The 115,343-nt window shown below is 73.2% G+C and carries 101 protein-coding genes and 4 pseudogenes; 31 read left to right on the top strand and 74 right to left on the bottom strand.

Annotated elements, in window-relative coordinates; all coding sequences use genetic code 11:
• The first annotated feature begins 143 nt into the window (after positions 1–143).
• The gene (locus tag AB0B57_RS16020) at positions 144–602 is read left to right on the top strand and encodes a nitroreductase family deazaflavin-dependent oxidoreductase (protein WP_357069662.1); all 459 of its coding nucleotides are present in this window, start codon (positions 144–146) and stop codon (positions 600–602) included.
• A gap of 72 nt (positions 603–674) precedes the next feature.
• Here the strand turns inward: AB0B57_RS16020 and AB0B57_RS16015 are convergent, their stop codons facing one another.
• From AB0B57_RS16015 to AB0B57_RS15995, 5 genes are all read right to left on the bottom strand, one after another.
• Positions 675–938, bottom strand: coding sequence for a DUF6244 family protein (locus AB0B57_RS16015; protein ID WP_357069660.1), 264 nt, complete (start codon positions 936–938; stop codon positions 675–677).
• A gap of 282 nt (positions 939–1,220) precedes the next feature.
• The gene (locus AB0B57_RS16010; protein WP_357069657.1) at positions 1,221–1,427 is read right to left on the bottom strand and encodes a GntR family transcriptional regulator; all 207 of its coding nucleotides are present in this window, start codon (positions 1,425–1,427) and stop codon (positions 1,221–1,223) included.
• 141 nt (positions 1,428–1,568) lie between these two features.
• Complete coding sequence (locus tag AB0B57_RS16005) at positions 1,569–2,519, bottom strand: hypothetical protein (protein WP_357069655.1); 951 nt, start codon at positions 2,517–2,519, stop codon at positions 1,569–1,571.
• On the bottom strand, positions 2,516–5,071 hold the full coding sequence (locus AB0B57_RS16000) for an FtsK/SpoIIIE domain-containing protein (RefSeq protein WP_357069653.1): 2,556 nt from the start codon (positions 5,069–5,071) through the stop codon (positions 2,516–2,518). Before AB0B57_RS16000 ends, AB0B57_RS16005 begins: the two co-directional genes overlap by 4 nt.
• A gap of 82 nt (positions 5,072–5,153) precedes the next feature.
• Complete coding sequence (locus tag AB0B57_RS15995) at positions 5,154–7,904, bottom strand: hypothetical protein (protein WP_357069651.1); 2,751 nt, start codon at positions 7,902–7,904, stop codon at positions 5,154–5,156.
• A 145-nt stretch (positions 7,905–8,049) separates the two neighbouring features.
• Between AB0B57_RS15995 and AB0B57_RS15990 the strand changes: the two genes are divergently transcribed.
• On the top strand, positions 8,050–9,585 hold the full coding sequence (locus AB0B57_RS15990; protein ID WP_357069649.1) for a M1 family metallopeptidase: 1,536 nt from the start codon (positions 8,050–8,052) through the stop codon (positions 9,583–9,585).
• Between the two features lie 111 nt (positions 9,586–9,696).
• Here the strand turns inward: AB0B57_RS15990 and AB0B57_RS15985 are convergent, their stop codons facing one another.
• The 4 genes from AB0B57_RS15985 to gltB all read right to left on the bottom strand — a co-directional run bounded on the left by AB0B57_RS15985 (position 9,697) and on the right by gltB (position 18,037).
• Complete coding sequence (locus tag AB0B57_RS15985; protein WP_357069647.1) at positions 9,697–10,194, bottom strand: hypothetical protein; 498 nt, start codon at positions 10,192–10,194, stop codon at positions 9,697–9,699.
• Positions 10,195–10,263: 69 nt separating this feature from the next.
• A complete protein-coding gene (locus AB0B57_RS15980) occupies positions 10,264–11,649 on the bottom strand; it encodes an MFS transporter (protein WP_357069645.1) in 1,386 nt (461 codons plus the stop codon).
• Positions 11,650–11,817: 168 nt separating this feature from the next.
• The gene (locus tag AB0B57_RS15975; protein WP_357069643.1) at positions 11,818–13,353 is read right to left on the bottom strand and encodes a glutamate synthase subunit beta; all 1,536 of its coding nucleotides are present in this window, start codon (positions 13,351–13,353) and stop codon (positions 11,818–11,820) included.
• Positions 13,346–18,037, bottom strand: coding sequence for a glutamate synthase large subunit (gene gltB, locus AB0B57_RS15970; protein WP_357069926.1), 4,692 nt, complete (start codon positions 18,035–18,037; stop codon positions 13,346–13,348). The genes AB0B57_RS15975 and gltB overlap by 8 nt, the downstream gene beginning before the upstream one ends.
• Before the next feature lie 164 nt (positions 18,038–18,201).
• On the opposite strand from gltB, the gene AB0B57_RS15965 reads away from it, so the two are divergent.
• Positions 18,202–19,047, top strand: coding sequence for a GNAT family N-acetyltransferase (locus AB0B57_RS15965; RefSeq protein WP_357069641.1), 846 nt, complete (start codon positions 18,202–18,204; stop codon positions 19,045–19,047).
• 153 nt (positions 19,048–19,200) lie between these two features.
• Here the strand turns inward: AB0B57_RS15965 and AB0B57_RS15960 are convergent, their stop codons facing one another.
• Positions 19,201–20,388 (bottom strand): NAD(P)/FAD-dependent oxidoreductase, encoded by a 1,188-nt coding sequence (locus AB0B57_RS15960; RefSeq protein WP_357069638.1) that lies wholly within the window; start codon positions 20,386–20,388, stop codon positions 19,201–19,203.
• A gap of 15 nt (positions 20,389–20,403) precedes the next feature.
• Entirely contained in the window at positions 20,404–21,588 is a 1,185-nt protein-coding gene (lgt, locus tag AB0B57_RS15955; RefSeq protein ID WP_357069636.1) for a prolipoprotein diacylglyceryl transferase, read from the bottom strand.
• Between the two features lie 102 nt (positions 21,589–21,690).
• Between lgt and AB0B57_RS15950 the strand changes: the two genes are divergently transcribed.
• Positions 21,691–22,356, top strand: coding sequence for an NUDIX hydrolase (locus tag AB0B57_RS15950; RefSeq protein ID WP_357069634.1), 666 nt, complete (start codon positions 21,691–21,693; stop codon positions 22,354–22,356).
• A 73-nt stretch (positions 22,357–22,429) separates the two neighbouring features.
• Here AB0B57_RS15950 and trpA read toward each other — a convergent pair whose 3' ends face one another.
• Genes trpA through trpC form a run of 3 tightly spaced genes read right to left on the bottom strand, consistent with a single transcriptional unit; the run spans position 22,430 to position 25,315 of the window.
• Positions 22,430–23,233 (bottom strand): tryptophan synthase subunit alpha, encoded by an 804-nt coding sequence (gene trpA, locus AB0B57_RS15945; protein WP_357069632.1) that lies wholly within the window; start codon positions 23,231–23,233, stop codon positions 22,430–22,432.
• A gap of 1 nt (position 23,234) precedes the next feature.
• Positions 23,235–24,473 (bottom strand): tryptophan synthase subunit beta, encoded by a 1,239-nt coding sequence (trpB, locus tag AB0B57_RS15940; RefSeq protein ID WP_357069630.1) that lies wholly within the window; start codon positions 24,471–24,473, stop codon positions 23,235–23,237.
• 38 nt (positions 24,474–24,511) lie between these two features.
• A complete protein-coding gene (gene trpC / locus AB0B57_RS15935; RefSeq protein ID WP_355032734.1) occupies positions 24,512–25,315 on the bottom strand; it encodes an indole-3-glycerol phosphate synthase TrpC in 804 nt (267 codons plus the stop codon).
• 487 nt (positions 25,316–25,802) lie between these two features.
• On the opposite strand from trpC, the gene AB0B57_RS15930 reads away from it, so the two are divergent.
• Positions 25,803–26,072, top strand: a complete 270-nt coding sequence (locus tag AB0B57_RS15930; RefSeq protein WP_357069629.1) for a hypothetical protein — start codon at positions 25,803–25,805, stop codon at positions 26,070–26,072.
• Between the two features lie 29 nt (positions 26,073–26,101).
• Here the strand turns inward: AB0B57_RS15930 and AB0B57_RS15925 are convergent, their stop codons facing one another.
• From AB0B57_RS15925 to AB0B57_RS15910, 4 genes and pseudogenes are all read right to left on the bottom strand, one after another.
• The gene (locus AB0B57_RS15925) at positions 26,102–26,695 is read right to left on the bottom strand and encodes a Trp biosynthesis-associated membrane protein (RefSeq protein ID WP_357069923.1); all 594 of its coding nucleotides are present in this window, start codon (positions 26,693–26,695) and stop codon (positions 26,102–26,104) included.
• A gap of 172 nt (positions 26,696–26,867) precedes the next feature.
• Positions 26,868–28,421, bottom strand: a complete 1,554-nt coding sequence (locus AB0B57_RS15920; RefSeq protein WP_357069627.1) for an anthranilate synthase component I — start codon at positions 28,419–28,421, stop codon at positions 26,868–26,870.
• Between the two features lie 58 nt (positions 28,422–28,479).
• Positions 28,480–28,911, bottom strand: a complete 432-nt coding sequence (gene hisI / locus AB0B57_RS15915) for a phosphoribosyl-AMP cyclohydrolase (protein WP_357069921.1) — start codon at positions 28,909–28,911, stop codon at positions 28,480–28,482.
• 180 nt (positions 28,912–29,091) lie between these two features.
• A pseudogene (locus AB0B57_RS15910) lies at positions 29,092–29,415 on the bottom strand (phosphoribosyl-AMP cyclohydrolase); the annotation flags it as partial.
• A gap of 556 nt (positions 29,416–29,971) precedes the next feature.
• Between AB0B57_RS15910 and AB0B57_RS15905 the strand changes: the two are divergent.
• The 3 genes from AB0B57_RS15905 to AB0B57_RS15895 all read left to right on the top strand — a co-directional run bounded on the left by AB0B57_RS15905 (position 29,972) and on the right by AB0B57_RS15895 (position 32,216).
• On the top strand, positions 29,972–30,709 hold the full coding sequence (locus AB0B57_RS15905) for an ABC transporter ATP-binding protein (protein ID WP_357069624.1): 738 nt from the start codon (positions 29,972–29,974) through the stop codon (positions 30,707–30,709).
• Positions 30,706–31,461, top strand: coding sequence for an ABC transporter permease (locus AB0B57_RS15900; RefSeq protein ID WP_357069622.1), 756 nt, complete (start codon positions 30,706–30,708; stop codon positions 31,459–31,461). The genes AB0B57_RS15905 and AB0B57_RS15900 overlap by 4 nt, the downstream gene beginning before the upstream one ends.
• Before the next feature lie 158 nt (positions 31,462–31,619).
• The gene (locus AB0B57_RS15895) at positions 31,620–32,216 is read left to right on the top strand and encodes a TetR family transcriptional regulator (protein WP_357069619.1); all 597 of its coding nucleotides are present in this window, start codon (positions 31,620–31,622) and stop codon (positions 32,214–32,216) included.
• A 32-nt stretch (positions 32,217–32,248) separates the two neighbouring features.
• Here the strand turns inward: AB0B57_RS15895 and AB0B57_RS15890 are convergent, their stop codons facing one another.
• The 3 genes from AB0B57_RS15890 to AB0B57_RS15880 form a co-directional block, all read right to left on the bottom strand.
• Entirely contained in the window at positions 32,249–32,998 is a 750-nt protein-coding gene (locus AB0B57_RS15890) for a DUF2470 domain-containing protein (RefSeq protein WP_357069617.1), read from the bottom strand.
• A gap of 87 nt (positions 32,999–33,085) precedes the next feature.
• Positions 33,086–34,864 carry an ABC transporter ATP-binding protein gene (locus AB0B57_RS15885; protein ID WP_357069614.1) on the bottom strand — a complete coding sequence of 593 codons (1,779 nt, stop codon included), beginning with the start codon at positions 34,862–34,864 and terminating at the stop codon, positions 33,086–33,088.
• A 74-nt stretch (positions 34,865–34,938) separates the two neighbouring features.
• Entirely contained in the window at positions 34,939–36,822 is a 1,884-nt protein-coding gene (locus AB0B57_RS15880; RefSeq protein WP_357069612.1) for an ABC transporter ATP-binding protein, read from the bottom strand.
• Positions 36,823–36,995: 173 nt separating this feature from the next.
• Here AB0B57_RS15880 and AB0B57_RS15875 point away from each other — a divergent pair, with 173 nt between their 5' ends.
• The 3 genes from AB0B57_RS15875 to AB0B57_RS15865 all read left to right on the top strand — a co-directional run bounded on the left by AB0B57_RS15875 (position 36,996) and on the right by AB0B57_RS15865 (position 40,665).
• On the top strand, positions 36,996–37,625 hold the full coding sequence (locus tag AB0B57_RS15875) for a TIGR03085 family metal-binding protein (RefSeq protein WP_357069610.1): 630 nt from the start codon (positions 36,996–36,998) through the stop codon (positions 37,623–37,625).
• A 127-nt stretch (positions 37,626–37,752) separates the two neighbouring features.
• Positions 37,753–38,700 (top strand): terpene synthase, encoded by a 948-nt coding sequence (locus AB0B57_RS15870; protein ID WP_357069608.1) that lies wholly within the window; start codon positions 37,753–37,755, stop codon positions 38,698–38,700.
• Positions 38,701–38,838: 138 nt separating this feature from the next.
• Complete coding sequence (locus AB0B57_RS15865; RefSeq protein ID WP_357069605.1) at positions 38,839–40,665, top strand: long-chain fatty acid--CoA ligase; 1,827 nt, start codon at positions 38,839–38,841, stop codon at positions 40,663–40,665.
• A 61-nt stretch (positions 40,666–40,726) separates the two neighbouring features.
• Here the strand turns inward: AB0B57_RS15865 and AB0B57_RS15860 are convergent, their stop codons facing one another.
• Positions 40,727–42,184: a PLP-dependent aminotransferase family protein gene (locus AB0B57_RS15860; protein ID WP_357069603.1), complete on the bottom strand. Its 1,458-nt coding sequence runs from the start codon at positions 42,182–42,184 to the stop codon at positions 40,727–40,729.
• 59 nt (positions 42,185–42,243) lie between these two features.
• On the opposite strand from AB0B57_RS15860, the gene AB0B57_RS15855 reads away from it, so the two are divergent.
• A complete protein-coding gene (locus AB0B57_RS15855; protein WP_357069601.1) occupies positions 42,244–42,909 on the top strand; it encodes a hypothetical protein in 666 nt (221 codons plus the stop codon).
• 101 nt (positions 42,910–43,010) lie between these two features.
• A complete protein-coding gene (locus tag AB0B57_RS15850) occupies positions 43,011–43,472 on the top strand; it encodes a hypothetical protein (RefSeq protein ID WP_357069599.1) in 462 nt (153 codons plus the stop codon).
• A gap of 5 nt (positions 43,473–43,477) precedes the next feature.
• On the opposite strand, the gene hisF is transcribed toward AB0B57_RS15850, so the two are convergent.
• The 12 genes from hisF to hisD form a co-directional block, all read right to left on the bottom strand.
• Positions 43,478–44,245: an imidazole glycerol phosphate synthase subunit HisF gene (gene hisF / locus AB0B57_RS15845; RefSeq protein WP_357069597.1), complete on the bottom strand. Its 768-nt coding sequence runs from the start codon at positions 44,243–44,245 to the stop codon at positions 43,478–43,480.
• 73 nt (positions 44,246–44,318) lie between these two features.
• Positions 44,319–45,314, bottom strand: coding sequence for an NADP-dependent oxidoreductase (locus tag AB0B57_RS15840; RefSeq protein WP_357069595.1), 996 nt, complete (start codon positions 45,312–45,314; stop codon positions 44,319–44,321).
• 47 nt (positions 45,315–45,361) lie between these two features.
• Entirely contained in the window at positions 45,362–45,793 is a 432-nt protein-coding gene (locus AB0B57_RS15835; protein WP_357069593.1) for an organic hydroperoxide resistance protein, read from the bottom strand.
• 5 nt (positions 45,794–45,798) lie between these two features.
• Positions 45,799–46,245, bottom strand: a complete 447-nt coding sequence (locus AB0B57_RS15830; protein ID WP_357069591.1) for a MarR family transcriptional regulator — start codon at positions 46,243–46,245, stop codon at positions 45,799–45,801.
• Between the two features lie 77 nt (positions 46,246–46,322).
• Positions 46,323–46,712, bottom strand: coding sequence for a Rid family hydrolase (locus AB0B57_RS15825; RefSeq protein WP_357069589.1), 390 nt, complete (start codon positions 46,710–46,712; stop codon positions 46,323–46,325).
• The gene (priA, locus tag AB0B57_RS15820) at positions 46,709–47,434 is read right to left on the bottom strand and encodes a bifunctional 1-(5-phosphoribosyl)-5-((5-phosphoribosylamino)methylideneamino)imidazole-4-carboxamide isomerase/phosphoribosylanthranilate isomerase PriA (protein ID WP_357069587.1); all 726 of its coding nucleotides are present in this window, start codon (positions 47,432–47,434) and stop codon (positions 46,709–46,711) included. The genes AB0B57_RS15825 and priA overlap by 4 nt, the downstream gene beginning before the upstream one ends.
• Positions 47,435–47,448: 14 nt before the next feature.
• Positions 47,449–47,772: a hypothetical protein gene (locus AB0B57_RS15815; RefSeq protein ID WP_357069585.1), complete on the bottom strand. Its 324-nt coding sequence runs from the start codon at positions 47,770–47,772 to the stop codon at positions 47,449–47,451.
• A gap of 36 nt (positions 47,773–47,808) precedes the next feature.
• Complete coding sequence (hisH, locus tag AB0B57_RS15810; protein WP_357069583.1) at positions 47,809–48,441, bottom strand: imidazole glycerol phosphate synthase subunit HisH; 633 nt, start codon at positions 48,439–48,441, stop codon at positions 47,809–47,811.
• Positions 48,438–48,611, bottom strand: coding sequence for a hypothetical protein (locus AB0B57_RS15805; protein ID WP_357069581.1), 174 nt, complete (start codon positions 48,609–48,611; stop codon positions 48,438–48,440). Before AB0B57_RS15805 ends, hisH begins: the two co-directional genes overlap by 4 nt.
• Before the next feature lie 117 nt (positions 48,612–48,728).
• Positions 48,729–49,340, bottom strand: coding sequence for an imidazoleglycerol-phosphate dehydratase HisB (gene hisB, locus AB0B57_RS15800; protein ID WP_357069579.1), 612 nt, complete (start codon positions 49,338–49,340; stop codon positions 48,729–48,731).
• Positions 49,337–50,419, bottom strand: a complete 1,083-nt coding sequence (locus AB0B57_RS15795; RefSeq protein ID WP_357069577.1) for a histidinol-phosphate transaminase — start codon at positions 50,417–50,419, stop codon at positions 49,337–49,339. The genes hisB and AB0B57_RS15795 overlap by 4 nt, the downstream gene beginning before the upstream one ends.
• Complete coding sequence (hisD, locus tag AB0B57_RS15790) at positions 50,416–51,738, bottom strand: histidinol dehydrogenase (RefSeq protein ID WP_357069575.1); 1,323 nt, start codon at positions 51,736–51,738, stop codon at positions 50,416–50,418. Before hisD ends, AB0B57_RS15795 begins: the two co-directional genes overlap by 4 nt.
• 106 nt (positions 51,739–51,844) lie before the next feature.
• On the opposite strand from hisD, the gene AB0B57_RS15785 reads away from it, so the two are divergent.
• Complete coding sequence (locus tag AB0B57_RS15785; protein ID WP_357069573.1) at positions 51,845–52,549, top strand: LON peptidase substrate-binding domain-containing protein; 705 nt, start codon at positions 51,845–51,847, stop codon at positions 52,547–52,549.
• Here AB0B57_RS15785 and AB0B57_RS15780 read toward each other — a convergent pair.
• The 26 genes and pseudogenes from AB0B57_RS15780 to mraZ all read right to left on the bottom strand — a co-directional run bounded on the left by AB0B57_RS15780 (position 52,464) and on the right by mraZ (position 79,440).
• On the bottom strand, positions 52,464–53,348 hold the full coding sequence (locus tag AB0B57_RS15780) for a DUF2567 domain-containing protein (protein ID WP_357069571.1): 885 nt from the start codon (positions 53,346–53,348) through the stop codon (positions 52,464–52,466). The genes AB0B57_RS15785 and AB0B57_RS15780 overlap by 86 nt on opposite strands.
• A gap of 56 nt (positions 53,349–53,404) precedes the next feature.
• On the bottom strand, positions 53,405–55,192 hold the full coding sequence (locus tag AB0B57_RS15775) for an ATPase (RefSeq protein WP_357069569.1): 1,788 nt from the start codon (positions 55,190–55,192) through the stop codon (positions 53,405–53,407).
• A 74-nt stretch (positions 55,193–55,266) separates the two neighbouring features.
• The gene (locus AB0B57_RS15770; protein ID WP_357069567.1) at positions 55,267–56,295 is read right to left on the bottom strand and encodes a hypothetical protein; all 1,029 of its coding nucleotides are present in this window, start codon (positions 56,293–56,295) and stop codon (positions 55,267–55,269) included.
• 42 nt (positions 56,296–56,337) lie between these two features.
• A complete protein-coding gene (locus AB0B57_RS15765) occupies positions 56,338–57,282 on the bottom strand; it encodes an RluA family pseudouridine synthase (RefSeq protein WP_357069565.1) in 945 nt (314 codons plus the stop codon).
• The gene (gene lspA / locus AB0B57_RS15760) at positions 57,279–57,893 is read right to left on the bottom strand and encodes a signal peptidase II (RefSeq protein ID WP_357069563.1); all 615 of its coding nucleotides are present in this window, start codon (positions 57,891–57,893) and stop codon (positions 57,279–57,281) included. Before lspA ends, AB0B57_RS15765 begins: the two co-directional genes overlap by 4 nt.
• Before the next feature lie 65 nt (positions 57,894–57,958).
• Positions 57,959–58,378, bottom strand: a complete 420-nt coding sequence (locus tag AB0B57_RS15755) for a TraR/DksA C4-type zinc finger protein (RefSeq protein ID WP_357069561.1) — start codon at positions 58,376–58,378, stop codon at positions 57,959–57,961.
• 227 nt (positions 58,379–58,605) lie between these two features.
• Positions 58,606–60,105 (bottom strand): potassium/proton antiporter, encoded by a 1,500-nt coding sequence (locus AB0B57_RS15750; RefSeq protein ID WP_357069559.1) that lies wholly within the window; start codon positions 60,103–60,105, stop codon positions 58,606–58,608.
• Between the two features lie 22 nt (positions 60,106–60,127).
• The gene (locus tag AB0B57_RS15745) at positions 60,128–60,433 is read right to left on the bottom strand and encodes a DUF167 domain-containing protein (RefSeq protein ID WP_357069557.1); all 306 of its coding nucleotides are present in this window, start codon (positions 60,431–60,433) and stop codon (positions 60,128–60,130) included.
• A 10-nt stretch (positions 60,434–60,443) separates the two neighbouring features.
• Positions 60,444–60,689, bottom strand: a pseudogene (locus AB0B57_RS15740) (hypothetical protein); the annotation flags it as partial.
• Between the two features lie 150 nt (positions 60,690–60,839).
• Positions 60,840–61,238: pseudogene (locus AB0B57_RS15735) on the bottom strand (hypothetical protein); the annotation flags it as partial.
• 80 nt (positions 61,239–61,318) lie between these two features.
• The gene (locus AB0B57_RS15730) at positions 61,319–62,128 is read right to left on the bottom strand and encodes a DivIVA domain-containing protein (protein ID WP_124820047.1); all 810 of its coding nucleotides are present in this window, start codon (positions 62,126–62,128) and stop codon (positions 61,319–61,321) included.
• A 44-nt stretch (positions 62,129–62,172) separates the two neighbouring features.
• Positions 62,173–62,478 carry a YggT family protein gene (locus tag AB0B57_RS15725; RefSeq protein WP_357069555.1) on the bottom strand — a complete coding sequence of 102 codons (306 nt, stop codon included), beginning with the start codon at positions 62,476–62,478 and terminating at the stop codon, positions 62,173–62,175.
• Positions 62,479–62,509: 31 nt separating this feature from the next.
• Positions 62,510–63,202 (bottom strand): cell division protein SepF, encoded by a 693-nt coding sequence (locus tag AB0B57_RS15720; RefSeq protein WP_357069553.1) that lies wholly within the window; start codon positions 63,200–63,202, stop codon positions 62,510–62,512.
• A 190-nt stretch (positions 63,203–63,392) separates the two neighbouring features.
• On the bottom strand, positions 63,393–64,136 hold the full coding sequence (locus AB0B57_RS15715) for a YggS family pyridoxal phosphate-dependent enzyme (protein ID WP_357069551.1): 744 nt from the start codon (positions 64,134–64,136) through the stop codon (positions 63,393–63,395).
• 9 nt (positions 64,137–64,145) lie between these two features.
• A complete protein-coding gene (gene ftsZ / locus AB0B57_RS15710; protein WP_357069549.1) occupies positions 64,146–65,261 on the bottom strand; it encodes a cell division protein FtsZ in 1,116 nt (371 codons plus the stop codon).
• Between the two features lie 245 nt (positions 65,262–65,506).
• Complete coding sequence (locus tag AB0B57_RS15705) at positions 65,507–66,325, bottom strand: FtsQ-type POTRA domain-containing protein (protein ID WP_357069547.1); 819 nt, start codon at positions 66,323–66,325, stop codon at positions 65,507–65,509.
• A complete protein-coding gene (murC, locus tag AB0B57_RS15700) occupies positions 66,322–67,887 on the bottom strand; it encodes a UDP-N-acetylmuramate--L-alanine ligase (RefSeq protein WP_357069545.1) in 1,566 nt (521 codons plus the stop codon). Before murC ends, AB0B57_RS15705 begins: the two co-directional genes overlap by 4 nt.
• Positions 67,884–68,990 carry an undecaprenyldiphospho-muramoylpentapeptide beta-N-acetylglucosaminyltransferase gene (gene murG / locus AB0B57_RS15695; RefSeq protein ID WP_357069543.1) on the bottom strand — a complete coding sequence of 369 codons (1,107 nt, stop codon included), beginning with the start codon at positions 68,988–68,990 and terminating at the stop codon, positions 67,884–67,886. The genes murC and murG overlap by 4 nt, the downstream gene beginning before the upstream one ends.
• Entirely contained in the window at positions 68,990–70,438 is a 1,449-nt protein-coding gene (locus AB0B57_RS15690) for a putative peptidoglycan glycosyltransferase FtsW (protein ID WP_357069541.1), read from the bottom strand. Before AB0B57_RS15690 ends, murG begins: the two co-directional genes overlap by 1 nt.
• A 327-nt stretch (positions 70,439–70,765) precedes the next feature.
• Positions 70,766–71,890, bottom strand: coding sequence for a phospho-N-acetylmuramoyl-pentapeptide-transferase (mraY, locus tag AB0B57_RS15685; protein ID WP_357069539.1), 1,125 nt, complete (start codon positions 71,888–71,890; stop codon positions 70,766–70,768).
• Entirely contained in the window at positions 71,887–73,284 is a 1,398-nt protein-coding gene (gene murF, locus AB0B57_RS15680; RefSeq protein ID WP_357069537.1) for a UDP-N-acetylmuramoyl-tripeptide--D-alanyl-D-alanine ligase, read from the bottom strand. The genes mraY and murF overlap by 4 nt, the downstream gene beginning before the upstream one ends.
• A complete protein-coding gene (locus tag AB0B57_RS15675) occupies positions 73,281–74,804 on the bottom strand; it encodes a UDP-N-acetylmuramoyl-L-alanyl-D-glutamate--2,6-diaminopimelate ligase (protein ID WP_357069535.1) in 1,524 nt (507 codons plus the stop codon). Before AB0B57_RS15675 ends, murF begins: the two co-directional genes overlap by 4 nt.
• A gap of 91 nt (positions 74,805–74,895) precedes the next feature.
• The gene (locus tag AB0B57_RS15670) at positions 74,896–77,094 is read right to left on the bottom strand and encodes a penicillin-binding protein 2 (RefSeq protein WP_357069533.1); all 2,199 of its coding nucleotides are present in this window, start codon (positions 77,092–77,094) and stop codon (positions 74,896–74,898) included.
• A 3-nt stretch (positions 77,095–77,097) separates the two neighbouring features.
• The gene (locus tag AB0B57_RS15665) at positions 77,098–77,703 is read right to left on the bottom strand and encodes a hypothetical protein (RefSeq protein WP_357069531.1); all 606 of its coding nucleotides are present in this window, start codon (positions 77,701–77,703) and stop codon (positions 77,098–77,100) included.
• A pseudogene (rsmH, locus tag AB0B57_RS15660) lies at positions 77,693–78,802 on the bottom strand (16S rRNA (cytosine(1402)-N(4))-methyltransferase RsmH). The gene AB0B57_RS15665 and the pseudogene rsmH overlap by 11 nt, the downstream one beginning before the upstream one ends.
• A gap of 206 nt (positions 78,803–79,008) precedes the next feature.
• Complete coding sequence (gene mraZ / locus AB0B57_RS15655) at positions 79,009–79,440, bottom strand: division/cell wall cluster transcriptional repressor MraZ (RefSeq protein WP_357069529.1); 432 nt, start codon at positions 79,438–79,440, stop codon at positions 79,009–79,011.
• Positions 79,441–79,795: 355 nt separating this feature from the next.
• Here mraZ and AB0B57_RS15650 point away from each other — a divergent pair, with 355 nt between their 5' ends.
• Genes AB0B57_RS15650 through AB0B57_RS15635 form a run of 4 tightly spaced genes read left to right on the top strand, consistent with a single transcriptional unit; the run spans position 79,796 to position 83,205 of the window.
• Entirely contained in the window at positions 79,796–81,043 is a 1,248-nt protein-coding gene (locus AB0B57_RS15650; RefSeq protein ID WP_355007801.1) for a MurT ligase domain-containing protein, read from the top strand.
• The gene (locus tag AB0B57_RS15645; RefSeq protein ID WP_357069527.1) at positions 81,033–81,752 is read left to right on the top strand and encodes a glutamine amidotransferase; all 720 of its coding nucleotides are present in this window, start codon (positions 81,033–81,035) and stop codon (positions 81,750–81,752) included. Before AB0B57_RS15650 ends, AB0B57_RS15645 begins: the two co-directional genes overlap by 11 nt.
• Positions 81,749–82,432, top strand: a complete 684-nt coding sequence (locus AB0B57_RS15640; RefSeq protein WP_357069525.1) for a VTT domain-containing protein — start codon at positions 81,749–81,751, stop codon at positions 82,430–82,432. The genes AB0B57_RS15645 and AB0B57_RS15640 overlap by 4 nt, the downstream gene beginning before the upstream one ends.
• 2 nt (positions 82,433–82,434) lie before the next feature.
• Entirely contained in the window at positions 82,435–83,205 is a 771-nt protein-coding gene (locus AB0B57_RS15635; protein WP_357069523.1) for a phosphotransferase, read from the top strand.
• Between the two features lie 66 nt (positions 83,206–83,271).
• On the opposite strand, the gene leuS is transcribed toward AB0B57_RS15635, so the two are convergent.
• A complete protein-coding gene (gene leuS / locus AB0B57_RS15630) occupies positions 83,272–86,112 on the bottom strand; it encodes a leucine--tRNA ligase (RefSeq protein ID WP_357069521.1) in 2,841 nt (946 codons plus the stop codon).
• Positions 86,113–86,515: 403 nt separating this feature from the next.
• On the opposite strand from leuS, the gene AB0B57_RS15625 reads away from it, so the two are divergent.
• Genes AB0B57_RS15625 through AB0B57_RS15615 form a run of 3 tightly spaced genes read left to right on the top strand, consistent with a single transcriptional unit; the run spans position 86,516 to position 91,362 of the window.
• Positions 86,516–87,568, top strand: coding sequence for a MoxR family ATPase (locus AB0B57_RS15625; RefSeq protein ID WP_357069519.1), 1,053 nt, complete (start codon positions 86,516–86,518; stop codon positions 87,566–87,568).
• A 1-nt stretch (position 87,569) separates the two neighbouring features.
• Positions 87,570–88,868, top strand: a complete 1,299-nt coding sequence (locus AB0B57_RS15620) for a DUF58 domain-containing protein (RefSeq protein WP_357069517.1) — start codon at positions 87,570–87,572, stop codon at positions 88,866–88,868.
• Positions 88,869–88,884: 16 nt separating this feature from the next.
• The gene (locus tag AB0B57_RS15615; protein ID WP_357069515.1) at positions 88,885–91,362 is read left to right on the top strand and encodes a DUF3488 and transglutaminase-like domain-containing protein; all 2,478 of its coding nucleotides are present in this window, start codon (positions 88,885–88,887) and stop codon (positions 91,360–91,362) included.
• A 403-nt stretch (positions 91,363–91,765) separates the two neighbouring features.
• Here the strand turns inward: AB0B57_RS15615 and AB0B57_RS15610 are convergent, their stop codons facing one another.
• The 10 genes from AB0B57_RS15610 to AB0B57_RS15565 form a co-directional block, all read right to left on the bottom strand.
• Entirely contained in the window at positions 91,766–92,164 is a 399-nt protein-coding gene (locus tag AB0B57_RS15610) for a DUF3040 domain-containing protein (RefSeq protein ID WP_357069513.1), read from the bottom strand.
• A 116-nt stretch (positions 92,165–92,280) separates the two neighbouring features.
• Positions 92,281–93,540 (bottom strand): DNA polymerase IV, encoded by a 1,260-nt coding sequence (locus AB0B57_RS15605; protein ID WP_357069511.1) that lies wholly within the window; start codon positions 93,538–93,540, stop codon positions 92,281–92,283.
• 62 nt (positions 93,541–93,602) lie between these two features.
• Complete coding sequence (locus AB0B57_RS15600; protein WP_357069509.1) at positions 93,603–94,769, bottom strand: nucleotide pyrophosphatase/phosphodiesterase family protein; 1,167 nt, start codon at positions 94,767–94,769, stop codon at positions 93,603–93,605.
• On the bottom strand, positions 94,766–95,515 hold the full coding sequence (locus tag AB0B57_RS15595; protein ID WP_357069507.1) for a methyltransferase domain-containing protein: 750 nt from the start codon (positions 95,513–95,515) through the stop codon (positions 94,766–94,768). Before AB0B57_RS15595 ends, AB0B57_RS15600 begins: the two co-directional genes overlap by 4 nt.
• A gap of 18 nt (positions 95,516–95,533) precedes the next feature.
• Entirely contained in the window at positions 95,534–95,710 is a 177-nt protein-coding gene (locus AB0B57_RS15590) for a hypothetical protein (protein ID WP_357069505.1), read from the bottom strand.
• Positions 95,711–95,803: 93 nt separating this feature from the next.
• The gene (locus AB0B57_RS15585) at positions 95,804–99,178 is read right to left on the bottom strand and encodes an error-prone DNA polymerase (RefSeq protein WP_357069503.1); all 3,375 of its coding nucleotides are present in this window, start codon (positions 99,176–99,178) and stop codon (positions 95,804–95,806) included.
• Positions 99,175–99,309: a hypothetical protein gene (locus AB0B57_RS15580; RefSeq protein WP_357069501.1), complete on the bottom strand. Its 135-nt coding sequence runs from the start codon at positions 99,307–99,309 to the stop codon at positions 99,175–99,177. Before AB0B57_RS15580 ends, AB0B57_RS15585 begins: the two co-directional genes overlap by 4 nt.
• On the bottom strand, positions 99,302–101,107 hold the full coding sequence (locus tag AB0B57_RS15575; RefSeq protein ID WP_357069499.1) for a DNA polymerase Y family protein: 1,806 nt from the start codon (positions 101,105–101,107) through the stop codon (positions 99,302–99,304). Before AB0B57_RS15575 ends, AB0B57_RS15580 begins: the two co-directional genes overlap by 8 nt.
• On the bottom strand, positions 101,104–101,829 hold the full coding sequence (locus tag AB0B57_RS15570) for a hypothetical protein (protein WP_357069496.1): 726 nt from the start codon (positions 101,827–101,829) through the stop codon (positions 101,104–101,106). The genes AB0B57_RS15575 and AB0B57_RS15570 overlap by 4 nt, the downstream gene beginning before the upstream one ends.
• 108 nt (positions 101,830–101,937) lie before the next feature.
• Complete coding sequence (locus tag AB0B57_RS15565; RefSeq protein ID WP_357069494.1) at positions 101,938–102,387, bottom strand: SAV_6107 family HEPN domain-containing protein; 450 nt, start codon at positions 102,385–102,387, stop codon at positions 101,938–101,940.
• Positions 102,388–102,839: 452 nt separating this feature from the next.
• On the opposite strand from AB0B57_RS15565, the gene AB0B57_RS15560 reads away from it, so the two are divergent.
• From AB0B57_RS15560 to crtI, 6 genes are read left to right on the top strand one after another with little or no spacing between them, the layout of a single operon-like run.
• Positions 102,840–103,328 carry a YbaK/EbsC family protein gene (locus AB0B57_RS15560; RefSeq protein ID WP_357069492.1) on the top strand — a complete coding sequence of 163 codons (489 nt, stop codon included), beginning with the start codon at positions 102,840–102,842 and terminating at the stop codon, positions 103,326–103,328.
• Positions 103,325–104,083, top strand: a complete 759-nt coding sequence (locus AB0B57_RS15555; RefSeq protein ID WP_357069490.1) for a monooxygenase — start codon at positions 103,325–103,327, stop codon at positions 104,081–104,083. The genes AB0B57_RS15560 and AB0B57_RS15555 overlap by 4 nt, the downstream gene beginning before the upstream one ends.
• On the top strand, positions 104,080–104,631 hold the full coding sequence (locus tag AB0B57_RS15550) for a GNAT family N-acetyltransferase (protein WP_357069488.1): 552 nt from the start codon (positions 104,080–104,082) through the stop codon (positions 104,629–104,631). Before AB0B57_RS15555 ends, AB0B57_RS15550 begins: the two co-directional genes overlap by 4 nt.
• Entirely contained in the window at positions 104,628–105,548 is a 921-nt protein-coding gene (locus tag AB0B57_RS15545) for a carotenoid biosynthesis protein (RefSeq protein WP_357069486.1), read from the top strand. The genes AB0B57_RS15550 and AB0B57_RS15545 overlap by 4 nt, the downstream gene beginning before the upstream one ends.
• Positions 105,545–106,672: a glycosyltransferase family 2 protein gene (locus tag AB0B57_RS15540; protein WP_357069484.1), complete on the top strand. Its 1,128-nt coding sequence runs from the start codon at positions 105,545–105,547 to the stop codon at positions 106,670–106,672. Before AB0B57_RS15545 ends, AB0B57_RS15540 begins: the two co-directional genes overlap by 4 nt.
• An 11-nt stretch (positions 106,673–106,683) precedes the next feature.
• Positions 106,684–108,171 (top strand): phytoene desaturase family protein, encoded by a 1,488-nt coding sequence (gene crtI / locus AB0B57_RS15535; RefSeq protein WP_357069482.1) that lies wholly within the window; start codon positions 106,684–106,686, stop codon positions 108,169–108,171.
• 44 nt (positions 108,172–108,215) lie between these two features.
• Here crtI and AB0B57_RS15530 read toward each other — a convergent pair whose 3' ends face one another.
• Together AB0B57_RS15530 and metF are read right to left on the bottom strand one after the other, a co-directional pair.
• Positions 108,216–108,905 carry a CDP-alcohol phosphatidyltransferase family protein gene (locus AB0B57_RS15530; RefSeq protein ID WP_357069480.1) on the bottom strand — a complete coding sequence of 230 codons (690 nt, stop codon included), beginning with the start codon at positions 108,903–108,905 and terminating at the stop codon, positions 108,216–108,218.
• 44 nt (positions 108,906–108,949) lie between these two features.
• A complete protein-coding gene (metF, locus tag AB0B57_RS15525) occupies positions 108,950–109,867 on the bottom strand; it encodes a methylenetetrahydrofolate reductase [NAD(P)H] (RefSeq protein ID WP_357069478.1) in 918 nt (305 codons plus the stop codon).
• Positions 109,868–110,115: 248 nt separating this feature from the next.
• Here metF and AB0B57_RS15520 point away from each other — a divergent pair, with 248 nt between their 5' ends.
• Entirely contained in the window at positions 110,116–110,505 is a 390-nt protein-coding gene (locus AB0B57_RS15520; protein WP_357069477.1) for a helix-turn-helix transcriptional regulator, read from the top strand.
• 9 nt (positions 110,506–110,514) lie between these two features.
• Positions 110,515–111,597 (top strand): polyprenyl synthetase family protein, encoded by a 1,083-nt coding sequence (locus AB0B57_RS15515; RefSeq protein WP_357069475.1) that lies wholly within the window; start codon positions 110,515–110,517, stop codon positions 111,595–111,597.
• A 156-nt stretch (positions 111,598–111,753) separates the two neighbouring features.
• Here the strand turns inward: AB0B57_RS15515 and AB0B57_RS15510 are convergent, their stop codons facing one another.
• On the bottom strand, positions 111,754–112,143 hold the full coding sequence (locus AB0B57_RS15510) for an Rv2175c family DNA-binding protein (protein ID WP_357069473.1): 390 nt from the start codon (positions 112,141–112,143) through the stop codon (positions 111,754–111,756).
• A gap of 177 nt (positions 112,144–112,320) precedes the next feature.
• Between AB0B57_RS15510 and pknB the strand changes: the two genes are divergently transcribed.
• Positions 112,321–114,306 carry a Stk1 family PASTA domain-containing Ser/Thr kinase gene (pknB, locus tag AB0B57_RS15505; protein ID WP_357069471.1) on the top strand — a complete coding sequence of 662 codons (1,986 nt, stop codon included), beginning with the start codon at positions 112,321–112,323 and terminating at the stop codon, positions 114,304–114,306.
• The gene (locus tag AB0B57_RS15500) at positions 114,306–115,181 is read left to right on the top strand and encodes a deoxyribonuclease IV (RefSeq protein WP_357069469.1); all 876 of its coding nucleotides are present in this window, start codon (positions 114,306–114,308) and stop codon (positions 115,179–115,181) included. Before pknB ends, AB0B57_RS15500 begins: the two co-directional genes overlap by 1 nt.
• Positions 115,182–115,343 lie beyond the last annotated feature (162 nt).

The raw sequence follows: 115,343 nt of genomic DNA, 5'->3' as shown, positions 1-115,343 counted from the left end.
CACAATGCTTCGAACAGGGCCCGGCAGTCCGGAGTCCGGAACGGGCCGGACCCTGTTCCCGGCCCGCCGGCGGTCGCCACGGCCGCCGACCCGGCCCGCTACCGGTCCCCCGCCTCTGGGCAGGCCCGAGAGGAGACGATGCCGTGACGGCACAGGAGCAGCACGAGACGATCGAGGACAGCCCGGTCGGGTGGGTCGCCGAGCACGTCCGGCGCTACGTGCAGACCGACGGCGCCGACGGCGACACCTTCTACGGCGTACCGTCGCTGCTGCTCACCACGCGCGGACGCCGGTCGGGCAAGCTGCGCCGCACCGCCCTGATGTACGGCCGCGACGGCGACAACCACCTGCTGGTGGCCTCCAACGGGGGCGCCAGCAAGCACCCCGCCTGGTATCTGAACCTCAGCGCCGACCCGACGGTCGAGGTGCAGGTCGGCGCGGAGCGGTTCACCGGGCAGGCCCGGACGGCGACGGCCGAGGAGCGGGTCCGGCTGTGGCCGGTGATGACGAAGGTCTTCCCGACGTACGCCCGCTACCAGAAGGGCACCGACCGCGAGATCCCCGTCGTCGTCATCGAACGCGCACCCGGTCGGGCGCTCTAGCCAGAAAAGCGGATGACCGGAAGGTCACTCCATCCCACGGTGGTTGGTGGGTTCTGCTGCCACCACCCGTGGTCAGTTTCCCAGCGCTCGGACCTTGGCGATCGTCTCCTGCACGTGCTGCTTGGCCGGGTCACCGCCCTGGGACGCCTGCGCGAGCGCCTGGCGGTAAGAATCGATCATGCCGACCAGCGGACCGGCGGCCACACCCTCCAGCGCACCGGCGACGAGTGCTCGCGCCTCGGACGCGTCCTGGGCTGCCGCTGCGGTCTTGGCCTTCGCCTCGTCCAGCTTCTGCGACGCCGCCGCCAACCTCGCGATGATCTGTGCTGCGCTCACGCGCACCTCCCCGTATCAACCATCGCCTCCACCACCGCACCGGCGGAGACCACCTGGGAGCGTACGAGATCCGCGCACCCAGCGCGACCGGCCGCTACCTCCCGCGTCACCTCGTGCACAGTGGATGCGCGCAAACGAGCGGCTCTGACGGAGTTTTACCACGGACCTCGATCGGGTCCGGTTGACGACCCAGATCTTGGACAGTTTCCGTTACGAGCTAACGGAAACTGTCCAAGATTGGAGCAACGCGGCGACCGAGAAAGCGTCGGGGCGGTCGGACGTTCAGCGGTCGGCGACGAACACGCCAACACCACCAACACCTTCCACCAGGCCCTCGATCTTGAGCCGCTTGATGGCCTGACGAACGACGATGGCCGAGACGTCATGCTGACGGCACAGCTCGGAGGTCGAGGGCAGCTTGTCTCCCGGCGCAAGTTCGCCAGACTTGATCTGACCGCGAACTCGACGAAATCCTGGTTGCCGCCGCACACGCCGCCGACGACTCGCCGCAGGGCACGGATCGCAAACAGGTAGGCGCCCCAGCCCAGTCCGACCGGCAGTGAGCGCAACAGGGCGAGAGGCCGGGCGCAGGCCGGGCGCGGGCCAGCCGGGCGCGGACCGCGGCGGGGCTCAGCGCAGGCCGCGGACCAGCAGCAGGTAGGCGCAGTAGGCCATCGGCACCAGCAGGAAACAGATCAGGAACCCGAGCGGCAGGTAACGCGGCGGGGTGCCGGCGACCATGGCGGGCCGACCCCACCGACCCAGCACCAGGTACCCCCCGAAGAACGCCACCGCCGGCAACCCCGCGCAGATCCACGCGCCGAGGGTGAACCCGTCCACCAGGCCCACCCCGGAGGCGAGCACCAGGGCCAGCACGACCACCCCGGCCGCGGCCCCGCAGCCGGCGTAGACGGCGACCGCCCGCGCCAGCGGCGACCACGTCGGCAGCAGTGCCGGCCGCTGGGCCAACAACTCCGCCTGCTGCCCGTGCCGGTCGGCCTCGTCGGCCATCCGCCGGGCCAACTCCAACTCCACCACCGGGTCGACCGCCGCCGCCCGCTGCGCCGGCACCCCGGCGCCCGCCGGGCTCACCGCCGTCGGCAGCGCCAGCCGCGCCTCCCCCGCCGGCACCTCGGGGTACGCCCCGACCCCCGCCCGCCCCGACACGCCGGCTGCGCCGTCGGGCCCCCCGTCCCCGGTTCCGGGTGCCGTCGAAGCCCCGGTAGCGGAGGCCGAGCCAGAGCCAGCCGCGCTGGAACGGGCGGGCCCGCCAGCGGAGGCCGGACCGGAGCCGGACGCCGACGCCGAGCCCGAGCCGGACGGTGGGCCGGGCCAGGCGGCGGTCTCGCTCGGACTCGCGGAACCTGGGACGGGGCCGGCGGGCGGCTGGTCGATGCCGATGGCTCGGCCGAGCTGGTCGAGCCGGTGCCCCTGGGCGGTCAGCCGCTGGTGTAGGTAATCGACGGCGGCGTGCAGGTCACGGCGGCGCTCGGACTCGGCGGCGGCGTGCTGCTCGCCGGTGCGGCGTTGCTCGGCGAGCTGTCGGGCCAGCGCCGCGTACTCCTCGAAGGACACTGTCACCGCTCCCCGTCCGGCTCGTGCTCTTCGCCGACGAACGGGACGATCAGCCGGGTGCGCTGGTCGTGCCGGTCGATCAGCAGCGCCCGGTCGGCGCGGGGCGTGTAGGCCAGGTCGTGTGTCCCGAGATGCAGGGCCAGCTCGCTGCCGGGCACGTTGAGCGCCACCAGGCAGGCGACGTCGTCGCGGTTCTGGGTGCCGCCGAGGTCGTCGGCGAGCCGGCGCAGCCCACGCCACCAGCCGAGCAGGTGCACCCCCTGCCCGGGGCCCTGGCGCAGCAGGGTGCGCAGGTCGTCCAGGCCGGAGCGGAAGGTGCCCGGGTCGGTGGCCCCGAGGACCGGCGCGGCGGCGTCCATGCCGAACACGACAAGGTATTCCCGACCGGTGGGCTCGGCGGCCAGCGTGGCGACGCGCTCGCGCAGCCCGGCGGCGTCGAGGCGCCGCACCTCGTGGCCGTCGGCCCGCAGGGCGGTTTCGGTGTCGTCGGCGACCCCGGCGGCGGCAGGGACCAGGGCGGCCAGCTGGAACCGGACGTCGCCGGGGGTGTGCTGACGGGCCAGGCTCAGCGTCGCGGCGCGCAGCACGTCCGCGCCGGCCGGTGCGGTACCCACCACGGCGAGGTGCCGGCCGGGGGTGGCGTCCATCAGGAACAGCGCGGTGGTGCCGTGCACGTCGACAGTCCGGCCGACCAGGGCCATCGGACGCCGGCCACCGGGGCGCAGCCCGGCGAAGGTGGGGTCGTCCTCGACCCGCGCGGCTTCGTACCCCTTGAAGACCGCCGGTGCCCGCGAGCCCGGCGGGCGGGCCTGCCACAGCTCGTGGCGCAGCGCGGCGAGGTCCGCCGCCGCGGCGTGCGCGTCGGGGAAGCGCAGCACCGTGTCGGCGCCGACCGCACCGGCGGCGGTGTTGACCACGGCGGAGCCGATCGGCAGGGCCGCGGCGGCGGTGTTGAGCTGGTCGAGCACGCCGCCACCGCCGGGCAGTGCCACCCGCAACGCGAACTGACCGAAGATCGCCTCGGCCCGCCCGTAGAGGGCCTCGATGCCGGTCATGCTCTGGCTGGCCAGCACCAGGTGGATGCCGTACGAGCGGCCCTTGCGGGCCAGCTCCTCCAGCAGGTCGACGGATTCGCGGGCCAACGCGTCGTTGCCGGCGAGCAGCACGTGGAACTCGTCGATGACCGCCACGACGCGCGGCAGCGGATTGTCCCGGGGCAGGTCGGCGAGTTTGGTGACGCCGTGACGCTTCAGCGCGGTGGCCCGGCGTTGCGCCTCCCGGCGTAGCTCGCGCAGGACGGCGAGACCGTACTCGCGATCGGACTCGATGCCGACGGCACGGGCGTGGGGCAGCCAGGACGGGTCGCGACTGGTGGGCACGAACTCGGTGAAGCTCACGCCCTCCTTGAAGTCGAGCAGGTAGAGCTGCAACTCGGCCGGAGAGTAGCGGGCGGCCAACCCGTAGAGGACGTCGAGCAGGAAGACGGTCTTGCCGGCGCCGGTGCGCCCACCGACCAGCCAGTGCGGGGTGGCGTCGTCGAAGGCGAGCGTCAGCGGGGTGTCGAGGGCGACTGTCGGCGCGGTGCCGCCGGCCCGGCCGATCACCGTCCGCAGGCCGTTGGCGGCGGACTCGACCCAGCGCCGCTCGGGCAGCAGGTCGGTGAAGGGCAGCGCGTCGGAGCGGCGGGCGGCGGCGGCCAGGTGGTCGGCGAGCGCGCGTACCGACGCCGACGGCGGATCACCGTCGAGCAGGACGGGAGCGGCGAGACCGGTGCCGTCCACACTGAACGGGGTGCCGGGCGGGTCGCCGACGTGCGCGTACCCCTGGTTGAGCCGGACCGCGGTGGTGCCGCCCAGCGGCGTCGGGGTCGCGCCGGGCAGCCGCGACGGGTGGCCGGCAAGCAGCACGCAGACGGCGGCGGCCGGGCCGGCATGGGTGAGCGCGGCGAGCCGGGCCAGCTCGCGCGGCGGCGGTGCGGCGGTGGCGACCACCACCAGCAGGTGCCGGGCGGCGGGCTGGGCGTGCTGCGCCGCGCGGGCGTGCCGCTCGGCGGTGTCCAGCAGCGCGGCCACCTCCGCCTCGCCGGTCGCCGGTGGGTGCAGCACCCCGGCGTCGAGCAACGGGCGCAGTGGGCCGAAGGTGGCGCCCACCGCGGCGGTGTCGATGCCGGCGACCCGGACCTGACCGGGCGGCGCGGTGGCGACCAGCCGCAGCACCAGCGCCCGCAACAACCCGGCGACCTGCGGGTCCCGGACATCGGCGTCCAGCGCCAGGTGGTGGCCGCCACCGAGCGGGACCAGCACCGGGAAGCCGCCGTCCGGGGTGGACGCCGCGCCGATGCGGACCGCGGTCGGCTCGTCGGTCAGCGGCGTAGCACCGGGCGCGGGAGTGGCCAGGGTGCCGCCGACGTGGGCGAGGCGGGCCACCAGCTCGGCGGTGCCGGCCGGCGCGACGGTCGTCGACGCCGCGCCGAGCACGCCGCGGGCGGTGTCCAGGTGCGACCGGGCCGCTCGGTGGGAGCGGACCGCCTGCTCGTACGCCGACGCGAGCCTGCCCAACCTCTGCCCCCAACGCCAACGGCCGTCTGGTCCCAGGAACCCTAACGGACACCTGGGACAACCGGACAGTCCCAGGGCCGTGTCACGCCGGGCCGCAGGTTGCCGGGGTGGACGCGTCGGCCACCCCACAGCGGAACACCTCCACCGGCGCCGTCGCCACGTCGGGCACCTGCTCCACCCGCATCAGGGCGAGCCGTTTGTCGACCGGCTCACCCGAGTCGGGGGTGAACCGGATCAGCCCGGCGACCCCCGGGTAGCCCTGCCCGGCGTTCTGCCGGAGCACCTCCGCGTGCACCGCGACCGGGTTGACCGACGTCGGCTCCCAGCGTTGCCGCGGGTCGGCGTGGTGCAGCCGGGCGGCGAGGCTCTCCACCGCGCGGATGAGCATCATCGACGCGTCGTAGGCGAGGCTGACCCGCTCGCCGACCTGCTGCTCGGAGCCCGGTCGGCAGCGCGGCGGGTCGAGCAGGTCGTCGGCCTGGATCCAGGACAGGAAGCTGGCCCGGGCGTCGTCGCGCCGGTCCTGCGCCGCCCGCAGCGCCGCGCAGGTGGCAAGCGCGGCCTTGGAGACGTACGTGACCGGCAGGTTGCCGGGCGCGGCGGCGCGCAGCCCGGGGTTGGCCATGTAGCGGTTCGCCGAATCGTCGGCGACCAGGTGTCGGGGCGGGTTGGCGCCGCACTCACGCAGCGCCCGCAGGAAACCGTCGAACTCGGACCAGCGACCCGCGTAGAAGAGCAGACCCGGGTAGCCGCACTCGTCGGTCAACCGTTGACCGGTGCTCCACTTGTCCAGGCGGGTGATCCGCGTGCCGAACCGTTGCCGCAGCCCGTCGACGAGGGTGTTCACGTACAGGTCCTCGCTGAGCGTGCTGCCCTCCAGCGTCGTGTAGTAGACGTGCGCCTGGTCGACCTTCAGCACCTGCTGGGCGTACGCGTCGACGAGCTTCACCTGGTCGGCGTTGGGCGCGGAGATCTGCAGGTAGAGGCGGGAGTTGGCATCGATCTTGTCGGCGGAGAGCGTGGGCGCCAGCACCGGCAGCCCGACCTTGTTCAGCTCGCGCAACGCGCGGGCGGTGCTGGTCCGGCTCTCCACCAGCCCGACCACCCCGAGCACCGTGGGGTCGTCCCGGGCCAGCTCGGCCAGCATCGCCACGGCCCGGTCGGCGTAGCGCATCTGCCGGCCACCGTTGGCCACCACGATCCGCAGCAGCGCGGCGCCGTCGGCACCGGCCGACTCCTTCAGCAACGCGTACTGGGCGGTGGCCATCCCCTCCAACTCTTCCCGCTCGGAGACGTACGACTCCTCGTCGGCGCGGGTCCGGTTGCCGGTCAGGGTGCCCAGGTAGACCAGGGTGAGGAAGGGTCGGCGTCGGTCGCTGCGCTGCCAGACCTCCTCGGCGGCCCGGTTCTGCGCGAAGATCCGCCGCTGGATCGTCCGCAGCCCCTCCTGGCCGGGGTCGTTGTTGAACACCTGAGCCGCGCTGTCGCTGTAGCCGACGCACTCGCCGCTGCCGGCAACCTCGACCGAGATCCGGCCACCGGTGAGCGAGGGATGGCAGCCCGGGCCCCACCGGCTGCCCACCCACACGCCACCCGCGGCCAGCAGCACCAGGCTGAGCGCGGCCGGCAGGAAGCGCCGCGACCACCAGGGCGGTTCGGGTGCGGAGAACGGTCGCATCCCGCCCCGCGACGGCGGGCCGGTGTCGGTGTCGTCGGGCCGCAACGCCACCAGCCAGGCGGCGGGGCGGCGCAGCCGCCGCATCTCCGGCAGCGCCTCGGCCCACTCGTCGTACGCCTCGTCGGCCTCGGTCAGCGGGTGCGGTTCGGGCAGCTCCGGTGGGGGTTGCCCGCCGGACACGACGATGAGCAGCGGGTCGTTGCGGCCGGTCTCGGTGCGGACGTCGCCGATCAGGCGGACCAGCTCCCCGCCGACGTTGCCGGGGGCGACGTGGTCGAGCAGCAGCGCCGGGTACGCGGTACGCCGCCAGTCCGAGGGCCGCCACGGCCGACGCCGGTACGCCTGCCGCAGGTCCTCCAGGAACGCGTGCAGCAGCAGCTTGTTGACCTGGTCGGGTTGCTCGCCGTCGCGCCACCCGGCGGTGAGGCGCTCGGCGAAACCGAGGAACGTGACCGACTGCCGGGGCGCGAGGCACTGCTGGCGCATGAACCAGGTGTAGTGCCGCCCGAGCACCGGCACCCGGCCGGAGACGGCGGCCCGGAACACCACGCTCGGCACGGCACGGCGGACCAGCCAGAGCAGCACCTGCGAGACGATGCTGACCGCGTCACCACCGGAGGGCAACGCCTCCGGGGTACGCGGGCCGCGACGGTCGCGCAGCCGGCGTACCAGGGCCGCCCGGCTGTCGTCGGCGTCGACGCCGAAGGTGAGGCTCTGGTGCATCAGCCAGTCGGCGAGCGGGTAGTGCCGGAAGCGCAGCCGCGCGGCACCGAACGCCTCCAGGGAGAGCTGCCGGTGCAGCTCGCGTAGCAGCGCCGGTACGTCCCCGGCACCCGGCGGCACGTCGGCGTCCAGCACGGCGTGCGGCACCCGCCGCCGGGGCCCCTGGCCGAGAAACCGGCGCAGCGGCACCATCAGATCCGACGTGTCGGCGCGGACCTGGGTCTCGGAGCGGGCCAGGGTGTCGGAGCGGATCTGGGTCTCGGGGCGGACCAGCCAGAGCAGCGGCAGTCGCCGGTCGCCACGGCGGGGTCGCCGCAGCAGCCGGGCGAGCAGCGCGAAGAACTCCAGCCCGCCGGGCGGCAGCCGGTCCCGACCCCCGGGCGACTGTCGCTGGCCGATCAACTCCCGTTTGGGCACCTCGGATCGCGGCACGCGTCACCTCCGATCCACACAGTGTGACCTTGCGGCGCAAGGCACACCAGAGGGCGACGACCGACCATGGGTGTGGCGGGCCGGCGACGCTCATCGTTGTCGATTAGGTTGACGTGGCGAACACCCGATGGAGGGAGTCCACCCCGTGCGACGAATGTTCACGGCGGCCACCGCCGCCCTGACCCTCACCACCGCCGGCACCCTGCTCGCCGGCACCCCCGGCCAGGCCGCTCCGACCGGCTGGGGCCGGCCCGTCGTCACCGTCGCGCCGCAACCCGGCGCGGCCGGCCTGGGCGACACCTACTTCCCGGACTACGGCAACGGTGGCTACGACGTCGAGCACTACGACGTCCGGCTGCGCTACGACCCGGCGACCGACCAGCTCAGCGGCACTGCCACCATTCTCGCCACCGCCACCCAGGACCTCTCGGCGTTCAATCTGGACTTCCTGCTCGACGTGGAGTCGGTGCGGGTCAACGGGTGGGCGGCGAGCACCAGCACCACGGGTGTGCACGAGCTGGTGGTCACCCCGGCCCGCACGATCACCCGGGGCCAGCAGCTCACCATCGTGGTGCGCTACGCCGGCATCCCGTCGGAGACCCTTGTCAACGACTACACCGGCTGGACCCGCACGGATGACGGGGCGCTCGCGGTCAACGAACCCGAGTCGGCGTGGTGGTGGTTCCCGAGCAACGACCACCCACTGGACAAGGCCACCTTCGACATCTCGGTGTCGGTGCCCACCGGTGTCGAGGTGATCAGCAACGGTGTGCAGCCGAGGCCACCGGCGGCCGAGGCCGGCAACCGCACCCGGTGGATCTGGCGCACCACCTCCCCCACCGCCCCCTATCTGGCCTTCATGGCCATCGGCCAGTACGACATCGTCACCGACACCACGCCGAGCGGCCAGCCGGTGGTCAACGCGTACAGCACCTCGCTGGGTGCGCTCGGGCCGGCGGCGCGGGCCAGCATCGAGCGGACCGCCGAGATCGTCGACTGGGAGAGCGGGATCTTCGGCCCGTACCCGTTCGAGGCACAGGGCGGCGTGGCCGGCCCGGTCGACGGCATCGGCTTCGCGCTGGAGACGCAGACCCGACCGGTGTACGGGCCGGGCTTCTGGCGGCGCGGCGCCAACACCTACGTGGTGGCACACGAGAACGCCCACCAGTGGTTCGGCGACTCGGTCTCGGTGGCCGAGTGGCGCAACATCTGGCTCAACGAGGGTTTCGCGTCGTACGCCGAGTGGCTCTGGTCGGAGGAACAGGGCGAGGGCACCGCGCAGGAGGTGTTCGACTTCGCCTACGCCAGCTATCCGGCCGACAGCGAGTTCTGGCAGGTGCTGCCCGGTGACCCGGGCGCGGCACGGATCTTCGACGATGCCGTCTACGACCGGGGCGCGATGACCCTGCACCAGCTGCGGCTGGCCGTCGGCGACGACGCGTTCTTCGAGATCCTGCCGGCCTGGACCGCCGAGCACCGGCACGGCAACGGCACCATCGAGCAGTTCCAGGCCCTGGCCGAACGGATCTCCGGGCTGGACCTGGACGACCTGTTCACCACCTGGCTGTTCACCGCCGGCCGCCCCGACGTGGCCACCACCGCACGCAAGGCCACCGCCGCGCCGACCCAGCCGAAGTCCTGGGCCAAGATCCGCGAGTCCCACGAGCTGCTGTCGCACTAGGACCCACCCGCCCCACCGTCGATCATGGAGTTGTGGTGCCTGGCATATCGGGCACTGGTGGACCTTCTGCCCACCACAACTTCATGATCGACGCGGCAGGACGGGTAGGGCTCAGGGGGTGGGGGCCGCGCTCGCCTCGATGGCGCGGATGTGCCGGTAGGCGAACCAGAGCGGCGGGAACGCACCGACCGCGAAGGACAGGTCGATGAGCGTCCAGAACCAGGGGATGTCCCGGATCGGGCCACAGATCACCGCCAGTGGCACGATGCCCACGCAGGCGATCATGCCGACCTGCACGACCCAGACGTTGCGCACCGGGTCGCGCAGCGGCCCCCAGAACGCCACCGCCAGCACCAGGTGCGCGAAGGCCAACCAGTCGGTGCCGTAGAGCAGGAACGGGTAGTCCTCGCCGGCCGTCACCAGCCCGGTGTGCACCCGCTCGATCCAGTCGACCAGGGCGGGGAGTTGGCCGGAGAGCGGGTCCAGTACGCGCAGGAGCCAACGCACCTCGATCTCCAGCGGAAACGCGGTGGCACCGCTCAGGAAGAGCCCGATCAGCACGATCCACAGCCACCGGCGGGTCCACCGCAGCCGCTCCTCGATGTTCATGGCCGCAGCGTAACGATGATCTTCGCGGCGGTCGGTCCCGCAGGCCGGCTGGCCGGGGTGACAGCTGTCTCAGCGGCCTGCCGCCGGCCCGACCGCGGCCAACTCCCCGAGCCGGGACGGGCCCAACCCCACCCCGGCGGGCGCGATGACGCAGACCGCCCCGGCGGGCCGGACGAGCCGGGCCGCCCTCCACGCCACCCGTCGTACCGGATGACGGGGCCGTGGCGCGACGAGCGCGAGGGCCGCGCGGGCGCGCTGGCGGTCCAGAGCGACGGCCGCCGCCACCGTGGCGATCGCGGCGGTGGAGCCGGCGAGCACGAGCGTCTGGCGCGGCCCGGCGTGTTCGGCGAGCCAGCCGAGCAGCGGCGCACCGACCGCGGCCGAGACCGATCCGGTGACCGCCAGCGCGGCGAGCACCCGGCCCCGCATCGCGCCGTCGGTGTCGAGTTGGGCGCGGGTGCCGACGGTGGTGTCGATGACCACCGCGGCGGCGGCGATCGGCAGGATCATCGCCGCGAAGCTCCAGGTGCCCGGTGCGAGGCCGGCGACGATCTGTAGCCCGCTGGCGAGCAGACCGGCGGTGACCAGGGTCCGGTAGTCCAGGGAACGCCGGCGGGCCGCGACGAGCGCGCCCACGACGGTTCCGACCGCGAACACGGTCGACAGGACGCCGTAGCCGGACGCGCCGGCGTGCAACGGCCCGTCGCTCATGGCGGCCATCGTCACCTGGTAGTTGCGGCCCAGGCTGCCGAGCACGAACGACAGGGCGAGCGCGAGCAGCAGCACCGGCTGCCCCCGCAGGTAGGCGAAGCCGGCCCGGACGCCGTCGTGGGTCCGACCGCCGTCCGGGACCGCGAGGCCGGGCACGGCTCCCGGGCGTACGGCGAACAGCGCCACCACCACGGCGGCGAAGCTGGCCGCGTTGATCCCGAACAGCAGGGCGGGCCCGACGGCGGCCACCGCCACGGCACCGAGGCTCATGCCGAGGATGCGCCCGGCGGAGTTGGTGAGCGACCCGAGCGCCAGGGCGTTGCCCAGCGTCTCCCGGTCGACGAGGGTGGCGGCCCAGCGCCCCATCACCGGGCCCTCGATCGCCGAGACGGCACCGGTGGCCAGGGAGATCGCGAAGATCAGCGGCAGACCGCCGACCCCGGTCAGGGCGACCGCCGCCAGTCCGGCGGCGAGCGTCGCGTGGGCCACCTGGGCGGCGATCAGCAGCGGGCGGGCGGGCAGGCGGTCGGCCAGCACACCGCCCCAGACGCTGAGCAGCAGCGTGGGCGCCGCCTGGAGCAGCACCGCGAAGCCCATGGACGTCGCGGAGCCGGTCTCCCGCAGGACGTACCAGTTGACCCCGAGGACCTGCATCCAGGTGCCGATGACGGAGACGAAGCCGGCGAGCGCCCAGATCCGGTAGTTACGGTGGCGCAGCGCGGCGAAGGTGGCACCCGTGGCCACGACGAACCTCCAGCGATCGGCAGATGATCAGGCCGATCGCGGCGCGGTTCGGCAGCCGACAAGTCTTGCCGGCTTAAACCTTTTTGCCCATATTTGTGAGTGGACTCACCGGCGGGAATGTCCGGCCGGTCCGGCAGCAAACTGCCGTACCGGCCGGACGCCCCGACGTCAGCGAACGGCGAGGGCCTGCGCGGCCGAGCCGACCGGGGCCGGCAACGCACCGACACCACCCAGGTAACCGTGGATGGCGGCGGCCGCCGCACGACCCTCGGCGATGGCCCAGACGATCAGCGAGGCGCCCCGGTGCATGTCACCGGCCACGAACACCCCGTCGGCGTCGGTCTGCCAGTCGTCGCGGGCGTCGATGGCACCCCGCGGGTTACGGGTCACGCCGAACTGGGCCAGCAGCGGCTGCTGCTCGGTGCCCTCGAAGCCGATCGCCAGCAGCACCAGATCGGCCGGCAGCTCCCGCTCGGAACCGGGCACGACGGTGACGACCCGCCGGCCGTCGCGCTTCTCCACCGTCACCTCGGCGATCCGCACCGCCCGCACCTGGCCGGTGCCGTCGTCCACGAACTCCTGCACCGCGACGGCGAACACCCGCTCGCCGCCCTCCTCGTGCGCCGGGTAGCTGCGCAGGATCCACGGCCAGGTCGGCCACGGGTCCCGTGCCTCGTCGCGCTCCCGGGGCGGCTGCGGGTACAGGTCGAGTTGGTGCACGCCGGCCGCGCCCTGCCGGTGCGCCACGCCGAGGCAGTCGGCCGCCGTGTCACCGCCACCGATGATCACCACGTGCTTGCCGGCCGCGTCGATCGGCGTGCCGTCCGGCAACACCGCGCGCCCCGCCCGGCCCTCGCCGGTCACCGCGACCCCGGGCTCGTCGCTGGCCCCGGTGGCGACCGCGCGATTGGCCGCGACCAGGTGCGCCATTGCCTGGTGTACGCCCCGAAGCGGCCGCCCCGGAGTCTCCGGAGTGTCCCGGCCCTGCAACGCGCCGCAGGCCAGCAACACCGCGTCGTGCTCGGCACGCAACTGCTCGGCGGTGACGTCCACCCCGACGTTCACACCGGTGCGGAAGCGCACCCCCTCGGCGGTGAGCTGGGCCAACCGGGCGTCGATGTGCCGCTTCTCCAACTTGAAGTCGGGGATGCCGTACCGGAGCAGGCCACCGATCGCGTCGTCGCGCTCGTACACCGTCACCGCGTGACCGGCGCGGGCCAGTTGCTGGGCGGCGGCCAGACCGGCGGGCCCGGAGCCGACCACGGCGACCGACCGGCCGGACGGCGCCGGCACCGGCGCAGGGGTGAACCCACGCGCCGCGGCGGCGTCGGCGATCTCCACCTCGACCTGCTTGATGGTCACCGGCTGGCCACCGGAGATGCCCAACACGCAGGCCGCCTCGCAGGGCGCCGGGCAGAGCCGGCCGGTGAACTCCGGGAAGTTGTTGGTGGCGTGCAGCGACTCCACCGCCGCGTCCCAGTTGCCGGTGCGCACCAGGTCGTTCCAGTCCGGGATGCGGTTGCCCAGCGGACAACCGTCGTGGCAGAACGGGATGCCGCAGTCCATGCAGCGGGTGGCCTGCTCACGGACCAGTTCCTCGCCGGCCGGTGGGTACACCTCCCGCCAGTCGCTGATCCGCACCGGCACCGGGCGGCGGGCCGGCAGTCGCCGGTCGTAGCGCAGGAAACCGTTCGGGTCAGGCACGTGCCACCTCCTGGGCCGCCACCCGCGGGGCGGGCGGCACCGGCATCGCCGGCACAGCGGGTGCGGTCAGTTCTTTCATGACCGCGTCGTCGACGTCGCGGCCGGCGGCTTCGGCGGCCCGCATGATCTCCATAACCCGGCGGTAGTCGCGGGGGACCACCGTGGTGAACTCGGTGACCGCCTCCGGCCACCGCTTGAGCAGCTCCTCGGCGACCGCCGAGCCGGTCTCGGCCACGTGCCGCTGGACCAGCTCGTGTAGCAGCGTCTGCTCCTGCTCGCTCAGCGGCGCCAGGTCGACCAGCTCCGCGTTGACGCGGGAGTGGTCCAGGTGGTGCACGAACGCCGTACCGCCGGACATGCCGGCGGCGAAGTTGCGGCCGGTCGCGCCGAGCACCACCACCGTGCCACCGGTCATGTACTCGCAGCCGTGGTCGCCGACACCCTCGACCACCGCGACCGCGCCGGAGTTGCGCACCGCGAACCGCTCCCCCACCCGCCCGCGCAGGAAGACCTCGCCGGCGGTGGCCCCGTACAGGATGGTGTTGCCGGCGATGATCTGGTCCTCCGCGCGCCTGCCGGGCTCGGCGTCCGGGTCGAGGAACGGCGCGGCGGCGTCCGGACGGACGACGAGCCGCCCGCCGGAGAGGCCCTTGCCCACGTAGTCGTTGGCGTCGCCGTGCAGCCGCAGGGTCACCCCGCGCGGCAGGAACGCGCCGAAGGACTGCCCCGCCGTGCCGTGCAGCACGAACTCGATGGTGTCGTCCGGAAGGCCGGCACCGCCGAAACGACGGGTCACCTCGCCGCCGAGCATCGCGCCGACGCTGCGGTGCTCGTTGCGCACCGCCACCTCGACCCGTACCGGCGCACCCCCGTCGAGCGCGGGACGGGCCAGCGCGATCAGCTCGTTGTCCAGTGCCTGGTCCAGGCCGTGATCCTGCGCGCGGACGCCGCGCCGGGCCGTACCGGCGGGCAGCTCCGGCAGGTGCAGCACGGGCGCCAGGTCCAGGCCGTGTGCCTTCCAGTGCGTCAGCGCCGGGGCCACGTCGAGCAGCTCGGACTGCCCGATCGCCTCCTCGATGGACCGGAAGCCCAACTCGGCCAGGTAACCCCGGACCTCCTCGGCGAGGAACAGGAAGAAGTTCTCCACGAACTCCGGCTTGCCGGTGAAGCGCTCCCGCAGCACCGGGTTCTGGGTGGCGATGCCGACCGGGCAGGTGTCCAGGTGGCACACCCGCATCATCACGCAGCCCTCGACGATCAGCGGCGCGGTCGCGAAGCCGAACTCCTCCGCGCCGAGCAGCGCCGCGACCAGCACGTCGCGGCCGGTCTTGAGCTGACCGTCGACCTGCACGGTGACCCGGTCGCGCAGCTTGTTGAGCAGCAACGTCTGCTGGGCCTCGGCCAGCCCCAGCTCCCACGGGGTGCCGGCGTGCTTGAGCGAGTTCATCGGGGACGCGCCCGTGCCGCCGTCGTGGCCGGAGATGAGGATGACGTCGGCCTTCAGCTTCGCGACACCGGCCGCGACAGTGCCGACGCCGACCTCACTGACCAGCTTGACGTGCACCCGGGCGGCCGGGTTGACGCACTTCAGGTCGTGGACGAGCTGGGCCAGGTCCTCGATGGAGTAGATGTCGTGGTGCGGTGGCGGGGAGATCAGGCCCACGCCGGGCGTGGCGTGCCGGGTACGGGCGATCCACGGCCAGACCTTGTTGCCGGGCAGCTGACCGCCCTCACCGGGCTTGGCGCCCTGCGCCATCTTGATCTGGAGGTCGTCGGCGTTGACCAGGTATTCGCTTGTCACGCCGAACCGGCCGCTGGCGATCTGCTTGACCGCCGAACGGCGGGTCGGGTCGTGCAGCCGCTCGACGTCCTCGCCACCCTCACCGGTGTTGGACTTGCCGCCGAGCCGGTTCATGGCGATGGCGAGGGTCTCGTGCGCCTCGGCGGAGATCGACCCGTACGACATGGCGCCGGTGGCGAACCGCTTCACGATCTCGGAGGCCGGCTCGACCTCGTCGAGAGCAACCGCCGGACGAACACCGGTGCGCAGCGTGAACAGCCCCCGCAGCGAGCCGGCCTGCGCGGCGAGCGCGTCGACCTTGGCGGTGTACTGCCGGAACACGTCGTACTGCCGGCTGCGGGTGGCGTGCTGGAGCAGGAAGACCGTCTCCGGGTTGAACAGGTGCAGCTCACCCTCGCGGCGCCACTGGTACTCGCCGCCGACCTCGAGGCGGTCGGAGTCGGCGGTGCCCGCCGGCGGCCAGGCCAGCGCGTGCCGTGCCGCCACCTCGGTGTGCACGCCCGCGAGACCCACACCGCCGATGCGGCTGGGCGTACCCCGGAAGTAGCGGTCGATCAGCCGGCCGTCCAGGCCGACCGCCTCGAAGACCTGGGCCCCGCAGTACGAGGAGACCGTCGAGATGCCCATCTTCGACATGATCTTCAGGACGCCCTTGCCGAGCGCCTTCGCGTAGTTGCGTACCGCCGCGGCGGGCTCCACACCGGCCAGCGCGCCAGTGTGGATCATGTCTTCGACCGACTCGAACGCCAGGTACGGGTTGACCGCCGCCGCGCCGTAGCCGATCAGCACCGCCGCGTGGTGCACCTCCCGGCAGTCGCCGGACTCGACGATCAGCGCCGCCTGGGTGCGGGTCTGCTCGCGTACCAGGTGCTGGTGCACGGCGGCGGTGAGCAGCAGCGACGGGATCGGCGCCAGGTCGGCGTTGGAGTCCCGGTCGGAGAGCACCAGGATGCGGACGCCGTCCTCGATCGCCTCGGAGACGTGCCGGCAGATCTCGGTCAGCCGCGCCCTGATCCCGGCGGCGCCCTCTCGGATGCGGTACAGGCCGGACACCCGGACCGCCTTGAAGCCGGGCAGGTCGCCGTCCTCGTCGATGGAGAGGATCTTCGCCAGCTCGTCGTTGTCGATGATCGGGTGCGGCAGCACGATCTGCCGACAGCTCGCCGCGCCCGGGTCGAGCAGGTTGCCCTCCGGCCCGATCGTGGACGCCAGGCTGGTCACCAACTCCTCGCGGATGGCGTCCAGCGGCGGGTTGGTGACCTGGGCGAAGAGCTGATGGAAGTAGTCGTAGAGCAGCCGCGGCCGGGTGGACAGCGGCGAGATCGGAGTGTCCGTGCCCATCGAGCCGAGCGGCTCGGCGCCGGTACGGGCCATCGGCGCGAGCAGGATCTTGAGCTCCTCCTGGGTGTACCCGAAGGTCTGCTGCCGGCGGCGCACCGAGTCGTGGGTGTAGACGGTGTGCTCGCGGGCCGGCAGGTCGTCCAGCTCGATCAGCCCGGCGTGCAGCCACTCGCCGTACGGCTGCGCGGCGGCCAACTCGGACTTGATCTCCTCGTCGTGCACGATGCGGCCGGCAACGGTGTCGACCAGGAACATCTTGCCCGGCTGGAGCCGCCCCTTCGCCACCACGTGCGCCGGGTCGAGGTCGAGCACGCCCGCCTCGGAACCGAGCACCACGAGGCCGTCGTCGGTCTGCCACCAGCGACCCGGGCGCAGCCCGTTGCGGTCCAGTACGGCGCCGACGATGTCGCCGTCGGTGAAGGCCACCGACGCCGGCCCGTCCCACGGCTCCATGAGGCTGGCGTGGAAGCGGTAGAAGGCCCGCTTGGCCGGCTCCATGCCCGGGTCGTTCTCCCAGGCCTCGGGGATCATCATGAGCACCGCGTGCGGCAGGCTCCGCCCGGCCAGGTGCAGCAGCTCCAGGACCTCGTCGAAGTTCGCCGAGTCGGAGGCGGCGGGGGTGCAGACCGGGAAGACCCGCCGGATGTTGCCCGGCACCTTCGGCGAACGCAGCAGCGCCTCGCGGGCCTGCATCCAGTTGCGGTTGCCGCGGATCGTGTTGATCTCGCCGTTGTGGGCGATGAACCGGTACGGGTGCGCCAGTGGCCAGGACGGGAACGTGTTGGTGGAGAAGCGGGAGTGCACGAGCGCGATCGCGCTGTCCACCCGCTCGTCACGCAGGTCCGGGTAGAACGCCGGCAACTGGTCGGGGGTGAGCATGCCCTTGTAGACGATCGTCCGGCTGGACAGGGACGGGAAGTAGGCCGGCACGCCCCGCTCGGCGGTCTCGCGTTCGGCCTGCTTGCGCAGGCAGAACGCCACCCGGTCCAGCTCGATGCCGCTCAGCGCGGAGCCGGCCGGGCCGGCGGGTGAGTCGGTGAGCCGGCGCGCGGCCACGAAGACCTGCCGGACCCGGGGCATCGCCGCCAGGGCGGTCTCGCCGAGCCCCTCCGGGGCGATCGGCACATCCCGCCAGCCGAGCACGTCGGCGCCCTCGACCAGGGCGTACTTCTCGAAGACCTGCCGGGCACGCGCCTCGGCGGCGTCGTCGTCGGGCAGGAAGACCAGCCCGGTGGCGTACTCGCCCGCCGGGGGTAACGCGACGCCGGCCGCCGCGCGCAAGAACGCGTCGGGCACCTGGATCATGATGCCGGCGCCATCGCCGGTGTTCGGCTCCGCGCCCCGGGCACCTCGGTGGTCCAGGCGGCAGAGCGCGCCGAGCCCGTTGGCGACGACCGCGTGTGAACGGCGACCGTGCAGGTCCGCCACGAAGGCCACGCCGCAGGCGTCGTGCTCCTGCCCGGGGTCGTAGAGGCCCTGGGCGGACGGGCGGGTGCCGGGCGTCGGGGACGCCTGCGGGCTGTGCGGGTGCGGCTGTGTCATTTCCGCGTACGGCTGAGCCACCGGGCCTCCTGTCGTCACTCAGGTTGATCATGCAGGGGACGACGTCGGCCCGTGGGTCTATTGAGTCTACGTTAGGGCCAGGCACGCACTGCCACCCGAGATTGATCACACCGTCCAGAGTCTGAGACGTGTAGTCTCGCGCGGTGGATCCGCTACACAGGGACATCTTCGACCGGTTGGAACACTTCTACGACGCGGTGCCCCGCGACGTCGCCGCCGCGCAGGAGCATGGCGGTCTGGTGCTGTTCGTCCGCGAGGGTGCCGGCTGGCCGTTCTACGCCCGTCCCCGGATCGGCGCCGGCGAGCCGCCGTCCCTGGCCGACGTGACCTCGGTACGCGAGCGGCAGCGCGAGCTGGGCCTGCCGGAAGCCTTCGAGTGGGTGCACGAGACGACTCCCGAGCTGCTGGCGGTGGCCCGCTCGGCGGGGCTGAGCGTGCTGGAGGCACCGCTGATGGTGCTGGATCCGACCGCGCTGCCCGACCCGGCGACGCTGTCCGACGTCCCGGTGCGGGTGCTGGCCGCGGACTCCCCCGGCTTCGCCGCCGACGTCGCCGCCCGGCGCGCGGTGGCAGCCGTGTCGTTCGCCGCCGCCGGCACCGCACCCGGTGCGGCCGGCCCGGCCGAGCGGGACGCCGCCGTCACCGAACTCGAGTTGGCCGCGCTCGACGAGGAGCGGACCCGGATCGCCGACGGCCGACGGATCTCCGCACTCGCCGGCACCCCGACCGACGGTGCGCTGGCCAGTGGCATGGCCATGCGCGTGGGCGACGTCGCGGAGATCGCCGGCGTGGCCACCCTGCCGGCCGCCCGCCGACGCGGGCTGGGCGCCGCGCTCACCGCCACCCTCGCCCGCGAGCTGCACGCCGCCGGCACCGACCTGATCTTCCTGTCCGCGGGCAGCGACGACATCGCCCGGGTCTATCTGCGGGTCGGCTTCCGCCGCATCGGCACCGCCTGCATAGCCGAACCCACCCCCCTGATCCCCTAACCAAAATCCCCGCGCGCCCCACCCACTTCCTTGGTCGATCAAGGACTTGTGGTGCCGGATTGGGGCGGGTTTACCACCTTTGTCCACCACCACAACTCCATGATCGACGGGAGAGTGGGGTGGGGGCTCGGGCGCGGTGGGGGTGGGGGTGGGTCAGGCTGGGGGGCGCCATTGGGCGGCGGAGGCGGCGGCGCTGGAGAGTAGGCGGGTGTTGATCGTGCCTAGTGCGGCGTCCCGGGCGCGCAACGCCAGCCGGCCGCGAGTCTGGAGCACCGCCGACATCCGCCGGGTCTGCCGGACCACCGTCGCGGCCCGGGGGCGGCGCACCCGGTCATACGCCTGCACCGCGTCGGGCAGCCGCGCCTCGCGCAGCAGGGAGGCCAGCGTGGCGGCGTCCTCGAACGCCAGGCAGGCGCCCTGCCCCAGGTGCGGCGGCATGGCGTGCGCCGCGTCACCGAGCAGCACCACTCCGCCCGGCCCGACCGGGAACCCGTACGCACGGGGCAGCGGACGTAACTCGCGGACCTCCTGCTGAACCAGGTCGGCCGGGTCGGTGGCGTCGAGCAGCGCGCCGATCGGGGCGGGCCAGCCCGCGTACCAGCGGCGCAGGAGAGCGAGCTGGGTCTCCGGCGGCTCCGGGCGTGGCGCGCCAGCGGCGGTGGCCACCCAGTAGATGCCACCCCGGGTGGACCCACCCGAGGAACCGCGATCGCCAAGCGAGGCGGCCACGAACCGGTAACCGGCACCGAGGATCTCACCGGCCAGCGGTTGGTCGTCGGGCAGCCGAGGTGCCTGGTACCAGGGAATGACGGCCCGCCAGGCCGCACATCCGGAGCTGATCACCCGGGACTCGGGGGCGAGCTGGCGGCGGATGCCGCTGTCCGTGCCGTCGGCGGCGACCACCAGGTCGGCCTCGATGAGGTGCCGTCCGTCGCTGACCGCCGGCCGTTCCCCCGGCTCGACCCGGACGTGGCGCACGGTCACTCCGGTACGCAGCTCGACCCGCTCGCCGAGGCCGGCGATCAGCGCGTCGTGCAGGTCCTCGCGGTGCACCACGACCGGCATCCGGTCGGCCGGGATAGGCCGAGGCTGCACGAGCCAGTGCCCGTCGGGGCGACGGACCCCACCGTCGGGCAGTGGGGTGGCGATGGCGGCCAGGCCCGCGCCGAGGCCGAGGGCCTGCAGCGCGCGGACTCCGTTGGGCCAGAGCACCACGGCGGTCGGTTCGGGGCGGATCCGTTCGGCCCGCTCCAACACAGTGACCTGCCAGCCGGACCGGGCCAGCGCGCCGGCCACCGCGAGGCCACCGACCCCTGCGCCGACCACCACCGCGCTTCGCATTGGTGCCGCCTCCGCTCAGCTGTCCCGGTCGGCGGGGCGCACGCCTGCGGCGTCGGCCCGCTCGGCACTCGATGCCGTCGCCTCGTCCGGCGACTCGTCGTCGGTCGACGAGCCGGCGACGGGTGCCGCGGCACCGAGCGGCTCGCCGCCCGGGCGGGAGTCCTGATCGGTGGCCGGCTCCGGCGGCATGACGCCGGTGTCCTGCCAGGCGGCGTACTGCTCCTCGCTGACCACCCGGTAGCCCTCCGGCGCGGTGGCCCGCGCGGGGGTCTCTCGCTCGGAGAGGTCGACCTGGGACAGGTCGGAGGTGGGGGGCGGGGTCGGTGTCGCCGCCGCGCCGAGCGGGATCAGGTAGTCGCGAGGGCCGCGCACCCGGACGAAGTAGATCAAGGCGCCGAGGAAGACCAGGCCGGCGGTCCAGACGTTGAGTCGGACGCCGAAAATCTGGTTGGCCTCGTCGGTGCGCATCAGCTCGATCCAGAACCGGCCGACGGTGTAGCCCATCACGTAGAGCGCGAACGCCCGGCCGCGGCCCAGCTTCAACCGGCGGTCGAGGACGAGGACCAGGGCGACGACGCCGAGGTTCCACAGCGCCTCGTAGAGGAACGTCGGCTGGTAGAGACCCGGTTCGAGGATCGGCTGCCCGGCGTCGTCACGCAGCGCGTGCCCCGGGTTGTCCGGATCCATCCGGTGGATCTCGAGGCCCCACGGGAGGGTGGTGCGGCCACCGAACAGCTCGTTGTTGAACCAGTTGCCGACCCGGCCGACCGCCTGGGCCAGCGCCAGCCCGGGTGCCACCGCGTCGGCCACCACCCCGAACGGGATGCCGAGCTGCCGGGCGGCAATGTACACACCGACCGCGCCACCGGCGACGGCGCCCCAGATGCCGAGACCACCCTCCCAGATGGCGAACGCCTTCATCGGGTCACCACCGGCGCCGAAGTATTTCTCCGGTGAGGTGACGACGTGGTAGATCCGGGCACCGATGATGCCCGTCGGCACCGCCCAGACGGCGATGTCGAGCACCGCGCCGGGCGCGACGCCGCGCTGCCGCAGCCGGCGCTCCGTCACCCAGCAGGCCAGCACGATGCCGGCGATGATGCAGAGCGCGTACGCCCGGATCGGCACCGGCCCGAGTTGCCAGACCGCGGTGCTGGGACTGGGCAGGGCCGCCTGGGGGGCCAGCGAGGCGAGGGTCACGGGTGCACACGCTACCGCTGCACACCCCCGTAGCGGCACCCCGGGCCGCTGGGGCGCGCATTTCGGTGACTTCTGGTTTGCACCGCCGTACGCTCTTTGTCCATGAGCGCGCTCACCTGGGCGGTCGCCGCGGTCGTCACCGACGACACCGGCCGGGTGCTGCTCTGCCGGCAGGGCCGGGGTGAGCGCCGCCACGCACTACCCGGTGGACGGCTGCGCCCGGCCGAGAGCCCGACGCAGGCGGCCCTGCGGGACATCCGCGCGGAGACCGGCTGGGAGATCGAGCTTGTCGACCTGGTGGGCCTCTACCACCTGACCGGTCCGCCGAGGCAAACCCCGGCCGGACGCGCCGGGCCGCTGCCGGACGTCCTCGTGCACGTGTTTCGAGCCCGCGCGGTCGATGTTCGACCGACCGCCGACCCACTGCCGGGTTGCCGCCTGTCCTGGCACACACCCGCCGCGCTGCCCGAGGCGGCCACCCCACTCACCCGGGCCGCGGTCGGCGACGCGATCGCCGGCCGCTCCGGCACGCTCCGGCGCGTCCTCCGGACGCCCGACACCCTCGACCTCGCGGCGCCGGTCGCGCCCCACCCCACCGGGGAGGGCCAGCCGGTGGGGAGGAACCAGCCCACCGGGGCAGGCCAGCCGGCGGTAACGGACCAGCCCACCGGGGCAGGCCAGCCGACTGACCAGGACGGGCGACCGGGCGCTGGCCAGCCGCCGGAGCAGCGTGGCGAGGCGTACACGGGCCCGTCCCGCCTACCCTGACGGAGCACCGGCCCGAGACCGCTCCCGTGCTGGGCGCGCCTGGCGGGCGCCGCCCGAACAGCGGAGCGGCAGCTCAGCGGGTGGGGTTGTGGACGCCCTCGGCCAGCTCGGCGCTGAGGGTGCGCAGGGCGGCCAGCCCGTCGGCCTCGGTGGGCGCGTCGAGCAGGCAGCGGATCAGCGCGCTGCCGACGATCACCCCGTCGGCGTACCCGGCGACGGTGGCGGCCTGCGCACCGGTGCCCACGCCCAGGCCGACGCCCACGGGCAGGTCGGTGACCTCCCGCACGCGGGAGACAAGCGTCGGAGCGGCATCGGAGGTACGTGTCCGGGCGCCCGTCACACCCATGACCGCGGTCGCGTAGACGAAGCCACGGCAGTGCTGCACGGTCATCGCCAGCCGTGCGTCGGTGGACGACGGCGACACCAGGAACGTGCGGTCCAGCCCGTGTGCGTCCGAGGCGGCCAGCCACTCGGCCGCCTCGTCGGGAATGAGGTCGGGGGTGATCAGACCGGTGCCACCGGCGGCGGCGAGGTCACGGGCGAACACGTCCACGCCGTACCGCTCGACCGGGTTCCAGTAGGTCATGGTGACCACCGGAGCGCCGGTGGCCGCCACGGCCTCGATGATGCGCAGAGTGTCCGCGGTGCGGACGCCGCCGGCCAGCGCGATGTCACTGGCCTTCTGGATCACCGGCCCGTCCATCACCGGGTCGGAGTAGGGGATCTCCACCTCGATGACGTCGACGCCGGCCTCGACCATGGCGGTCATCGCGGCGATGCTGCCCTCGACGGTCGGGAACCCGGCCGGCATGCAGCCGACCAGCAGTGCCCGCCCGTCGGCGCGGGCCTTGTCGAAGGCCACCCCGATCCGGCTCATCTCACCGCTCCTTGTCGAGAATGCCGAAGTAGTCGCCGGCGGTGTGCACGTCCTTGTCGCCCCGCCCGGACAGGTTGACCACGATGGTCGGCTCCCGGCCCAGCTCGGCGGCGAGCTTCGGGGCCAGCGCGACGGTGCCGGCCAGCGCGTGGGCGCTCTCGATCGCCGGGATGATCCCCTCGGTGCGGCAGAGCAGCTCGAACGCGGCCATCGCCTCGTCGTCGGTGACCGGCAGGTAGCTCGCCCGGCCGGTGTCGTGCAGCCAGGCGTGCTCGGGCCCGACGCCCGGGTAGTCCAGGCCGGCGGAGATCGAGTGCGACTCCAGCGTCTGCCCGTCGGCGTCCTGCAGCACGTAGGTGCGGGTGCCGTGCAGCACGCCGGCGGACCCGCCGGTGATGCTCGCCGCGTGCCGACCGGTGGCCACCCCGTCGCCGCCGGCCTCGAAGCCGTACAGCCGCACGGTCTCGTCACCGACGAACGCGTGGAAGACGCCCAACGCGTTGGAGCCACCGCCGACGCAGGCGGTGACCGCGTCCGGCAGTGCGCCGGTGAGGTCGAGGCACTGCTGGCGGGCCTCGTCACCGATGCCCCGGACGAAGTCGCGGACCATCGCCGGGAACGGGTGCGGACCGGCGGCGGTGCCGATCAGGTAGTGCGTCTCGTCGACGTTGGCCACCCAGTCGCGCATCGCCTCGTTCATCGCGTCCTTGAGGGTGCGCGAGCCGTTGGTGACCGGAACGACAGTGGCACCGAGCATCCGCATCCGGGCCACGTTGAGCGCCTGCCGCTCGGTGTCGACCTGGCCCATGTAGACCACGCACTCCAGGTCGAACAGGGCGGCGGCGGTCGCGGTGGCCACGCCGTGCTGGCCGGCACCGGTCTCGGCGATCACCCGGGTCTTGCCCATCCGCTTGGTGAGCAGCGCCTGGCCGAGCACGTTGCGCACCTTGTGCGCGCCGGTGTGGTTGAGGTCCTCGCGCTTGAGCAGCACCCGCGCACCGATCTTCGCGGAGAACCGCCGGGCCTCGTAGAGCAGCGACGGCGTGCCCGCGTAGTCGCGCAGCAGCGCGTCGAACTCGGCCCGGAAGGACTCGTCAGTCATCGCCGTACGCCACGCCCCGTCGAGCTCGTCCAGCGCGGCCACCAGTGCCTCGGGAACGAACCGACCGCCGAAGCGGCCGAAGTGGCCGGCGGAGTCGGGCTGCGGGCCGGCCTGCGGGGCCAGCGCGTCGGCGCTCATCGGAAATCCTCTCGGTGGGGCGGCGCTCCGGTGCGGGGTCAGCGCACCGGCCGGGGCGTCGCCGGATGGTTGCCCGCGTTGACGAGCTCGGCGACCGCCTCGCGGGGGCTCTTCTGCGTGACCAGGCCCTCGCCCACGAGGACCGCGTCGGCGCCCGCGGAGGCGTACCGGATCAGGTCGTGCGGGCCACGAACGCCGGATTCGGCGATCTTGACAACACTGCTGGGCAGGCCGGGCGCGATCCGCTCGAAAACGGACCTGTCGACCTCCAGGGTACGCAGGTCACGGGCGTTGACCCCGATCACCTGCGCGCCCGCCTCCAGAGCGCGGTCGGCCTCTTCCTCGTCGTGCACCTCGACCAGCGCGGTCATGCCCAGCGACTCGATCCGCTCCAGCAGACCCATCAGCACGTTCTGCTCAAGCGCGGCGACGATCAGCAGGACCAGGTCGGCACCGTGCGCGCGTGCCTCGTGCACCTGGTAGCTGGAGACCACGAAGTCCTTGCGCAACACCGGCACGCTCACCGCGGCGCGGACGGCCGCCAGGTCGTCAAGCGAACCGCCGAACCAGCGCCCCTCGGTCAGCACGCTGATCGCCCGCGCCCCACCGGCCGCGTAGTCGACCGCCAGATCGGCCGGATCGGCGATCTCGGCCAGCCGCCCCTTGGACGGCGACGAGCGCTTCACCTCGGCGATCACTGCCACGCCGGGCTTACGCAGCGCCGCGTACGCGTCCAGTGGCGGCGGTGCCGCCGCGGCCAGTTCACGGATCCGCTCCAGCGGAACCTGCTCCTGGCGTCGGGCGACGTCCTCACGCACGCCAGCCAGAATCTCGTCGAGCACGCTTACGGACGCTGCCTGACCGGCCTCGTCCCCCTCCGCGTGCGCATGCTCAGCAGTCACCAACGGACTCCCCTCTCCGGGCGTCATGGGCCGATGCTAGGGGCAGCCGACCGACGCCGAATGCCGGGGGTATGGCGCTGCTCACGAAAAGGGCTGCGGCATAATGGCCGACTTGCCGTGAAGGGTGTGTCACGCAGCGCCACCTCCCGTATCGACAATCGCCACGCGGTATGGAGCCTGGCGGCCGCGGTCAGACCGTGCCGTTGCATCGATCATGCCACCAGTTGCCGACCGGCGCTCGACGACAACGGCGTTGATCGATGTTGTGAGCAAGGTCAAGGCCGAACGGACGGGCCCTGGTCACGACCGGGGCGGGACAGTTGACCGGGCGGTCACGACGGCGAAACGTCAGCCGGCCAGCATCGTCCTCGGGCAGACTCGATGGCGCGCCTGCCCCGACCGTCGCAACCCCTCGTGCGAGGTGACCATGAGCATGTCCGAGCCGCAAGCGACCATCGGCCTGACGACCATCTCGCGGACTGTGGCGTCGCTCGCCGTCGGGGTGGTGCACACCCTGGAGCGGGCCGTGGTGGGCGAGGGACGGATGCGCACCGCGCGGGGCAACGCCTGGGAGGCGGTCTGCGCCGACCGGGCCCGCGCCGAACAGCGAGCCGCACTGAACCGCATGGTGGCCGAGCTGACCGCCGCCCGCGCCGCCAGTCACCGCCCGCAGCGGGACCGTCAGCCAGTCGGCTGACAACCCCGCCGGCGGTACGAGCCGACGCGTCAGTCGGCCGTCGGGTCCTCACCCCGGTCCAGCGCATCCCACGCCTCGGTGGTCCGCCGCCCGGCCATCGGGGCGGACGGCTCCGATGCGCCAGCCGGCGCGGACGCGGCCTCCCGAGCGGTCCGGGCCGGCCGCTCGTACCGGGCACCCATCGCCGGCCAGCCGCCACCGCGCGACGCCGTCCAGAAACCGCCCACGGCGGCCAGCAGACCACCGAGCAGGCAGAGCGCCGGCCACTGCCGGCTCACCGAGCCCTCGACGTCGACAACCAGCCCGTACCCACCGCCGGCCGCCACGGCCAGGGCGAGCACACCGAGCAGCGCGCCGAGCACCCGCCGCAGCCGGCCCCGGGTAGCCAGCACCGCACCACCGCCGGCCACCGTCACCAGGGCCAACGCCGGCAACCAGGGCAACAGCCCGGCACCGCTGTGGGTCTCCCGTACCGGCGGCAGCGGCGCCGGACGTGCGGTCAGCTCCACCGACCAGATCCGCGTCGCGGCCCACAGCGCCAGGCCCGCGCCGACCAGACAGAGCAACACGGCGTACGTCAACTCGCGCCGGCCCCCGGCGGACCGCTCGCCGGCACTCACCAGACCAGCCTCTCGCTCGCGCCCGCGGGGCCCCGCTGCGCTGCACTCCTCGCGCTCACCCGTGCCAGCCTTCCGCTCGCGCCCGCGGGGCCCCGCTGCGCCGCACTCCTCGCGCTCACCCGTGCCAGCCTTCCGCTCGCGACTGCGGGGCCCCGCTGCGCTGAACTCCTCGCGCTCACCGGGCGGGCCGCAATGTCTCGGCGGCCGCGATCGCCGCCAGCACCGCGGCGGCCTTGTTCCGCGTCTCCTGGTCCTCGGCGGCCGGGTCCGAGTCGGCCACCACCCCGGCCCCGGCCTGCACGTAGGCGCGGCCGTCGCGGATGAGCGCGGTCCGGATGGCGATCGCCATGTCCAGGTCGCCGCCGAAGCCGAAGTAGCCCACCGTGCCGCCGTAGAGGCCGCGGCGCACCGGCTCCAACTCCTCGATGATCTCCATGGCGCGCACCTTCGGCGCACCGGAGAGGGTGCCGGCCGGGAAGGTCGCGGCGAGCGCGTCGAACGCGCTCTGGTCGTCGCGCAACGTGCCGGTGACGGTGGAGACGATGTGCATGACGTGGCTGTACCGCTCGATGGTGGCGAACTCGGGCACCTCCACGCTGCCGGGCTGACACACCCGGCCCAGGTCGTTGCGGCCGAGGTCGACAAGCATCACGTGCTCGGCGCGTTCCTTCGGGTCGGCGAGCAGCTCCGCGGCGAGCACGGCGTCGGCGGCGGGGGTGCCGCCACGCGGCCGGGTGCCGGCGATCGGGTGCAGCAACGCCCGACGCCGCCCGTCCGCGCCGCCGGTGACCTTCAGGTGCGCCTCCGGGGACGAGCCGACGATGTCGAACCCGTCGAAGCGCAGCAGGTACATGTACGGGCTGGGGTTGCTGGTGCGCAGCACCCGGTAGACGTCCAGCGGGTCGGCGTGCGTCGACCGTTCGAAGCGCTGGGAGAGCACGATCTGGAAGCACTCCCCGGCCCGGATCGCCTCCTTGGCGGCCTCCACCGCCTTCGGGTAGCCGCCGTCGGGCGTACGGCAGAGCACCTCCCCGGCCGGCGGACGCTCGACGGTGGAGATCATCGGCGGGATGGGCCGGGACAGCGCCGTGGTCATCGCGTCCAGTCGGCCCACCGCGTGGTGGTACGCGGCGGTGACCTGCGGGGCGCGGTCCGGGGCGTCCAACGGCGGCAGCACCGCGTTGGCGACCAGGATCGCCGAGCCGTCGTAGTGGTCGAGCACCACCAGGTCGGTGGCGAGCATCATGCCCAACTCCGGCACGCCGAGGTCGTCCTCGGTCAGGTCGGGCAGCCGCTCGAAGCGGCGGACCAGGTCGTAGCCGAGGTAGCCGACCATGCCCCCGGTCAGCGGCGGCAGGTCGTCGGACGGGTCCCCCACCGGGCCGGCGAGCGCCGCCACCGTCTCCCGCAGCACCCGCACCGGGTCACCCTCGGTGGGCAACCCCGCCGGCGGCTGGCCGAGCCAGGTCGCCACGCCGTCGCGTTCGACAAGGGTCGCGCTGCTGCGAACGCCGATGAACGAGTATCGCGACCAGGCCAGGCCGGCCGAGCCGACGCCCTGCTCGGCCGATTCGAGCAGGAAGGTGCCCGGCCCACCGGCCAACTTCCGGTAGACCCCGACCGGGGTCTCCGCATCGGCCAAAAGCCGTCGGGTGACCGGCACCACCCGCCAGTCGGCGGCCAGCTCGCCGAAGGTGGACAGGTCGGGGCTGACGGTGCCGTCGGTCATGGCTGGGGCTGCCTTTCGTTCGCGACTTCGGGGCTCCGCCGCACCGTGCTGCGAGCGCTCACCGTGCCTCCGGGGCGGTGACGGGCAACTCGGTGAAGAAGCAGGTCCGGTGCCCGGTGTGGCAGGCGGCACCGACCTGGTCCACGCTGACCAGCAGGGCGTCCCCGTCGCAGTCCAGGGCGACCGAGCGGACGTACTGGTGGTGCCCGGAGGTGGCCCCCTTGACCCAGTATTCTCGTCGACTGCGCGACCAGTAGGTGGCCCGGCCGGTGGTGAGGGTGCGGTGCAGCGCCTCGTCGTCCATCCAGGCGACCATCAGCACCTCGCCGGAGTCGTGCGCGCGGACCACCGCGCAGACCAGACCGTCGGCGGTGCGACGCAGCCGGGCCGCGATGGCCGCGTCGAGTCGGGACGGGCGAGCCGGTGCGGCTGTCACCGGGTCGCTCGGATCGCTGGGGACGCCGGTCGCCGGCGCGTCAGGTACGGACACAGTGACCAAGTGTCCCGTACGGGGCGCGGGTACCGGCGCCCGCTCCCGGCGGTGCTGCGGCGCGGGCCCGTCGGGCCGGGCCAGTTGGGCCACGTACCGCTCCAGCCGACCGTCGACCAGGGCGGCGGCCAGGTCCGCGCCGGCCACCTCGGCGATCTCCTCGGCGTACGGCCGGATCAACGGCAGGGTGCCGGCGACCAGCCGTACGGCGGCGGCCCAGAGCTGGCCGGTCGTGCCCGGGCGCAACCCGAGGCAGAGCAGCATGTCCGCCCGGTAACCGGGTGGGGCCACCGGCAGGTCCAGGGCCGCCGCGAAGGCCGCCCGTCGGGAGTGGACCCGCACCGACGGATTGGCCGGGCGCAGCACCGATGGGCAGAGGCGGGCCAGGTCGGCGACGGCGAGCCGGACCCCGAGGCGGTCGTGGGCCGCTCGGGCGGCTGCCGCCTTACCCAGCGTGGCGATCAGCTCTTCGAGTCGGGGTGGCTCGGCGGGTTGGCAGAGCACCGGCAGGTCGATCCGGGGCCGCCAGTGCGGGTCGGCCCAGAGCAGCCGCGCCGGCGCGGTGACCGGCAGCCCGAACGCCCAGTCGGCCGGTTCGCCGAGCCGGTGCACCCAGGAGCGGACGTCGCGGGCGGCCACCGAGACGTGGGTGACCCGGCCTGCGGTTTCGGCCAGGTACGCCCGTCGCTCGGCGTACGGCGCGCCGCCGACCAACACGTCGAGGTCGACGTCACTGTGCGCGGTGGCGGCGCGGCGGGCGTGGCTGCCGCGCAGCAGGATGCCGACGACCGGCCGCTCGACGGTCTGCCGCAACCGTGCGGCCCAGTCCTCAAGAAAACCGCTATTCGGTAACGGAGCGTGACCCACGGCGCCATCGTGCCGTACGCCCCATCGGCGCGCAATGCCCGTTGGCGGACTCTGTGTCCGGTCCGAAGCCTACTGCCCGTTCTCGCGCTCGGCGCAGGGCCGGCAACCGTCGGCCGGTTCGGCCGTTGCACCGGGAGCAGGATTTCATCTAGCGTTGAGTTCAACAGGTGATGAGTTTCTTCGGAGGTGTGTGATGGACGACGCGATAGCCGTTCGCGACCTGGTCGTGGACCGGGGTGGGCGGCGGGTGCTGGACCGCATCAGCTGCCGCATCCCGCGCGGTGCCGTGACGGGGCTGCTCGGCCCCAGCGGCAGCGGCAAGACCACGTTCATGCGTGCCGTGGTCGGGGTGCAGGTGGTCAGCGGCGGGACGGTCACCGTGCTTGGTCATCCGGCGGGCACCCCGGCGCTGCGGCACCAGGTGGGCTACCTGACCCAGGCGCCGAGCGTCTACGCCGACCTGACCGTCCGGGAAAACGCCCGCTACTTCGCGGCGCTCTACGGGCGAGGGCGGGCCGAGGCCGACCGGGCGATCGGCGATGTCGGTCTGACCGAGGCGGCCGGCCAACTGGTCGCCACCCTCTCCGGCGGTCAACGCAGCCGGGCCTCGCTGGCCTGCGCCCTGGTCGGGGAGCCGGAGCTGGTCATCCTCGACGAGCCGACCGTCGGCCAGGATCCGGTGCTGCGGGCCGACCTGTGGGCCCGGTTCCACGCGATGGCCGCCGCGGGCACCACCCTGCTGGTGTCCAGTCACGTCATGGACGAGGCGGCCCGCTGCGACAGGTTGCTGCTGATCCGCCAGGGGCGGCTGATCGCCGACGACAGCCCGGCCGCCGTCCGCGCCGCCGCCGGGGTGGACGACCTCGACGAGGCGTTCCTGCGCCTCATCCGGGCCGCCGAGCCGGCCCGCAGCGGGCAGGAGGCCTCGTGAACGCCCGGATCCTGGCGGCCACCACCGGCCGCATCCTGCGCCAACTCCGACACGATCGGCGCACCATCGCGCTGCTCGTGGTGGTGCCGGCCGCCCTGCTCACCCTCATCTACTTCATGTACGCCGACCAGCCGACCCCACCCGGGCAACCCAGGACGTTCGACCGGGTCGCGCTGGTGCTGCTGGGCATCTTCCCCTTCGTGATCATGTTCCTGGTGACCAGCATCGCGATGCTCCGGGAGCGCACCTCCGGCACCCTGGAGCGCCTGCTCACCACGCCACTGGGCAAGCTCGACCTGCTCTTCGGGTACGGCATCGCATTCGGCCTGGCCGCCGCCGTGCAGGCCACGGTCGCCGCCGGTGTGGCGTACTGGATCTTCGATCTGGACACCGCCGGCAGCATCGGGCTGGTGATCGGGATCGCGGTCGTCGACGCCGTGCTCGGCGTCGCCCTCGGGCTGCTGTGCAGCGCCTTCGCCCGCACCGAGTTCCAGGCAGTACAGTTCCTGCCAGTCGTGGTGGTCCCCCAACTGCTGCTCTGCGGGCTGTTCGTGGCCCGCGACGAGATGGCCGGTTGGCTCCAGGCGCTCAGTGACGCCTTCCCCCTGTCGTACGCCATCGAGGCGTTGCAGGAGGTCGGCGCCCACGCCGAACCGACCGGCACAATGTGGCGGGACGTGGCGGTGGTGCTCGGCGCGGTGGTGCTGGCGCTGGTGCTCGCGGCCGCAACCCTGCGTCGGCGCAGCGGGTGACAGCCCCGCTCCGGCGTGGCGGTTGACGCGCTGCGATTGGCACCGGCGGGGGCTGCGCCCGCACGCGCGGCGCAGCGGTTGGCGCACGCGGGGCGCAGCGGCGGCGCTGCGGGGATGACCGGCCCACGGCGGGCCAGGTGGACGAACGAGGGGCGGCGATGACGCGGCGAACCGGCCGGCGGCCCGGCAATTCGGGCACCCGGGAGGCGATTCTCGACGCGGCGCGGACGGCGTTCGCCGAACGCGGCTTCGACGCCGCCTCGATCCGCGCCATCGCCGGCGCGGCGGAGGTCGACCCGGCGCTGGTGCACCACTACTTCGGCAGCAAGGACCAGCTCTTCCGGGCCGCGATGGACTTTCCGTTCGACCCCGGTCAGCTGGTGCCGAAGGTGCTCACCGGCGACCGGGACGGCGCTGGTGAGCGGATGGTGCGCATCTTCCTCGGCGTCTGGGACTCCCCGACCGGCGGCGCCGCGCAGGCACTGCTGCGCTCCGCGGTGAGCAACGAGTGGACCGCCCGACTGCTGCGCGAGTTCGTCACCACCCAGGTGCTGCGCCGGGTGTTGGAACACCTCGACGTCGATCCGGCCGAGCTACCGCTGCGCGGCTCCCTGGTGGCCACCCAGATGATCGGCCTGGCCATGATGCGGCACGTGGTGCGCCTTGAGCCGGTCGCCTCGGCGGACCCGGAAACCCTGGTGGCCGCGATCGGCCCCACGATCCAGCGCTACCTCACCGGCCCCCTGCCAAGCTGACCCGGCGCCCCGCGCGGGCGCGCGGGGCGGGGTCAGCGCGGGGGGTGGGTGTTGGCCGGGAGGCGTAGCGGGGGCAGCAGGCGTGGCAGGTCGGCCGGGTCGGCCACCGGGCTGGGGAACGCCAACCGGATCCGGCGGCGGGCGCCGGGTCGGTCGAGGGCGACCACCAGGCCGTAGCGGTCGATGCGTACCACCCGGGGTGGCCCGTCGGTGCTCTGGTCGGTCAGGCCGAGCTGCCGGCGCAGGTATTCGGTCACCTGGGCACCGCCACGCTCGGCGAGGTCGGCGAGTAGGCGCGCCTCGATCGGGTGCACCGGGTCCGGTTCTGCCTCCGCGTACTCCCCCGGGTCGACCCGGTGCACGACGCCGGCCCGCTCCCAGCGGACCTCGATCACCTCGAAGCGGAACAGCCGGAACCGGGTGCCCAGGTCGAGCAGGTCTCCGGTCGGCTCCACCGCCGCGAAGTCGAGCGCCGCCTGGCGGGCCTCGTCGCCGTGCAGCTCGGCCGCCCAGCCGGAGACCCAGGCCCGGCCCAGGCCGGGCGCGCCGGCCGCGGGTGGCAGGTCGAGCACGTCGAGCACCACCGCGATGTCGCTGGTCCCGGCGACCGGCTGTAGTGCGGCGGCCAGGTGGCTGGCCACCGGCACCAGCAGCAGCACCCGGCCGTCCGGGTCGGTCACGTGCCGGGCGTGGTGCGGGCTCGGCCGGTGCGCGAGATGGACGAGGCCGGGCAGGCGACCGGCGACGAGGGTACGGACGATCTCGGCGGGGTTGGGCCGCATGGGCGCGACCTCCTTCGAAGGGTAGGCTTACCTAAGTCGGAGCCTAGAGCACTCGACCGTCGGCGTCCACCGCCCCCGCAAACCTCGTCAGCGGGTCTGCTCCAGCCAGGAGGCGTAGAGCAGGCCATAGACCGAGTCGGCGTCACGGACCAACTCGTCGTGCGGGCCGCGCTGCACCACCCGACCCCGGTCCACCACGATCACCTCGTCGGCGGCCTGCGCCGTGGAGAGCCGGTGCGCGATCGCGAGGGTGGTCCGCCCCCTGGTGACCGCGTCCAGGGTGCGTTGCAGGCGCACCTCGGTCGCCGGGTCCACCGCGCTCGTCGCCTCGTCCAGCACCAGCAGATCGGGATCGGCCACGTACGCGCGGGCCAGGGCGACCAACTGCCGCTCACCGACGCTGAGCGCCTCGCCGCGCTCCCCGACCGGCGTGTCCAGACCCGCCGGCAGACCCTCCAACCAGTCCGACAGGCCCAACTCGGTGAAGGCCACGGTCAGCTCCTCGTCGGTCAGCTCCGGCCGGGCGAACCGGACGTTGTCCCCCACCGTCGCGTCGAAGAGGAACCCGTCCTGCGGCACCATCACCACCCGGGAGCGCAGCGAGTCGAAGCGCACCTCGGACAGCGGCACCCCGGACAGCAGCACCGCCCCGGCCGACGGGTCCATCAGACGGGTCAGCAACTTGGCGAAGGTGGTCTTGCCGCTGCCCGTCTCACCGACCACCGCCACCCGGCTCTTCGCCGCGATCTCCAGGTCGATGTCGTGCAACACCGGCGGACCACCCGGATAGGCGAACCGCACACCGGCGAACCGGATGTCCAGCGGCCCGGCCGGCAACTTGCGCCCCTGCTCCCCCGGATCGGCCACGTCCGGGGCGACGTCCAGCACATCCAGCACCCGACGCCAACCGGCGATCGCGTTCTGCGCCTCGTTGAGCACCTCGGTGGCGATCTGCACCGGCTGGATGAAGAGCGTCACCAGGAAGAGGAACGCGGTCAGCTGGCCGATCGACAACGTGCCGTCCACGCCCAGCGTCACGCCGAGCACCACCACACCGGCCAGCGCCAGCCCGGCGGCCAACTCGCCGACCGAGCTGCCCACGATGCTGATCCGGATCGCCCGCTGCTGCGCCAGACGCTGCGCGTCGATCGCCTCGTCCAACCGCCGCTCGGTGCGCCCCGCGATCCCGTACGCCCGGATCACCGGCGCGCCCACCACGCTCTCGCCGATCGTGCCGAGCAGCGTGCCGGTGCGCTGGCGCACCGTCGCGTACGCCGAGCCCAGCCGGCGTTGCAACTGCCGGATGACGAACACCGCCGGCAGGAACGCGGCCAACACCACGAGGGTCAACTGCCAGGAGTACGCGAGCATGACGGCGGTGGTGACCACCAGCTGACCGAGGTTGACCAGCAGGATCACCCCGCCCCACTGGAGGAACTGGGTGATCTGGTCGACGTCGCTGGTGACCCGCGAGACCAGCGAGCCCCGCCGCTCGGACTGCTGGTGCAGCATCGACAGGTCGTGCACGTGCCGGAACGCCCGGGTCCGTACGTTGGCCAGGGCCGTCTCGCTGACCGTGAAGAGCCGGCGCATCATCAGGTAACCGCAGACCGTCGTGATCGCCAGGATCGCGGCGGTGACCGCCACCACCGTCCAGACCACGTCGAGGTTCAGACCGCCGACGAGGCCGCGGTCGATGCCCTGCTGCACGGCCACCGGCACGGCCACCCGACCGACCATGTAGACCAACGCCAGGGCCAGGGTGCCGGCCAGGCCGGTCCGCAGCTCCGGCGACAGCGCCAGACCCCGGCGCAGGGTCTGCCAGGTCGTCTCCTCCCGCTTGTCCCCGTCCGCCGTCGTCGTCACCGGATCCCGCCTCTCGCCCGCTACCGCGGGGCTTCGCCTCGCCGCGCTCCTCGCGCTCACCGGTCCCGCCTTCCTCACCGGTCCACCTCGATTTCCAGGCCCGAGGGCAGCGGCGCGACCTCGTCGCCGTACGCGCTCTCCTGCGCCCGCTCGGCCTCCGCCTGCTCGTAGGCGGTGACCAGGTCGACGTAGCCGGGCACGGTGGCCAACAACTCGCTGTGCGTGCCCCGGGCGATCACCCGGCCCTGCTCCACGTAGATGACCTCGTCGGCGAGCGCGATGGTGGCCCGGCGGTACGCCACCACCAGGATCGACGCGGCCGGCGCCCCCGGCTGGGCCGTCGACGGGCGCAGCCCGGCCAGGATGGCCGCCTCAACCCGGGGGTCGACCGCGCTCGTCGCGTCGTCGAGCACCAGCAGGCGCGGCCGGCCGGCCAGCGCGCGGGCCAGGGTGAGCCGCTGGCGCTGCCCACCGGAGAGCGAGGTGCCCCGCTCGCCGACCATGGTGTCCAGACCGTCGGGCAGCGCGGCGACGAACCCGTCCGCCTCGGCCAGCCGCAGCGCCGCCCACACCGCCTCGTCGTCGATGCCCGACCGGTCCAGGGCGATGTTCGCGCGGACCGTGTCGTCGAAGACGAACGGCACCTGGGCGACGAGTGCCACCGTGCCGGCCAGCGAGGCGGCGGTCAGCTCGCGCACGTCCACCCCGTCCAGGGCGACGGTGCCGGAGTCCGGGTCGACGAGGCGTACCGCCAGCGAGGCGATTGTCGACTTGCCGGCGCCGGTCGGCCCGACCAGGGCCACCGTGCGGCCCGCCGGCACGGTGAAGCCGACCTCGCCGAGGACCTGCGCGCCGGTCTGGTGCGCCTCGGCCGGCGGGTAGGAGAAGTGCACGTCGCTGAAGGTGAGGGTGGCCGGGCCGGAGTTGGCCGGGTCGAGCACGCGCTGCCCGTACGGCATCTCGCCGGTGGCGTCGAGCACCCGGCGGACCCGGTCCCAGCCGGCGACGCTGCGCGGCAACTCCGCCAGGACCCACCCGATGGCCCGGACCGGAAAGGCCAGCACGGTGAAGAGGAACGCCACGCTGACCAACTCGGTCACGCTGATGGCGCCCTGGCGCAGCCGGAACGCCCCGACCACCAGCACGGCGAGGGTGCCGAGGCTGGGCAGCGTCTCCAGCAGCGGGTCGAAGACGCCGCGCAGCCGACCGACGGCGATCAGCGAGTCGCGCAGCTCACCGGCGCGGCCCGCGAACCGGGCGGTCTCCTGGGCCTCGCGGCCCATCGTCTTGACCACCAGGGCACCGTCGAAGCTCTCGTGGGCGATGCCGCTGACCTCGGCGCGCAGCCGCTGCGCCCGGGCCTGCCGGGGTGCCATCCGGCGGGAGTAGACGACGTTGAGCGCGAACAGCGCGGGGAAGACCGCGAGGCCGACGAGAGCGAGCGCCCAGTCGGTGGCGAAGAGCGACACGATCGCGCCGACCAGCATCACCAACGTGCCGACGGCGAAGGGCAGCGGCGCGATCGGATACCAGGCCGCCTCCACGTCGGAGTTGGCGTTGGACAGCAGGGTGCCGGTCGAGTTGCGGTGGTGCCAGGACAGCGGCAGCTCCAGGTAGCGGCGGGTGACCCGGCGACGGTAGGAGGCCTGGAGGCGGTACTGCATGTAGCCGGCGCCGAGCCGCCGCCCGAAGATGCCCGCCACCCGCAGCACGCTGATCCCGAACAACGCGGCCGCCGCCAGGGCCAGGGTGCCGGCACCCACCTCGCCGCGCTCGATGGCCGGCAGCGCCACCTCGCCGATGACCGTCCCGACGACCCGGGCGCTGACGATGATCATCCCGCCGAACAGCACGCTGCCGACGACCGCGATCGTGAAGATCCGGGGCTGCTCGCGGATCGCCTGCCGCAGGACTCCCAGCCCTCGGCTGAGCACGTCCCGACTTGTCTTGCTCGCCACGCTCTCCCCCGCCGTAAGCCGCAATTATCTCCCTCATCCTTACCGGTTCGGGCCTGCAGCGCCGACCCGGTCGGGATATGTCGACCATCACGTATCGGACGGCGACGAGCGGCGGGCGCCGGGCCGGCATCCGCCCGCGCGCGGCGGCGGGCCACCGGGCCTACCATCGGGCCATGCCGCGGTACGCCCGAGCCGAGCGCGAGGCGCTGGCCGATCTCCTGCTGGCCCTCGGGCCGGACGCCCCGACGATCAACGAGGGGTGGGCGACCCGTGACCTCGCCGCCCACCTGGTGCTGCGGGAACGCCGCCCGGACGCGGCCGGTGGGATCGTGCTGCCGCCGCTGCGCGGCCACGCCGAACGGGTCCGTCGTCGACTCGCCGCGCGGCCCTACCCGGAGCTGGTGGCGCAGGTGCGACGGCCGCCGGTGTGGAGCCCGGTCAGCAATCCCCTGACCGACGAACTGGCCAACACCATGGAGTTCTTCATCCACCACGAGGACGTGCGGCGGGCCGCTGCCGGGTGGCAACGACGCGACCTGCCCGCCGGCCTGCAGAGCGCCCTGTGGAAGCGGGCCGCACCGCTGGCCCGACTGGCCCTGCGGCGCTTCCCGGCGGACCTCTACGTGCAGGCACCCGGTCACGGCGAGATCTCCGTGGGTCGTGGTGGCGAACCGCTGCGGCTGGTCGGCGCCCCCGCCGAACTGGTCCTGTTCCTCTCCGGCCGGCAGCGGGTGGCGAAGGTCCAACTGGACGGGACGACGGAGGTAGCGCGTCGACTGCGTGCCGCCAGGCTGGGCATGTGACTCCCTGAGCTTATTCGGTCACAGCAGAGGTGTGGCATTCCCCACACCCAGCGAAAGACGCTGATTTCTCCTCCCGTACGCTTCACCGCGCCGCTCCGCGCCGAGCGGCACGAAGTGGGGGCGCACTGTGCGGAATTTTGCGATTTCGGCGCTGCGGGAGCCCCCGTTTCGCGCCGACCACCACGGGGCCACGGAGCAGGCGGCGAGCGAGAGCGTCGAGTGGGCGCGTGCGTTCGGGCTGGTCGATTCCAGCCATCGCGTCCACCGGCTGCAACGGGCCGACGCCGCCGGCCTGGCCGGTCGCGCCTGCCCGTACGGATCGGTGGACGGGCTGCGACTGCTCACCGACCTGATCAGCTGGCTCTTCGTCATGGACGACGCCTGCGACGAGGACGGCCTCGGCGCCGACCCGGCCCGGCTGGGGCCCGCGATCAGCACCCTGATCGACGTGCTGGACCGCTGCGGGGACCCGGACGTCGTACCGCCCGCCGTCGGGCCGCTCGGTGACGCGCTGCACGACCTGTGCCGCCGGACCCGGCTGCACGACCGCCCGGCACTGCTGTTGCGGTTCGTCAGCCAGTTGCGGGAGTACCTGCTGGCGCTGCTCTGGGAGGCGGCCAACCGGGAGCGGCGGCGGATGCCCGAGGTGGCGGAGTACATCCAACTGCGGCGACACATCGGCGGCGTACGCCCCTGCCTCACGCTTACCGACCTGGCGGCGGCGCCGCCACTCGGGTCGGCCCTGCACGCCGAGCCGGCACTTGTCGCCCTGGACCTGCTGACGGTGGACCTGGTCTGTTGGTGCAACGACCTCTTCTCCTACGGCAAGGAGAGCCAGGCCGACCCGGCCGCGCACAACCTGGTGACGGTGCTCGCCCGAGACGGCGGCGCGGACGAGGCGACCGCGCTGCGGGCCGCGGCGAACCAGTTCAACGAGGGGCTGGCCGCGTTCGTCGATGCCGAGCAGGCGCTGCTGGCCAGGGGGGACGAGGCCGTGCGCCACGCGCTGGCCACACGGCGGAACTGGGTCCGCGCCACCTACGACTGGTCGGTCGTGGCCGCCCGGTACGCCTGATTCGACAGTACCGATCGGCGGGGTGCGACGGCCGGGCGATCACCGGGGCTAGCCGACGCACCGCGCCAGGCAATACTCTTCGGTAACCACCATGACGTGACGACCGTCACGCCACCACCCCCGAAGGCGGCTACAGCGATGGCTCTCGATGTCCCGTACCGCTCCATCCCGGACATGTTTCTCAAGCGCGTGGCGGCCACCCCCGACCAGCACGCGTTCGCGTCCCCGGCCCCCGACGACTCGGGGCCGGTCTGGCTGACCTGGGAGCAGGTCGGCACGCGTGCCAAGGCGATCGCCGCCGGTCTGCACGGCCTGGGCGTCGGCCAGGAGGACCCGGTCGCGATCCTCGCCAACACCCGACTGGACTGGGTGGTCGCCGATCTCGGCATCATGTGCGCCGGCGGAGCGACCACCGCCGTCTACCCGACCACCGAGCCGGCGGACGCGACGTACATCATCGCCGACTCCGGTTCGAAGGTGCTGTTCGCGGAGAACCCGGTCCAGGCGGGGAAGATCGCCGGCGCCGACCTGCCCGCGCTGACCCACGTGGTGCTCATCGACGGCGCCGCCGACCCCACCGCCGCGATCCCGCAACTGACGCTCGCCGAGCTGGAGGAGCGGGGCACCCGCGCGCTGGCCGCCGAGCCGGAGCTGATCGACATGCTGGTGGCCGGCATCGGCCCCGACCACCTGGCCACCCTGATCTACACCTCCGGCACCACCGGTCGCCCCAAGGGCGTCGAGCTGCTGCACGGCGGCTGGTGCTGGGAGGCCGTGGCGCAGAGCGAGTGCGGGCTGCTACGCGACGGCGACCTGCAGTACCTGTGGCTGCCGCTCGCCCACTCGTTCGGCAAGACCCTGCTCTGCGGCGCCATCCACGTCGGCCTGCCCACCTACGTCGACGGGCGGGTGGAAAAGTTGGTCGACCTGCTGCCGGTGATCCGCCCGACGCTGATGTGCGGCGCCCCCCGGGTGTTCGAGAAGGTCTACAACCGGGCGGTGACCACCGCACAGGGTGCCGGCGGCGCGAAGGCGAAGATCTTCGCCTGGGGCGTCCGGGTCGGCAAGGAGAAGGTGGCCCTGGAGCAGGCCGGCAAGCCGGTGCCGGGTGGGCTGAAGCTGCGCTACGGCCTGGCCGAGAAGCTGGTGTTCAGCAAACTGCAGGCCCGCCTCGGCGGTCGGATGCGGGTGATGGTGTCCGGCGCGGCTCCGCTCAGCCCGGAGATCGCGACCTTCTTCGCCGCGGCGAACCTGCCGATCTCCGAGGGCTACGGACTGACCGAGACCAGCGCCGGCAACTTCGTCAACACGCCGTCGGGATTGCGGATCGGCACGGTGGGCCGGGCGATGGGCGACCTGGAGTGCAAGATCGACACAGACGGGGAAGTCCTGCTGCGCGGTCGGCCGGTGATGCGCGGCTACCACAACCTCCCGGAGGAGACCGCCGCCGCGTTCACCGAGGACGGCTTCTTCCGTACCGGTGACATCGGCAGCCTGGACGAGCAGGGTTACCTGCGGATCACCGACCGCAAGAAGGAGCTGGTCAAGACCTCGGGCGGCAAGTACATTGCGCCGTCGCACATCGAGGGAATGTTCAAGGCGATCTGCCCGTACACCTCGCAGGCGGTCGTCGTCGGTCAGGCCCGCAACTTCTGCACGATGCTCGTCACGCTGGACCCGGACGCGATCCGGGGCTGGGTGGCCGGCGGCCCGCTGGAGGGCCGCGACTACACCGAGATCGTCGCCTCGCCGGAGGCCCGGACGATGGTCGAGGAGTACGTCGCCCAGCTCAACGCCAAGCTCAACCGCTGGGAGACGATCAAGAAGGTGGCCATCCTGCCTCGCGACCTGACGATCGAGGACGGCGAGATAACCCCGTCGTTGAAGATCAAGCGGCGGGGCGTGGAGAGCAACTTCGCGGCCGAGATCGACAAGATGTACGCCGGCAGCCTCGCCGAGCTGTGACGCGTCGCAGGTGGCCCCGCACCCGCCGGTGCGGGGCCACCGGCTTCTCCGTCGGTCGGGCTCAGGCGATGACGGCCGGCTCCCGCCACCGCTGCCCGCCGGTCCGGTCCAGGTCGTAGCGGACCGCCGCGATCCGCCCGACGGCCTCCACCAGGTCCGCGGCGGGCAGGGTGAACGGCAGCCGCAGGAAACGCTCCAGGGTGCCGTCCAGGCCGAACCGGGGGCCGGGCGCCAGCCGTACGCCGACCTCCTCGGCGGCCCGGGCCAGCGCGCTGGAGACCGGGCCGTCCAACTCGGCCCAGAGCGTCACGCCACCGGCTGGCACGGTGACCCGCCAGTCCGGCAGTCGGTGCGCCAGCGCGCCGAGCAGGGCGTCGCGTTGGCCGGTCAACTGGATGCGGCGGTCGGCGACGATGGCCTCGGCGTCCGCGAGCAGGTGCACCGCCAGCAGTTGGTCCAGCACCGGGCTGGCCATGTCCACCCCGACCCGGACGGCGGCCAGCCGCTGCACCTGCGGCGCGGAGGCACGCACCCAGCCGATCCGCAGGCCGCCCCAGTAGGTCTTGCTCATCCCGCCGATGCTGATCACCCGACTGTGCCGGTCGTAGACGGCGACCGGGGGCGGCGGCTCGCTGCCGTCCAGGGCAAGGTCCACGAAGGACTCGTCGATGACCAGGTCGGTGCCGACCGCGTGGGCGGCGGCCACCACACGCTCCCGAAGCACGGCGGGCATCAGGTGCCCGGTCGGGTTCTGGAACTCCGGGATCAGGTAGGCCAGCTTGGGCCGGGTCTGCCGGAGGCTGCCCAGCAGCAGGTCGGGCTCCCACCCCCCGGCGTCAGCGGCCAAGCCGTGGGTGGTGATCCGGGCGCGTCGGCTGGCCAGCGCGGCGAGCGCGTTCGGATAGGTCGGTGACTCGACCAGGACGCTGCCGCCCGGGGCGAGAGCGAGTCGCAACACCAGGTCCAGTGCGTGCTGGGTGCCGCTGGTGACCATGATCTGGTCGGGCGAGGTGGGCAGACCCCGAGCGGTGTACGCGCCGGCCACCGCCTCGCGCAGCTCGATGATGCCGGTCGGGTGGTAGCCGGCCCCGCCCAGGTATCGGGGCAGGTCCTCGGTGGCCGCGCGGGCGGCCGTCAGCAGTTGCGGCGGGGCGGCCAGCGCGGCGACGCCGAGGTCGAGCATGTCCCGGTCGTCGAGCGGGGTCCACAGGCCGGTGCTGGCCACCCGGTGGTTGCCGGGCAGCATCGTCCAGCTGCCGGCACCCCGACGGCTGGCCAGGTGCCCGGTCTCCCGCAGCTGCCGGTACGCGGCGGTGACAGTGGTCCGGCTGATCCGCAGCGCCTCGGCCAGCTCCCGTTCGGCCGGGAGGCGGACGCCCAGCGGCAACCGGCCGTCGGCGAGCAGCCCGCGCACCGACCCGGCCAGCGCGGCGTAGTCAGGACTGCGCCGACGACCCGGCAGGGCGTGCCACTGCCCGAGCAGACGGGCCAATTGGACGCCGCGCACCTGCCCGGTCATAACCACTCCTGGAATATTGGCTTCTTCCTCGGCGAGGATTGGCACCTAGAGTGGCATGCATGGCACTGCTTGGCAATCTGCGGCACCGTCCGGTTCGGCGACTGGCGCAGCTCTACCTCGGGCTCACCCTCTACGGCGTCAGCATGGCCCTGATGATCCGCTCCGGCCTGGGCCTCGACCCCTGGGACGTGTTCCACCAGGGGCTGTCCAAGCTGACCGGGCTCTCCTTCGGCACCGTCACCATCGCCGTCGGCGCGTTGGTGCTGCTGCTCTGGATCCCGTTACGACAGCGGCCGGGCCTCGGCACGGTCAGCAACGTCGTGGTGATCGGCCTGGTCGTGGACGCCACACTGGCCCTCCTACCCACCGGTGGCCCGCTCAGCGCCCGGATCGCGCTGCTGGTCACCGGGATCGTCGCCAACGGCGCCGCCACCGGCCTCTATCTCGGCGCGCGACTGGGTCCGGGCCCCCGAGACGGGCTGATGACCGGCTTCGTGGCCCGCCGACCGGGCCTGTCGGTCCGGCTGGTGCGCACCGTCATCGAGGTCACCGTGCTGGCGCTCGGCTGGCTGCTCGACGGCACGGTCGGTGTGGGCACCGTCGCGTACGCGCTGGCCATCGGCCCGTTGGCCCAACTCTTCATCCCGATGTTCGCGGTGCCCGACGGTGCGGACGACGCCACGCCCACGCCGGGCAGCGCCGCGCCGATCACCACCACCGGCTGAGCCTCACCCACCGTCCGCGAACCGGTACGTCGTGGTGGTCCGACATACCAGTTGGGAGGGTGGGTGTTCCCTTCCGCGACGCGCGCCGTCATCATCTCTGCATGGGGGAGAACGGTTGGCGATGGACGGACGCCTGGATCTTCGTGTCGCTGGTCATCGCCAGCGGGGCCGGGCGGCACCGTCGGTCGGCGACAAGTCGACGGCCGGAGGGCGTGCGTCTGACCGATGTGCTCTCCACCGCCGACCACCTCAACCACGCGATTCCCCAGCGGCACGAGGTGGAGGCCGCGGTCCAGCGGCTGGTCGGGGCCGGGCTGGTCAGCGTCAGCGACGGCTGGTTCCGGATCACCGCCGAGGGTGAGCAGCTCTGGCGCACCCGGCCACGCGCGGGGGTGGCGACCATGGTGGACACCGTGCAGGGCGTGCTGACCCGCCGGCACGCGCCCGGCAGCGCCGACTGGCGCCTGGACGAGGCCGACCACGCGGCGGCCGTCCAGGAATACGCGGTCCGCTCGATCCCCACGCCCCGCCGGTCACCGGAGGGGCACTCCGGCGGGCACTGACCGGGTCAGCGCACCGGGTGGCCGCTGTGCCGCAGCGCGTCCTTGACCTCGGCCACGGTCAGCTCACCGAAGTGGAAGACACTGGCGGCGAGCACCGCGTCCGCACCAGCGCCGATCGCGGGCGGAAAGTGGGCCACCTCGCCCGCGCCCCCGCTGGCCACCACCGGCACGTCCACCACCGCCCGCACCGCGGCGATCAGCTCCAGGTCGAAGCCGGCCTTGGTGCCGTCGGCGTCCATCGAGTTGAGCAGGATCTCGCCCGCGCCCAGCTCGGCCCCCCGCTGCGCCCACCACACCGCGTCGATGCCCGTGCCGCGCCGGCCGCCGTGGGTGGTGACCTCGAACCCGCTGGGGGTGATGTCGGTCGGGGCCCGGCGCACGTCGAGGGAGAGCACCAGCACCTGCCGGCCGAACCGGTCGGCGATCTCGGCGATCAACTCCGGCCGGGCGATGGCGGCGGTGTTCACGCCGACCTTGTCCGCCCCGGCGCGCAGCAGCGTGTCCACGTCGGCGACCTGTCGGACCCCGCCGCCGACGGTCAGCGGGATGAACACCGACTCGGCGGTGCGGCGCACCACGTCGAGCATGGTGCCCCGGTCACTCGAGGACGCGGTCACGTCGAGGAAGGTCAGCTCGTCCGCCCCGGCCCGGTCGTACGCGGCGGCCAACTCCACCGGGTCGCCGGCGTCGCGCAGGTCGAGGAAGTTGACACCCTTGACCACCCGCCCGGCGTCCACGTCGAGACAGGGGATCACCCGTACCGCCACCGTCATGCCGCGAGCCTATCCTCCGCACGCGGCACGGCGGTCGACCCGATCGGGTCGACCGCCGTGGACGAGGTCCGCGTCACACCTTGACGAGCATCTTGCCGACGTTGTCGCCGCGCAGCAGACCGAGGAACGCCTCCGGGGCGTTCTCGATGCCGTCCACGATCGTCTCGTCGTAGGACAGCGCACCCTCACGCAGCCAGCCCCCGACGTCCGTCAGGAGCGCGTCCCGCAGGTGGTTGTGGTCGCGGACCAGGAAGCCGCGCAGGGTGAGCCGCTTGCCGATGACCTGGGACAGGTTGCGCGGCGCGGCCGGCGGCTCGGTGTCGTTGTACTGCGCGATCATGCCGCAGATGGCGACCCGGCCGTGCAGGTTCAGGGCCGAGATCGCCGCCTCCAGGTGGTCGCCGCCGACGTTGTCGAAGTAGACGTCGATGCCGTCCGGAGCGGCGGCCCGCAGCGACTCGCGGACCCCGTCGTGGTAGTCGAAGGCGGCGTCGAAGCCCAACGCCCGCAGCCGCTCGACCTTGGCCGGCGAGCCGGCGCTGCCGACCACCCGGGCGGCGCCCCTGAGCTTGGCGATCTGGCCGACCAGGCTGCCGACCGCGCCGGCCGCGGCGGAGACGAAGACCGTCTCGCCGGGCTTCATCGCGGCCACCTCCAGCAACCCGGCGTACGCGGTCAGCCCGGGCATGCCGAGCACGCCGAGGTACGCGCTGACCGGCGCCAGGCTCGGGTCGACCGGCCGGGCGGAGGTGGCGTCGAGCAGCGCGTACTCCCGCCAGCCAAGCCCGTGCAGGACTGTGGTCCCGACCGCGATGTCCGGCGACTCGCTGGCCACCACCTCGCCGACCGCCGCACCGTCGAGCGGGGCGTCGAGGGCGAACGGCGCGACGTACGACTTGACGTCGTTCATCCGTCCGCGCATGTACGGGTCGACGGACAGGTACTGGTTGCGGACCACGAGCTGGCCCGGTCCGGGTGTCGGGACGTCGGTCTCGACGAGCCGGAAGGTGTCCTCGGTGGGCCAACCCTGCGGGCGGCTGGCCAGGTGGATCTCGCGATTGCCGGTCATCGGGTGGTCGTCCTCTCGTCCGCGGTGGGGGTCTGGGGTCCGCGACGTCACGCGGCCGAGGTCTCCCGGACGGTCAGCGCGACGTCGATGTTGCCGCGGGTGGCGTTGGAGTACGGGCAGACCTGGTGGGCCTGCTCGACGAGCTGCTCGGCGGTCTCGCGGGAGACGGCGGGCAGGTCGACGACGAGCCGCACGGTGAGCCCGAAACCGCCGCTGCCGTTCGGGCCGATGCCGACCTCAGCGGCGACGACGGAGCCGCTCACGTCGGCCTTGGCCCGGCGGGCCACCAGCCGCAGGGCGCCGTGGAAGCAGGCCGCGTAGCCGGCGGCGAAGAGCTGCTCGGGGTTGGCGGCACCGCCGGCGCCGCCCATCTCCTTCGGCACGGCCAGGTCGAGCGCGAGGGTGCCGTCGGAGGTCTGGACGTGGCCGTCGCGGCCGTCGCCGGTCGCGGTCGCGGACGCGGTGTAGAGAGCCTGCATGAGAGTCACTGCTCCTTCTGTCGGTGGATGGTGTCGGTGACCCGGTTGAGGGTGTCGCGCAGCGTGACCAGCTCGGCGATGCCGAGCCCGGTGGCCTGGGCGATCCGCAGCGGAACGTCGCAGAGCTGCTCCCGCAGCGCCGCACCCTGCTCGGTGAGGCCCACCTCGACCCGCCGCTCGTCGCGCGCCGACCGGCGCCGCACCACCAGACCCGCCCCCTCCAGCCGCTTGAGCAGCGGGGAGAGCGTGCCGGAGTCCAGGCGCAGCTCGGTGCCCAGCTCGGACACGGTGGGGGCGTCGTCGGGACGCTCCCAGAGCACCAGCAACACCAGGTACTGCGGGTAGGTGATCCCGACCTCGTCGAGGATCGGCCGGTAGACGTCGGTCAGGGCGCGTGACGCGGCGTAGAGCGCGAAGCACACCTGCCGGCGCAGCCCCAGGTCATCGGTCACCGGTGAACCGTAGCCCACAATTAAATTGTGCACAACTTATCGGACCGCACGTCGCCGGGCCGCACCGCCCGCCGGCCTCAACGACCGCCGAGGTACGCCTCCACCTCCACCTCGACCAGGTGCTCCGGGTCCAGCAACCCGGCCACCACCACGAGCGTCGCCGCCGGCCGGACCGCACCGAAGACCACGTTGTGCGCCCGGCCCACCTCGTCGGCGTGCAGCCGGTCGGTCACGTACATCCTGGTCCGGACCACGTCGCCCGGCTCGGCGCCCACCTCGGCGAGCGCCGCCAACGCGATCCGCAACGCCTGCGCGGTCTGCGCGGCGGCGTCACCGACGTGCACCACCCGGCCGTCCACCGTCGCCGTACAGCCGGCCGTGAAGGCCCGGTCGCCGGCCCGGACCACCCGCGAGTAGCCGTAGTGCTGCTCCCACGGGCCACCCGAGCCGAGCCGGGTGACCGTCACACCTCGGCCAGGGTCCGCAGCGCCTCGGCCACCGTGAAGGCCCCCGCGTAGAGCGCCTTGCCGGCGATCACGCCCTCCACCCCGACCGACTCCAGGGTCGCCAACGCCCGCAGGTCGTCAAGCGTGGACACGCCGCCGGAGGCGATCACCGGCCGGTCGGTGCGGGCGCACACCTCGCGCAGCAGGTCCAGGTTCGGACCACGCATCGTGCCGTCCTTGGTGATGTCGGTGACCACGTACCGGCTCGCGCCCGCCTTGTCCAGCCGCTCCAGCACCTCGTACAGGTCGCCGCCGTCGCGGGTCCAGCCCCGCGCGGAAAGCGTGTGCCCACGCACGTCCAGCCCGATGGCCACCCGGTCGCCGTACTCCGCGACCACCCGGTCACACCAGACCGGGTCCTCCAGGGCAGCGGTGCCGATGTTCACCCGGGCCGCCCCGGTGCCCAGCGCCGCTCGCAGCGACTCGTCGTCCCGGATGCCACCGGACAGCTCCACCTTCACGTCCAACTGCCGCACCACCTCCGCGAGCAGGTGCGCGTTGGTGCCCCGACCGAACGCCGCGTCCAGGTCGACCAGGTGGATCCACTCGGCGCCGTCCTGCTGCCAGGCCAGCGCCGCGTCCAGCGGCTCGCCGTAGTTGCTCTCGCTTCCGAGGGCGCCCTGCACGAGCCGGACGGCCCGGCCGTCGGCGACATCCACGGCGGGTAACAGGGTGAGGCTCAACGTCTTCTCCTCGATCAGGTACGACGGTCCAGGGCGATCACGACGATCGCCGGAAGTACGAGCAGCAAGAGCACGATCAGCGCGATACGCAACGCCAGGTTGTCGACGAACGTCCAGATCAGAATCAACGCCGCACCGGTGAGCAGCACGATAGCGGCCCGCTCACCCCGGGTGTGCCGCGCCAGCCGCCCGGAACGGCCCCGCCGCAACCGCGGCGTCAACCGGCGGACCACCGCGCGACGGCGCTGCCGGCGCGCCACCTGACGCTGCCGCACCGCCCGCTCCCGAGCCTGCTGCGCCTCCCGCTCCGCCCGCCGGCGGGCCCGCTCCCGGCTCACCGCGACACCCGCGGACCGGGCGTCGGGCGACGACGCTCAGCCACCGCTGGGCAGCGTGGCGAGCCAGTTGCGCAACAGCGCGGCACCGGTGTCGGCGGACTTCTCCGGATGGAACTGCGCCGCCGACAGCGGACCCCGCTCCACCGCGGCCACGAAATCCGTGTCGTGCCGGGCGGTGGTCACCACGGCACCGGCAGCGGCAAGCGCCGCCGGGTCGCCCATCGCGTACGAGTGCACGAAGTAGAACCGACTCCGCTCCGACAGCCCCGCGAAGAGCACCGACTCCGCAGGCGCCCGGACCGTGTTCCAGCCCATGTGCGGCAACCGGGTGGCGGCCAGCCGGGTCACCCCGCCGGGCAGCAACCCGAGCCCCTTGGTCACCACACCGTGCTCGTCACCATGCTCGAAGAGCACCTGCATGCCCACACAGATGCCGAGCACCGGCCGACCGGCGGCCACCCGCTCGGCGATCACCGGGCCGGCGCCGAGCGCCTCGATCCCGGCCATGCACGCGGCGTACGCGCCCACCCCCGGCACCACCAGACCATCGGCGTCCGCCGCGGCGGCCAGGTCGTCGGTCACCCGCACATCGGCACCGGCGGCGACCAACGCCCGCTCCGCCGAGCGCAGGTTGCCCGAACCGTAGTCGAGCACCACCACGGCGCTCACGCGTCGCCGCCCGGCAACAGCCACAGCACCCCACCGACAGTGGCGAGCACCGCGAGCAACGCGGTGACGAAAACCGCGCCCTTCGCCGCGCCCTGGCGGTACAGCGACCACGCGCCACCGACCAGCACCCCGGCCAGGATCAGCAGCAACGTCGGCAGCACGCCGCCCATCAGAGCCACCTTCCATTCGCGACTGCGGGGCTCCGCTGCGCTGCGCTCCTCGCGCTCATCAGAGCCACCTTCCATTCGCGACTGCGGGGCTCCGCTGCGCTGCGCTCCTCGCGCTCATCAGAGCGCGCCCTTCGTGCTGGGGATCGCGCCCGCCGCACGGGGATCGATCGCGGTGGCCTCGCGCAACGCCCGGGAGACCGCCTTGAACTGGGCCTCCACCACGTGGTGCGCGTCCGGGTGACCGCCCGGCCGGGCCGCCCGCAGCACGTCGACGTGCAACGTGACCCGGGCCGCCTGACCGAAGGACTCCCAGATGTGGCGGGTCATGCTCGTCGCGTACACCGGACCGATGTACGGGGCCAGCGCCGGCTCGTCGTGCACCACGTACGGCCGACCGGACAGATCCACCGCGGCCCGGACCAGCACCTCGTCCATCGGCACGGTCGCCGAACCGTACCGCCGGATGCCGGCCTTGTCGCCCAGCGCCTGGTCGAACGCGGCGCCCAGGGCGAGGGCGGTGTCCTCGATCGTGTGGTGCGCGTCGATCTCCAGGTCACCCACGGTGCGTACGGTCAGGTCGAAGCCACCGTGCCGGGCGATCTGGTGCAGCATGTGGTCGTAGAAGCCGACGCCGGTGCTGATCTCGGCGGTGCCGTTCCCGTCGAGGTCGATCTCGACGAGAACCTTGGTCTCCTTGGTGATCCGCTCCACCCGGGCGGTCCGACTCATCGCGAAATCTCCATTGCAGAAAGGAAGGCGTCGGTCTCGGCGGCGGTGCCGGCGGTCACCCGCAGCCAGCCCGGCAGGCCGACATCGCGGACCAGCACCCCCTGCGCCAGCAGGGCGCGCCAGACGGTGGTCTGGTCGCCGCCCACCTCGAAGAGCACGAAGTTGGCGTCGCTGTCGGCGACCCGCAACCCGCGCTCGCGCAGCGTCGCCACGATCCGGTCCCGCTGCACCATGATCGCGCTCACCGTACCGAGGAGGGTGTCGCGGTGGGCCACCGCCGCGCGGGCGGCGGCCTGGGTCAGCGCGGAGAGATGATACGGCAGTCGGACGAGTTGCACCGCCTGCACCACCGCCGGGTCGGCGGCCAAATAACCCAGCCGCCCGCCGGCGAAGCCGAACGCCTTGCTCATCGTCCGGGTGACCACCAACCGCGGGTGGCCGGGCAACACCGCGAGGGCGCTGACCGTCCCCGGTCGGGCGAACTCGGCGTACGCCTCGTCGACGACCACCATCCCGGGCGCGACGTCCAGCACCGCGGCGATCACCGCCGGGTCCAGGGCGGTGCCGGTGGGGTTGTTCGGCGAGCAGAGGAAGACCACGTCGGGTCGGTGCTCCCGGACCTGGGCGACCGCCTCCTCGACGGTCAGACCGAAGTCGACGCCGCGCCGCGCGGGCACCCACCGGGTGCCGGTGCCGAGGGCCAGCAGCGGGTGCATCGAGTACGCCGGAACGAAACCGAGCGCACTGCGCCCCGGCCCACCGAACGCCTGGAGCAGTTGCTGCTGGATCTCGTTGGAGCCGTTGGCCGCCCACACCTGCTCGACGGTGAGCCCGTGCCCGAGATATGCGGCCAGGTCGGCGCGGAGCGCCACCGCGTCCCGGTCCGGGTAGCGGTTGAGCTCACGCAGCTCGGCCGCGAGGGCCTTGCCGATGGCATCGACCACCGGCTCCGGCACCGGGTGGGAGTTCTCGTTGGTGTTGAGCCGCACCGGCACGTCCAGCTGCGGCGCGCCGTACGGCGACAGCCCCCGCAGGTCGTCGCGGATCGGCAGGTCCTCCAGGCTGGTGCGCTCGCTCACGCCGACCCTCCCGGGAAGCGGGCCTGGACCGCCTGGCCGTGCGCGGGCAGATCCTCCACCCCGGCGAGGGTGACCACGTGCGGGGCGACGTCGCGCAGCGCGTCCTCGGTGTATTCGATGAGGTGCACGCCGCGCAGGAAGGACTGCACCGACAACCCGGAGGAGTGCCGCGCGCAGCCGCCGGTGGGCAGCACGTGGTTGGACCCGGCGCAGTAGTCGCCGAGCGACACCGGCGACCAGGCGCCCACGAAGATCGCCCCCGCGTTGCGGACCCGCATCGCCCACTCGCGGGCGTCCACCGTCTGGATCTCCAGGTGCTCGGCCGCGTACGCGTCGACCACCCGCAGCCCCGCCTCCAGGTCGTCGACGAGGACCACGCCGCTCTGCTCGCCGGTCAGCGCCGTGGTGACCCGCTCGGTGTGTTTGGTCGCCGGCACCTGCCGGGCCAACTCCCGCTCGACCGCCTCGACGAGCGTCAGCGACGGGGTGACCAGCACGCTCGCGGCGAGCGGGTCGTGCTCGGCCTGACTGATCAGGTCGGCGGCGACGTGCGCCGGATCGGCCGTGTCGTCGGCCAGGATCGCGATCTCGGTCGGCCCGGCCTCGGCGTCGATGCCCACCACCCCGCGCAGCAGCCGCTTGGCGGCGGTCACCCAGATGTTGCCGGGGCCGGTGATCAGGTCGACCGGGTCGCACCGCTGCGCACCCGTCGGGTCGACCGCCGCGCCGTACGCCAGCATCGCCACCGCCTGGGCCCCGCCCACGGCGTACACCTCATCGACGCCGAGCAGCGCGCACGCGGCGAGCACCCGGGGGTCGGGCAGGCCGCCGTTGTCCTTCTGCGGCGGGCTGGCCACCACCAGCGACCGCACTCCGGCCGCCTGGGCGGGCACGACGTTCATCACCACCGTCGACGGGTACATCGCCAGGCCACCCGGCACGTAGAGGCCGACCCGGTCGACCGGCACCCACCGCTCGGTGACCGTGCCACCGGGCACCACCTGGGTGGTGTGGTCGGGGCGCCGCTGCTCGTCGTGCACCTTGCGAGCTCGGCTGATCGACTCCAGCAGGGCGGCGCGGACGGCCGGGTCGAGCACGCCCTCGGCCTCGGCGATCGCCTCGACCGGCACCCGCAGCACCTCCGGGGAGATGCCGTCGAACCGCTCGCTGGCCTCCCGGATCGCCGGGTATCCATGCTCGCGGACCGCCTCCACCAGAGGGCGGATCCGCTCGACGGCAACCGACACGTCGAGCTGGGCACGGGGCAGCAGGCGGCGCGGGTCACCGAGACCGTTGCGCAGGTCGATCCGATTCAGCACCCTTGCGAGTCTAGGCGGCCGGCGCGGAGTGCACCCGAGCCGCCCGTCCGCCGGGACGGTGAGCCGGGCCACGCCTGCGGAGGCGAGATTGGTTAGGCTCGACGATGTGACCGCACGGCTGCCGGTGTTCCCGCTCGCAACAGTGCTCTTTCCCGGGTTGGTGCTGCCGCTGCACATCTTCGAGGAGCGCTACCGGGCGCTTGTCCGCCACCTCGTCGACCTGCCCGAGGGCGCTCCGCGTGAGTTCGGCGTGGTGGCCATCCAGTCCGGTTGGGAGGTCGCGCCCGCCGGTCCCGGCGCCCGCGCGACGCCGAGCGGCGGCGAGGTCACCCTGCACGAGGTGGGCTGCACCGCCGAGCTGCGCCAGGTGACCGAGTTGGCCGACGGGGGCTTCGACATCGTCACGGTCGGCCGGCGTCGCTTCCGGATCGCCGAGGTCGACGACAGCGCCGCGCCCTACCTGACCGCCGACGTGGAGTGGCTGCCCGAGCCGGCCGGGCCGGACGAGGTGGCCGAGCTGCTGGCCGCCCGGGTGATCGCGGTCTTCCGGCAGTACCTCGGCCTGATCCGCTCCGACCCGGAGGAGATCTCCGAGCAACTGCCGGAGGACCCCACGGTGCTGTCCCACCTGGTGGCGGCGACCGCGGCGCTCACCGTCGACGACCGGCAGCGCCTGCTGGCGATCGACGACACCGCCGCCCGGCTCCGCGCCGAGCTGCGGCTGCTCAACCGCGAGGCGGCTCTGCTTCGTCAGGTGCGGGCGGTGCCGGTGCCGCTTGCGGAGTTGGCGTCCCCGCCGACACCCAACTGAGCCCCGCCGGGTCGGGCTCCGGGCGCAGCCCCGGCCACCGCGACCAGCCGGCCAGCAGGGTGTACATGACCGCGGCACCGAACGCTGGCAGCAGCAGGTTGCCGTGCGGCACCGGCAGCACGTCGAGCAGCCAGTCGACCCCACCGGCGCGCAGGTCGGCGGGTTTGGTGAAGGCCTGCCCGGCCGGGGCGGTGGCCAACAGCCGGTCGAAGGTCGCCAGGCCGACCCGTCGACCCACCTGCCAGGCCACCGGTGCGGCGACCAACGCGCCGAGCACCGCGGCGAGCAGCCCGACCGGGCCGCGCCGCCGCCGCAGCACGAACCACAGGGCAACCGCCACCAGCAGCCCGAAGCCGAGCCCGAGCAGGCTGAACCACCCGTCCGCGGCGATCGGCTGCTCCGGCTGCGGGTCGGCGTAGATCGCCCCCTCGGCGGTCTTGAGCACCGGGGTGTCCGGCGCGAGCACGGCCCAGAGCAGCCCGAACGGCACACCCAGCACAGCCAGCGCGAGCACGGCGCCCAGCACCGTCGCCACGGTGCGCAGCGGACGGCGCGGCTCGTCGAAGCTCAGCTCCAGAGAGCTCTGGTACGCCGCCGAAGAAGCAGCGTCACCCACGCCGAGCCCGGCCTGCTCGCCGATCGGCGGCTGCTCGCCAGCCAAGGCGTGGTCGCCAACCGAAGCCTGGTCGGTGGCGGGTGGCTGCTCGCCGGGTGACGGTGTCGCGCCCGGCGCTCGGGGCGGCGTGGATTGGTCGGGCTCGTCGACGGGCCGCTCACGGTCGGGGTTGTCCGGGCTCACCCGATGATCCTCTCAGGCCCGGTGCGGGGCCGGGGTGCCGGTGGCGGCAGACCCACTCACCGGGCGAACGGCTCCACCATCATCGCCGCCGCGTGCAGCCACGCCTGCCGGGTCTCCGGCTGCAGTTGGTGGTACTCGATCGACGAACCAGTCTCCAGCGCCGCGTCGTACGGCACCACGGCCACGCCACGGGTACGGGTGGCGAAGTGCCGCTCCAGGTCGTCCTGCAAGGGCGAGCGGCCCGGGGTCGGGCAGGAGATGAGGGTGATCGCGTTGTCCGCCAGCTCGCCCATGCCCTCCTCGTGCAGCAGGTCGAGCATCCAGTCCGCGCTGAACGCGGCGTCCTCCCGGGGCACGGTGGTCACCACCAGCTGGTCCGCGGCCTGCATCACCGTGCGCCAGTTGGGGCTCTCCACGTTGTTGCCGGTGTCTACGCACACCACGTCGTGGGTACGCCGCAGCAGCTCCAGCACGCGTCGCACGGTGAACTGGTCCAGTCGTTGGGCGAAGCGCGGGCTCTCCTCGCCGGCCAGCACGTCGTACGAGCCGTCGGAGGCGTGCCGCAGGTAGTCGTCCAGCCGACCCAGCAGGGTCGAGCCCTCGAGGATCTCGATCTGGGCCAGGTCGCTGATCAGGTGCCGGATCGTCCGGGCGTGCCGGGCGCTGCCGGCGCGCAGCCCGAGGGTGCCGCGCAGCTCGTTGTCGTCCCAGGCCAGTACGCCCTGCCCCCGCACGCTGCCGACGGTGGCCGCGGCGAGCACGGTGGCGGTGGTCTTGTGCACCCCGCCCTTGGGGTTGGCGAAGGCGAACACCCGGGGTGTGCCCAGGTCTCGGCGGAGCACCCCGTTGGCCCGCTCCTGCTCCGGGTCGACGCCCTGGGGGCGCCACTCGACACGGGCCGGATAGCCGCGTTCGGCGATCGCCGAGCCGGCCGCCGGGGTGGGTGGCGGCACGATCGGCGCGGCGGGTGCGGGCGCGACCGGTGGGGGTGGTGGCGCGGTCACCGGGTAACCGGTCTCCGGCTGGTAGCCGGTCTCCAGCAGCGCGTACCGCGACTCGGCCGGTGGGTCGCCCTGCCGGTAGCCGTTGTCCAGCAGCGCGTAGCGGGACTGGGCCGGGTCGGCGGTGCCGGGCGGCGTCTCGGGTTCGGCCCGGTACGTCGGCTCCGCCGGGTAGCCCGGCTCGGCCCGGTAGCCCGGCTCGGCCCGGTAATCCGGCTCGGCCCGGTAACCCGGCTCGGCCCGATAGTCCGGCTCGGCCCGATAGTCCGGCTCAGTTTGGTAGCCCGGCTCAGCCCGGTAGCCCGGCTCGACCTGATAGCCCGGCTCGGCCCGGTAACCCGGCTCCGCCCGATAGCCCGGCTCAGTTTGGTAGCCCGGCTCGGCCCGGTAGTCCGGCTCGACGCGATAGGCCGGCTCGGCGCGATAGGCCGGCTCGGCCCGGTACGCGGGCTCGGCCCGGTACGCCGGTTCCGACCGGTACGCCGGCTCGGCTCGGTAGTCCGGCTCGGCCCCGTAGCCGGGATCCGCCCGGTACGCCGGCTCGGCCCGGTACGCGGGGTCGACGCGGTAGGTCGCCTCGGCCCGGTAGGCCGGGTCCGCGCCGTACGACAACTCGGCCGGCTGCCCGACGGCGGGTGCCCGCCCGGCGTACCCGTTCGGGGCCGCGCGTCGGGGCAGCGGATCCGGCGGCGCCTCGTCGGCCCGCCGCTCCGGCTCGGTCTGCTCCGCGCCGCGACCGCCCAGCCGGGCGCGGTCCAACAACGCGCGCCACCGCGGCGCTGGTTCGGCCGGCCGGCCCCAGCCGGTCTCACTGCCCTCCACGGCCCGCCCTCCCAGCGCCATCGATCTCCGTCTGACAGGCTACGAAGCAAACCCTATTCGGACCACACCTCAGAACGCACACCAGCCGACGCACATCACGACGACGTCGGCGTCGGCGGCTCGACGACTGTGGTGTCCGGCGAGGTGGTGGCGCTCGACGGCGCTGTCTCGGTGGGTTCCGCCGACGACGGCGCGGGTAACGGAATCGTCACGACCGGTGCGGGTTCCGACGATTCGCCCATCGACGCCGAGGGCACCGCCGGGTCCGGCGCCGGCTCGGTCCGCCGCGTCGGAGTCGGTTCGGCGCTCGGGCCGGTGTCGGCCGGCGGGCGTACCACGTCACGCTGCTCGGGCAGGGGCGGTAGGAAGACCGTGCGGTCCAGCCGGTACACCTCGGGGGCGGGGTCGACCGCCCGCACGTCCGGGCGGGCCGCCATGCCCCGCAACACCACCGGCGTCGCGCGGACCACCGCCGCGTAGACGCAGGCACAGCCGGTGCGGTACGCGGCCGCCTCGGCGGTCGCCACCTCGGCGCCGCTGGCGTAACGGGCACGCAACTCCCGCTCGTCCGCACCCTCGCCGTCGACCGCGGCGGCCCGGGCCCGGTAGTCGGCGGCTTCGGTGTCCTTGCGGGCCGCCACCTGGTCCATCCCGGCGACCACGTCGTCCGGCACCCGCAGCGCGGGAATCTTGACGATCTCGGTCTGTCGCCCGGGCAGCGGGACCCGCCCGAAGACCGCCGAGACCGGCACGTCGCCGAGCACCGTCGCCAGGCGCTGCGGCGGCAGGTACGCGACGAGCGTGACAAGCGCGTAGGTCCCGTCCTCGGCGGCCGGGGTCGACTCGGGCAGCGCGGCCAGGTCGGCGGCGGCGGACCGCAGGTAGCCGGGCACGGAGTCGCCGTCGGAGACGCCGACCCGGGTCACCTCGCCCACCGTCCGGTCACCGACCGGAGTCTCGTCGGCGGCCCAGAGCGCGGTCCCCAGCACCGCCGCCGCGGACAACGCGGCCGCCCAGGTGAGCACCCCGGACCGCGCCGACCGGTCGCCCAGCCGGGCCACGGCCCGGGTCAGCGGCGGCAGCAACCGTTGGTCCAGCTGCCGCAGCAGGTTGCCGGCGCGCACGGGCGGGATCCCCTCGTCGGATCGGTGTCGGGCGGCCGCCGCTCAGTCACGCAGGATCTGGAGCGCGCGGTCCAGGTCGTCAGGGTAGTCGCTGACGAACCGGACCTCGTCCCCCGTTCGGGGGTGCAGGAAGCTCAGTTCGCGGGCGTGCAGCCACTGTCGGGCCAGGCCGAGACGGGCCGAGAGGGTGGGATCGGCACCGTAGGTGAGGTCACCCACGCACGGGTGCCGCATGGTGGAGAAGTGCACCCGGATCTGGTGGGTCCGCCCGGTCTCCAGGCGGACGTCGACCAGGCTGGCCGCCGGGAACGCCTCCAGGGTGTCGTAGTGGGTGATGCTCGGTTTGCCGCCGGAGACCACCGCCCAGCGGTAGTCGTGGGTGGGGTGCCTGTCGATCGGCGCGTCGACGGTGCCGCGCAGCGGGTCCAGGTGACCCTGCACCACCGCGTGGTAGCCCTTGTCCACCTCGCGGTACTTGAAGGCCCGCTTCAACGCCGTGTACGCCTGCTCGCTCTTGGCCACCGCCATGATCCCGGTGGTGCCCACGTCGAGCCGGTGCACCACGCCCTGCCGCTCGGCCGCGCCACTTGTGGAGATGCGGTGCCCGATCGCGGCGAGCGCACCGATCACCGTCGGGCCGGTCCATCCGGGGCTGGGATGTGCGGCGACCCCCACCGGCTTGTCCACCACCACGATGTCGTCGTCGGCGTAGACCACCCGCAGGCCGGGCACCGCCTGCGGCACCACGGTCGGCGGTGCGACCGGGGCGGGCAGCGTGACCTCCAGCCAGGAGCCGGCCTTGACCTTGTGCGAGTTGGCTCGGGAGGTGCCGTCGACAAGTGCGTCCCCGGCGTCGACCAGGGCCGCGGCGGCGGTGCGGGAGAGCCCGAACAGACGGGCCACCGCCTGGTCCAGTCGCATGCCGTCGAGGCCGTCCGGGACGGGGAGGGAACGGTGGTCGCCGCCAGCGGCGAACGCGGAGGTCATGCCCGCTCCCGCTGGTCGGTGCCCTGCACGGCGTCCGTCTCGGCCGGGTCGCCGTCGCGGCCGGCCCGCCCGCCGTCACGCTGGCGGCCGGTCAGCTCCAGCAGCACGGCCAGCAGCACACCGCAGACCAGCGAGCTGTCGGCCAGGTTGAACACCGGCCAGACCTGGCCGTACGGGTCGAACAGGCTGATCATGTCGACCACGTGGCCGTGGAAGGGCGCGGGGGCCCGGAAGATCCGGTCGACGAGGTTGCCCAGCGCGCCGCCCAACACCAGGCCGAGGCAGATCGCCCAGGGCAGTGAGCGCAGCCGCAGGGCCATCCAGACGATCCAGCCGACCACACCGATGGTGATCAGCGGGAAGACCCAGGTGTGGTCGGCGCCGATGCTCCAGGCGGCGCCGCTGTTGCGGGTCAGACTCAGATAGACGGTCCCGCCGAGCAACCGGACCGGTTCCCGGTCGGTCAACGCGGCCAGCGCGAGGTGCTTGGTGACCAGGTCGGCCAGCAGGGCCACCAGGGCGACTCCGGCGAGAATCGCGACGGCCCGGGAGCGGCGGGTGCCGCCGCCCGGGTCGGTGCGGCCGGGTTCGGCGGACGGTGCTGCGGTCATGCGCTCCCCATCGAGGTGTCTCGGCGGTGATCGCTCACCGTCTCATCGCCGCCGGGGAACGGACCTCAGCGCCGCTCCTCCAGCTGCTTGCACGTCACACACTGGGTGGCCGACGGGAAGGCGGCGAGGCGCTCGACCGGGATCGGGTTGCCGCACCGCTCGCACCAGCCGTAACCACCCTCGTCGAGACGCTCCAGAGCGCGCTCGACCTGTGTGGTTCGTTCCAGGATGCTGTTGGCGAGAGAGATCTCCTGCTCCCGCTCGAGCGTCTTGGTGCCCGTGTCGGCCTGGTCGTCCCCGGCCGAGTCGGTCAGCCGATCGCGCTGCAGCTCGGTGATCTCACTCAGCGTCTGATCGTACTCGGCGCGAAGCTCGTCCCGCCGCGCCGCCAGCGCCGCCCGGATCTTCTCGGTCTCCGCCGTGCTGCGGGTGGCCTTCGCCACCGGCTTGCGCCCGGCGGTCCTGGTGTCGGCTGGCTTCGCCATGGGTCGCTCCCTCGGCCGGGGAGCCGCGTGTCCGCGGCGCCTGGTCAGGGGCGCCGACCACGGCGTCCCCTAAAATTGGACGAAAAGGGGCACACGGCAACGATGGCCGCGTACTCCGGAGGTTGGCAAGAATACGGAACGTACAGGCGTCCGACAACGTGCCGCACCGTCGCACCGCTCAACTACCCCTAGCCCTGCCTAACTAGGGCAAAGGGAACGCTAGCAGGTCAACCGACCGCCTCATCCCCGTACTCGCCAAACCATCGGGCCAGGCGACCCCGCCGGCTGACCGCCCGCAGCCGCCGTTCGGCGGCGTCGCGCACCCCTGCGGTCGCCACGATCAGCAGACTGTCGCCGGTCTTCAGCCGGGTGCCCGGCGTGGGCACGAAACCCACCCCGTCGCGCAGCACCAGGGTGACCGACGCGCCCAGCGGAAGCCGCAACTCGTCGACGTGCACGCCCGCCAACCGCGAACCCGGCGGCACCTCCAACTGCAGCAGGTCCGCCCGCATCCGCTCCAGTGGCGCGGTCTCCAGGTGGATCTCGGTGGCCTCGGCCGGCGCGGTCACCCGCAACCGGCGGGCGAACGGCCCGAGTGTCCCGGTCTGCACCAGCGTGAAGATCACCACCAGCACGAAGACCACGTCGAAGAGGCGTTCCGCCCCGGGCACCCGCTCGGAGAGCGGAATGGTGGCCAACACGATCGGCACCGCCCCGCGCAGCCCCGCCCAGGACAGGAACGCCTGTTCGCGGAGGTCGACCCGGAACGGCAGCGCCGAGACGGCCACCGACAGCGGGCGGGCCAACAGCACCAGGGCCAGCCCCGCGACCACCGCGGGCAACACCGCCGCGTCCAGCCGGCCCGGCGAGGCCAGCAGCCCGAGTAGCACGAACAACCCGATCTGGGCGAGCCACGCCAGCCCGTCGGCGAAGCCGAGGATCGCCTGCCGATGGGACAACCGGGCGTTGCCCAGCAGCACCCCGGCCACGTAGACGGCGAGGAACCCGGAGGCGTGCAACACCGCCCCCGCGGCGTACGCCAGCACGGTGATGCCCACCGCGGCGATCGGATAGAGCCCGGCCGAGGGCAGCGCGGCCCGGCGCAGCGCCCAGGTGCCGGCGACGCCCGCACCCAGCCCCACCGCCGCGCCGACGCCCAACTCGTAACAGACCAGCCCGACCTCGTACCACCACGGGTGCGACCAGCCCTGGTGCGACAGCAGCACCACCAGCAGCACCACCGGGGCGTCGTTCATGCCCGACTCGGCCTCCAGGGTCGCCACCAGCCGGGGTGGCAGCCGCAGCCGGCGCAGGGTGGCGAACACGGCCGCCGCGTCGGTGGACGAGAGCACCGCGCCGTAGAGCAGCGCCAACCGCCAGTCCAGCCCCAGCAACAGGTGCACGGCGACGCCAACCACCACGATGCTCACGACCACGCCGAGTGTGGAGAGGGCGGACGCCAGCCCGAGCACCGGGCGCAGCGTGGTCCACCGGGCGGTCAGGCCACCCTCCGCGATGATCACGATCAGTGCGCAGAAGCCGAGGGTACGGGTCAACTCGACGTCGTCGAAGCGGATGCCCAGCCCGCTCTCGCCGATCGCGACGCCCAGCGCCAGGTAGACCAGCAGGCTGGGCACACCCAGCCGGGTGGAGAGGCGCACCGCGCCGACGGCCACCAGCAGCACCGCCGCACCCAGCAGCAGCGCGATATCAAACTCGGGCGTCACGGCTGCCCGGCCTGGACGTTCCTCACTCGGCGGATCCGTCGCGCAGTCGGCGCAGCACCTCGGGAAGCTCGGGGCTGGGCCGATCGACGAGGAAGAGCTTGTCCCGACTGGCCGCGCCGGCGCGCAGGGTGACCGCGGCCCGTCGCACGCCCAGGGCAGCCGCCAGGGCCCGCCGGGCCGCCTCGGTCGCCCGACCGTCGACGGCCGGATCGTGTACCGCGATCACGAGGGCGGGACCGTGCGGGCCATCGAAGCGGCCGCCCACCCGGTCGGCGGAGGCGGCGGGCTTCACCCGTACCGCCACGGTGAGCGTGTCCTGTGCGGGCACCGGCACCGCTTCAGATCGGCCGGACGTCGGCAAGCAGGGCGGTGGCCGGCGCGCAGGAGGCGCACGGGGTGAAGCCGAGCTCGGCGGCCTCGGCGACCGGCAGCGTCTCGGGCACCCAGCCCACCAGATGTGGGCAGCTGTCGAGGTGGTAGCGGGGGTGGCCGTCCACCACCTGGACGGCGTCGGACAGTCGTGCCACCCGGGCCGCCTCGGCGGGGGTGACCAACTGCTCGGCCGGCTCGTCGGCGGCCGGGGCGCCGTGGCCCAACTCGTCGTCGGTCGACGTCGCCACCGACGACGCCGGGCTGACCGGCCTGGCCGCGGGGGGCACGTCGTCGGCCGACGTCCCGAGCGGCGCCCCCGCGTCGTACGGGGACGCAGCGTCGACCCGTGGGTCGAACGGGGACGCAGCGTCGACCCGTGGGTCGAGGCTCGGCGCATCGTCGGCGGGTGCGGTGTGGTCGACCGGCGGCGCGGGTGGTTGCCGCCACCCGGTGCCGCCGGTCCCCACCGTCGTGGGCACGTGCTGGACCGGCACCTCCGGCTCGACCAACGGCGGCCCGTACGCGACACCCGGGCTGGCCTGGCTGGCCGTGCGGGGTGCGTCGGGGTGCCGCCGGTCGGGCCGGCCGGGATCCGCCGTGGCGCGGTTGGCGGCTGCCTGGCGGGCGCCCACCACCAATGCCACGGCGGCCAGCAGACTGGCCGCGATAGAGATGATCAACAGAACACTGGAGCCACCGGCCAGGCCGAGCACCAGGAGCACCACCGCGACGAGGATGAGCAGGAGACTTGCGACAATCACGGCTCACCCCCGCCGCGTCGTACCGTCCAGACAGGGCCGGCGACCGTCACCATGTGCGGTTAGCGATCGCCGGCCGGCGCTCAGCGTCCGGCTTCGAGGGCGCCGGAACGCCCGCCGCCGCCGTACGAACCGGCGAGACCCGCAGCGGCCAGCCCGTTGCCGCCGGCGACCCGGCCTGCCTCGGAGCGGGTCATCTCGGCCTCCAGGCCCTGGCCACGACCGTCGAGGTCGCGCAGCTGGCTCTCCAGGTACGCCTTGAGCCGCGTGCGGTACTCACGCTCGAACTGCTTGAGCTCCTCGATGTGCTTCTGCAGGGCCGTGCGCTTGGCGTCCAGGCCGCCCATGGCCTCCTGGTGCCGCTGGCGGGCGTCCCGCTCCAGGGCGTCGGCCTTCGCGCGCGCCTCGCGGGTCACCTCCTCGGCCTTGCCACGGGCCTCGGACAGCAGCTGGTCGGCCTCGCGGCGCGCGTCGGACACGTGGTCGTCGGCGGTGCGCTGGGCCATCATCAGCACGCGCAGGGCCTGCTGCTCACCGTCACCGGTGACGCCGCCGGCCGGGCCGCCGGTCGCGCGGACCTGCTCCAGCTCGGCCTGCATCGCGCGGGCGGCCTGCTCGGCTGCCGACTTGTCGCGCTGCACCCGGTCCAGTTGGGCCTTGACGTCGTTGAGCTCCGCCGCCAGTCGGGCGTCGCCGCCGGGGCCGGCGGGGGCGCCGCCACGGCCGCCGCGCTCCACCTGGGCGCGCAGCTCGTTGTTTTCCTCGATGAGACGGGCGAGCTCGCGCTCGACCTCGTCCAGGAAGGCGTCGACCTCCTCCTCGTCATACCCCCGCTTGCCGATCGGCGGCTTTTTGAAGGCGACGTTGTGGACGTCGGCCGGGGTCAGCGGCATCGAAACTCCTCGGGTCAGTTGCGGCCGCGAAAGCGCGTCGGTCATCAGGCAGTTGCCGTGATCGACGGCCCTAACACGAACTCCATCAGCACGAACAGGATAACCAGGAGCACAAGGGAGGCCAGGTCGATGCTCACGGTACCAATTCGCAGCGGAGGGATCACACGCCTCAACGCGTTGAGAGGGGGATCAGTGACGCTCCACACGGATTCCAATCCTGCCGATGCGCCACGCCCCGGTTGCCAGCGACGGCCGTACTGCAGGACGGCGCTCAACACGAACCGGGACAGAAGAAGAAGCAGGAAGACATAAAGGATCAGGTACAGCACTTGCAGTAAGATCGACAACACGGTCAGCGACGTCCCTCGGGTCGGGCGGGGGTCAACTCAAACTGAAAAAGCCGCCCTCAGCGATCTTGGCCTTGTCCTCAGCGGTGACCTGGACGTTAGCCGGTGAGAGCAGGAACACCCGATTGGTCACCCGCTCGATCGTACCGCGCAGGCCGAACGCCAGACCGGCCGCGAAGTCAACCAGACGGCGGGCGTCGGCCTCATCCATTTCGGTGAGATTGATGATCACCGGGACGCCGTCGCGGAAGTGCTCACCGATGGTGCGCGCCTCCCGGTAGGTGGTCGGGTGCAGGGTGGTGATCTGGTAGCGCTGCTCCTCCTCGGGAAGGGCCCGCTCCCGCGACGCGACCTGCGGCGCCAGGGCCAGGTTGTCGCGGGTGTGGTACGACAAGGCGCCGGAGGTCTCGCCCGCCGACGACCGGGTGATCGACCGCACGCTGGACCGCTCGGCCCGCTCCGCGCGCTCGCCGTCACCACGCTCGGACTCGCTCAACCGCCCGCTCGCCCGCTCGGAGAGTCGACCCCGCTCAGTGGCACGCGGCCGGGGAGCCGGCGGCTCCTCGGTGTCGTCCTCGTCCTCGTCGGCGAACTCCTCGGCGTACCGGCTCTGCCGGTACCGCGAGTCGCGGTAGCCACCCTTGTCGTAACCACCGTCGTCGTAGGCCCGCTCGTCGTCTTCTTCGACCAGACCGAGCCAGACCCCCGCCTTGCGCAGTGCACCCATCCCGCGCCCTTCCGTCCGCCGTGCGGCACGCGCCCCCGTGCCATGTCGCCCGTCGCGAGTGGACAACCATGCCCATCGGACCGGAACCGCAATCCCCCCAGCACGCGATTCGCGTCGCGCGCCCGACCCCGACCAGGAGCGCCGCTCCCCTGAAACAACACTGATGTAATTTGCATGTCTCGCGGTCAGGCTACCGCAGCGTGGGACGCATTCCGAGCAACGCGCTACCGACGCGTACATGTGTCGCGCCGTATCGGATCGCGATGTCGAAATCCCCGCTCATCCCCGCGGACAGCCCGGTGGCTCCCGGATGGACCGTCCGAAAGGCGGCGGCCACCTCGGCGAGTCGGGCGAAGGCGCGTTCCGGCTCCCACCCCAGCGGAGCCACCGCCATCAGACCGACCAGACGCAGACCCGGCGCGTCGGCGATCGCCTCGGCCACCGGCTCCAGCCCGGCGCCCGGATCGGCCGAGCCGGGCAGCGCACCGCCCCGGGCCGCGTCGCCGTCGATGCTCACCTGGACCATGGCGTCCAGTGGCGCCTCCCGGTCGACTGTCGCGGCCGCCAACGCCCGGGCCAGCCGAACGCTGTCCACCGAGTGCACCGCGTCGGCGTAGCGGACCACCGAGCGGGCCTTGTTGCGCTGCAACTGGCCGATGAAGTGCCAGCGGGGGCGTACCCCGGCAGCGGCCACCTCGGCGGCCTTACCGGCCGCCTCCTGGTCGCGGTTCTCCCCCACGTCGGTCACCCCGAGCCCGGCCAGCGCCACCACGTCGCTGGCCGGGTAGGTCTTCGTCACGGCGATCATCGTGACCTCGGCGCGGTCCCGACCGGCCTGCGCGCAGGCGTCGGCGATACGGGACCGGATCTGGGCCAGGCCGGCCGCCAGTTCGGCGTGCCGGTCCGGTCGTACCGTGGCTGAGCTGTCGGTCATCGGCGGTGCTCAGGACCCGTTCTTGAGGAAGTCGGGCACGTCCACGTCGTCGAAGAGCACGCGGCGCGGCGACTGGGCCGGTGCCGGGTTGCTGACCGGTGCCGGCACCGGGGTGCTCTGCGGCGCCGGCTGGTTGGTGTTGGTCTTGCGGGTCGGCTCGGCCGCCTTGTACGCCGGAGTGCCGCCGTCGAAGCCCGCCGCGATGACCGTCACCCGCACCTCGTCGCCGAGCGCGTCGTCGATGACCGCGCCGAAGATGATGTTGGCGTCCGGGTGGGCCGCGTCGGTGACCAGTTGGGCGGCGTCGTTGATTTCGAACAGGCCCAGGTCGGAGCCGCCGGCGATGGAGAGCAGCACACCCCGCGCGCCGTCCATGCTCTGCTCCAGCAGCGGGCTGGAGATGGCCGCCTCGGCCGCCTCGACCGCGCGGTTCTCCCCGCGGGCGCTGCCGATGCCCATCAACGCGCTGCCGGCGCCGCTCATCACGCTCTTGACGTCGGCGAAGTCCAGGTTGATCAGACCCGGGGTGGTGATCAGGTCGGTGATGCCCTGCACACCGGAGAGCAGCACCTGGTCCGCCGTGCGGAACGCGTCCATCATGCTGATGTTGCGGTCACCCAGGGCCAGCAGCCGGTCGTTCGGGATCACGATGAGCGTGTCGCACTGGTTGCGCAGCTCGTCTATTCCCGTCTCGGCCTGCACCTGGCGGCGCTTGCCCTCGAAGGAGAACGGCCGGGTCACCACGCCGATGGTCAGCGCGCCGAGCTTGCGGGCGATGTTGGCGACCACGGGCGCGCCACCGGTGCCGGTGCCGCCGCCCTCACCGCAGGTCACGAAGACCATGTCGGCGCCCTTGAGCACCTCCTCGATCTCGTCGCGGTGGTCCTCGGCGGCGTTCTTGCCGACGTCGGGGTTGGCCCCGGCCCCCAGGCCACGGGTCAGCTCCCGGCCGACGTCGAGCTTGACGTCGGCGTCACTCATCAACAGCGCCTGGGCATCGGTGTTGATCGCGATGAACTCGACGCCCTTGAGCCCAACCTCGATCATCCGGTTGACGGCGTTGACGCCGCCTCCCCCGATGCCGACGACCTTGATGACCGCCAGGTAGTTGTGCGGAGGTGTCATCTCCGGTCCTTTCCTTCGAGATTGGCTTCGGCCGACCGGGTACGGCGTGGCCAGACCAGCGGCCGACGACAGCTGTCACCAGCGAGAGTCAGGGGTGAACCCTCACCCTCTACTAGAGGCTTACAGTTATGTCAACCACTGAACCTCTTCGGGGCAACGTAAGCGCCACCGCGCGATGAGCCAAGGACCCGGCCGGCGTGTCGCCGACCCGAGCGCGACGGCTCACCCTCCACGGCGCTCCCCGGTCAGCGAAAGGTCACCACGTCGGGCGCGCTCACGTCGATCCGCGCGGCGTCCTCGTGCAACAGGGCGGTGGCCACCCGGGCCTTGTCCGTGCCCCGCGTCGCGTCCCCCCAGACAACCGTCCGGTCCCCCTTCAACCGCAGGCTGATCCGGGCCAGCCCCTCCACCCGGACGTCCACCAACTCGGCGCGCAGCTGCGGAGTCAGCGCGGTGAGGACGTCCAGCGCGGCCCGGGTGCCCGGGTCGTCGGCGGCCGGGCGGGTCACCGTCACCTGCGGCAGCTCGGCGGGGCGTCGGTCCACCGTCCGGAACGCCACCCCGCTGCGGTCGATCAGGGCGAACGCCTCCCCCTGCGGCACCGCCGCCACCGGGGTCCGCTCGGTCACCCGCACCACGAGCGTGTCGGGCCAGTCCCGGGAGACCGTGGCCCGCTCCACCGCCGGCAGCGCGCCGACCCGGCGGGCGGCGGCAGCCAGATCCACCCGGGCCAGCGGCACCCCGTCCGGCACGGCGACCGCGTCGTGCACCTGCACCGGGGTGACCAGGTCGGCACCCTCCACCCGCACGTCCCGGACCCCGAACAGCCCGGTGCCGAGCACCGTCCAGGCGACCAGCCCGGCCAGCGCGAGCACCCCGGCGGCCACCGCCCACGGCAGCGCCGCACGCATGCGACGCTGCCGCGCACGGGCCATGAACCGACGGGTCGAGGGCGGCACCGCGTCGCGGCCCGCCCGGACCAGCTGCCACCGCCGCGCCGGACCACGGCGCGGGGCGCCACCGTCGGCGGCGCGGGTCCGCCCTCGGGCCGGGCCGGGACTCATCCGGCCAGGGGCGCCGCGCCGCCGGGTGCGGCGGTGCCACCGAGAGCCGCTCCGTCGCCGCCGGCCGTGGCCCCGCCGGGCACCGGATCGCCGATCGCCGGGGACGTGGCCACCGGGTCGACGGTCGCGGTCGGTGCGGGACCGGCCGCACGGTCACCCAGGGCGGCCAGCAACTCGTCGCCCATCAGCGAGATCGGCGGGGCGCCCATGGTGACCACCACGTCCCCCGAGCGGGCCCGGCGGGCCACCTCGATCGGTGCCTGCTCCCAGGACTCCACGAAGACCTTGCGGTCGGCGGGCAACGCCACCGCCGCGATCAGCGCCGCCGAGCCCTCGCCGGGCTGGCGCAACTCGCCCGGCCCGAAGACCTCCAGCAGCACCACCTCGTCGGCGAGGGCCAGCGCATCGGCGATCTCCGCCTGGTTGTCGCGGGTGCGGTACAGCCGGTACGGCTGGAAGACGACGATCAGCCGGCCGTCCCCGGCGACCTCGCGCAGCGTCTGCATGGCGAGGGTCATCGAGGTCGGGTGGTAGGCGTACTCGTCGTAGACCAGCACGCCGTCCGCGAGACCCTTGCGCTCGAAGCGCCGTCGCACGCCGGGGAAGACCGCCAGCGCGGCCTCCGCCGCCTCCAGGGGCAGCTTCAGCAGGTACGCGGTCAGCACCGCGGCGGCGCTGTTCAGTCCCATGTGCCGCCCCGGCACCGGCAGCCGGAACTCGCCAAGCGACCGGCCGTCGATCGCGGCCAGGTAGCGCACCCCACGTGCGGAGGAGACGACGTCGGTCAACCGCAGGTCGGCGTCGGCGGCCTCGCCGTAGGTGAACACCCGCCGCCCCTCGGCGCGCAGGCTCTCGGCCAGCCGTCGACCACCCGGGTCGTCGGCGCAGGTGATGATGAACCCGTCCGGGTCGGTGAGGCGGGCGAACTCCACGAACGCCGCCTCAAGCGTCGCGTAGTCGCCGTAGGTGTTGAGGTGGTCGGCCTCGACGTTGGTGATGATCGAGACGTACGGGCGGTAGATGAGGAACGAGCGGTCGCTCTCGTCCGCCTCGACCACGAAGTGCTCGCCGGTGCCGTGGTGGGCACCCGAGCCGACCTCGGAGATCTCCCCGCCGATCACGAAGGACGGGTCCACACCGGCCTGCTGGAGCACCATCGTCACCATCGAGGTGGTGGTGGTCTTGCCGTGCGTGCCGGCGACCGCCACCGCCCGGCGGCCGGTCATCGCCGCAGCCAGGGCCTCCGAGCGGTGCAGCACCCGCAGACCGCGCCGACGTGCCTCGACCAGCTCCAGGTGGTCCTGCGGAATGGCCGACGAGTAGACGACGGTGTCCACGCCGTCGAGGTTCGTCGTCTCGTGGCTCAGGTGGATGGTGCCGCCGAGCGCCCGCAGGCCCGCCAGCGAGGGCCACTCCCGCAGGTCGCTGCCGGAAACCCGGATGCCGCGGGTGAGCAGCAGTCGGGCCACGCCGAGCATGCCCACCCCACCCACGCCGATCAGGTGCACGGCGCCCAGGTCCTCGGCGGTGAGCGTGCCGGCCGGGGTGAACTGGGCGGTCACCGGGCCACCGCCTCGATGACGAAGGACCGCAGGGCCTCGTCGCCGTCGCGCCGCCCGTACGCCGCCGCCGCCGCGCCCATCGCGTACAACCGCTGGGGGTCGCGGATGAGGGGGATGACGGTGCGCTCCAACCAGTCCGGTGTGAGCTCCGCGTCGTCGACGAGCAGCCCGCCGCCGGCCTCCACCACGGGCAGCGCGTTGCGCCGCTGCTCCTGGTTGCTGTGCGGGTACGGCACGTAGATGGTGGGCTGCCCGATGGCGGCCACCTCGGCGACGGTCATCGCCCCACCCCGGGCCAGCATCAGGTCGGCGGCGGCGTAGCCCAGCTCCATCTCGGACAGGTAGGGCAACGTCACGTACGGCACCGGCAGGTCGGTGGGGATCGGCACCGGCTCGTTGCGGGCGCCCATCACGTGCAGCACCTGCACGCCGTTGCGGGCCAACTCCTTGGCCGCCCCGGAGACCGCCAGGTTGATCGAGCGGGCACCCGACGAGCCGCCGGAGACGAAGAGCACCGGCAGGTCCGGGCGGAGCCCGAAGTGGGCGCGGGCGGCGTTGCGCAGCGCGTACCGGTCCAACCCCGCGATGCTGCGGCGCAGCGGCACCCCGACGATCGTGGCGTCGCGCAGCGACTCGGCCTGGCTCGGCTGGTGCGGAAAACCGACGGCGATGTTCTTGGTGAACTTCATGCCCAGCCGGTTGGCCACACCCGGCGGCACGTTCACCTCGTGGATCACCATGGGCAGCTCCCGGCGCCACGCGGCGAGGTAGGCCGGCACCGAGACGTACCCACCGAAGCCGACGACCACGTCGGCCTTCACCTCGTCGATCACCTTGCCCGCGGCGCGCGCCGCGGTCCACATCCGCCCCGGGGTACGGACCAGGTTCATGTTGACCGACCGGGGCAGCTGGTACGCGGGGATCTGCCGCAGGTCGTAGCCCTGCGGCGGGATCAGGTCGTTCTCCATGCCCTTGGGTGTGCCGAGGCAGGTGATCCGGACGCCCGGGTCGTGTCGGCGCAGGCAGTCGGCGAAGGCGAGCAACGGGTAGATGTGCCCCCCGGTGCCACCTCCCGCGAGCACCACCGAACGCAGCGGACCCATCAGCGTCTCCTCTCGCTCGCCGTACCCCCGCGGCTGCGGTCCTGGCGGACCCCGCGCGGCGCGGCCTGGTCGTCGTGGCGCCGCTCGCGGGACCGGGGCACGGACCCTCGGCCAGCCGGCGGCGGCGTCGCCGGTCGGCGGCGCCGGCCGGGAAGCGGCGGCAACGGGGCCCAGAGTAGTCGGACCCACCGGGCCGGCGGACGGGCATGCAGTGCTCTGGCCGCATCGGGTTCGGCACGGGCGAAGGATGCCAGCATGCCGATCGCGGCCAACGTCACGACCAGGGCACTTCCACCGTCGGAGATGAACGGCAACGGCAGGCCGGTGATCGGCAGCAGCCCGACCACCCCCCCGATGTTGATCACGGCCTGGCTGACCAGCCAGGTGGTCACGGCGGCGGCGGCGAGCCGACGGAACGGGTCGTCGACCCGGCGGGCGATCCGCAACCCGGTGTACGCGAGGACCGCGAACAGGCTGAGGATGACGACACACCCGATCACGCCCAGCTCCTCGGCGATGATCGCGAAGATGAAGTCGTTGTGCGCCTCGGGTAGCCAGTCCCACTTCAGGCTGCCCTTGCCCAGCCCGACACCGAACCAGCCGCCGTGCTCGATGGCCAGCCGCCCCTGGTAGAACTGGAGGCAGTCGTTGAGTTTGCAGGTCTCCGGGTCCGGCGGGTTGAAGAACATGTCCAGCCGGGCGAGGCGGTAGTTGTCCGCGCCGCGCTCGCCGGAGCCGGCGCCCAGCGAGGCCACCGCGACGAGCAGGCCGACGCCGAGCAGACCGACCACCGTCAGGGCGCCGAAGACCCGCATCCGCACGCCGGCGGCCCAGAGCAGGCCGACCACCAGGGCCAGCAGGCAGAGCATGGTGCCCGTGTCGTTGTAGCCGACCAGGACGAAGAGCAGACCCAGCACCGGGAAGAGCGGGGTGGCCAACTCCCGCCACCAGCCGAGCGCCGCCCCCTTACGGGCGATGACATGCGAACCCCACAGCACCAGCGCGAACTTGGCCAGCTCGGAGGGCTGCACCTGGATCCCGCCGATGAACAGCCAGTTCAGCGTTGCCTCGACCGGCCCGAACACGACCGTATCCTGACGGGTGAGCCGGCCGTAGGCCACCAGCAGGTTGAGCACCAGCAGCAGCGCGATCGAGGTGAACAGCAGCGGCCGGCCCAGCGACCGGTAGGTGCTGGCGGGCAGGCGCTGGCAGGCCCAGAACGCCCCGATGCCCAGCACCGCGAAGATGGCCTGCTTGGTCACCGACGCCGAGGCGTTGCCGTCCTCGGCGAAGTCCTTCACGCTGGTCGCCGAGAAGACCATGGTCAGCCCGATCAGCAGCAGCAGGCCGGCGCTGGACAACAGCAGGTAGTAGGAGGCCAGCGGCCGGTCCAGCAGGCCGCGCAGCGCGGCGAGCCCGCCGGCCGCGTCCAGCCCGCGCAGCGGCACGGGCGGTTCCGGCTCACGCGACGCCGCACCGGGCTCCGGCTCACGCGATGTCGCACCTGGCCTCGGCGCACGCGAGGCCGTGCCGGGCTTGGGACCGGGCCGGTCGTCCGGGCCGCGCGGCGGCATGGTGCCCGCCGAGCCCGATGGCCGCCTCGGCCGGTCAGCTGTCCTGTCGTCGGTGCCTGGTTCCTCCCCCACCCCGACATCATCTCCGCTAGCCACGCCGGGCGAGCCCACAACGAAACCCCCGGCGTGTCGAACCGCCAAGATCCGCACAACGTCGGGACGTTGCGCGGATCTTGGGAGGGTGGGGGTGGGCGGTGCGGATCAGGTCATGTTCGCCAGGAACTCGCTGTAGAACAGGCCCAGGGCGATGGCCACCCCGATGCCGGCGATGATCCAGAAGCGCACCACGATGTTGACCTCGCTCCAGCCGGCCAGCTCGAAGTGGTGCTGGAGGGGCGACATCCGGAACACCCGTTTACCTGTGGTCTTGAAGGAGATGATCTGGATCACCACGGACATCGTGATGATCACGAAGAGACCACCGATGATCGGCAGCAGCAGGATGGTGCGCGTCGACATCGCCATGCCGGCGATCAGACCACCCAGCCCCAACGCCCCGGTGTCGCCCATGAAGATCCGCGCCGGCGACGTGTTCCACCAGAGGAAGCCCACACAGGCCCCGGCGGCGGCCCCGGCGATCAGCGCGATCTCCAACGGGTCGCGGACCTCGTAGCAGTACGGCTGGGTGTAGTTCGGGTCGGCGCACCAGTGCCGGTACTGCCAGAACGCGATGAGCGCGTACGAGGCGAGCACCATCACCGACGCGCCGGTGGCCAGGCCGTCCAGACCGTCGGTGAGGTTCACGCCGTTCGTCGCGGCCATCACCACGAAGATGAAGATGATCACCGCGCCGACCTTGCTGACCTCCAGGGCGTCGATGTCCCGGATGAAGCTCAGCGTCGTGCTGCCCACCGTCTCGGTGTTGGTCGCCACGCCCGACCCGTTGGTCATCGTGCTCGGGAACCACAGCGCGATCACCCCGAAGACCGCACCGACCAGGATCTGGCCGAGCAGCTTGCCGCGCTTGTTCAGACCGGCGCTGTTGCGCTTGCGCACCTTGAGGAAGTCGTCGAGGAAACCCACCGCGCCGGAGAAGACCATCAGCCCCAGCAGCACCAGCGCGGTGATGGTCGGCTCCACCTGGGCGATCTGCTGGTCCGGCAGGGTGGTCAGGGCGAGGTGCCCGGCCACGTACGCGATCACCGTGGCCAGGATGAAGACCACGCCACCCATCGTGGGCGTGCCCTTCTTGCCCTGGTGCATGGCCGGGCCGTCGGACCGGATCGGCTGACCGGCCTTGAGCCGGGTGAACACCTTGATCGCGATGGGGGTGCAGAACAGCGAGACGATGAAGGCCACCCCGATGGCGACGATGACCGCCCTCATCGGGTCGGCTCCCCGCCGGTGTCGGCGCGCAGGGCGTCGGCCACCTCCCAGGTCCGGTACCGGGAGCCCTTGACCAGGACGACGTCACCCGGTCGTAGTTCGCCCCGCAGCACCTCGACGGCCGCCGCCTGATCGGTGAGCAGCACCGACTCTCCTCCCCAGTTCGCTACCGCTGTCGCGCCTTCGTGGATCGGCGCGGCCGGCTCGCCCACCACGAGCAGCCGGTCGACACCCAGCTCGGCCGCGAGTCGGCCGACCTCGGCGTGGCCGTCGTACTCGAACGGACCCAGCTCGGCCATGTAACCAAGCACCGCGACGGTACGCCGTCCCTGGCCGATGCTGGCCAGCGCCCGCACCGCCACCGCCATCGAGGCCGGGTTGGCGTTGTACGAGTCGTCGATGACTGTCACCCCGTCGGGGCGGTCGAAGACGTCCATCCGGCGGGTCGAGATCAACGTCAACTCGCCGAGGGCCGGCGCCAGCTCGGCCAGCGGCAGGCCCAACTCCCGGGCCACCGCCGCCGCGGCGAGGGTGTTGCCGACCTGGTGCCGCCCGGTCAGCCCGAGCCGCACCGGCGCGCGCCCCTCCGGGGTGACCAGGGTGTACGACGCACGCCCCCGCTCGTCGAGCGTGACGTCCTCGGCGCGCACGTCGGCGTCCGGCGCCTCGCCGTAGCGGACCACGCGGGCCCGCGTCCGGCTCGCCATCGCGTCCACCCGTGGGTCGTCGGCGTTCAGCACGGCCAGCCCGTCCGGTGGCAGCGCCTCGACCAGCTCGCCCTTGGCCTGCGCGATGGCCTCCTGCGAGCCGAACTCGCCGATGTGCGACGTGCCGACGTTGAGCACCACGGAGATCCGGGGCGGCACCAGCTCACACAGGTAACGGACGTGCCCGATCCCGCGCGCGCCCTTCTCCATCACCAGGTAACGGGTGTCCGGCCCGGCCCGCAACGCGGTGTACGGGTGCCCCAGCTCGTTGTTGAACGACCCGGGTGGCGCCACCGTGGCCCCGAGCCGGGTGGTGAGCTGACCGATCAGGTCCTTCGTGGTGGTCTTGCCCGACGAGCCGGTCACGCCGACCACCGTCAACCCGGGCAGCCGGTCCACCACGGCGCGAGCCAGCCGGCCCATCGCGGTCAGGGCGTCGTCGACGAGCACCATCGGCACCCCGGGCACCTCGCGGCTGCCGAGCACCGCCACCGCGCCGGCCTGGACCGCCGTCGTCGCGTAGTCGTGCCCGTCGACCTTCTCCCCCGGGAAGGCCACGAAGAGCGAACCGGGCCCCACCTTGCGCGAGTCGAACTCCACCGAACCGGTGACGGTGGCGGTCGGGTCGGCGCCCACCAGCCGCCCGTCGACGGCCGCGGCCACGTCGGCCAGGCTCAGCGCGATCACCGCTGACCCGCCAGGTTCCCGAAGCGGGCCCGCAGTGCGTCGGCCAGCTCCGTGTTGTCGTCGAACGGAAGCACCTCGCCCGCCACCTCTTGGCCTCGTTCGTGCCCCTTGCCGAGCAGCGCGATCACGTCGCCCGGCTCGGCCAGCCGAACCGCCTCGTCGATCGCCGCGCGCCGGCCGGACACCTCGATGATCCGGGCGGCCGTGCCGGCCCGGTACGCCCCGGCGAGCACCTCGGCGCGGATCTCCGCCGGGTCCTCGGTACGGGGGTTGTCGTCGGTCACCAGCACCACGTCGGCTCCCTGCGCGGCGGCGGCACCCATCACCGGCCGCTTGCCCCGGTCCCGGTCGCCGCCGGCGCCGATCACACAGATCAACCGGCCGACGCTCAGCTCGCGCAGCGCGGCCAGCGCGGCCACGATCGCGTCCGACTTGTGCGCGTAGTCGACCACCCCGCGCACCGGCCCGACACTGTCGACCAGCTCCAACCGGCCCGGCACCCCACCGCAGGCGGCCACGCCGGTCGCCGCGGTCGCCGGGTCCACTCCGGCGCCCACCAGGGCGGCGATGGCCAACAGCGCGTTGGCCACGTTGTGCCGGCCGGGCAGCGCCACCCCGGCGGGCAGGACCACGCCGTCCGGGCCGTGCGCGGTGAACCGCTGGGCGTACCCCTCGCCGCCCACGCCGTCGGCCCACCAGGTCGCGCCCTGGTCACCGGCCGCCGAGTAGGTGACCGTGGTCGGCTTGTGCAGTGGCAGCAACGCCGGGTCGTCGTGGTTGAGCACCTCGACCGCACAGCGCCCGTCGAAGAGCTGGGCCTTCGCGGCGAAGTAGTCGTCGCTGTCGGCGTGGAAGTCCAGGTGGTCGGAGCCGAAGTTGGTGTAGCCCCCGACGGCGAACCGGACACCGCCCACCCGGCCCATGGCCAGCGCGTGGCTGGAGACCTCCATGACCACGGCGGTCACCCCGCGTTCGCGGGCGGTGGCCAGCATGGCGTGCAGGTCGGTCGCCTCGGGGGTGGTGCGCACGCTGTCGATCACCAGGTCACCGAGCCGGGTCTCCACGGTGCCGATCAGCCCGGTGGTGTGCCCGGCGGCCCGCAGCCCCGACTCGACCAGGTACGCGGTGGAGGTCTTTCCGGCGGTGCCGGTCACGCCGATCACGGTGAGCGCGGCGGTCGGGTCGCCGTAGACCGCCGAGGCCAGCTCGCCGAGCACCGCGCGGGGGTCGGGCACCACCAGGGCGGGCAGACCGCTCGCCGCCGCCAGCTCGGCGCCGGCCGGGTCGGTCAACAGGGCCACCGCGCCGGCCTCGGCGGCGCCGGCGGCGAACTCCGCGCCGTGCCGGCGCGCACCCGGCAGCGCCGCGTACAGGTCGCCGGGGCGGACCTCCTGGCTGGCGTGGGTGGCCCCGGTGACGGTCACCGCGGCGGCGTCCGCCGGGAGGTCGACGGCGAGCCGGACGGCGAGGTCACCGAGCCGGACTCCGGTCACGGTACGTGGACGTGGATTGCCAGGCACGGCGTCAGACCCTACCCGGTCGTCCGGTTCCGGCCGTACAGCCGCCCCGGTGGTTCGTCGGCACCCACCGATGATGTCCCGCCGCCGCTGCTCAGCGCGGATAGACCACGAACTTGGGTGCCGAACCACCGGTGGACGGCGGCACGCGATAGTGACGCAGGGTGAACTGCATCATGTCGCGAAACGCCGGATTGGCGATCGCCGCGCCCCCACCGTCGGGCGCGTACACGAAGACCGCGATCACGTACCGGGGGTTCTCGGCGGGAGCCATGCCGATGAAGGAGGACACCTCGCCGCGCTGCTTCTTGCCGTCCACCAACCGCCAGCCGGTGCCGGTCTTGCCGGCGACCCGGTAGCCGGGGACCGCGGCGGTGGTCCCGGTGGCCTGGTCGACCGTGGTGACCGCCTCCAGCATGGTGCGCAGGGCTGCCGCGTTCTGCGGGCTGAGCACCGACCGGGTCACCGGCGCCGGCGCGGGGGTGCGCTTGCCGTCCGGGCCGATCACCTCCTTGACCAGGTGCGGCTGCACGTAGGTGCCGTTGTTGGCGATGGCGGCGTACGCGGCGGTCATCTGTAGCGGGGTGGCGTCGACGCTGTGCCCGATCGGCACCGACCCGTACGACGACCCGCTCCACTCCTCGGCCGGCAGCAGTCGCCCGGTGGCCTCCCCCGGCATTCCCTCGCCGGTGGGCCGACCCAGCCCGAACCGCTTCTGGTAGTCGATCAGGCGGTCCCGGCCGAGCTTGTCGGCGACCGTGATGGCGCCGACGTTCGACGAGTAGGCGAGCATCCCCGGGATGCTCATCCGTTTGCCGTTGGCCGGGTGCGTGTCGGAGAACCAGGTGTCGCCCATCTTGATGCTGTTGGCGATGGGCAGCGTGGTGTCCGGCGTGATCACCCCCTCCTGGAGGGCCGCGCCGTAGGTGATCGCCTTGTGGATCGAGCCGGGATCGACGATGAAGCTGGTCGCCGCGTCCTCCCGCTCGACCGGGTCGCTGTCCGCCGGCTTCGCCGCGCTGTAGGTGGGATCGCTGGCCTGGGCCAGCACCGCGCCGGAGGGGATTTCCATGATCACGGCCGCGCCGGTGCCACCGCGCTGCTTGGCCATGCCCTCGCTGAGGATCTGCTGCGTCCGGAACTGCAGGTCGCCGTCGATGGTGAGGGCTAGCGAACTGCCCGGCTTGGCGGGAGTGGTCTGGCTGTAGCCACCCGGAATCGGCGCACCGAGGCCGGCCTCGTACCGCCGCTGGCCGTCCTGCCCGGCGAGCACGTCGTCGTAGCGGGCCTCCAGCCCTTCCAGCCCGACCATGTCCTGGCTGGTGAAGCCGATCAGGTTCGCCGCCAGGTCACCACCGGGCACCTCGCGGCGCTCGTCGCGGTGCACCCCGATGCCGCGTAGCTCCAGCGCCTGCACCCGCTTGGCGGTCGGGATCTCCACCCCCCGGGCCAGGTAGGTGAATTTGGAGAGGTTGCCGTTCTCCAGCTTGCGCGGCTTCATCAGCTCGACGAGCTTCGACGCCGGGATGCTGAGCAGCGGGGAGAGCGCCTTGGCGGCGGCGGCCGGGTCCTGCACCTCGGTCGGGTCGGCGAACACGTACCGTGCCTCGACGCTGCGGGCCAGCGGGGCGCCGGTGCTGTCGTAGATCGCGCCCCGCGGCGCCGGCAGTATGACCTTGATGGTGCGGTCGGCGACGCCGCCACCGGCGTATGCCGGGGCGTCGACCGCCTGGAGGAAGATCAGCCGGATTCCGATGGTCACGAACAACGTCAGGGCCAGCGCGGTGCCCAGCCGCAGCCGCAGCCGCGAGTCGGCCAGCTTCGGCGGACGCGGTGGCTTGCGCGACGGCCGCCGGGCCGCCGGGCGGTCGGCGCGGCGTGGCGCGCGCGGAGTGGTCCGTCGGCGCGGCGGCGGCTCGTCGACACCCGGACCACGCGGGGTACGCGGCGCGACGGTGCGCACCACGCCGCCGCGTCCGGCGGCGGGGGCGTCACGTCGGCCGGCCCGGGCGGCGGCCCGGCCACCGTCGAGCACCTGCAACGCCGGCCGGAACGGGTCGCCGGAGCGGGTGCTGCGCGGGGTACGCCGTTGTTCGGCGCCCACACCGCGCGGCGGCGTGCCGCGCTCGTCGCGGACGGTGCGGCCCCGTGGCGTGTACGCGCGGGCCCCGGAGATGCCCCCGATGCCCGGCTCAGCGGTGCGCGGCTCGGCGTCGGTGGGGGTGGCGTCACGCGAAGAACCGCGCCGGGTCCCCGTGGGGTCCCGGCGCGGCTCGTCCGACCGTCGTGGCACGGGTCAGCCTCCCGCACCCTGGCTGGTCACCGACGGCTTGCCGCTCGCCGGCTGCGGCACGCCGATGGTCTTGCCGTCCGGCAGCCGGATGTAGCCCGGCTCACCGGCGTCCACCAGGCCCAGCCGCCGCGCCTCGGCGATCAGGTTGCCCGGTGCCTCGGACTCGGCGATCTGCTTGTCCAGCTGCTGCTTCTCCAGGTCCAGTCGAGCCTGCTGCTGCTGCAGCCGCTCCAACCGGAACGCGTTCTCATTGATCTTGGTGTTGACCGCCAGGATGCCCAGCACCCCGCCGACCACCAGCACCACGATCAGCGCCGCGAACGGCGCACGCGGCACCGAGATCGGCGGTGGCGGCGCCACCCGCAGCCGAGGCGGCCGGGCGCCTGTGGCGTTGCCGGCCTTCTCGACCGGCCGCAGTGCGGCGGTGCCCTGGGTGGGGAACTCGCGCGCCCCCCGGGCGCGAGTCTCCCCCTGCTGGTTCACTCGATCGATGCGTGGCGTACCGTTTCCGAGGCGCGGAGCCCGCTCCGCCGCGGTCCGGCCCCCCGACCGCGGTGCGCGCTGCCCGCCGCCGGTGACGTCCCGGCGGTCGCGCTTGTCAATGCTCATGTCCCTCCCCCTCAACGTCCGTCCCTCTGCCGTCCCGGCGCCCCTGACCCCCCACGGATCAGGCGGACCCCGTGCCCGGTTGGTGCATTCCCTTCACCCGTCGGCGAGACCGTTCGCGGTCGGTCCGCCCAAGCTCTGTCACGTTCGGGTCGAGCCTTTCCGCGGCCCGCAGCCGCACCGAGGCGGCCCGCGGGTTCGCGGCGACCTCCGCCTCCGTGGGCAGTTCGGCGCCCCGGCTGAGCAGCCGGAACGTCGGACCGGACCCGGGAAGCTCGACCGGGAGGTCGACCGGGCCCTTACTGCGGACCCGGTCCGCGAGCGCCACCTTGGTGAGCCTGTCCTCCAACGAGTGGTAGGACAGGACCACCATGCGACCGCCCACGGTCAGTGCGTCGAGTGCGGATGGCAGCGCTGACTCCAGCGCCGCCAGCTCTCTGTTTACCTCGATCCGTAAAGCCTGAAACGTTCTCTTTGCCGGGTGCCCGCCCGTTCGTCGGGCTGGTGCCGGAATGGACTCCCGGACCAGCTCCGCCAACCGCGCGGACGAGGTGATCCGGCCGCGTTCCCGCTCCCGCAGGATCGCCGAGGCGATCCGGCCGGCGAACTTCTCCTCGCCGTAGACCCGCAGCACCCGGGCCAGGTCCGGATGCGCATAGGTGTTGACCACCTCTTCGGCGGTCACCCCCCGGGTCTGGTCCATCCGCATGTCCAGTGGCGCGTCCTGGGCGTACGCGAACCCGCGGTCGGGCGCGTCCAACTGCAGCGACGAGACACCCAGGTCGAACAGGATGCCGTCGATGCCCGGATAGCCCAGCCGGTCCAACACGTCGGGCAGCTCGTCGTAGACGGCGTGCTCCAGGTGCACCCGATCGGCGAACCGGGCCAACCGGACCCGCGCGTGAGCGAGGGCCTCGGTGTCCCGGTCGAGCCCGATCAGGACCGTCTCCGGGTGCGCCTCGAGCACCGCCTCGGCATGCCCGGCCAGACCGAGCGTCGCGTCGACATGAACCGTCCGGCCGCCTCGACCCAGCGCGGGGGCCAGCAGCTCAAGACACCGCTCGAGCAGCACCGGCACGTGCGTGCCGCGCAACTCCCCCATGATGACCCCCACTGGTTGAAACGTCCGTTCTTCTCGTGCGCCTGTCGTCGGACGGCGCTGCCGTCGTACCGCCAGATCCCCATCCGCTCCCGCCGGACACCGGACCGTCGCCCGATGACTGGATCGTGCGCCTGGCACCGGGGAAGGGGTGCCAGGAACTCGAAAGCGGCTGGAGATCTCGCAGTACGTCGGGGCGCCGTTCCGCCCTACAGACCGCCGGGCAGCACCCCCTCCGAGATGTCGGCGAAGTCGTCTTCGCTCTCGGCGAGGTAGGTCTCCCAGGCGGCCCTGTCCCAGATCTCCACCCGGGTGCTCGCGCCGATCACCACCAACTCGCGTTCCAGCGCGGCGTACGCCCGCAGGTGGGCCGGAATGGTCACCCGCCCCTGCTTGTCCGGAACCTCGTCGTGCGCGCTGGCGAAGAAGACCCGGCTGTAGGCCCGGGCCGCCTTGTGTGTCATCGGCTGCGCGCGCAACTGGTCGGCGATCCGCTGGAACTCAGGGGTCGGGAAGACGTAGAGGCAGCGCTCCTGCCCTTTGGTGACCACGACACCCCCCGCCAGCTCATCCCGAAACTTGGCCGGAAGGATCAACCGGCCCTTTTCGTCCAGGCGTGGAGTGTGGGTGCCGAGAAACACCGGCCCTACCCCCTCGCCCCTGAGCGGCGTTCGCGGCGCCGCTGACCCCCCGGGCCGGTGAGCCCTCCCGGCCTCACCATTGGTCCCCACTCTACTCCACTTCCCTCCACCTGCAACCAGATTCGCCCGCGTGGCGTGTCCAACCCGAGGGCAAAACAGCACGTCAAGAGGGGTGGAGCGGAGTGGAGGGCCCCGGCGGCCCACCGGCGTGGTCCGCTTTCCGACATAGATCGACTCCGTCCGGTGGACGCCCTCTTAGCCGCCCGCGCAGCCACCACGGCCGAACGGTTCACCGTCGGCGGCGATCTGGTGGGGCGGGCGGTCCGGTAACCTCGCTCGCGTGACGGACGCGAAAATGCCCCTACGGGCCAAGGTGGCCAGCTCCGTGTCACGGACCGCCGCGGCGCTCTCCCGGGCGGCCGGCCGTGGCGACGGTTCGGTGATCGGCGGGTGGATCGGCCTGAAGATCGACCCGGACCTGCTGGCCCACCTGTCGGCCGGGCGTGCGATCGCGCTCGTCTCCGGCACCAACGGCAAGACCACCACCACCCGGTTGACCTCCGCCGCGGTCGGCGTGCTCGGCCGGGTCGCCACCAACTCGTTCGGCGCCAACATGCCCAGTGGGCACACCTCGGCGCTGGCCAAGGCCGGCAGCACCCCGTACGCGGTGCTCGAGGTGGACGAGCACTACCTCGCCCAGGTGCTGGAGGCGACCGAGCCGCACGTGGTCGCGCTGCTCAACCTCTCCCGCGACCAGCTCGACCGCGCCAAGGAGGTCGCCATGATGGCGCAACTCTGGCGCGCGGCGCTGGTCCGGCACACCAACGTCCGGGTGGTGGCCAACGCCGACGACCCGCTGGTGGTCTGGGCGGCCACCCCGCCGGGTGACCCCGCCCGCGGCATCAACCCGCCGCACGTGACCTGGTTCAGTGCCGGCCAGCGCTGGCACGACGACTCCTGGGTCTGCCCGGAGTGCGGCTCCACCATCCAGCGCTCCGGCGAGCAGTGGTGGTGCACGGGCTGCCCGCTGCGCCGACCGGAGCCGCACTGGGTCGTCGAGGACGAGGGGGTGCTCGACCCCACCGGCGCCTGGCACAAGGTCTCCCTGCAACTGCCCGGCAAGGTCAACCTCGGCAACGCGGCGACCGCGCTGGCGGTGGCCGCCGAGTTCGGCGTCCGCCCGGTCGACGCGGTGTCCCGCCTCGGCATCGTCACCTCGGTGGCCGGCCGCTACGCGCAGGTCGACAAGGACGGGCGCAACATCCGGCTGCTGCTGGCGAAGAACCCGGCCAGTTGGCTGGAGGCGTTCGACATGGCCGACAACGCCCCGACCCTGCTCTCCATCAACGCGCGCGACCCCGACGGCCTCGACACCTCCTGGCTCTACGACGTCGACTTCGCCCCGCTGCGTGGCCGGCAGGTGTTGATCACCGGTGACCGGGCATACGACCTGGCGGTCCGCCTGGACGTCAACGACGTGCCGTTCCAGCACGTCCGCACGTTCGACGACGCACTCCGGTCGGTCCCGCCCGGGCGGCTGGAGGTCATCGCGAACTACACCGCGTTCCAGGACATCCGAGCGGAGTTGGACCGTGTCATCTGAGAGCCTGCGCATCGTCTGGATCTACCCCGACCTGCTGTCCACCTACGGCGACCGGGGCAACGCCCTGATCCTCGCCCGCCGGGCCCGCCAGCGCGGGATGCCCGTCGAGGTGCTGGAGGTCCGCTCCGACCAGCGACTGCCCGCGACCGCCGACATCTACCTGGTCGGCGGCGGCGAGGACGGCCCACAGGCACTGGGCGCGCAGCGCCTGATCGCCGACGGCGGTCTGCACCGGGCGGTCGCCCAGGGTTCAGTGGTGTTCGGCGTCTGCGCCGGCTACCAACTGCTCGGCACCTCGTTCTTCGCCAAGGGCGTGCAGTGCCGTGGCCTGGAGCTGCTCGACCTGCAGTCCGACCGGGGCGAGAGCCGGGCCGTGGGCGAGCTGTCCGGTGAGATCGACCCCCGGCTGGGCCTGCCCCCGCTCACCGGTTTCGAGAACCACGGCGGTCGCACCCACCTGGGCCCCGAGGTCTCCCCGCTGGCCCGGGTCACCGCCGGGGTGGGCAACGACGGCGCCACCGAGGGCGCGTGGCGTGGCAAGCTGCTCGGCACCTACTCGCACGGTCCGGCGCTGGCCCGCAACCCGGCCCTGGCCGACCTGCTGCTGCGCTGGGCCACCGGGGCACACCAGCTTCCGCCGCTGGACGACACCTGGCCCGACCGGCTGCGCAACGAGCGCCGCTCTGCGGTGGCCGCCGCCCGGGCATGATCCGTGCCGTCCGTCGGCTGCTGCGGCAGCCGTCGGCCGCCCGGTTCGCCCTGCTCGTGCTGCTGATCGGCGGCTGCGGGCTGCTGCTGCTCCTGGCGCCCCGACCGGATCCGAAGCAGCTGCCGCTGCTGGCCGACCGGCTGGGCGACCTCGCCCCGGTGGCGGCGATCCTCGGCGGCGCGCTGCTGCTTGTCGCCCTGGTCCCCCGGACCTTCGTCACGCTCGCCGCGGGCGCGATCTTCGGCCCCCTGGAGGGCGCCGCGTACGCCCTGGGTGCCGCACTGGTGGCCGCGGCGATCGGGTTCACGGTCGGCCGGTTGCTCGGCCGGGAGTTCGTGGCCGAACGGGTCCGTGGCCGCCTGGCCCGCCTCGACGGCTGGTTCGCCCGGCAGAGCGTGGTCGGTGTGGTCACCGTCCGGCTGCTGCCGATCGCCGGCTTCGGGCTGGTCAGCTACGGCTACGGCACGACCGGCGCCCGGGTGCTGCCGTTCCTGGCCGGCAGCGTGATCGCCTCCGCGCCGACCGCCTTCGGCTACGCGGCGATCGGCGCGTCGGTCAGCTCACCCGGGCACATCAACTGGTACGCCGCTGCCCCGGCCAGCCTGGGCCTGATCGCCAGCCTGGTGCTTGTCCACATGTGGTGGCGCGCCGAACGACAACGCCGCCGGATGCCGGTTTGACCGTGCCCGAGCCGACCCACGGCGTCGAGGAGCCGCTCACCGGCGGCTTCGTCGCCGAGGTGGTCCGGGTCGGCGACACGGTACGACGTACCCCGCCAGCCAACCCGGACTTCGTCGGCGCGCTGCTGCGTCACCTGGCCCGGGTGGGCGCGGACCTCGCGCCCCTTCACCTGGGCGTCGACGACCGCGGCCGGCAGGTGGTCAGCTACGTTGCGGGGCGGGTGCCGTGGCGGGACTCCGAGGATCCCGCGTTCTTCGCCGATCCGGCGCTGGTGCGGCTGGCCAAGCTGATCCGGCGTCTGCACGACGCGTGCGCGGGCACCGACCTGGCCGGCGACGCCGAGACCGTGTGTCACCGCGATCTGTCGCCGAAGAACACGGTGTACCGGGACTTCCCGGACGGGCCGCTCCCGGTGGTCTTCATCGACTGGGACCTGGCCGCCCCGGGCCGGCGGATCGAGGACGTGGCGTTCGCCGGCTGGCACTGGGCCACACTGGGTGACGGTGCCGATCCCGCCGAGCTGGGTCGGCGTTGTCGCGTCCTCTGTGACACCTACGACGCGGCCGGCCCCGGGCTGCTGCCCCGAGGGGAGCTGACAGACCTGATGCTCCACCAGATCGAGGGCACCTGGCGGACCATCGACACCAGCCCCCACCCAGCCATGCGCCGCCTCCGCGAGGCAGGAGTGGGCGCGCTGATATCTCACTGGCACGACTGGGTACGTGCGCACCGCGCCGTCGTCCATAGGTCGATCATGGAGTCGTGGCGGTGAACCCCTGGGCAGGGGACGAACCGGCCACCACAACTCCATGATCGACGCGAGCGGGGCGGGGCGGGGTTACGCCACCACCGAGACCATTCGGCCCTTGACCACGATGACCTTGCGGGGCTCCTTGCCGGCCAGGGTGGCGGCCACCGCCTCCAGGGCCGCCGCGCGGACGGTCTCCTCGGTGGCGTCGGCAGGGACCTCGACGCGGCCACGGACCTTGCCGTTGACCTGCACCGGATAGGTCACCGTGTCGGCCACCAGCAGCGCCGGGTCGGCGGTCGGGAAGTCCGCGTACGTCAGCGAGGTGTCGTGGCCCAGCTTGCGCCACAGCTCCTCGGCCAGGTGCGGGGCGAACGGCGCCACCATCAGCACCAGCGGCTCGGCCACCTCGCGGGGCGTCGCCGCCAGCCCGGTCAGCCCGTTGGTCAGCTGGATCAGCTTGGCGATCGCCGTGTTGAACCGGATGCCGTCCATGTCGCCACGGACCCCGTCGATCACCGTGTGCAGCAGCCGGCGGGTCGTCTCGTCGGCCGGGTCCTCGGTGATCCGCAGCGCGCCGGTCTGCTCGTCGACGACGGCCCGCCAGACCCGCTGCAGGAACCGGTACGAGCCGACCACCGCCCGGGTCTCCCAGGGGCGGGACACCTCCAGCGGACCCATCGACATCTCGTACACCCGGAAGGTGTCCGCACCGTAGGCGGCGCACATGTCGTCGGGGGTCACCACGTTCTTCAGTGACTTGCCCATCTTGCCGTACTCGCGGTTGACCGCCAGGTCGCCCAGGTAGTAGGCGCCGTCGCGCTCCATGACCTCCTCGGCCTGCACGTAGCTGCCGCGCGAGTCGGTGTACGCGTACGCCTGGATCATGCCCTGGTTGAACAGTTTGCGGAACGGCTCGAACGACGACACGTGCCCCAGGTCGAACAGCACCTTGTGCCAGAACCGCGCGTACAGCAGGTGCAGCACGGCGTGCTCGGCGCCACCGACGTACAGGTCGGTGCCTCCGCAGTCGCCCTCGCCGCGCGGACCCATCCAGTACCGCTCGTTCTCCGCGTCGACGAACCGGTCACCGTTGGTCGGGTCCAGGTAGCGCAGCTCGTACCAGCAGGAGCCGGCCCACTGCGGCATCACGTTGGTTTCCCGGGTGTAGCGCTTCGGCCCGTCACCCAGGTCCAGCTCGACCTCGACCCAGTCGCGCCGCCGCGACAGCGGGGTCTCCGGGTTGCTGTCGGCGTCGTCGGCGTCGAACGTCTTCGGGGAGAAGTCGTCCACCTCCGGCAGCTCGACCGGCAGCATCTCCTCCGGCAGGGCGATGGCCGCGCCGGTCTCGTCGTAGACGATCGGGAACGGCTCGCCCCAGTAGCGCTGCCGGGAGAACAGCCAGTCGCGCAGCCGGTAGGTCACCGCGCCGGTGCCGTGCCCGTTCGCCTCCAGCCAGGCGATGATCGCCGCCTTGGCGTCGGCGACCCCCAGGCCGTTCAGGTCCAGGCCGCGCTCGGGTGCGGCGCTGTTGATGGCCGGGCCGTCCCCGGTGTACGCCTTGCCGTCGAAGCCCTCCGCCGGCTGCACGGTGCGCACGATGGGCAGCTCGAAGACCTCGGCGAACGCCCAGTCCCGTTCGTCCTGCGCCGGCACCGCCATGATCGCGCCGGTGCCGTAGCCGGCCAGCACGTAGTCGGCGATGAAGATCGGGATCTGCCCACCGGTGACCGGGTTGGTGGCGTACGCGCCGATGAAGACGCCGGTCTTCTCCTTGGTGTCGGACTGCCGCTCGACGTCGGTCTTGGCCGCGGCGGTCTTGCGGTACGCCTCGACGGCCGCCCGGGGGCTGGCGTGCCCGCCGGTCCAGGCGTCCCTCGTCCCGTCCGGCCAGGCGGCCGGCACCAGCGCGTCGACCAGCTCGTGCTCGGGCGCCAGCACCATGTAGGTGGCACCGAAGACGGTGTCCGGTCGGGTCGTGAACACCCGCACCGGCGCCTGCGCGGTGGGGAAGTCGATGTGCGCGCCCTGCGAGCGGCCGATCCAGTTGCGCTGCATCAGCTTGATCGGCTCGGGCCAGTCCAGGCTGTCCAGGTCGTCCAGCAGCCGGTCACCGTACGCGGTGATCCGCATCTTCCACTGCTTCAGGTTGCGCTTGAAGACGGGGAAGTTGCCCCGGTCGGAGCGGCCGTCGGCGGTGACCTCCTCGTTGGCCAGCACGGTGCCCAGCCCCGGGCACCAGTTCACCGGGGCGTGCGAGACGTACGCCAGGCGGTGGTCGTCGACGACCTGGCGGCGCTCGGCGACGCTCAGCTCGGCCCACGCGCGGCCGTCCGGGGTCTGCCGGTTGCCGCCCTCGAACTCGGCGATCAGCTCGGCGATCGGGCGGGCCTTACCGGCGTCGCGGTCGTACCAGGAGTTGAAGATCTGCAGGAAGATCCACTGGGTCCAGCGGTAGAAGTCGGTGTCGATGGTGGCCACCGACCGGCGCTCGTCGTGCGCCAGCCCCAGCCGGCGCAGCTGCGCCTTGTACCGCTCGATGTTCGCCACGGTGGTGGTGCGCGGGTGGGTGCCGGTCTGCACCGCGTACTGCTCGGCGGGCAGGCCGAACGCGTCGAAGCCCATCGCGTGCAGCACGTTGCGACCGGCCATCCGCTGGTAGCGCGCGTAGCAGTCGGTGCCGATGTAGCCCAGCGGGTGGCCGACGTGCAGGCCAGCTCCGGACGGGTACGGGAACATGTCCAGCACGTACAGCTTGTCCGCGCCGGCGCGGGGGTGGGTCGGGTCGGCCAGCGGGCCGGTCGGGTTCGGTGCGTGGAAGGTGCCCTCGCGCGCCCAGATGTCCTGCCAACGGATCTCGATCTCGTCGGCCAGGGCCGCGGTGTACCGGAACGGGGGAATGTCGCCCGCCGGTGCGGCTGCCTCACTCATCGTCTCTCCTCGCTTCGCTTCGCTTCGTCTCGGCGGCGCCGGGCCGGGCCGGCGCCGGGCACAAAAATGCCCCTCGCACAGGAGGGGCCGCCGTGCTGTCGCTGGGATCAGCGCATCAGCACGGCCCGGTAAGAAGCAGGAAGACTCCGGCCATGTTCCGCAGTGTACCCCGCCGCCGGTCCGGCCTGCCGGCCCCCGGGGTGGGCCGGGCCGCGTCCCCCGACGTGGCGAATATCGGGGCGTAACCGACGGACCGCCTGCGGGGGTCGGCGATAACGACAAACATGGTTAGCCTGAGAGGCTAGTGAGAATCCTGCGGCAAACGAGGCTCGACGTCGCGAACCCAACGGCGGGTCCAGGTGCTCTCTACAGAGCTGCCGTGACGGCGACGAGGAGGAGGCCCGTGACACAACAGACCTGGGACGAGGTGGGCGGCCTACTGCCGCACGACGAGTTCCGCGCCGCCAGCGAGGCCATCGTGGCCAACATCGAGCAGGTCATCGAGGGTAAGACCGCCACCGTGCGGCTCGCCCTGGCCGTGTTGCTCGCCGAGGGTCACCTCCTGATCGAAGACGTCCCGGGTGTCGGCAAGACCAAGCTGGCCAAGGCCCTCGCGCGGTCCATCGACTGCACGGTACGACGGATCCAGTTCACCCCCGACCTGCTGCCCAGCGACGTCACCGGTGTCAGCGTCTACAACCAGGAGACGCACGACTTCGAGTTCCGTCCGGGTGCCGTCTTCGCCAACCTGGTGGTCGGCGACGAGATCAACCGGGCCTCGCCGAAGACCCAGTCGGCGCTGCTGGAGTGCATGGAGGAGCGGCAGGTCACCGTCGACGGCGTGACCTACCAGCTGCAGACCCCGTTCATGGTGATCGCCACCCAGAACCCGATCGAGATGGAGGGGACCTACCCGCTGCCCGAGGCGCAGCGCGACAGGTTCACCGCCCGCATCGCGATGGGTTACCCGGACTCCAACGCCGAGCTGGCCATGCTCGACGGGCACGGCGCCGCCGACCCGCTGAACGAGCTGCGCGCGGTCTCCGACGCGGCCATCGTCCGGCAGCTCATCGCCACCGTCCGGCAGGTGCACGTGGCGGACGCGATCAAGCAGTACGCGATCGACCTGGTCACCGCCACCCGCGAGGCTCCCGACCTGCGGCTCGGCGCCTCCCCCCGGGCCACCCTGCAACTGCTGCGCACCGCCCGGGCGGTCGCCGCCCTGGAGGGCCGCGACTACGTGCTCCCCGACGACCTGCAGGCCCTGGCGGTGCCGGTGCTCGCACACCGGATCATCCCCACCGCCGACGCGCAGCTGGCCCGGCGCACCACCGACGCGATCGTCTCCGAGCTGGTGCACCGCCTGCCGCTGCCACACGACCGGCAGCGCAACCCGTACGACACCCGGCCCGCTTCCGGCAACGGCCGCGCGCCCTACGAGCCGCGGAGGCCATGACGTGCGTGCCGGGCTGCGCGGGCTGACCACCCGCGGGCGATCCTTCCTCGCCGCCGCGGTCGCCGCGGCGATCTCGGCCGGCATCCTCGGCGAGAAGGACCTGCTCCGGGTGGCTGTGCTGCTGGCCATCCTGCCGTTGCTGGCCGCCGCCTACGTTGGGCGCAGCCGCTACAAGCTGGCCTGCAACCGGTCACTGGACCCGCACCGAGTTCCGGTCGGTGCCAACTCCCGCGTGGTGCTGCGCCTGCAGAACCTCTCCCGGCTACCGACCGGCACCCTGCTGTTGGAGGACCGGCTGCCCTACGCGCTGGGCAGCCGGCCCCGGGTGGTGTTGGAGCGGCTCGGCGCGCACCAGGCCAGTTCCGTGGCGTACACCGTGCGGGCCGACGTGCGGGGCCGTTACGACGTGGGCCCGCTGGTGGTCCGGATAACCGACCCGTTCGGCCTCTGCGAGCTCACCCGTTCCTTCCCCAGCACCGACCACCTGACGGTCATCCCGCAGGTCACCCCGCTGCCGTCGGTCCGGCTCCCCGGGGAGTACGCGGGCAGCGGCGACAGCCGGGCCCGGTCGGTGGCGGTGCACGGCGAGGACGACGCGGCGACCCGGGAGTACCGGCGCGGCGACGACCTGCGCCGGGTGCACTGGAAGTCCACCGCCCGCACCGGCGAGCTGATGGTGCGCCGCGAGGAGCAGCCGTGGGAGAGCCGGGCCACTGTCGTTCTGGACACCCGGGCGTACGGCCACCGCGGCGAGGGGCCGACGGCCAGTTTCGAGTGGGCCGTCTCCGCCGCCGCGAGCGTCGCCGTCCACCTCCGGCAGGCCGGCTACAAGTTGCGTCTGGTCACCGGTTCGGGCGTCGATGTGGACGCGTCGGAGGCCGGCGGTGACGGGGCGCTGCTCGACCACCTCGCGGAGGTTCGCCTGGATCAGCGCGCCGAGGTGACAGGTCTCGTGCAGCGGGTCCGCCAGCGCGCCGACGGCGGGTTGATCATCGGGCTGTTCGGCACGGTGGGCACGGCCGAGGCCGAGCTGCTGGCCGGGCTGCGGGGCAACGGCGCCACCTGCATCGGGTTCCTGCTCAACAGCTCCACCTGGCTCAGCCTGCCGGAGAAGGCTCGGGCCGAGGCGGAGCACGCGCACGGCGCCGCCGTCCTCGCCATGGTGCAGAGTGGCTGGCGCGTCGTCGGTGTCGACCACGGTGCCCGACTACCGGCGCTGTGGCCGCAGGCTGGCCGGGGCTCCCAGGGCTTCGCCCTGCGCGCCGCGCTGGCCGAGACGGTCGCCGGCGGCGTGCGATGAACGGAAAGGTCCCCTCATGATCGCCAGTCGGCACATCGGCCTGGTGGCGGCCACGGCCACCCTGCTGGCCGCCGCGCCGCTGTCGGCCATCTTCCAGAGCTGGACATGGCTCGTCGAGTCCGTCATCGCGGTCGCCGTGGTGGCCGGAGCGGCCGCGCTGACCAGGCTCGTCCGGGCACCACTGTGGGGTCAGGTGCTGGGCATGCTGGCCGGCCTGCTCCTCGCCCTGACCTGGTTGTTCCCCAGCAACCAGGAGCTGCTCGCCATCCTGCCCACGCCGGGCACGTTCGCGCACTTCGCCGACCTGCTCACCGGCTCCATGCAGGACATGCGCTCGTACGGGGTCGAGGTCCCGGACACCGACCCGCTGCTGTTCATCGCCGTGCTCGGTGTCGGCGCGGTCGCCGTACTCGTGGATGTCCTGGCAGTGGGGCTGCGCCGGCCCGCGCTGGCGGGGTTGCCGATGCTCGCCATCTACTCGGTGCCGGTCGCCGTCTACGTCAACAGCGTCCCCGCGACGCCGTTCGTGGTGGGCGCCGCCGGTTACCTCTGGCTGCTGGTCACCGACAACGTCGACCGGGTCCGCAGGTTCGGGCGCCGGTTCACCGGCGACGGCCGCGACGTCGACGTGTGGGAGGCCTCACCGTTGGCGTCGGCCGGCCGTCGGCTCGCGGTGCTCGGGGTGGCGGTGGCGGTCGCCCTGCCGTTGGCGGTGCCCGGCATGAGCGGCGGGCTCCTCGACTCCCTCAGCCGGGGTCCGGGCAACGGCACCGGCAACGGCAACGGCTCGGGCGGCACGTCGGGTCGGATCGACCTGTTCGCCTCGCTCGCCGGTCAGCTCAACCAGTCCCAGGTGGCCGACCTGGTCAAGGTCACCACCTCCGAGCCCAACCCGTTCTACCTGCGCTACGCGGTCGCCGACGAGCTGCGCCAGACTGGTTTCCAGGCGCGTAACCCCACCGGCCGAGCGGTCAATCGAGACCTGCCCGACCCGGCCGAGCGGGCTCGCCCCGGCGTGCAGCAGACCACCTACCGGGCGACCGTCGAGGTCACCAAGAGCCTGAGCATGTCGCTGATGCCGGTGTACGCGGAGCCGGTACGCACCGACGACCTCAGCGGCAACTGGCTCTACGACCCCAACCAGCAGGTCGTCTTCTCCAACCGGGAAAACTCCCGAGGCCGGAAGTACTCCTTCGACTACGTCCGCTCGACGTACACGCCGGCGACGCTGCGGGCCACCCCACCGCTGCCGGCCGACCACCCCCTGAACCGGCAGATGACCGCCACCCCCGGGCCGGTGCCCGAGGTGGAGGAGCTGGTCAAGGGCCTGACCCAGGGCAAGCGCACCGACTACGACCGGGTGTTGGCGATCTACCAGCACTTCTCGGCCGACAACGGGTTCACCTACCGGCTCAGCACCGAGAGCGGCAGCAGCGGGCAGGACATCGTCAACTTCCTCACCAACAAGGTCGGCTACTGCCAGCAGTACGCGGCCGCGATGGCGTGGCTGGTCCGCTCGGCGGGCATCCCGGCCCGGGTGGCGTTCGGGTTCACCAACGGCAGCAAGCGCGACGGTCAAACCTACACGTTGACCAACCTCAACCTGCACGCCTGGACCGAGGTCTTCTTCGACGGGGTCGGCTGGGTGCCGTTCGACGCCACCCCGACGTACGGGGTGCCGGGGTCCACCCGCTCGGCCTGGGCACCGGACACTGACGCGCCGGAACCAGCCACCCCGGGCACCGGCGTCACGGACACCCCGGCGGGCCCCGAGGCGTCGGCCGGTCCGGCCGGGCCCGACAACGCCGACCGGGACGTCGACGACGGGCTGGCCCTGGGCGGCACCACGCCGGCCGAGCAGCCGCCGGTCTGGCCCTGGTGGGCGGCAGGTCTGCTGGCCCTGCTGGCACTGCTCGCCATCCCCGCGCTGCGCCGGCTGGCGCTGCGCCGCAAACGGGGTGGCCAGCCGGCGAGCGCCGCCGTGGCCTCCCCAGCGGCCGTCGACGACGGCGTCGAGCCGGGGACGCGTGTGGTGGTGGTCGGCGTGGACGCCGACCGGGCCCGCGCGGACGCACACGCCGCCTGGGCCGAGCTGCTCGACACGATGGTGGACTTCCGGGTTCCGGTCGACCTGACCGAGACGCCCAGGGCGACCGCGGACCGGCTGGTCCGCGACACCCTCGGCGATGACAGCGCCGCGACCGGGTCGGCGCGGCTGCTCGGCCAGGCGGAGGAGCGGGCCCGCTACGCACGGGACCCGCTGACCGGTGAGCGGCTGTTGCCGGCACTCCGCGCGGTCCGTGCGGCGCTCGCCGCACAGGCGGACCGACGCACCCGCCTGGTCGCCGCCGTACTGCCACCGTCGGTGCTGCTGCGCTGGCGTACCACCCTGGCGGACACGTCCGGCCGCATGGCGGCCTTGACCGGGCGAGCCCGGTACCGGTTGCTGCGCTGGAACCCTCGACGGCTGTTGGCCGACCGAGCGGCCCGCTGACCTGTTCAGCTGACCAACGCCCGTTGACGGCGGGGGTGGCGGTCCACCGGCCGCCACCCCACCCGAACGCCCGCCCCGCCCAGCCGGCAGCCCGGCCAGCCCGTCTCGCCCGGAAGCCCGCCCAGCCCAGCCCAGCCCGCCCGACAGCTCGCCCCACCCCCGGCAGCGGCGCCGCCGCCTCCGGATCCCCGCCGACTCCTTGATCAGGTGATGAAAAGTAGTTCTGGGAGGCTCGTCAGACCTACTTTTCATCACCTGATCAAGGCCACGCGGGCTCGGCGCAGGAGCAACGCCACGCGGGTTGATCACTTGATAGGGCGCGCGGGTACCACGGAGGTCGCCGGGGCTGTGTCCGGCGACCCGCTCGTCGCGGCGTACGGCCCGCCTCAGCGGCGGGACTGGCTCAGCGGTGCCCCTCCGGGCGCTGCCGCCACCTGTCCTCCATGCGGTCCAGGATCGACGACCGGCGACCGGATCGGCCACCACGCGGACGGCGACGACTCGTCGTCCCGCCCACCACGTGCAGGTCGGGTGACTGCGCCCGCCGGTGCGACTGCACCGCGTACGCGGCCGACGCCAGCATGACGACAAAGCCCGCCACCGCCAGCGGTGGAGTCTTGATCACCGCGCCATAGACCAGTAGAGCCAAGCCAGCGATGACGACGCCGGCGGCGACGAGCAGGCGACGCCGCGCGTGAAAGCGCGGATCGCTGGCGCGCACGGCCGAGGCGAATTTGGGGTCCTCGGCAAGCGACCGCTCGATCTGCTCGAACAGCCGCTGCTCGTGCTCCGAGAGCGGCACGGCACTCCTCCCCGGTCACGTTGGTCGGGCCCACTCGGGCCGACAGACCGTGGCAGCCATCCGACTGCTTACCCGCAAGTCTACGAGGGGGGTCGCGCGTCGGAAAGCGGGACGACCTACGGGTGGGGTGGATTTTCCTTTCGTTGGGCGTCACGGTCGCCCATCAGACTGGCCGGACCTATGACGGACCGCCCGAATCGGGCAGCGGCGGCGTCGGCGGCAGCTTCCGCCTCCCGCCAACCACGCTCGGGCGCGCCGAGGGTGAGCTGCCGGGGAGCGCCCTGCGCCGTGCTGAGCCCCTCCACCCGGACGCCGACGAGCCGGATTCGCTCGCCCGGGTCCAGTGCGGTGTAGAGCGCCCAGACCGTGTCGAACATCTCGCGGGCGGTGTCGGTGGGCACGTCGAGGGTGCGGGAGCGGCTGACGGTGCGGAAGTCGGCCAGCCGCACCTTGAGCGCGACGGTGCGCCCGACCTGCCCGGAGCCTCGCAGCCGGACGCCGACCTTCGCGCTGAGCGCGAGCAACGCCCGGCGGATCTCCAACGGGTCGGCCACGTCGACGTCGAACGTCACCTCGGCGCCGATCGACTTGTCGACGTGCTCGGGGCTGACCCGGCGCGGGTCCCGGCCCCAGGCCAGCTCGTGCAGGTGGGCCGCCGACGCCGCGCCGACCGCCTTGCGGAGCATGCCCAGCGGGGCTTCGGCGAGGTCGCCCACGGTGGCCAGGCCGAGCCTGCGCAGCGCCTCGGCGGCGCGCTCCCCCACCCCCCAGAGCGCGTCCACCGGCAGCGGGTGCAGGAAGTCGAGCACCTGCCCCGAGGGCACCACCAGCAAACCGTCGGGCTTGGCCCGGGTGGAGCCGAGCTTGGCCACGAACTTGCTCGGCGCCACCCCGACCGAACAGGTCAGCGCCTGCTCGTCGGCGACCCGTCGGCGGATCAGCCGGGCGATGGCGGCCGGAGAACCGAAGAGTCGACGGGCGCCGCTCACGTCGAGGAACGCCTCGTCGAGGGAGAGCGGCTCGACCAGCGGGGTGACGTCCCGGAAGATCTGCATCACCGCCCGGGAGGCTGCGGTGTAGGCGCTGAACTCCGGTGGCAGGTAGACCGCGTGGGGGCAGCGCGCCCGGGCCTGGCTGGTCGGCATCGCGCTGCGGACGCCGTAACGGCGGGCCTCGTAGCTGGCCGAGCTGACCACACCGCGCGGCCCGACACCGCCGACGATGACCGGCCGGCCGCGTAACTCGGGCCGGCGGCGCACCTCGACGGCGGCGAAGAAGGCGTCCATGTCGACGTGCAGGATCGGGCTGCCGGTGTCGTCGGCATCCGGCCCGAAGCGCGGATCGCCGCCCCGGGGCAACGACTGACTGCGGCCCATCCCGGCAGGTTAACCCGGAGGTACGACATCCCCAGCGGCCGGCGAGCCGGACCGTACGCCGGTCAGCCGCGTACGACCAGCAGTGGCACGGTCAGCTCGGCCGCGGTGTCCGAGCCGTGGTAGGCCACCAGCTTCGACGCCATCGGCCGCTCGGTGCGGCTGGCCATGACCGCGTAGGTGTCGTTGCAGGTCACCACCACGTCGCCGATCCGGGCGAGGTGTTCCTCGGGCACCGGCCCGAACCAGCCGGTGGCCACCACCTCGTCGCGGGTGCGTACCCGTGCGGCGTCGCCGAGCACCGTCGACCAGACGGCCACCACGTCGTCGAGTGCGCCCGGTGCGACGTGCAGGTAGCGCACCCGGGCCTCGCCGGCGACCACCCGGATCCCGTCGCGCAGTCGGGGATCGGTGTCCAGGTCGAATCGGTGCGTGGCGGGAATGTCGAGCTGACCGTGGTCGGCGGTCACCAGCAGGGCCGCGTCCGGCGGCAGACCGTCGACCAGTCGGGCGACAAGCGCGTCCACCTCGGTGGCGGCGTCCCGCCAGGGCACCGAGTCGACGCCGCTGACGTGGCCGTGCCGGTCCAGGTCGGCGTGGTAGCCGGAGACCAGGGTCGGCCCGGAGCCGGCGGCCAGCGCGGCCAGCATGGCGGCGGCCACCGCGTCCCCGCCGGCGGCGCCCCGGAAGTCGCCGCCCCGGTTGGCGGCCACTGTCAATCCGCTGCCGCCGAACTCCGGCCGACTCACCACTGTCGTCGTTACCCCGGCGGCGCGGGCGCGCTCGAGTTGGGTGGTCACCGGCTGCCAGCTCAGCGGCGACGGGTCCCCGGACCAGTCGGTGTGGGTGAGCACCCGGTCCGTGCCGGGCACCCGCACGGTGAAGCCGAGCACCCCGTGCGCGCCGGGCGGTACGCCGGTGCCCAGCGACACCAGGCTGGTCGGGGTGGTGGACGGGAAACCGGCGATGAGCGGACGGCCCACCGTCGCGGCGAGCCCGGCGAGCGTCGGCGCGTACGGGGCGGCGGTGGGCAACTGGTACCAGCCGAGCCCGTCGACGAGCAGCACGGCGATCCGGCGCACCCCGGGCAGCGCGGGCGCCAGCCCGAGTGGGTCGGCCGAGCCGGGCACGCCCAGCACGGCGAGCGCGCTGGGCAGCACCTCGGCGAGACGGCCGCCGCCGTGCTCCGGCCCGAGGATCGCCAGTGGCGCCGGGGTCGGCGAGTCGCTCATGCCGGCCGGCGGGCGAACAGGTGCAGCTGGGCGGCCAGGTCCCGGTACGGCGGTTGGGCGGCCAGTACGCGTTCCAACTCGACCACCGCGGCCTGCTGCCCGTCGGCGACCGCGGCCGGCAGCAGGTCGGCCAGCACGCGTACCCCGTGGATCTCCTCGACCACCAGCCCGGCGGCGCCGAGCAGCGCGGCGGCGCCGGGGGCGTCGTAGCGCCGGCGCAGTGTGTCACGCGGCCCGGCGGTGCCGGCCGGATCGGCGGCCAGGGCGGTCGCGACGTCCAGGTGCCCGTTTATGGCCCGGCCGAGCACGGCGGCGGCCCGGCCGGCCACCAGGACGCTGGCGGCCCCGCCGGGACGCAACGCGGTGGCCAACGCGGTCACCACCGGCGTCGGGTCGTCGACCACCTCCAGCACGGCGTGGCAGAGCACCAGGTCGACGCCGGCCGGCTCGACCAGCCCGGTGAGGGCGTCGCCGTCGCCCTGCACGGCGTCGATCCGGTCGGCCACCCCGGCCTCGGCGGCGCGGCGGGTGAGCGCCGCGAGGGCGTCGGGGCTGGCGTCGACCACTGTGACGCGGTGCCCGGCGCGGGCCAGCGGGACGGCGAAACCGCCGGTGCCGCCGCCCACGTCCAGCACGGTCAGCTCGGCGTCGCCGCGCCGGTCCAGTTCGGCGCGGAGCACCGACCAGATCACGGCGGTACGGGGTGTCAGCGGCGGCTCGGCGAACCGGCCTCGGGTCTGCTCCACCCGGTCGAGCCTAGTGGGTCAGGAGTCGGTGCCCTCGGCCTCGTCCTCGGCCCGGGACCGGCGTTCGTTGGCCACCGGCCCGTTTGTCACCTCGTACTCGCGAGGGTCGGCGAGGTGCGCCGGCACCCAGCCGGTGCCCAGCCGGGTCCGCCGGGCGTTGGCGATTCCACCGGTGTACGCGTGATTGCCCTTCACTGTCATTCCCCCTCACGGATCACGGGCCGCTCTGCCCGCTCAGGACGAGTCTCCCGCTCGACGGCGCGAGAAACCGTAATGTGGATCACTCTCCTAACGGAAGTCACGGGAGGCGGGGCTGACCGGCGGTTCGATGGCGTCCAGCCGGTCGGCGACCAGGTTGGTCACCCCCTCGTGCCGCTGCAACCGCCCCCGGACCACGAGCGCCGCGCTGGTGCGAGCCACCCGCCGGTAGCGCTGCCACAGCCCCGGCGAGCAGGTGATGTTGAGCATCCCGGTCTCGTCCTCCAGGTTGAGGAAGGTGACCCCACCCGCCGTCGCCGGGCGTTGCCGGTGGGTGACGATGCCACCGACCCGGATCCGTTGGCCGGGCTCCACCCGACCCAGCCGGGCGATCGGCACCGCGCCGAGCACGTCGAGCTGCCCCCGGATGAACCGGGCCGGATGGCTCTCCGGGGACAGCCCGGTGGCCCACACGTCGGCGACCAGCCGGTCCACCGCCTCCATCCCGGGCAGCGTGGGCGCCGCCGCGCCGGTCACCGTGCCGGGCAGCCGGCCCGGCCGGTCCTGGGCCGCCGCGCCGGCGGCCCAGAGCGCCTCCCGCCGGGTCAGCCCGAAACAGGCGAAGGCGTCCGCGGTGGCCAGCGCCTCCAGCTGCGCCGCGGTGAGACCGACCCGCCGGGCCAGATCAGACATGTCGCGGTACGCCCCGCCGGCCGCCCGCTCGGCCGCGATCCGCTCGGCCACGTCGGCGCCGAGGGTACGCACACCGGACAGCCCCAGCCGGACGGCCGGGCCGCCCAGCCCCCAGGCGTGCGGTGGCTCCCCCGGCCCGCTGCCCCACCGGGTGTCCGGGGTGGACTCCAACACCGCCACCGCCCCGCTGGCGTTGATGTCCGGGCGGCGAACCTCCACCCCGTGCCGGCGGGCGTCGTCGACAAGTGTCTGCGGGGAGTAGAAGCCCATCGGCTGGGCGTTGAGCAACGCCGCCAGGAACGGCGCCGGGTGGTAGCGCTTGAGCCAGGAGCTGGCGTACACCAGGTAGGCGAAGCTCATCGCGTGGCTCTCCGGGAAGCCGTAGCTGGCGAACGCGGTGAGCTTGCGGTAGACGTCGTCGGCCAGCTCGCCGGTGATGCCCCGCTCGGCCATCCCGGCGTAGAGTCGGTCGGCGATGCGGGTCATCCGCTCGACCGAGCGTTTGGCGCCCATCGCCCGGCGCAGTTGGTCGGCCTCGGCCGCGTCGAAGCCGGCCAGGTCGATGGCGAGCTGCATCAACTGCTCCTGGAACAGCGGCACACCCAGGGTCTTCTCCAGGGCGTTGCGCATCAGCGGGTGCGCGAACGTCACCGGCTCCTGGCCGTTCTTGCGCCGGATGAACGGGTGCACCGAACCACCCTGGATCGGGCCGGGCCGGATCAGCGCCACCTCCACCACCAGGTCGTAGAACTCGCGGGGCTTGAGCCGGGGCAGGGTGGCCATCTGGGCGCGGCTCTCCACCTGGAACACCCCCACCGAGTCGGCCCGGCAGAGCATGTCGTAGACCTCCGGGTCGTCCAGCGTCATGTCGCCCAGGTCGAGGCTCTCGCCGATCATGTCGTAGCCGTAGTGCAGGGCGGAGAGCATGCCCAGCCCGAGCAGGTCGAACTTGACCAGGCCGACCGCGGCGCAGTCGTCCTTGTCCCACTGGAGCACGCTGCGCCCGGGCATCCGCCCCCACTCCACCGGGCAGACCTCGATCACCGGCCGGTCGCAGATCACCATGCCGCCGGAGTGGATGCCCAGGTGCCGGGGGAACGTCTGCAACTCGTTGGCGTACTCCACCACCTGCTCGGGGATGTTCTCGACGTCGACCGTGGCGACCGAGCCCCACCTGTCGATCTGCTTGCTCCAGGCGTCCTGCTGCCCGGGTGAGAAGCCGAACGCCTTGGCCACGTCCCGCACCGCCGACCGGGGCCGGTAGGAGATGACGTTGGCGACCTGGGCGGCGTGTTCCCGGCCGTAGCGGGTGTAGACGTGCTGGATCACCTCCTCCCGACGGTCGGACTCGATGTCCACGTCGATGTCCGGTGGACCGTCCCGTTCCGGGGCGAGGAACCGCTCGAAGAGCAGCCGGTGCCGGACCGCGTCCACATTGGTGATCCGCAACGCGTAGCAGACCGCCGAGTTGGCCGCCGACCCCCGACCCTGGCAGTAGATGTCCTGCTCGCGGCAGAACGCGACGATGTCGTAGACCACCAGGAAGTAGCCGGGGAAACCCAGCTCCTCGATCATGTTGAGCTCGTGGTCGAGCTGCGCGTACGCCGTCGGGTGTGCCTGCGGCGGCCCGTAGCGCTCGTGTGCCCCGTCGGCGGTCAGCTTGCGCAGCCAGCTCATCTCGGTGTGCCCCGGCGGCACCGGGTACGCCGGCAGCTGCGGCGCGACCAGTTGGAGGTCGAACGCCAACTCGGCACCGAACTCGGCGGCCCGCGCCACCGCACCCGGGTACGCGGCGAACCGGGCCGCCATCTCCGCGCCGCTGCGCAGGTGGGCGGTGGCCGCCGCGGGCAGCCAACCGTCGATCTCGTCCAGGCTGCGGCGGGCCCGGACGGCGGCGACGGTGGTGGCCAGCCGACGCCGGCCGGGGCTGGCGTAGTGCACGTTGTTGCTGGCCACCGTCGGCAGACCGGCCTCGGCGGCCAGCTCGGCGAGCGCGTCGTTGCGGTCGGCGTCGATCGGATGGCCGTGGTCGGTCAGCTCCACCGCGACCGTCTCCGCGCCGAAGAGCTCGGTCAGCCGGTCCAACTCGCGGGCCGCCGCGTCCACCCCTTCGGTGAGCAGCGCCCCCGGCACGTGCCCCTTGCGGCAGCCGGTCAGCACCAGCACGTGGTCACGCAGCTCGGCGGCGACCTCCTCCAGCTCCCCGTAGACCGGGCGGCCCTTCTCCCCGCCGCGGAGCTGGGCGCGGGCGATGGTGGTGGCCAGCCGGGCGTACCCCTCGTGGCCGTGCGCGAGCACCAGCAGGTGCGCGCCGTGCGGGTCGGGTTCGCCGTTCTGCGGGCCGGGCAGCCCGAGGGACAGCTCCGCGCCGAAGATGGTCGGCAGGCCCAGCGTGCGGGCCGCCTCGGCGAAGCGGACCACCCCGTAGAAACCGTCGTGATCGGTGACGGCGAGCGCGGTGAGCCCCAGCCGGGCCGCCTCCTCGGCCAGCTCCTCCGGATGGCTGGCGCCGTCGAGGAAGCTGAAGTTGGTGTGCGCGTGCAGCTCCGCGTAGGGCACCACACCGTCGGGGCGGGTCAGCTCGGGTGGCTGGTACCGCTCGCGGTGGCGACTCCAGGCCGGGGAGTCGCCCCCGTCGGCGTCCACGGCGAGCGGGTCCACCACGTGCAGGTGCCGCTCCTCGCGCGACCGCCCGCCGGAGCCACCGTCGGCCCGCCCGGAGAGCACCCGCTCCAGCTCCGACCAGGGCATCTTGGGGTTGTGGAAGCTCACCTGGCCGCCACCTCGCCCGGCCAGAGCGTGATCGACTCGACCTCCTGAAAATCGGGCGGTCCGCACAGGCGGGACACCGCGGTTTTCAGGATGTCGAGTCGATCACGGCCAGGGGACGTGTGCTCAGTCATAGATCGCCTCCACCAGCCACTGCCCGGCCTCGACGGCGAGCAGCAGAGCGGTGCCGTCGGCGAGGCCGACCTGGAACCGGGCCCGACGGCGGGCCTCGGCCGGGGCCCACCACCGCTCGTCCACCGGCCACGGGCCGACCCAGCCGACGATCTCCGCCGGCCGGCCGGTGCCGACCACCAGCCGGGCCGGCGGAGCGCTCACCGCCAGCCGCGCGCTGATCACCACCGGCTCGCCGGCGGCGTCGTGCACGGTCGCGGCGAGTGGGCTGGGCAGCACCACCGCCGGCGCCGGCGCCGGGAGTCGTCCGGGCCACGGCGGCACCCCGCCCGTGCCGCGAGCAGCAGGCCGACCGGCACCGACGGCCCGGGCAGCGCCGCTGGCGCTCGCCTCACCGGCCAACGGCGCCGGGCCGGAACGCGCAACCGCCTCACCCGACAACGACGCCGAACCAGAACGCGCAACCGCCTCACCCGACAACGACGCCGAACCAGAACGCCCGACCGCATCACCCGACAACGACGCCGGGCCGAAACGCGCGACCGCCTCGCCGGGCAGCGGTGCCGGGCCGGGACGGGCGGGTAGGCGTTCGTCGCCCCACGGCACCAGTCGCACCTGGTCGGCCGGGGAGCGCCCACCGCCGAGCACGGCGGTGACCACCGCCTCCGGGCCGAGGATGCCCTGCACGCGGCTCAACGCCCGGTGTGCCCGTTCCCGCTCCTCGCCGGTCTCCCCCCACAGGCCGGCCTGCAGACCGGCCTGGGCGATCACCCCGTCCGGGACCAGCCGCAACCGGATGATGCCGGCCGTCGGCCGGGCCGGTCGGGCGCCGGTACGCCCGCTGCTGCCGGAGAGCCAACCGTCGAGCTGCCAGCGCACCCGGTCGGCGATGGCGGCGGCGGTGAGCAGGCCATCGTGACGCCACACCCGGTGCAGCTCCTGACCGTGCTCGGTGACCGCCTCGATGCCGAGCCGGGTGCAGGCCAGCCCGTGCCCGGCCAGCCCCTCGTGCAACTGCTCGGCCAACGCGCGGCCCGCGAACGCCGCCGCGTCGACCCGGTCGATCGGCTCGTCGTAGTCGGCGGTCACCGTGAGGTCGGCCGGTGGCTGGCGGACGGCGAGCGGGCGGTGGTCGCGACCGGCCGCGAGCCGGTGGGCCAGCGCACCGTCGAACCCGAACCGGGCCAACACGTCGCCGGCGGGCAACGCGGCGAAGTCGCCGAGACTACGCACCCCCAGGCGGCGCAGCAGGTCGGCCAACGCCGACCGGCCGAGCGCCTCGACCGGCAACCCGGCCAGGAACTCCGGTGTCCCGCCCGGTGCCACCACCCGACCGGCGCGGGCGGCCAACCCGGCCGCGAACACCCCGTCGGCGATGCCGACCTGGCTCTCCACCAGGCACGACTGGGCGACGTGCTCGATGATCCGCTCGGCGGCCGCCTCCTCGCCGCCGAGGTAACGGCCCGGCCCCCGGGCGGCCACCGCGCAGGCACCCGGACGGACCACCTCCACACCGGCGACCAACTCCTCCACCGCGGCGATCACCGGCTCGAACGCCCGGGCGTCGCGGCCCGGGTCGTACTCCACGACGGTGAGTTGCGGGCACCGACCCTGCGCCTCCCGTTTGCGCAGGCCTCGGCGCACCCCCTCGGCGCGGGCCCGCTCGGAGCAGGCGACCACCCGGTTGGCGTGCAGCACGGCGACCGGGCCGGTCGCCGGCACCCCGTCGACGATCTCGGCGGCGAGCACCGGCCAGTCCGGGCACCACAGCAGCAGGGTGCGTGGCGGAGAACCGGTCACCCCCGACCGACCAGGGCAAGCGGCGTGGCCGGTCGGCCCACGGTCGACGGCACCGTGCGGGGAATGACCCGGGTCAGCTCGTCCCCCGGGAGCCAGACCTTGATCTCCTTGGGTCGGGCGGCCGCCCCGCGCCCGCGCGCCGAGACGGTGACCTCCCGGCGGCGCAGCCGCCCCCGGCCCTGGCCGAGCCCTTCCCACACTCCACGGACCACCTGCAGTGTCACGTCCGCGCCGTCCCACCGGCCGTACGGGACGAGCACGCTGCCGCGCTGCCGAGCCCGGGCGGCCAACCGGGTGGCGACCGAGGCGGAGACCGTGGCCGGCACGGTGGTGACCACCACGTCCACCCCGTCGATCAGCGCGGCGACCACGGTGGCCCACTCGGGGCCGGGATTCGGAATCAGGGCCAACCGGTCCAGGGCGATGCCCAACTCGGCGGCCGCCCCCGCACCGAACGTCGGCACGCCGACCACTGCGCACCACGAGCCGGCCCGGGACGCCTCGGCGAGCAGTGCCAGCATCAGCGAGGTGCCGCCGCTGCGCTGGGGCTGGCCGGCGGCGACCGCGATGGTGCTCCCCCGGCGCAGGCCCCGGTTGGGCAGCAGACCGGTCAGCTCGGGTGCCACCGGCAGCACCCGGTGGCCACCGACCTGGTCGGGTGCGCTCGCCGGGCGCACCCGATCGGCAAGTGCGGCGGAACCGACCACCATGCGGCCCGCCATTGGACCAACCCCCCGTCATTGCTGCTGCTGTGGATCACATTCAGGACCGGCACGCCGTGCCACCGGCCGCCCGGCTCCCCCCGCGGGGCGGTCGGTGGCACGGCGGGATCATGCGGCGAGGCCGTCCAGGGCCGGTTGGTGGGACACGCCGAGCGCGGTCTCCACCACCGTGACGAACTGTTCGGCGGCGCGGAGCAGGTCGTCGGCCTCCCGGGCGCTGACCACCCGGGGGATGCCGGCCTCGGCGGCGGCGCGTTTGCTGGCCCCGGCGGCGAAGAACCGGGACCACTCGTCGAGCTCCGGAGCGACGGCGCAGAGGAGGACCCAGACGCTGGTGATCCGGTTGCGCCGACTCGGCGCGGGCCGGGCCCGGGCGGCGAGCAGGGCAGCCGCCGCACGCAGCGCCGCCAGGTGGGCAGCCGCGTAGCGCAGGCCGTCGGGTCGGGTCTGGCCGGCCTCGACCAGCCCGCGTCGGGCCAACGTGAGGAGCTGGGCGGGGGTGCGGTGCGGCAGCACGTGCGCCGGCACCGTCGGTGCCTGGGCCGGGTTGGTCGGCATGGGTGTCTCCTCCACGTGGCCGGGCGTCGCCTCGGCGCATTGGTGCCGCCGACGAGACGCCGAGGTCGGGTGGTGCGGAGGAAGACGCACCGGGTGTGGCCGGCCGGGTGTGGACGCTTCCCCACACCACACCCGGCCGGCGTACCGGCGGGTGCGTCGCCCGCTGCCCGGGGGTCGTGGGCAGCGGGCGACGCTCCTGCCTGTCGGGACCAGGCTCGCGACTGCCCGGAAACCCAGGTGCGGCCCGCGGAGCCACACCGCCCGGAGCTGGCGCCGCGAAACGCCGCGCTCCGGCTGGTTGGAACGGGCGTTCGAGGCAATCGAACACTCGTTCTAACTGCTGCTGACAGTACACCTCCCCACCGACGAAAATGCAACGTGTGACGCGCCGGCCGTGCCAGCCGAGCGAACCGGGCTGAACCCGTCATCGACGAACCGGGAAGAATGGCGACATGCAGTCACACCCGAACGTACGGGCGGTGCAGGACGCGCTCACCGCCGCCGGCACGCTCGACGGCGCCGGTGAGCCCAGCACGATCCGCCTGCTGCCCGACGCGGTGCCCACCGCGGCGGCCGCCGCCGAGGCGCTCGACGTCGAGGTCGGCCAGATCGCCAACTCGTTGGTCTTCGACGCGGACGACACGCCGCTGCTCGTGCTCACCTCCGGCGCGCACCGGGTGGACACCGCCGGCCTGGCCGCGTCGATCGGGGTCACCCGGCTGCGCCGGGCCACCCCGGAGTTCGTCCGGGCGCACACCGGGCAGCCGATCGGCGGGGTCGCCCCACTCGGGCACCCGCACCCGCTGCGCACCCTGGTGGACACGGCGCTGGCGACGTACCCCGAGATCTGGGCCGCGGGTGGCGTGCCGCAGGCGGTCTTCCCGACCACCTACGCCGAGCTGCTGCGGGTCACCGCTGGCAGCCCGGCCGAGGTGGCGTGAGCGAGCGGAGCGGTGGCGTGCGCACGGCGCCGGAGCTGGTCACCCTGCACGTCTGGCGGATCTCCCGCGGCGCGTTGCCCCGGGCGCTGACCCGGATGGCCGTGGACCCGCGCCGGCTGCGGGCCCTGCCCGGCGTCCGGTTCGGCAAGCTGCTGGGCACCGGGACCGGCACCGGCTTCGGGCCGGGTGACGCCGACCTGACCCGGTGGGCGGCGCTGACCGTCTGGGACTCCCCCGCCGCGGCGGCCGGCTTCGACGACTCGCCGGTCGGGCGTGCCTGGGCCCGCATCGCCCGCGCCTCCGCCCGGGTCGACCTGCGTCCGCTGACCAGCCGGGGCGAGTGGTCCGGCCAGCGGCCGTTCGGTGACCCACCGGGAGGCCGGGTCACCGGCCCGGTGCTGGCGCTGACCCGGGCCCGGTTGCGGGTCCGCCGGGCGGCCACCTTCTGGCGGGCGATCCCGCCGGTGGCCGCCGCCCTGCGGGACGCGCCCGGGTTGCTGGCCCGGTTCGGGGTCGGGGAGGCACCGCTGGGTTGGCAGGGCACGGTGAGCGTGTGGCGCGACCCGACAGACCTGGTGGCGTTCGCGTACCGTCACCCGGAGCACCGGGCGGCGATCATGCGAACCCCCACCGCGGGCTGGTACGCCGAGGAGCTGTTCGCCCGGTTCGAGGTGCGCGACGTGGTCGGCGACCGGACGGTGCTCGGATGGGCCGCCGACGGCGGCCCCGAAACGGTGAAGGGTGGACGGGCATGAGGTTGGTGCGCTGGACGCCGGACGATCTGGTCCGGCGGCTGGACGACGTGGTGGCCGTCTACGGCGAGGCGATGGGATACCGCACCGACCTGCTGGAGGCCCGGCGCGGCTACATCGCCACCCACGTCCGCCGGCCGGGTTTCCGGGCGGTCGCCAGCCTGACCAGCGAAGGTCACCTCGCCGGCTTCGGCTACGGCTACCTGGGCGCCTCCGGCCAGTGGTGGCACGACCAGGTGCACCGAGCGCTGGACGCCCCGACCCGGGCCCGCTGGCTCACCCACTGCTTCGAGGTGGTCGAGTTGCACGTCCGGCCACCGGCGCAGGGGCACGGCCTGGGCACCGGCCAACTGCGCGCGCTGCTCGGCATGGCCGAGGGCGACACCACGCTGCTGTCCACCCCGGAGGCCGACGAGCAGACCTCGCGGGCCTGGCGGTTGTACCGGCGGTTCGGCTTCGTCGACGTGCTGCGTAACTTCCACTTCCCCGGTGACGAGCGGCCGTTCGGTGTCCTCGGTCGGGATCTGCCGCTCGAGCCACCGAAGTCATGACCCGGCGGATCTCCTGGACGCTGCTCGCCGTCCTGGTGCTCGCCCAGATCTGCTACCCGCTCACCACCGGCGCCACCCGGGCCGGGCTCACCGTGGCCACCGTCGTGCTCGGGTGGTTGCTCTCGGTGGGCCACGCGCTGCTCAGCCGGGGCCCGCGGGTCGCGGCGGCGCTGGTCGCGGTGGCCACCGGCGGCGGGTTCGCGATCGAGGCGATCGGGGTGGCCACCGGTGTGCCGTTCGGCAGCTACGACTACTCCGGCGAGCTGGGCCCCAAGCTGGCCGGAGTGCCGCTGATCATTCCACTGGCCTGGACCTGGATGGCCTGGCCGGCCTGGCTGGCGGCGGTCCGGCTGACCGGCGGCACCGTGCCGCGCGCCAGCCGCAACGGCGTGCCGACCGGCGACCGCGGCGCACCGACCGGCAACGGCGGCGGATCGTGGGCCGGTCGCGGTGGGTCGGCCAAGCTGTGGGTACGGCGGATCGCGCTGGCCACTGTGGGGTTGGCCGCCTGGGACCTCTTCCTCGACCCGCAGATGGTGGCCGAGGGCTACTGGGTCTGGCGGGACGCCACCCCCGCGTTGCCGGGCCTGGCCGGCATCCCGGTCAGCAACTACCTGGGCTGGCTGCTCTTCGCGGTGCTGCTGATGAGCGCGTTGCGCCCGCTGGCCGGGTCGGCCGCCGAGCACACCGACCGGCGCGACGACCCGATGGTCACGCTCTACCTGTGGACGTACTTCTCCAGCATCCTGGCCCACGCGGTCTTCCTCGACCTGCCCGCGTCGGCGCTCTGGGGGGCGGCCGGCATGTCGGTGACCGCCGTCCCGCTGGCGGTGACCCTGCTGCGTGCCCGCCGGGGCCGCGACACCCGCCGGGAGGCCCACCAGCCGCACCGCTCCGGCGTCGACGCGACCCGATGATCGTCCTGCTCGCCCTGCTGGTCGCCGTCGCCGCGTTGACCGGGCACACCTGGCTCAACGCCGCCGGGTGGCTACGCCGGCCCACGGACCGACCCGACGAGGTCGACGAGCGGGTCACCGTGCTGCTGCCGCTGCGCGACGAGGCCAACCGGGTCATGCCCTGCCTGCGCGCCCTGCTCGCCCAGCGCGGCGTGCCCGGGCTGCGCGTCGTGGTCCTCGACGACGGCTCCACCGACGGCACCGCCGAAGTGGTCCGCGCGGTGGCCGGCGACGACCCCCGGGTCACGCTGCGCACCGGGGTCGCCCCGCCGCCGGGCTGGCTGGGCAAACCGCACGCCTGCTGGCAGTTGGCCACCCGAGCCGACCCGGACGCCACCGCGCTGGTCTTCGTCGACGCCGACGTGGTGCTCGCCCCGCACGCGGTCGCGGCGGCCGTCACCGAGTTGCGCGCCGCCCGCGTGACGCTGCTGTCGCCGTACCCCCGGATCGTGGTGGCGACGGCGGCCGACCGGCTGGTGCAGCCGCTGTTGCAGTGGCTCTGGTTGACGTTCCTGCCGCTGCGCGCGATGGAACGCTCGCGGCGGCCGTCGCTGGCCGCGGCGGGTGGGCAGTTCCTGGTGGTGGACCGGGCCGGCTACACCGCCGCCGGCGGGCACGCCGCGGTCGCCGACAAGGTCCTGGAGGACGTCGAACTGGCCCGGGCGGTCAAGCGGGCCGGTGGGCGGATCGCCCTGGCCGACGGTTCCCGGCTGGCCACCTGTCGGATGTACGACGACTGGCCGCAACTGCGCGACGGGTACTCGAAGTCGCTCTGGGCGTCGTTCGGGCACCCGGGCGCGGCGGCGGTCGTGGTGGCGCTGCTGCTCCTGCTCTACACCGCCCCGCCACTGGTCGCGGTCAGCGCGCTGCTCGCCGGCGCGCCGCGGGTGGCCGCCGTGGCGCTGGCCGGCTACCTGCTGGGGGTGGCCGGACGGGTGCTCACCGCGCGGGCGACCGGAGGCCGGTGGTGGCCCGACGCGCTCGCACACCCCGTGTCGGTCGTGGTCCTCGGTTGGTTGACCCTACGGTCGTACCATCTGCGAAAGCGACGCCGCCTGACCTGGCGGGGCCGCCCGGTCAGCTAGGAGGGCGCGGCATGGCGCGGATCGTGGTCGTCGGCGCCGGGGTGGGTGGCCTCGCCACCGCCGCCCGGCTGGCCGCCACCGGGCACCAGGTGACCGTCTTCGAGGCCGCCGACGCGGTCGGTGGCAAGCTCGGCCGGTACGCGCACGACACCCCGGCCGGGTCGTTCCACTTCGACACCGGGCCGAGCCTGCTCACCCTGCCCCAGGTCTTCCACGACCTGTTCGAGGCGACCGGGGCGAAGCTCGACGAATACCTGGACCTGGTCGCACTGGACCCGATCGTCCGGCACGTCTTTCCCGGCGGCGGCCCGACCCTGGACTCGTGCGCCGACCCGGTGGAGTTCACCACCCGGATCGGGGCCGCCCTCGGTGACCGGGCGGCGGCCGACTGGCAACGGCTGTGGCGCCGCGCCGAACGGGTGTGGCGGGCCTCCGAGCGGGACATCCTGCGCCGTACCGTCGACTCCCCCCGCGATCTCGCGTCGCTGGCCTGGCGGCTCGGCGACCTGGCCGCCATCGCCCCGGGCCGCACCCTGCGCGGGCTGGGCCGGGGGCACCTGTCCGACCCGCGGCTGCGGATGCTGCTGGACCGGTACGCCACCTACACCGGCGCCGACCCGCGCCGGGCGCCGGCGGCGTTGGTCGCGGTCCCCTACGCCGAGTTGGCCTTCGGCGGCTGGTACCTGCGCGGTGGGCTGGGCACGCTCGCCGACGCGCTGCTGACCCGCTGCCTGGACCTCGGCGTGGTCGTGCAGACCGACACCACTGTCACCGGGATCGACGCCACCGGCGGCCGGGTGCACGGGGTACGCCTCGCCGGTGTCACCGCCCCGGTGCCCGCCGACGTCGTGGTGGCCAACACCGACGCGCTCACCGTCTACCGTGACCTGCTGCCGCACCCGCGTCGGCTGGCCGGGTTGACCGACCGCAGCCTCGCCGGTTTCGTGCTGCTGCTCGGTGTCGCCGGCAGCACCGGGCTGGCCCACCACACCGTCTTCTTCCCGGACGACTACGACGCGGAGTTCGACGCGGTCTTCGGAAACCCCGGGCGCGGCGTCCGGGCCCGGCCGGCGGTCGACCCGACGGTGTTCGTCACCGTGGCCGACGACCCGATGGTCCGCCCGGCCGGGCACGAGGCGTGGTTCGTGCTTGTCAACGCACCCCGCCACGGCACCACGGCGGGTGCTGTCGACTGGCGACGGCCGGGGCTGGCCGACGCGTACGCCGATCGGATCCTGGAGGTGCTGGCGGAGCGCGGCGTGGACGTACGCGACCGGCTGCTGTTCCGCGAGATCCGCACCCCGGCCGACCTGGGTGCGGCGACCGGCGCGCCGGGTGGCTCGATCTACGGCACCGCCGGTGGGCTGCTGCGCCCCGCCAACCGGGGCCCGGCGAACGGGCTGTGGCTGGTCGGCGGCTCCACCCACCCGGGCGGCGGGCTGCCGATGGTCACCCTCTCCGCGCAGATCGTCGCCGACGAGATCGGCCCCGCCTGGTAGACCCGGGGTGCCTCAGCCGGCGTCGAGCTGGCCCGGGGTGTGCCTCAGCCGGCGTCGAGCAGGGCGCGGCGGATGGTGGAGAGCAGTTGCCCGAGGCCGAAACCGGCAAGCAGCACCCACACCGCGGCCGCCATGGTGATGGTGCCGGCGGCCAGGTCCGGCTCGATCAGCCCGGCCAGCCCGGCGACCACCAGGCCCGCCAGCGCGACCGAGACCCGGGTGGGGCGTTCCCCCACGGTGACCGCACCGATGTCGCGCATCCCGGCGGCGACCGCCCGGGCCCGCACGTACTCGTGCAGCCAGGACAACGCGCCGCCCGCGACGATCAACGCGCCCGGCGCGCCGACCAGCCAGAACGCCAGCAGCCAGGCCACCTCACCGAGCCGGTCGGCGACCGAGTCGTAGACGTAGCCGAGCCGGGTGGTGCGGCCGGTGGCGACCGCCACCGCGCCGTCCACGCTGTCGGCCACGGCGGCGAGCAGCACGAACAACGCGCCCAGGAAGGGCCCGTCGCCCGGCCGGGTCACCAGCAACGGTACGCAGAAACAGAGCAGCACCCCGGCCACGGTGACGGCGGTGGGGCTGACCCGTAGCCGCCCCAGCACGTACCCGACGTGGTAGGCGAACCGCAGCCAGGCGCGTACCACCGGGGCCGCGACCCGGGGGTCGAACCCGCCGTGCAACCGCGCCCAGGCCGTGGCGTACTGGTCCCAGTTCAGCTGTGTGCCCACCACTGATCAACCGTCGTGCCGGGCATCAGGTAGCGCAGGCTCCGCATTCACACCCGCGCGCCGGCCTTCAGGTTCTGCCAGACCTCGCGGGTCGCGGTGGACCGGTTGAGGGTGATGAAGTGGATTCCCGGCACACCCTCGTCCAGCAGTCGGCGGCACATCTCGCTGGCCTGCTCGACGCCGAGGCGGCGGACGGCCTCCGGGTCGTCGGCGACGCGTTCGAAGCGGGCCGCCAGCGCCGGCGGGAACGGCGCACCGGACAGCTGCACGGACCGCTCGATGGTGCCGATCTGGGTCACCGGCATCACCCCGGCCAGGATCGGGGTGTCGCACCCGGCGGCGGCCACCCGGTCACGCAGCCGCAGGTAGTCGTCGGCCTCGAAGAACATCTGCGTGATCGCGAACTCGGCGCCGGCCCGACACTTGCGGACGAACTGCGCGGTGTCGCTGGCCACGTCCGGCGAGCGGGGGTGCTTGTACGGGAAGGCGGCCACGCCGACACTGAAGTCACCGGCGTCACGCACCAGCCGGACCAGATCCTCGGCGTAGTCGACGCCCTCGGGGTGCGGGACCCACTCGCCGCCCGGGTTGCCGGGCGGGTCACCGCGCACCGCCAGCACGTTGCGCACCCCCACACCGGCGAGCCGGCCGACCACGTGCCGCAGCTCGGCGACCGAGTGGTTGACCGCGGTCAGGTGGGCCATCGGCAGCAGGGTGGTCTCGGTGGCGATGCGCTCGGTCACCGCCACGGTGGTGTCCCGGGTCGAGCCGCCCGCGCCGTAGGTGATCGACACGAACGACGGGCGCAGCGACTCCAATTCGCGGATGGCCTGCCAGAGCAGCCGCTCCCCCGCCTCCGTCTTCGGCGGGAAGAACTCGAACGAGAAGGTCGGCTGGCGCTCACGAATGAGCTCCCCGATCGCCGGCTGCGGATTGGGGAGTACCGAGGGAAGACCGAGCGCCACGACCCGACTCTAGCGGGCGACGCCACCACGGCCCAGGCGCTTTCCGCCTCGGGGTCCGATACCGCCTGCCGGTCCGGTCCCGGCGGGCGGAAGGCGTCGTACCCCCGAGGTAGGAATGGGTGGCGTGGGAGGGGCGACGGGGGCGGCGCCCGGGGTCCCGCGCGGGGGTCAGCAACCACGCGGTGACGCCGGTCCCGTCCGGTCGGGCGGGTGGGCCGTCACCGCGCCGACGCCCGCCAGGAGGACGCATGACCCCGCCTCGATCGCCGCGCCCGGCGCAGCTCGGCCCGCTGCTGGCCCGGTGCCGGCTGGCCCGTGGCTGGAGCCAACAACGCACCGCCGCCGAGTTGTGCGCCGCCGCCGGGGTGCCGACCCTGAGCCGGCACGAGGTGTCCCGGTGGGAGCGGCAGCGTCGTGTTCCCGGCGCGTTCTGGCTCGGCTGGCTCGCCGTCGTCCTGGACGTGCCGCTGGTGACCCTCGCCGAGGCCGCCGCGGCCACCCGCCGCACCGGCTCGACGCGGGCCCCCGGACCGGGCCGCACGGCGGTGGCCGGTGTGCGACCGGCGGGGCGCAGCGGCCCCGGTCGCACCGACGGGACTACGCGTGGCGGTAGGGCGCGGAGCGCGGCGACCCGCTAGCGTCGGTGCGTGACCCACGCTGCCCCCGTCTCACCCGTCGACCGTGCCGGCCTACGGCAGCGGGTCGACAAAGCCCTCACCGAGTTCCTGATCGGCCAACGGGTGCGGCTCGCCGCCGTGGATGACGCCCTGGCCCCGGTGGCCGAGGCGATCGAGGCTTTCGTGCTCGGCGGCGGCAAGCGACTACGCCCGGCCTTCGCGTACTGGGGGTTTCGGGGCGCGGGCGGGCTCGACGGCGACCAGGTGCTCACCGCCCTGGCCGCGCTGGAGTTCGTCCAGGCCAGCGCCCTGATCCATGACGACCTGATGGACCGCTCCGACACCCGACGCGGCGAGCCCGCGGTGCACCGGCGGTTCGCCGCGCGGCACCGGGCGGCCGGCTGGGGCGGTGACCCGGACGGCTTCGGCGACGCCGCGGCAATCCTGCTCGGCGACCTCTGCCTGGTCTGGTCCGACGAGCTGCTGCACTCCGCGGGGCTGGACCTGTGGTCGTTGGCCCGGGCCCGGCCGGTCTTCGACGAGATGCGCACCGAGGTCACCGTCGGGCAATACCTCGACGTGCTGACCCAGGTCACCGGCGACACCTCGGTGGAACGGGCCAGCAAGGTCGCCCGGTACAAGTCGGCGAAATACACTGTCGAACGTCCGATGCTGTTCGGCGCCGCGCTGGCCGACGCGACGGCCGACGTACGGGCGACCTACTCGGCGTACGGGCTGCCGCTGGGCGAGGCGTTCCAACTCCGCGACGACGTGCTGGGTGTCTTTGGTGACCCGGCGCTGACCGGCAAGCCGGCCGGGGACGACCTACGTGAGGGCAAGCGCACCTACCTGGTGGCGGCGGCCGTGGAGACCACCGACGACGCGGGCCGCGAGCTGCTGCTCAGCCAGCTCGGCAACCCGGAGTTGGACGAGCGGGGGGTGGCTCGGCTGCGTGAGCTGATCTCCGCGAGCGGGGCGTTGGCCCGCACCGAGCAGCGGATCGTCACGCTCACCGACACCGCGCTGGCCGCGCTGACAAACGTCGACCTGGACACCGAGGCCCGCCAAGCCCTCGTCGACCTGGCCATAGCCGCAACCCGCCGAGCCGACTAACCCCGCCCCGCGCCCCGCGCCCCTTCCGCGCGTTGATCCTTCCGCGCGTTGATCCTTCCGCGCGTTGATCCTTCCGCGCGTTGATCATGGAGTTATTGCCAGCCCGCTCGGCGTGTCGTGGCAATAACTCCATGATCAACCCGGGTGGGGTGGGGGTTAGAAGCCTAGGGCTTGGGCTCGGCGTTTTACTTCGCGGGCCTGGTCGCCGGAGAGGGCGGCTGCCGGGGTGTTGCCGGGGAGGGTCTCGTCCGGCTCGTACAGCCAGCGCAGGGCGGCCTCGTCGTCGTAGCCGTTGTCGGTGAGCAGGTTGAGCACGCCGGGCAAGTGCTTGAGCACGACCTGGTTGGCAACCAGGTCCGCCGGGATCCGGCGGACGCCGTCGCGGCGGACCGCCAGCAACTCCCGGTCACGGATCATCTGGTGCACCTTGCTGATCGACACGTCGAGGCGCTCGGCGACGTCGGGCAGGGTCAGCCAGCCGGCCGGGTCGGCGGGGCCGGCGAGCTCCAGACTGGGCACGGCCTGGTCGGGTACGGGTTCGGTCACCCGACCACCCTGCCACGCCACCGTCGCGACGGGCCACCGGCACCCCGCGCGACCGCTCTCGTGGCGCCGCTGACCTGCGGGTGCGGGGACGAGGAGCGCGGCGGGACTGACCCGTTCGGCGCCCGGCTGTAGCATCCTGTTCAACCTTCACCCCCTGGACACATAGACTGCCTGCCGATGGACACTCAGGTCGCCGACACGTTGCTGGGCTCGCTGATCGACGGGCGCTACCGCATCCGCGGTCGCGTGGCCCGTGGTGGCATGGCGACCGTGTACACCGCCACCGACGAACGCCTTGAGCGCACCGTCGCTGTCAAGATCATTCATCCGACCCAGGCGCCCGAGGCGCAGGCCCGGATCGCCAACTTCGTGGCCCGGTTCACCGACGAGGCGAAGACCATCGCGCGGCTGACCCACCCGAACGTGGTGGCGGTCTACGACCAGGGCACGCACGCCGGCCTGCCGTACCTGGTAATGGAGTACGTGCGCGGTCGCACGCTGCGTGACGTGCTGGCCGAGCGGCGCCGGCTCAACCCGGACGAGGCGCTGGCCATCATCGAGCAGATGCTCGCCGCGATCGCCGCCGCGCACCGGTCCGGGCTGGTGCACCGCGACGTCAAGCCGGAAAACGTGCTGGTCGCCGAGGCGCCCACCGGTGGTGTCGCCAATCTGGTCGACAGCGTCGTCAAGGTGGCCGACTTCGGTCTGGCCCGGGCGGTCGAGGCGAGCGCCGACGAGGAGCAGGGCAACCAACTGATGGCCACCGTGGCGTACGTCGCCCCGGAGCTGGTCACCGAGGGCCGAGCCGATCCCCGTACCGACGTCTACTCGGCCGGCATCGTGCTGTTCGAGATGCTCACCGGCCGCGTGCCGTACGACGGAGACCGCCCGGTGGACGTCGCCTGGCAGCACGTCGACCGGGACGTACCGGCACCCTCGATGCTGGTGCCCGGCCTGCCACCGGTCCTCGACGACCTGGTGCAGCGGGCCACTCGGCGCGATCCGGCGGCCCGGCCCGCCGACGCCGGCGCCCTGCTGACCGAGGTGCAGGTCGCCCGGGATCGCCTCGGTGACGCCAACACCCGCACCGCCGTGCTCCGCGCGGTGACCGACGATGCGCCACTCTCTCAGCCGACCATGGTGGTCGCGACGGTCCGACCGACCGACCGCCCGGCCTGGGCGCGGCTGCCCGAGGGCGCCAGCCAGGGGCCGGGGCGACGACGGGCCGCCCCGGCGCCCGCGGAGGGTCTCGGGTCCCGGCTCGCGGCGCTGCGCGGCACACTGCTGGCGAGCCCACGCGGCCGGTTGGCCGTCGCGGCCGTGGTGGTGACGCTGGGCCTGGTGGCCGCGATCGGGGGCTGGTGGTTCGGCGTCGGCCGTTACACGGATGCCCCGCAACTGGTGAGTTTGAGCAAGGCCGAGGCGCAGGCGCAGGCCACCCGCGCCGGGCTCACCCTGAAGTACGGCGAGCCGCGCTTCGACGAGAAGGCCCCGAAGGACAGCGTGCTGGGGCAGAGCCCGGCATCCGCCAGCAGGATCGTCAAGGGTGGCACGATCACCCTGACCCTCTCCCTCGGCCCGGAGCGCTTCCCCGTGCCGGACGTGATCGGCAAGGAGTTCGAGCTCGCCGAGGCGGACCTGCTCAACGTGAAGCTGGTGGTGGCCAAGGGTGCCGCCCGCTACGACGACAGCCTGCCGGCCGGGGTCGTACTGGACACCTCCCCCAAGGTGGGCAGCGAGGTCAAACCCGGCGCGAAGATCACCCTCATTCTGAGCCGGGGCAGGGCGCCGGTGACGGTGCCGAACCTGGTCGGTAAGAACCTCAACGACGCTCGGGCCGCCCTGGCCCAGCTCAACCTGGTGCTGGTGGAGACCTACAAGGACTCCGACAAGCCCAAGGACGAGATCCTCGGGCAGAGCCCGGCCGACGGTGCCGGCGTGGAGAAGGGCACCCAGGTCAAGTTGGACGTCAGCAAGGGCCCGGCGGCGATCGTCATGCCCCGGGTGATCGACCTGCCCTGCCAGCAGGCCAAGCAGGCCCTGGAGGGCCAGGGCTTCCCGGTGACGGTGGCACTCAACCCGAACGCCACGGTCCGGATCCAGGCCCCCGGTGAGAATTCGCAGGTGCCGCCGGGCACCCCGGTCGTCATCACGTGCTTCTGATGTCGACTGTCACCTCCCGCCCGGTGGGCGCGCACACCCCGACCTCCGGAGGGCTGGCGAAGGCGGCCCTGCCGTACGCCGACGCGACAGGCGCCCAGGTGGTGCAGGTCTACGTCGCCAACTCCCGGGGCTGGGCGCTGCCCAGCGGCGACCCGACCCAGGACGCCCTGTTCCGCGACGGCTGCGCCGAGCGGGGCATTCCGGCGTTCATCCACGCCTCGCTGCTGGTCAACCTCGGCTCGCCCACTCCGGCCACGGTCGAGAAGTCGGCGCAGACACTGGCCCACGCCCTTCGTCGGGGCGTGGCGATCGGCGCTCAGGCGGTGGTGTTCCACGCGGGTAGCTCGGTCGACGAGGCGTACGCCGAGGAGGCGATGCGACAGGTCCGCCAGGAGTTGCTGCCGCTGCTCGACTGGGCCGCCGACGCCGGCGGGCCGATGTTGCTTGTCGAGCCGAGCGCCGGCGGTGGCCGGTCACTGGCCTCCCGCGTGGAGCAGCTCGGTCCCTACCTGGACGCGGTGGACCGACACCCCATGCTCGGGGTCTGCTTCGACACCTGCCACGCCTGGGCGGCGGGGCATGACCTGGCGGCCGAGGGTGGCATGACGGCGACCCTGGACACCCTGGTGGCGACGGTCGGTGCGGACCGGCTGCGGCTGGTCCACGCCAACGACTCGAAGGATCTGTGCGGCTCCACCCGGGATCGGCACGAGAACATCGGCAAGGGCACCATCGGCGAGCCCGCCTTCGCCGAGCTGATGGCGCACCCCGCCACCGCCGGCGTCCCGATAGTGGTGGAAACCCCGAGCGAGAAAACCCTCGGCCACGCCGCCGACATAACAACCCTAACCCGCCTAACCCGCCTAACCCCCTAACCCCGCTCCCCCACCCCACCCCACCCCACTCGCCCCGTTGATCATGGAGTTATTGCCACGACACGCCGCTTGGGGTCAAGGGGTGAGTGCAATCGTTAGGTAGCGATGAGGTGGTCCAGGCGTTCGGCTGGGGTTGCCCAGTCGAGCGTCTGGCGGGGGCGG

This window comes from Micromonospora sp. NPDC049101 (assembly GCF_040648675.1).
In the GTDB taxonomy this organism is placed as follows: Bacteria; Actinomycetota; Actinomycetes; order Mycobacteriales; family Micromonosporaceae; genus Micromonospora.
The sequence above is the reverse complement of the archived record's forward strand: the minus strand, read 5'-3'. Positions and strand labels throughout refer to the sequence as shown.

Bases quoted from the DNA above. Each gene is read 5' to 3' on its own strand.
- AB0B57_RS15875 (WP_357069610.1), top strand. From the start codon at position 36,996: ATGCCGCGGTACGCCCGAGCCGAGCGCGAGGCGCTGGCCGATCTCCTG.
- mraY (WP_357069539.1), bottom strand. From the start codon at position 71,890: ATGAGGGCGGTCATCGTCGCCATCGGGGTGGCCTTCATCGTCTCGCTG.
- AB0B57_RS15850 (WP_357069599.1), top strand. From the start codon at position 43,011: ATGGGGGAGAACGGTTGGCGATGGACGGACGCCTGGATCTTCGTGTCG.
- AB0B57_RS15665 (WP_357069531.1), bottom strand. From the start codon at position 77,703: ATGAGCATTGACAAGCGCGACCGCCGGGACGTCACCGGCGGCGGGCAG.
- AB0B57_RS15560 (WP_357069492.1), top strand. From the start codon at position 102,840: ATGCAGTCACACCCGAACGTACGGGCGGTGCAGGACGCGCTCACCGCC.
- AB0B57_RS15755 (WP_357069561.1), bottom strand. From the start codon at position 58,378: ATGGCGAAGCCAGCCGACACCAGGACCGCCGGGCGCAAGCCGGTGGCG.
- AB0B57_RS15545 (WP_357069486.1), top strand. From the start codon at position 104,628: ATGACCCGGCGGATCTCCTGGACGCTGCTCGCCGTCCTGGTGCTCGCC.
- AB0B57_RS15985 (WP_357069647.1), bottom strand. From the start codon at position 10,194: ATGAACATCGAGGAGCGGCTGCGGTGGACCCGCCGGTGGCTGTGGATC.
- AB0B57_RS15920 (WP_357069627.1), bottom strand. From the start codon at position 28,421: ATGACCGACGGCACCGTCAGCCCCGACCTGTCCACCTTCGGCGAGCTG.
- murG (WP_357069543.1), bottom strand. From the start codon at position 68,990: ATGGGTCCGCTGCGTTCGGTGGTGCTCGCGGGAGGTGGCACCGGGGGG.
- hisB (WP_357069579.1), bottom strand. From the start codon at position 49,340: ATGAGTCGGACCGCCCGGGTGGAGCGGATCACCAAGGAGACCAAGGTT.
- AB0B57_RS15565 (WP_357069494.1), bottom strand. From the start codon at position 102,387: ATGCCGACCAACCCGGCCCAGGCACCGACGGTGCCGGCGCACGTGCTG.
- AB0B57_RS15890 (WP_357069617.1), bottom strand. From the start codon at position 32,998: ATGCGGCCCAACCCCGCCGAGATCGTCCGTACCCTCGTCGCCGGTCGC.
- trpA (WP_357069632.1), bottom strand. From the start codon at position 23,233: ATGAGCCGGATCGGGGTGGCCTTCGACAAGGCCCGCGCCGACGGGCGG.
- AB0B57_RS15930 (WP_357069629.1), top strand. From the start codon at position 25,803: ATGAGCATGTCCGAGCCGCAAGCGACCATCGGCCTGACGACCATCTCG.
- AB0B57_RS15730 (WP_124820047.1), bottom strand. From the start codon at position 62,128: ATGCCGCTGACCCCGGCCGACGTCCACAACGTCGCCTTCAAAAAGCCG.
- pknB (WP_357069471.1), top strand. From the start codon at position 112,321: ATGGACACTCAGGTCGCCGACACGTTGCTGGGCTCGCTGATCGACGGG.
- AB0B57_RS15715 (WP_357069551.1), bottom strand. From the start codon at position 64,136: ATGACCGACAGCTCAGCCACGGTACGACCGGACCGGCACGCCGAACTG.
- AB0B57_RS15615 (WP_357069515.1), top strand. From the start codon at position 88,885: ATGATCGCCAGTCGGCACATCGGCCTGGTGGCGGCCACGGCCACCCTG.
- ftsZ (WP_357069549.1), bottom strand. From the start codon at position 65,261: ATGACACCTCCGCACAACTACCTGGCGGTCATCAAGGTCGTCGGCATC.
- AB0B57_RS15550 (WP_357069488.1), top strand. From the start codon at position 104,080: ATGAGGTTGGTGCGCTGGACGCCGGACGATCTGGTCCGGCGGCTGGAC.
- gltB (WP_357069926.1), bottom strand. From the start codon at position 18,037: ATGACACAGCCGCACCCGCACAGCCCGCAGGCGTCCCCGACGCCCGGC.
- trpB (WP_357069630.1), bottom strand. From the start codon at position 24,473: ATGAGCGCCGACGCGCTGGCCCCGCAGGCCGGCCCGCAGCCCGACTCC.
- AB0B57_RS15640 (WP_357069525.1), top strand. From the start codon at position 81,749: ATGATCCGTGCCGTCCGTCGGCTGCTGCGGCAGCCGTCGGCCGCCCGG.
- lspA (WP_357069563.1), bottom strand. From the start codon at position 57,893: ATGACCGCAGCACCGTCCGCCGAACCCGGCCGCACCGACCCGGGCGGC.
- AB0B57_RS15765 (WP_357069565.1), bottom strand. From the start codon at position 57,282: ATGACCTCCGCGTTCGCCGCTGGCGGCGACCACCGTTCCCTCCCCGTC.
- AB0B57_RS15905 (WP_357069624.1), top strand. From the start codon at position 29,972: ATGGACGACGCGATAGCCGTTCGCGACCTGGTCGTGGACCGGGGTGGG.
- AB0B57_RS15860 (WP_357069603.1), bottom strand. From the start codon at position 42,184: ATGACCGGGCAGGTGCGCGGCGTCCAATTGGCCCGTCTGCTCGGGCAG.
- AB0B57_RS15600 (WP_357069509.1), bottom strand. From the start codon at position 94,769: ATGAGCGACTCGCCGACCCCGGCGCCACTGGCGATCCTCGGGCCGGAG.
- AB0B57_RS15650 (WP_355007801.1), top strand. From the start codon at position 79,796: ATGCCCCTACGGGCCAAGGTGGCCAGCTCCGTGTCACGGACCGCCGCG.
- AB0B57_RS15855 (WP_357069601.1), top strand. From the start codon at position 42,244: ATGGCACTGCTTGGCAATCTGCGGCACCGTCCGGTTCGGCGACTGGCG.
- AB0B57_RS15950 (WP_357069634.1), top strand. From the start codon at position 21,691: ATGAGCGCGCTCACCTGGGCGGTCGCCGCGGTCGTCACCGACGACACC.
- AB0B57_RS15805 (WP_357069581.1), bottom strand. From the start codon at position 48,611: ATGGGCGGCGTGCTGCCGACGTTGCTGCTGATCCTGGCCGGGGTGCTG.
- AB0B57_RS15520 (WP_357069477.1), top strand. From the start codon at position 110,116: ATGACCCCGCCTCGATCGCCGCGCCCGGCGCAGCTCGGCCCGCTGCTG.
- AB0B57_RS15720 (WP_357069553.1), bottom strand. From the start codon at position 63,202: ATGGGTGCACTGCGCAAGGCGGGGGTCTGGCTCGGTCTGGTCGAAGAA.
- AB0B57_RS15705 (WP_357069547.1), bottom strand. From the start codon at position 66,325: ATGAGTCCCGGCCCGGCCCGAGGGCGGACCCGCGCCGCCGACGGTGGC.
- AB0B57_RS15895 (WP_357069619.1), top strand. From the start codon at position 31,620: ATGACGCGGCGAACCGGCCGGCGGCCCGGCAATTCGGGCACCCGGGAG.
- hisF (WP_357069597.1), bottom strand. From the start codon at position 44,245: ATGACGGTGGCGGTACGGGTGATCCCCTGTCTCGACGTGGACGCCGGG.
- AB0B57_RS15570 (WP_357069496.1), bottom strand. From the start codon at position 101,829: ATGGCGGGCCGCATGGTGGTCGGTTCCGCCGCACTTGCCGATCGGGTG.
- leuS (WP_357069521.1), bottom strand. From the start codon at position 86,112: ATGAGTGAGGCAGCCGCACCGGCGGGCGACATTCCCCCGTTCCGGTAC.
- AB0B57_RS15580 (WP_357069501.1), bottom strand. From the start codon at position 99,309: ATGACTGAGCACACGTCCCCTGGCCGTGATCGACTCGACATCCTGAAA.
- crtI (WP_357069482.1), top strand. From the start codon at position 106,684: ATGGCGCGGATCGTGGTCGTCGGCGCCGGGGTGGGTGGCCTCGCCACC.
- AB0B57_RS15605 (WP_357069511.1), bottom strand. From the start codon at position 93,540: ATGGGCCGCAGTCAGTCGTTGCCCCGGGGCGGCGATCCGCGCTTCGGG.
- AB0B57_RS15840 (WP_357069595.1), bottom strand. From the start codon at position 45,314: ATGACCGGCAATCGCGAGATCCACCTGGCCAGCCGCCCGCAGGGTTGG.
- AB0B57_RS15960 (WP_357069638.1), bottom strand. From the start codon at position 20,388: ATGCGAAGCGCGGTGGTGGTCGGCGCAGGGGTCGGTGGCCTCGCGGTG.
- AB0B57_RS15500 (WP_357069469.1), top strand. From the start codon at position 114,306: ATGTCGACTGTCACCTCCCGCCCGGTGGGCGCGCACACCCCGACCTCC.
- AB0B57_RS15775 (WP_357069569.1), bottom strand. From the start codon at position 55,192: ATGGCGCTGGGAGGGCGGGCCGTGGAGGGCAGTGAGACCGGCTGGGGC.
- AB0B57_RS15835 (WP_357069593.1), bottom strand. From the start codon at position 45,793: ATGCAGGCTCTCTACACCGCGTCCGCGACCGCGACCGGCGACGGCCGC.
- AB0B57_RS15865 (WP_357069605.1), top strand. From the start codon at position 38,839: ATGGCTCTCGATGTCCCGTACCGCTCCATCCCGGACATGTTTCTCAAG.
- AB0B57_RS15540 (WP_357069484.1), top strand. From the start codon at position 105,545: ATGATCGTCCTGCTCGCCCTGCTGGTCGCCGTCGCCGCGTTGACCGGG.